This is a genomic window from Bradyrhizobium sp. WBOS08 (genome assembly GCF_024585125.1).
GTDB lineage: Bacteria > Pseudomonadota > Alphaproteobacteria > Rhizobiales > Xanthobacteraceae > Bradyrhizobium > Bradyrhizobium japonicum_B.
The window spans coordinates 2946462-3060555 of sequence record NZ_CP028988.1; the positions used below are offsets into that span (position 1 = coordinate 2946462).

Genomic DNA, 114094 nt, shown 5'->3' on the forward strand with positions numbered 1-114094 from the left:
TCGTCCCGTTCCACCCCGACACGTTCCAGTTCGAGGGCATCGTGCGGCGGCACCTGGAGATCATGACCGGCGCAGGCATCGTCGCCGGCATGGTCTACTGGCTGATCGCCGGCCGCAACGCCGGCGCCTGGCGCATCGCGCCGCCCCCGCGTAAACCACCTCCGCCGCTGCCATCGAATTCACGGCCGGATGCGCGGTGACTCTCCATCGCAGATGGATATTGCAGGGGTCGTCATGCCCGGGCTTGTCCCTGCTGCGTGGAAAGGCGTGGATGGCCGGGACAGGCCTGGCCATGACGTTGCGGCGGCAGCTGGTGCCACAGCAACCTCTCATATGCGATGCGATAGCCCTGACCCTCCAGGGGGAGGATGGCCACCTCCCTGGGGTTTTCATCTCCTCCCCACTCCGCTAAACCGCGCGCCATGAACCGTACCGGACTCTTCATCGGCCTCGCGCTGTGGCTCGTGATCGGCGTCGTTTTCGGGCTCTATCCTGAGCTCGATCTCAAGCTCGCGTCGCTGTTCTTCGATCCCGCGACCAAGACGTTTCCGCTCAAGCTGAACGGCTGGGCCAGCTTCGCGCGTGACGCTGCGATGTGGGTCGCGTGGGCCTTCGTGCTGCCGTCCATCGTGGCGCTCGTGGTCAAGATGATCCGGCCGGACCGGCCGCTGATGGTGCGGGGGCGCACGATCATCTTCCTGCTGGTGACGATGGCGATGTCGGCCGGCATTCTCACCAACCTCACCTTCAAGACCTATTGGGGCCGGCCGCGCCCGGTGGTGGTGACGGAGTTCGCCGGCGACCAGCAATTCGTGCCGTGGTGGGATCCGCGCGGCGGCTGCGCCCGCAATTGCTCGTTCTTCTCGGGCGAAGGCGCGACCGCGTTCTGGACGCTGGCGCCGGCCGCGCTGGCGCCGCCGGCGTGGCGGCCGCTCGCCTACGCCGCCGCCGTAACGTTCGGCGCCTTGACGAGCGGGCTGCGCATGGCCTTCGGTGGCCACTTCTTCACCGACGTGGCCATCGCCGGCCTCGTCACCTTCGTCGTGATCTGGTTCGCCTACGCGCTGATTTACCGCTGGCCGCGGACGCGGTTTTCCGACGAGGCAGTCGATGCCGCCCTGACCCGGCTCAACATGCCGGCCTACCGGCTCCGCCAGCGCCTGTTCGGCCGCAAGACCGGCCCCGAGCCGTCGCTTTGAGCCATTAAATGCGTGCCGATCCCTGCGAAATTTGATATTCGCGCGGTCAAGTTCGAACCCTCCATCAGCCCCTTGAGACCCGATTGGAAGCCCCATGACCACGATCCTGAAAAGCCTGCCCAAGGGTGAGAAAGTCGGCATCGCTTTTTCGGGTGGCCTCGACACCTCCGCAGCGCTGCTCTGGATGAAGCAGAAGGGCGCGCGCTGCTACGCCTACACCGCCAATCTCGGCCAGCCGGATGAAGCCGATTACAACGAGATCCCGCGCAAGGCGATGGAGTTCGGCGCCGAGAAGGCGCGCCTGGTCGATTGCCGCACGCAGCTGGTCCACGAGGGTATCGCCGCGATCCAGTCCGGCGCCTTCCACATCTCGACCGGCGGCATCACCTATTTCAACACCACGCCGCTGGGGCGCGCGGTGACCGGCACCATGCTGGTCGCGGCGATGAAGGAAGACGGCGTCAACATCTGGGGCGACGGCTCGACCTTCAAGGGCAACGACATCGAGCGCTTCTACCGCTACGGCCTGCTCACCAATCCCGGCCTGAAGATCTACAAGCCCTGGCTCGACCAGCAATTCATCGACGAGCTCGGCGGCCGCGCCGAGATGTCGGCATTCATGACCGCGCAGGGTTTTGCCTACAAGATGAGTGCCGAGAAGGCGTATTCGACCGACAGCAATCTGCTCGGCGCCACGCACGAGGCCAAGGATCTCGAGAGCCTCGACAGCGGCATCAAGATCGTCAACCCGATCATGGGCGTGCCGTTCTGGCGCGACGACTGCGCCGTGAAGGCGGAGATGGTCGTGGTGCGTTTCGAGGAAGGCCAGCCCACGGCGCTGAACGGCCAGACCTTCGCCGATCCCGTCGCGCTGTTCCTCGAAGCCAACGCCATCGGCGGCCGTCACGGCCTCGGCATGAGCGACCAGATCGAGAACCGCATCATCGAGGCCAAGAGCCGCGGCATCTACGAGGCGCCCGGCATGGCGCTCCTCCACATCGCCTATGAGCGTCTCGTCACCGGCATCCACAACGAGGATACCATCGAGCAGTACCGCATCAGCGGCATGCGCCTGGGCCGCCTGCTCTATCAGGGCCGCTGGTTCGACTCGCAGGCCCTGATGCTGCGCGAGACCGCGCAGCGCTGGGTCGCGCGCGCCGTCACCGGCGAGGTCACGCTCGAACTGCGCCGCGGCAACGACTATTCGATCCTCAACACCGAGAGCCCGAACCTCACCTATGCGCCTGAAAGGCTCAGCATGGAGAAGGTCGAGGACGCCGCGTTCACGCCCGCCGACCGCATCGGCCAGCTCACCATGCGCAACCTCGACATCGCCGACACCCGCACCAAGCTCGGCCTCTATTCGAAGACCGGCCTGCTCTCCGGCAGCGAAGGCTCGCAGATCTTCCGGCTCGAGAGCGACAAGGGTTGAGACTCTCACTGTCGTAGGCGGGCAAAGTCGCAGGGTAGGCAAAGTCGTAGGACCTCCTACCCGTGGTCAAGGGGAGATCGCCCTTGAGCGATATGGTAGCGCCGTGCTCGATGCAGTCCAGGACGCGTTGCGCCGGCGTTGCCGGTGCCTTCGGCATCCTGGACAGCATCTGGGGGCGCGGTTCCTACGTCGGTGCTCAAGGCACAGGTGGGCAAGGCTGCTCCCGGCGGATCGGCCCGCACGGCCAGTCTACTCCAAAAGGCCGTCTCGAACCTCTCAAGGGTACAGGGTGGGCAAAGGCGCGCCAGCGCCGTGCCCACCATCTCTCTCGGTCGCAAAAATACGTGGGCACGCTCCGCTTTGCCCACCCTACGATTGCTCATAGCCCGAACGGGGCCACGAGCTTAATGAGGGTGTCATTCTCGATCGTTACGCTTCCTATCGAAACGGGATTGCGGAGCATTGCGCATGGTCAGGACATCGGTACTCGCTTGTCTCATTGTGCTCTGCTGGACATCGTCACTGTCGGCACAGACGATCTATCCGATCGATCGCGCCGAGGTTCTGGCCGGAGCGCGATTCGACTTCAAGGTCGAGTTCCCCGGACTGGTTGATCCGGCCAAGTTGAAGATCACTGTGAACGGCGCGGATCATGCGACCGCGTTCGGCCGCGCCGGGACCTTCATCGACCGCGAGGACGGTAAGGATCAGTCGGCCCTGATCCTGCGCGACGTCACGCTGCCCAAGCCGGGCAGCGTGACCGTGGACGTGAGCGACGGCACGCGCCAGCGCAGCGTCACATGGACGGTCTACGACACCGGTCCGCGCAAGGCGAAGAACGTCATCCTGTTCATCGGCGACGGCATGTCGCCGGCGCATCGTGTTGCCGCGCGAATCCTGTCCAAGGGCATTTCGGAGGGCAAGAGCCGCGGCAAGCTCGCCATCGACGACATGCCCCATATGGCGCTGGTGGCGACCGCAGGCTCGGATTCGATCATCACCGATTCCGCGAACTCGGCCAGCGCCTATGCGACCGGACACAAGAGCGCCGTCAACGCCATAGGCGTCTATGCGGATCGCAGCGCAAGCCCGTTCGACGATCCCCGGGTCGAGACCATCACCAGCCTCGCCAAACGGCGGCTCGGCATGGCGATCGGTGTCGTCACCAACACCGAGGTCGAAGACGCGACGCCGGCGGCAATGGTCGCGCATACGCGCCGGCGCGCCGCCTATGACGAGATCGTCGAGCAGTTCTTCGCGGCGAAACCGGATGTGCTGATGGGCGGGGGTGGCGCGAACTTCATGCCGAAGTCGGCCGCAGGCTCGAAACGCAAGGACGAGACCGATTACATCGCCAAGTTCCGCGATGCAGGATATCAGGTGGCGACCACCGCGGGCGAGCTCGGTGCTCTCTCGGCAAAGCCGGAGACCGGCAAGCTGCTCGGCCTGTTCGCCACGGGAAACATGGACGGTGCGCTCGACCGCAAATTCCTGAAGGGCGGCGGCGTCAAGAAATTCCCCGAGCAGCCCGATCTGACCGAGCAGGTGCAGGCCGCGCTCAAGCTATTATCGCGGAACGAGGCCGGTTTCTTCCTGATGGTCGAATCCGGCATGATCGACAAATACGCGCATCTGCTCGACATGGAGCGGGCCGTCTACGACACGATCATGCTCGACAACGCGGTACGCCAGACGCGCGAATGGGCGCAGGCGCGCGGCGACGACACTCTGATCCTGGTGCTCGCTGACCACAATCATCCCAACAGTCTCGTCGGCACGGTGAACGACGACATGGGCACGACGCCCAACGTGGCGCTGCGCGAGCGCGTCGGCGTCTACGATCAAGCCGGATTTCCCAATTATCCGGCTCCTGATGCGGAAGGTTATCCGGCGCGCGTCGACGTGAGCCGGCGGCTCGCCATCTTCTCGGCCAGCCTGCCGGATCACTACGAGACGTTCCGTCCGAAGCTCGACAATCCCAATGAGCCGACCGTCAAGGCCGGCGGTGACGGGACCTTCAAGGCCAACGACAAATATAGGGACGTCCCGGGCGCCGTGCTCCGGCCCGGCAATCTGTCGGCGATGATCGGCGCCAGTGTGCACTCGGGCGAGGACGTTATCCTGACAGCGACCGGTCCAGGCAGTGAGCGCGTGCACGGCTCGATGGACAACACCGAGGTGTTTCGTGTCATGGTCGACGCGCTGGGATTGGCTGCGGGGCAATGATGCAGAGGGTTCGATTGCGAACCGCGACCGGAGGGAGGCGGCGCGAAGGCTCGTAGGTCTTCCGACTGCAGAGCGGCAAGGGTTGATGCTCTCGCTGTCGTAGGGTGGGCAAAGCGAAGCGTGCCCACCATTCCTCCGTGACGGATAAAGATCGTGGGCACGCTCCGCTTTGCCCACCCTACGAGGTCGCTGAGGTTCCGTGTCCCGGACCCGATGCAGCGCGAAGCGGTGCGTCGCAGAGCTGGGACCCAGTTCTGAAATCGATTGCACCGACAGTTTATGGGCCACGGTTCAGCAGCGCATCACTGCGTGCTGCGCTGCGTCCGGGGCACCAGAGCCCTCAAACAAGAATGGCCGGGATCGCTCCCGACCATTTTGCATTTGTGTCTGCCGTTACCGCGGCGGCGCGGTGCCGGGCGGGGGCGGCGGCAGCGAGGCCTGGCCGCCGTTGAGCAGCGGCGTGATGTTGCGGATCGTGACGCGACGGTTGATCGCGCTCGGCCCCTGCGTCTGCTCCTTCAGGTACTGCTCGCCGTAGCCCTGCGACGTCAGGTTCTCGGCGGGCACACCGAACTGCTGCGTCAGCAGTTCGGCCGCGGCTTGCGCACGACGGTCCGACAGCGACAGATTGTCGACCTCGTTGCCGACCGCGTCGGTGTGTCCCTCGATCAGGAATACCTCGCGCGGATTGCGCTGGATCGCCTGGTTGAGGCCGTCGGCGATCACCTGCAGCCGGGCCGCCTGGTCCGGCGGGATGGTCCACGATCCCGTCTCGAAGATGATCGTGTTGACGTCGATGCTCGGCATCTGCATGCGAACATTCGGGCTGTAGCGGATCTCGTCGAGCGAATAACGCCGATCGATCCGCTGCACCGGCGGCGCCACCATGGTCTGGTAGATGACATCGGGTGACGCTTCCTGGGCATCGACGATGTAGCGATCGTAGGGAATGTTCACGACCGGCGGAGGCACGTCGACATAGAAACCGCCGACCGCCCGCGGATCGCGGTAGGTGTTGTCGATGATGATGAGCTCGTGTCCGCGGGGATCCCTGCGGATGCGCCGCATGAGCCGGCCGTCGGCGCCGACAATGGTGATGATCTGGCTGCCGTCAGGACGAATCACGACCGTGCGGGTTTCGCCGCCGACCGTGTCGGTGCGGATGTCGCGAGCGCCATAGCGGAAGCGATAGAGATCGTTGCCGCGGACATAGGCCTGGCCGCCCGGATCGCGGATGATGATGCGGTCCGGCTCGGTGTAGACGGTGCGGCCGCCTTCGATGGTCTCGCGTCGCTGGTTGTGGAGGTCGGCGATGGTGGCGCCGATCACGGCGCCGGCCACCACGCCTGCACCGATCGCGAGCGGTGTCAGGTCACGCTGCGGCGGACGCGGCGGCGGCGGCAAGGGCGCGGCGACCGTCGGCGCGGCCCGGAAAGCCGGCGCAACCGTCGGCGGTCTGTACTGCGCCCTGTCGGGCGGCGGGGCAGCGGCCGGCGTGCCGGGGACGACCGTCGGTGCTGCGGCGCCGGCGGGAGGTGCCGGCGGCCGCGGCAGGGTGCCCGCCTGCGGTGCTGTGGGCGGAGTTCCGGCAGCCGGCGCACCAGCAGGAGGCGTTGCGCCTTGTTGGCCGGGGGTCGGCGTCGCAGTCGGTGCCGGGGTTGCGCCGGGCGCGGGTGTCGGTGCTGCACCCGGGCGCCCGGGCGGGGGCGTCGGCGTAGCTCCAGGAGAAGGCGTGGCTGTCGGCGCGGGCGTGGCACCGGGAGCCGGTGATCCTGCCGGAGGAGGCGCGCCGGGACGACCGGGCGGCGGCGTGCCGGGGCGGCCGGCCGGTGCTGCACCAGGCGTGCTGCCCGGAGCCGGCGTCGCGGTCGGCGCAGGGCTTGTCGTCGGTGCGGGGGTCACAGTCGGTGCGGGCGTGGCAGCCGGCGCTGGTGCTCCCGGTCGTGCGGCCGGCGCGGGGGAAGGTGTCGCCGTCGGTGCCGGCGCAGGACGGCCCTGAGGAGCTGCTGCGGGAGGCGGAGCCGGGGGAGTCGGAGCGGGGCGCGCGCCGGACGGTGCCGGAGGGCGGGGGTGCAGCCGCGGGCGGCGGTGCGGCGGGCCGCGAGGGCGCGGCAGGCGGTGCCGCTGCTGGCGGTCCCTTCGGCGGCTGCTTCGGTTTTCCGTCAGGGCCCGTGTCTTGCGGCTGGGCCTGAGCGAGCACGAGCGGCGGCGCACTTTGCGCTTGCGATGCAGAGCTTGCGAATTGCATCGCGGTCAGAGCCGTCGTCGCAAGCAGCACGAAACGAAGATTGGTCATGGTGGCGAACTTCCCCGGAAGGTTCTTTGACGAAGTGTGCTTGATGAACGGCTACGCGTTAGGCCGGATTGTGGCGGGCGAAGCGGTCGCGGCCCGATTTATTTCTGCACGGAAATCGACTCATTATGATGACGTTCATTGCGCATTCAGACGCAGGTTGCAATCGCCACACATGCGATGCCGCCTCATGCGCGATCCTGCGGCGAACTTGCATCCGTCGCAGGATTGGGCGTGAGCGGGCCGTTCGGCCCGCGCGATGGAATCTCTTCAGGCATGCGGCCGGGCAATTCGTCGGGCCGCGGGGATTCGCCGGGCTCGCGCACCGGCGGCGCGATTTCGGGCTCCGGATTGCCGGGCGGAATTCCCGGCGGCGGCTCGGTCGGCGTGCCCGGTGTCGAGGGTGGAATCTCGGGCGGCTCGATCGGCATCACATCGTGACCTTGCGGTTCTCTCCGATGTCGGGCCGCGTGTTCGTCACCGCCGCCGCAGACATCTTCACGTAAGAGATCACAGTGCCCGGCGAATCCCAGAACTCGGCGTCGTCGGGCGTCACCTTGAGCACGCGGATGTTGGGGTCCTCGGCGCTGTCCCACCATGCTTTCGCCGGCGTCGAGAACAGCTCCTTAATCTTCGCACGATCGTTGGAGACGACGGCCGTACCGGTCAGCGAGACATATTTCTGACTGCCGGCATCCGCGAACGACAGGTTGATCGAGGGATTGCGTGCGATCTCCTCGTCCTTGTGGCGACGTGCGTCGGTGAGGAAGAAAATCGTGTTCGCCTCGCGGTCGAGATGAGCGCTCATCGGTCGCGCGCGCAGCTTGTCGCCGTCGCGCGTCACCAGCATCGCAAACCCGATCTTCTTCATCAGATCCCAGGCGCGATCGACGTCGCGGTCATTGTCGTTGGCCATGCCGTGCTCCTTGTTGCAAGCAACGATAACGGCCTGCGAGATACGAGGTTCCGGCAGGAACCTGGCTATTCCGGCGCGTGGCAGACCGCCTCGATGTTGTGGCCGTCAGGGTCGAGCACGAAGGCGCCATAATAGCTCGGATGGTAATGCGGGCGGATGCCGGGCGGGCCATTGTCGCGTCCGCCGGCGGCGATCGCCGCCTTGTAGAACGCGTCGACCGTGGCGCGGTCGTCAGCACGAATGGCGATATGCACGGGCTTGTTCATGGCGCCTTCCGCGCCGAACCAGAAGTCGGGCTTGCCGTCGGCGCCGAAGCCCGCGGCCGGAGCGTGCCCGGTCTGCTCGGCCGTCACTTCCATGATCAGGCCGTAGCCGAGCGGCGCCAGCGCCTTGGTGTAGAACGCCTTCGCGCGCTCGTAATCGGAGACGGAAAAGCCCAAATGATCGATCATCGCTAGCTCCGTTGTTCGTTTCTCGTCAGCGTGACAGGAACGTGTTGCTTCGCGTCTTGCGCACGATCGCAAAGCCGCGCGCGACCATGTCGGCGATACAATCCTGCTGCCATTCGTCTTGCGACAGGTGTTCGATCACCACCGCGCGCGGCCACAGCGGCGACGGCGCGTCGCGGAAGAAGCCGATCAGCACGCGGTCTTCAAAACCCTCGACGTCGATCTTGAGCGAATCGATCTGGGTGACGCCGGCCTCATCGAGGATGCGCGTCAGCCGCAGCGACGGCACCTTGATCGCGTCGGCGCCGGCGGTGCCGGTGACGACATGGGTGGCGCCGAGATTGCCGCCGCCGCTCTCGATCATCAGCTCGCCGTCGCTGTCGCCGGCCGCGGCCTGCACCAGCCGCACCTGCGCAGCCTTCGACGCGGCTTGGTTGAAGGAGAGCCGTCCAAACGTCAGCGGATGCGGCTCGATCGCGATCACCTTGCCCGTGCTGCCGACCTGGCGCGCCATCACCAATGCAAACGTGCCGACATTGGCGCCGACGTCGACGAAGGTGCCGCCCGAAGGGGTGTGCTGGCGCAGGAAATCGAGCTCGTCGAGATTGTAGTCGGGATTGAACAAGGCGCCGCGCTCGGTCGCGCTGCCCTGGTGATAGAGCCGGAACGAGGCGCCCTGATATTGCACGTCGACAGGGCCGCTGCGCAGCAGATTGACCAGCCGCGACATCCACGGGCGGAATGCGCCGCGCTTCAGCCCCGATTGCGTCGCGAGGCGAATGATCGCGGTCTGCGCCGCGTTCGGCGCAAACGCGCCGAACGGCGCGGACGAAGGAATGTTGTCGGTCGTCAAGCAGCAGATCCTCGTTGCAGGCGGCGCATGCATAGCCGGTTTTGAGGAGGACTCCAACGCTGCACCACAGGTGTCGTCCCGGACAAGCGTCAGCGCAGATCCGGGACCCATAATCACAGGCCGTGATTGTGGCGCGAGATGCCCACTCCGAGTCGTCGCCAAACTGCTCCCTGTGAGTATGGGTCCCGGATCGGCGCGCGCTTTTGGCGCGCTTGTCCGGGACGCCAGAGCGAGAGCGCTACGCCAACCTTACGCCGCCTTCTTCGGGGCCTTGCGCTGCCGCAGGAATCGGCCGAGCAGCCGGCGCTTGCCCTTGCGCGGGATCAGGGCGATGTCGCTGACGAGCTTGGCGCCGCCCTTACGCCGCTCCAGCACGATCTTGCGGCTGTGGAAGGCTTCCAGCTCGGCGCGATGCGCGACGCTGACGATGGTCGCCTTCGGCAGTTCGTCGGTGACCATCTTCATCATCCTGTCCTGGCTCTTTTCGTCGAGCGCCGAGGTCGCCTCGTCGAGCACGACGATGTCGGGGTTGTGCAGCAGGAGCCGCGCGAAGGCGAGGCGCTGCTTCTCGCCGCCCGACAGCGTCTGGTCCCAGGGACCTTCCTCCTCGATCTTCTCCTTGAGATGATCGAGCCCGACCTTGTGCAGGGCGTCGCCGATCTCGTCCACGGTCCAGTGGTCGGCGGCGCCGGGATAGGCGACCGCGCGGCGCAGCGATCCCGAGGGCACGTAAGGCCGTTGCGGCAGCATGAACAGCCGCCGGTCGGGATGGAAATTCACGCTGCCGCCGCCCCAGGGCCAGAGGCCGGCGATGGCACGCACAAGCGTGCTCTTGCCGGTGCCGGATTCGCCGGCCACCAGCAGCCGCTCGCCGGGCTCGATCACCACTTCGGTCTCGCCGACCACCGCGGTGCCGTCATCGAGCGTGACCGAGAGATCCTTCATCTCCAGCATGGCCTCGTTGCGCGTCTCGCCGCGCTTGATGCGGCCGAGACCGTCGCCCTGCTCGGCGCGCTCGAGGCCGTCGAGCGACATCATCAGCGAGGCGATGCGGCGCGCGCAGGCGTTCCAGTCGGCGAGGCGCGGATAATTGTCCACCAGCCAGCCGAACGCGCTCTGCACGATGGTGAAGGCGGAGGCCGCCTGCATCACCTGCCCCAGCGTCATGCTGCCGTCGAGGAATTTCGGCGCGCAGAGCAGGAGAGGGACCACGGGCGCAACGAGGCTCGAGCCCTGCGACACCAGCGTGGTGCGCATATGCTGGCCCGCGAGCCGCGCCCATTGCCGGATCACGCTGGTGAAGTTGCGGTCGATGCCGTCGCGCTCCTCCTCCTCGCCGCCGAGCAGCGCGATGCTCTCGCCGTTCTCGCGCACGCGCGTCAGCGTGTAGCGGAAATCGGCCTCGGCCTGGTTCTTGTCCTCGGACACCTGCACGAAGCGGCGGCCGATCACCAGGATCGAGCTCGAGGCGATTGCGGCATAGAGCATCGCGGCGATCACGAGGAAGCCCGGAATGGTGATGCTCGTGCCGCCAAGCGTGACGGTGAGCGCGCCGCCGATGGTCCAGAGCACGACGATGAAGGTCGCCGCCGACAGCAGCGCCGAGGTGACACCGGCGAGGAAATCGACCGGGGAGTCGGTCGCGATGCGCAGATCTTCCGCGATCCGGTATTCGGGGTTTTGGTGATCGCCGCTGACCAGGTTGAGCTGGTAGTAGCGTCCGTTGGCGAGCCACCGCGTCAGCACGCTCGCCGTCAGCCAGGCCCGCCAGCGCCGCTGGATGCCCATCCGCGCGAACACCTGCGCGACGCCGAGCACGATGCTGCCGATCGCGAGCGGAAAGAACACCGCGGTGAGATGGAAGACCGATCCCGCATCGCGCTTCTCGATCGCATCGAAGATCGCGCGGTTCCAGACATTGATGCCGTACTGGAAGCCGACGGTGAGAACGATCAGGAGGCCGAGGCCGATCGAGAACGGCCAGGCGAGGCGATCGCCGCTGCGTCCCCAGAAGCCGCGCGCACTGATCCAGAACCGCGTCAGCAGATAATCCTTGCGAGCCTGCTCGGCCTCCTCAGGCGAGAGCTCGGGATCGGGCTCGAGCAGCTCCGGCGGCGGCGGCTCGACCTCGTCGCCACTTTCGCCCTTGATGCCAACGATCGGCGGCTTGTCCTGTTCGCGTTTCGCGGCGGGCTTGTGCATAGGCCGACAACGCCAAGGGAACTCGCGGGTTCCCTCCGGTTCCGCAGGGCCCCTATTCGGCGGCACCGTCCCTGACGCGCCGGATCCGGGCCGCGCGATGCAGAACGCGCGACAATTCCTCGATTGAATAGGGCTTCTGCACCAGATCGAAGCCGGCGGCGCCCTCTTGCGACAGAGCCTGGCTGTAGCCCGTGGTCAGCACGACCGGCACGTCGATGCCGCGGTCGCAGATGGCCTGCGCCAGATCGAGCCCGGTCATTCCGGGCATCACCACGTCCGAGAACACGACGTCGAAGCGATCCGCATCCAGGACGAGTTCCGCGAGCGCATCGGTTGCATTGTCGACCAGCGTGATGCTGTAGCCGAGTTCGGTGAGGCCATCGGCGGCGAAATTGGCAAGCTCGATATTGTCCTCGACCACCAGCACCGACATGCCGCTGCCTGCCACCGCCGGCGCCGTGTTGGGCGCCTGCCGCTGCGGCAGCAGCTCGGTCGGCACGCGCGGCAGATAGAGCGAGAAGGTGCTGCCGTGCCCCACCTCGCTCGTGACCGTCACCTCGCCGCCGGACTGCCGGGCGAAGCCGAACACCTGGGACAGGCCAAGGCCGGTGCCGTGACCGACCTGCTTGGTGGTGAAGAAAGGCTCGAAGATGCGTCCCAATCGGGCGGCGGGAATGCCGATGCCGGTGTCGCTGACGGTGACGCTGACGAAGCCGTGGTTGGCCGAGCTCTGGCTGCCCAAATTCCGGCTGCCCAAGTTCTGGCCGGTCAGCGTGTCCGGAATGGTGGTCGTCGGCTCGACCTTGAAGGTGATCCTGCCCTTGCCCTGCATGGCGTCGCGCGCGTTGGTTGCCATGTTGATCAGCGCCGTCTCGAACTGGCCGGCATCGGCACGGACGAGGCAGGGCTCGGCGGGCAGGCGCATGGCGATCTCGATGGCCGGTCCCAGCAGCGGCGCCAGCATGTCGCGCAGCGACTGCATCCGCTCGCCGACGTCGAACACCTCCGGCTTCAGGGTCTGACGCCGCGCAAAGGCGAGCAGCTGCGAGGTCAGCTTGGCCGCGCGGGCCACCGCATCCGCAATGGCCGTGATGTAGCGCTGGCGCCGCTCCTCCGTCAGCTGCGGCCGGTTGAGCAGGTCGACGGAGGCGCGGATCACCGTCAGCAGATTGTTGAAATCGTGCGCGACGCCGCCGGTGAGCTGTCCGAGCGCCTCCAGGCGCTGGCTATGCTTGAGCGCCTCCTCGGCCTCGCGCCGCTTGGCGGCTTCGGCCTGAATCTGCTGGGTGCGCCGCAACGCCAGCGCCAGCAGCAGAAACAGCAGCGCGGTGGCGGGAAGGCCGAACACCAGATGCTGGCCGATCGTGGAAAGCCAGCGCGCGCGGATCGCCGAGGTCTCGAGCCCGGCGCTGACATAGATCGGGTATTCCGCGACCCGCCGGTAGCCGATCCGACGCTCGATCCCGTCGGACGGCCAGGCGATGGTGATGAGGCCGTGCTCGGGGCGCGCCGCGATCTCCCGGCCGACCGGTCCGCTCGGATCGAGCCTGACGTCGCGGTCGAGCCGCGGGACATGCGTGAGCATCGCGCCGTCGGTGCGGCCCATCGCGAAGAAGCTACCGGGATCCGATCCGATGCGGGCATAGAAGCTCTCGAAATATTCGGGGAGGACCGAGGCCTGGATCACCCCGATGAAACGGCCGTCGTCTGAATCGCGCCGGCGGCTCACCCCGAAGAAGCGCGCGCCCTGATAGGGCGGACGCGGCGTCAGCGCCGCGCCGATGAACGTGCCGATGGCCTGGTCGACATGGGCGTAGAAATAGTCGCGGTCGGCGAAGCTCAGCTCCGGCGGCGGCGAGACGAGGCTGTTGACCAGCGCCTTTCCGTCCGCGTCGAAGATCCAGGCCGATTTCAGCTGCGGCAGCGCGTCGGTCAGCCGCTTCAGGCGGCGGTGCAGCGCCGGCTCGCGCGCGCGGATGGTGTCGTCGGACAGGCCGCGAACCACCTCGTTGAGCTCGGCCAGGCTGCGGTCCACGGTCTCGAACACCTTGAGCGCGTGCTCATGCGCGACGTCGAGCGTGCGCTCGATCTCCCGGTCGGCGATGTCCCTGGTCGAGCCGTAGGAGATGCTGGCCGCGATCACGAACAGCGCAATCGGCAGCGCCAGGGATGCCGCCATCATCCACTGCAACAGCCTCAGCGAGTTGCGTTGCGCCCTCTGCACAGTCGCTCCGTCCCTGACGGCAGCTTAACTGAATCTCGCGCGAGGAAGGAAGCAGCTAATGCGGGAACCGGTGGTTGTGATACGAAAAAGTTGCACGCGCGGCGGATTGGAGAAGATTCTCCTCGAATTGACCGCGATCCCGGAACCTCCCGGCCGGTCCGGCCGGGAGGCGAAGCATGAACGTCGTCTTCAGACCTATATCGTCTTTAGACCTGGCGCTCGACCATCTTGAGCTTGAGCTCGGCGATGGCTTCGGCGGGGTTGAGGCCCTTCGGACAGGCCTTGGCGCAGTTCATGATGGTGTGGCAGCGATAGAGCCGGAACGGATCCTCGAGATTGTCGAGCCGCTCGCCGGTCGCCTCGTCCCGCGAATCGGACACCCAGCGGTTGGCCTGCAGCAGCGCGGCGGGGCCGAGATAGCGTTCGCTGTTCCACCAATAGCTCGGGCATGAGGTCGAGCAGCAGGCGCAGAGGATGCATTCGTAGAGGCCGTCGAGCTTCTCCCGGTCCTCGTGGCTCTGGCGCCATTCCTTCTGCGGCGTCGGCGAGGTCGTCTTCAGCCACGGCTCGACCGAGGCGTATTGCGCGTAGAAATTGGTGAGGTCGGGCACGAGGTCCTTCACCACCGGCTGGTGCGGCAGCGGATTGACCTTCACCGCGCCGTCCTTGACGTCGTGCATCGAGCGGGTACAGGCCAGCGTGTTCTGGCCGTCGATGTTCATTGCGCAGGAGCCGCAGACGCCTTCGCGGCAGGAGCGGCGGAAGGTCAGCGAGGGGTCGATGTGGTTCTTGATCCAGATCAGGCCGTCCAGCACCATCGGACCGCAATCGTTGGTGTCGACGTAATAGGTGTCGACGCTCGGATTCTTGCCGTCGTCCGGATTCCAGCGATAGACCTTGAACTCGCGCAGCTCGGTCGCGCCCGCGGGCTTCGGCCAGGTCTTGCCGCCGGTGATCTTGGAGTTCTTCGGAAGTGCGAATTCAACCATTTCGATAAGGCCTTCGCTGTTCGCTCAGTACACGCGCGCCTTCGGCGGGATGTACTGCACGTCGTTGGTCATGGTGTAGTCGTGGACCGGGCGGTAGTCGATCTGGACCTTGCCGGCATCGTCGAGCCAGGCCAGCGTGTGCTTCATCCAGTTCTTGTCGTCGCGCTCGGAGAAGTCCTCTCGGGCATGGGCGCCGCGGCTCTCGGTGCGGTTGGCGGCCGAGTTCATCGTCACCACCGCCTGCGCGATCAGGTTGTCGAACTCCAGCGTCTCGACGAGGTCGGAATTCCACACCAGCGAGCGATCGGACACCGCGATGTCGGTGATGCCGCTGTGGACCTTCGCGATCAGGTTCTGGCCTTCGCTCAGCACTTCGCCGGTGCGGAACACCGCGCAATTGTTCTGCATCACGTGCTGCATGCCTTCGCGCAGCTTCGCGGTCGGGGTGCCGCCGGAGGCGTAGCGGTAATGATCGAGGCGGCTGAGCGCCTTCTCCGCCGAGTTCGCCGGCAGTTCCGGCTGCTCGGCATTGGGCGTCAGCTTCGCAGCGCAGCGCAGCGCCGCGGCGCGGCCGAACACGACGAGGTCGATCAGCGAGTTGGAGCCGAGCCGGTTGGCGCCGTGCACGGAGACGCAGGCGGCTTCGCCCAGCGCCATCAGGCCGGGAACCACGGCATTGTCGTCGCCGTCCCGCTTGGTCAGCACTTCGCCATGGTAGTTGGTGGGAATGCCGCCCATGTTGTAGTGCGTGGTCGGCACGATCGGGATCGGCTCGCGCGTCACGTCGACATTGGCGAAGATCTTTGCGGACTCGGAGATGCCGGGCAGCCGCTCGGCCAGCACCGCGGGATCGAGATGGTCGAGATGCAGGAAGATGTGGTCCTTCTTCTTGCCGACGCCGCGTCCCTCGCGGATCTCGATGGTCATCGCGCGCGAGACGACGTCGCGCGAGGCGAGATCCTTAGCCGACGGCGCGTAGCGCTCCATGAAGCGCTCGCCCTCGGAATTGACGAGGTAGCCGCCTTCGCCGCGCGCGCCTTCGGTGACGAGGCAGCCGGCGCCGTAGATGCCGGTCGGGTGGAATTGGACGAACTCCATGTCCTGCAGCGGCAGGCCGGCACGCAGCACCATGCCGCCACCATCGCCGGTGCAGGTATGGGCCGAGGTGCAGGAGGCGTAGACGCGGCCATAGCCGCCGGTGGCCAGGATCGTGGTCTGGGCGCGGAAGCGATGCAGCGTGCCGTCGTCGAGCTTGAGCGCGATCACGCCGCGGCAGGCGCCCTGGTCGTCCATGATCAGGTCGATGGCGAAGAACTCGATGAAGAACTCGGCCGCGTGGCGCAGCGACTGGCCGTACATCGTGTGCAGCATGGCGTGGCCGGTACGGTCGGCGGCGGCGCAGGTGCGCTGCGCCTGGCCCTTGCCGAAATCCATGGTCATGCCGCCGAACGGACGCTGATAGATCTTGCCGTCCTCGGTGCGCGAGAACGGCACGCCCCAATGCTCGAGTTCGTAGACCGCCGCGGGGGCGTTGCGCACCATGTATTCGATCGCGTCCTGGTCCCCCAGCCAGTCCGACCCCTTCACGGTGTCGTACATGTGCCAGCGCCAGTCGTCCTTGTGCATGTTGCCGAGCGAGGCGGAAATGCCGCCCTGCGCCGCGACGGTGTGCGAGCGGGTCGGGAACACCTTGGTGATGCAGGCCGTGCGCAGGCCGGCCTCGCTGCAGCCGACGACGGCGCGCAGGCCCGCGCCGCCGGCGCCGACCACGACGACGTCGTAGGTGTGGTCTTCGATCGGATAGGCTTTGCCGTTGGTGGCGGGAGCGCCGTTGCCCGAGCCATTCGTTGCATTGGCCATGGGTTTACACTCCGGAGGAAAGTTTCAGGATCGCGTAGGTCGAGGCGAGCGCCACGGCGACCGAGAAGAAGTTGTTGAGCATGATCGAGATGAGCTTCAGCTTCTCGTTATGGACGTAGTCCTCGATCACCACCTGCATGCCGATCTTCATGTGCCAGGTGCTGGCGAAGATGAACAGCAGCAGGATCACCGCGACGGGAATCGAGCTGAGGATCTGCGCCGCGCCGACCTGGTTGCGGCCGAGCAGCATCATGATGATCACCAGCACCGGGATCATCAGCAGCGTCATGGCAACGCCAGTGATGCGCTGGCGCCAGAAATCGGAGGTGCCGGAATGCGCTGCGCCGAGATTGCGGACGCGGCCGAGCGGGGTCCGCATCGAGGGCCGCTTCGGAGAGCCGTGGGATTCGTCGAAGCTCATCGTCCGCCTCCGATCGCATAGGCGATGATCCAGACCAGCACGGTCAGCGCGATGCCGCCGATCAGCGCGCCCCAGGTCAGCGCCTCCCGCTCATTGGCCTTGAAGCCGTAGCCGAGGTCCCAGACGAAATGCCTGATACCGCTGAGCATGTGGTGCATCAGCGCCCAAGTGTAGCCGAACACGATCAGCCGGCCGATGATGCTGCCGGCGAAGGCCTGGACATGGGCATAGGCGGCCGGGCCGGAGGCCGCCGCGACCAGCCACCAGACCAGCAGCAGCGTTCCGACGTAAAGGGCGATGCCGGTGGCGCGATGGACGATGGACAGCGCCATCGTCAGCGTCCAGCGGTAGACTTGCATGTGTGGCGAGAGCGGTCGTTCGATCCGTGCGGTCATGGGCTTTGATGTTGTGTTGCGGCCCAACAGGGGGCGCGCGGGGATCGGAAAGGTCGGCTCTATTTACGGAGTCGATCTGGCCCGCGCAATCACCAAATCGCCATAAATCGAACCTTCGTTCAGCTCTAGAGCCTTGATGATGCAAGGCCAATCAGGGCCTTGGTATACCAGCACATGCGTCCGCCAACGAAATAATGAATGAAAATCCACTTTTGTGAGCGAAGCGAGGTTCGTTGAAATTGCTGTTGGAACGCATCTAATCGGCCCTCCCGTTCAAACCCGGACGGCCCGGGCGCTGCCCGCAGGCGCATGCCATTCTGCGTCCTCCGCGCGATCGGTTCTTGGATATGCGCCCCCTGCATTCCACCCCAGCCGGCAAGCCCGGCGTGTCGACCGCGGGAACGAGATGGCCTAATGCTCCCGGATGCAGCCTCTGAGCCGAGCCGCTGCGACCAGGTCGCCGGGGCAGGTCAGGAGTGATTGCGGGTCTCGATATCAAGGAGCTTGTCGAACTCGCGGTGCTGCTGATCGCAACCGGCGCGCTTTCGGGATTCCTGGCCGGCGTGTTCGGCATCGGCGGCGGCGCGATCCTGGTGCCGGTGTTCTACGAATGCTTCCGCATCGCCGGCGTGCCGATCGAGGTGCGCATGCCGCTCTGCGTCGGCACCTCGCTCGCGGTGATCATCCCGACCTCGATCCGTTCGTTCCAGGCGCATTACAGGCGCGGCGCCGTCGACATGACGATCCTGCGCAGGTGGTGGCTGCCGATCGTGATCGGCGTCGTCGCCGGCGCCGTGATCGCGCGCTACGCGCCGGAGCGCTTGTTCAAGATCGTTTTCGTTGCCGTCGCCTGGTCCGCGGCGGCGCGCCTCGTCTTCGCGCGCGAAGGTTGGAAGTTCGGCGAGGATCTGCCTGATGGCCCCCTGATGCGCGTGTACGGCTTCTGCGTCGGCATTCTCTCGACCCTGATGGGGATCGGCGGCGGGCTGTTTGCGAACCTGCTGATGACCTTCTACGGCCGCCCGATCCATCAGGCGGTTGCGACCTCATCGGCGCTCGCGGTGCTGATCTCGATTCCCGGCGCGATCGGCTACGTCTATGCCGGCTGGCCGGCGGCCGCGACCTATCCGGCCGTCGCAGCCCTGCAAGTTCCGTTCGCGCTCGGTTACGTCTCGCTGATCGGCGCCGTCCTGGTGATGCCGATGAGCCTTGTCACCGCGCCGCTGGGCGTGAGGGCGGCGCATGCGATGTCGAAGCGCAGGCTGGAAGTGGCGTTCGGATGCTATCTGCTCATCGTCGGCAGCCGGTTCGTGCTGAGCCTGTTGGGCGGGTTGTGATAGTTCGGGGCGCTACGCCCTACGCACTCAGTGTCATTCCCCGCGAAGGCGGGGAATCCAGTATTCCAGAGATCACAGTGATTGAAACGAGAAGCCGCGGCGTACTGGATGCCCCGCCTTCGCGGGGCATGACGGAGACGGTGTGGCGCAGTTTTGCCTGACGTCCGCGCCGCCTCACTTCTTCGCGTAGATATCCTTGTAGGTCTCGCGCAAGATGTTCTTCTGCACCTTGCCCATGGTGTTGCGCGGCAGCTCGTCGACGACGAAGACCCGCTTGGGCATCTTGAACTTGGCGAGGCGCCCGTCCAGTCCCTTCAGGACCGCGGCTTCGTCGATGCTGGCGCCGGGCTGGCGCACCAGGACCGCGGTGACGCCCTCGCCGAAATCGGCATGCGGCACCCCGATCACGGCGGACTCGATCACGCCGGGCATGGCGTCGATCTCGCTCTCGATCTCCTTGGGGTAGACGTTGAAGCCGCCGGAGATGACGAGATCCTTGCCGCGGCCGAGAATGTGGACGTAGCCCTTGGCGTCGATCTTGCCGAGATCGCCGGTGATGAAGAAGCCGTCGGGGCGGAATTCGGCCTTGGTCTTCTCCGGCATGCGCCAATAACCCTTAAAGACGTTCGGCCCCTTCACCTCGATCATGCCGATCTCGTCACGCGGCAATTCCTTCCCCGTTTCGGGGTCGGTGACGCGCACCGAGACGCCCGGCAACGGAAAGCCGACCGCGCCGGGCACCCGCTCGCCGTCATAGGGGTTCGACGTGTTCATGTTGGTCTCGGTCATGCCGTAACGCTCGAGCACCGCGTGCCCGGTGCGGGCCGACCATTCGCGATGGGTCTCGGCCAGCAGCGGCGCCGAGCCCGAGATGAACAGCCGCATGTGCTTGGTGGTCTCGTGCGACAGCGCCGGATTCTGCAGCAGCCGCGTATAGAAAGTTGGCACGCCCATCAGCGCCGTGGCGCGCGCCATCAGCTTGATGATCAGGTCCGGATCGAGCTTCGGCAGGAAGATCATCGACGCCCGCGCGAACAGCGTCACGTTGGTCGCCACGAACAGCCCATGGGTGTGATAGATCGGCAGCGCGTGGATCAAGACGTCCTTGTCGGTGAAGCGCCAGTAGTCGACGAGCGAGAGTGAGTTCGAGGCGAGATTGTCGTGGCTCAGCATCGCGCCCTTGGAGCGGCCGGTCGTGCCCGAGGTGTAGAGGATCGCGGCGAGATCGTCGTTCGCCCGCGGCACCGTGGTGAAGTCGCTGCCGGCCTTGTCGGCAGCCTCGGTCAGCGAGCCCTTGCCGTCGGGCCCGAGCGTCTCGACCCCAGCGCTCACCTTGGCGGCGATCGGGGCGAGGCCTTCGGCCTTGGCGGGATCGCACACCACCAGCGACGGTTCGGCGTCGCCGATGAAATAGTCGAGCTCGTTCAGCGTATAGGCGGTGTTGAGCGGCAGATAGACCGCGCCGGCCCGCACCGTGCCGAGATACAGCACGATGTTGGCGACGGATTTTTCGACCTGCACCGCGACGCGGTCCCCCGGCTTCACCCCGCGCGCGACCAGCACGTTCGCCATCTGCCCCGCCCGCGCAATCAGTTCGCCATAGCTGATGTGGCCCCCGTCATGCGTCTCGATCGCGAGGCGCTTGGGATCGTCGAGGCCGTCGAACAGGCGGGAAAACAGGTTGGCGTTAGCTGCTGGGTTCATGCAAGATTTCCTCGACCGCAGGGACCTGTACGACAAGGCTTGTTGGACAAGGCCGGTCAAAACCGAGGGCTGGATTAGCAAAAACCGCCCCGCAGAAGCAACGGAGACAGTTTGCATGACCAGAGTTGGGAAACGCGTGGCCTGGGTCACGGGCGGTGGCAGCGGGATCGGAGAGGCCGGCGCGGCGGCGCTGGCTGCCGACGGCTGGATAGTGGTGGTCTCGGGCCGCCGGCAGTCGGCCCTGGATGCCGTGGTGGCGAAGATCATCGAGGCGGGCGGAGCCGCCGAGGCCATTGCACTCGACGTCTCCGATGCGGCCGAAGCCCAGAAGGCGGCCGACCGGATCGTCGCCAGGCACGGCCGCATCGACCTGCTCGTCAACAACGCCGGCATCAATGTTCCCAAGCGCAGCTGGAAGGACATGGAGCTGGAGGGCTGGGACAAGCTGGTCCAGGTCAACCTCAACGGCGTGCTCTATTGCATGCGCGCGGTGCTGCCGACGATGCGCAAGCAGCAGGACGGCGCCATCATCAACGTCTCGTCCTGGGCCGGCCGTCACGTCTCGAAAATGCCGGGCCCGGCCTACACCACCACCAAGCACGCGGTGCTGGCGCTGACCCATTCCTTCAACATGGACGAATGCGTCAACGGCCTGCGCGCCTGCTGCCTGATGCCGGGCGAGGTCGCGACGCCGATCCTGGAGCTGCGCCCGGTGGTGCCGAGCAAGGAGGAGCAGGCGAAGATGCTGCAACCGGAAGACCTCGGCCGCACCATCGCGTTCATCGCGAGCATGCCGGCGCGCGTTTGCATCAACGAAGTGCTGATCAGCCCGACGCACAATCGCGGCTTCATCCAGACGCCGAACAACCGGGATTGAGGCGGGTACTGTCTCAACGGGCACGCTGCTGTAGGATGGGCAAAGCGAAGCGTGCCCACCACTCGTAATTGCGGAGAGAGATGGTGGGCACGGCGCTGTGCGCCTTTGCCCACCCTGTACCCTTGAGAGGTTCGAGACGGCCTTTTGGAGTAGACTGGCCGTGCGGGCCGATCCGCCGGGAGCAGCCTTGCCCACCTGTGCCTTGAGCACCGACGTAGGAACCGCGCCCCCAGATGCTGTCCAGGATGCCGAAGGCACCGGCAACGCCGGCGCAACGCGTCCTGGACTGCATCGAGCACGGCGCTACCATATCGCTCAAGGGCGATCTCCCCTTGACCACGGGTAGGAGGTCCTACGGCATCGTCTGCTTGGGGAATCGCGCCCCGCACGAACATTCGCGCCGATAGTTTCACGCATCACAAAGAATTTTTCCCCGAAACCGCAACCCAAAGCCTCCCGTAGTTCGGTGCAACGACGGCACTGCTGCATCACCATCGATTGTCGCAGGCGCCGTTGTTGCTCCAACTCAACGCCGGCCATCGCCGGCACCAATTCAATCGGGAGACTCTCCATGTCGAAGCGCATTGCCTATCTCGCTGCCGCCGCCTTCAGCGCCCTGGCCGTCACCGCGACAATCGTCGCGCCCGTGAGCGCCGAGGAGAAGACCGTCATGGTCGGCGGCGCCGCGATGTTCCCGTCGAAGAACATCGTCCAGAACGCGGTCAACTCGAAGGATCACACCACGCTGGTGGCGGCGGTGAAGGCCGCGGGCCTGGTGCCGACGCTGGAAGGCAAGGGCCCGTTCACGGTGTTCGCGCCGACCAACGCCGCCTTCAGCAAGCTGCCGGCCGGCACCGTCGACAACCTCGTCAAGCCCGAGAACAAGGCGACGCTGACCAAGATCCTCACCTATCACGTCGTGCCGGGCAAGCTCGCGGCCGCCGACCTCTCCGACGGCAAGAAGCTGAAGACCGCAGAGGGCGAGGAGCTGACGGTCAAGAAGATGGACGGCAAGGTCTGGATCGTCGATGCCAAGGGCGGCACCTCGATGGTGACGATCTCCAACGTCAACCAGTCGAACGGCGTGATCCATGTGGTCGACACCGTGCTGATGCCGGCGACGTAACACCAAACGATCCTGTTTCATCCCTGAACAGGATGGTTTCAGACCGCGAGCCGGGGATACCCGGCTCGCTTTTTTGTGACCACAATAGCCCGGCGGCATCGATTCGATGGCCGGCAGGGCGTAACGAAAAGCGAAATACCGGCGTATAATTGCTGTCGCACGGACGTTCAGGACGGAACCATCATGGCGAGCCTCACAGTCACCGACGAGCAGGTCGGAGCCACCCCGGCCAAAGTGATCCAGCCGGCCTGGGTCCGGGTCATGCATTGGATCAACGCCCTTGCCATGATCCTGATGATCCTGTCGGGCTGGCAGATCTACAACGCCTCGCCGCTGTTCGACTTCCGCTTCCCGCGCGAATACACGCTCGGCGGCTGGCTCGGCGGCGGCCTGCTCTGGCATTTCGCGGCGATGTGGCTGCTGATGATCAACGGCCTCGCTTACCTCGTCACCGGCTTCGTGACCGGTCGCTTCCGCAAGAAACTGTTCCCGATCACGGCGTCAGGCGTGCTCCGCGACGTCAGGGCCGCCCTGACCTTCAAGCTCGGCCACGACGATCTCACCGTCTACAATTATGTGCAGCGGCTGCTCTATGCCGGCATCATCGTGGTCGGCGTGCTGATCGTGCTGTCGGGCCTTGCGATATGGAAGCCGGTGCAGCTCTATTACCTCGTGATGCTGTTCGGCGACTATCCTGCCGCGCGCTATGTCCACTTCTTCTGCATGGCCGCGATCTGCGCGTTCCTGGTCGTTCACGTCTTGCTCGCGCTGCTCGTGCCGAAGAGCATGCGCGCGATGATCATCGGCCGCTGAGGAGGAGACTATGGCGAAGCGCCCGTTCCTGATTCCAGGCGTCGACAGGCGGCTCCTCATCAAGGATTCCCTCAAGACCATGCCTGACGTCACCCGCCGCCGCTTCATCGCGGGCGGCGCCAGCCTGGGCGCGCTGACGCTGCTCACCGGCTGCGACGTGATCGACTCGTCCTCGGCCGAGACCATGCTGGCGAAGGTCTCGAAATTCAACGACGCCGTGCAGGCCTGGATGTTCAATCCCGACGCGCTGGCGCCGACCTTCCCCGAGAGCGCGATCACCAAGCCGTTCCCGTTCAACGCCTATTACGATCTCGACGACGCGCCCGATATCGATGCCGCCGACTGGAAGCTCGAGGTGCGCGGCCTCGTCGACAACAAGAAGTCATGGACGCTGGACGAGCTCCACAAGCTGCCGCAAGTCACGCAAATCACCCGGCACATCTGCGTCGAAGGCTGGAGCGCGATCGGCAGCTGGACCGGCACGCCCATGCGCGACTTCCTGAAATTGATCGGCGCCGACACGCGCGCCAAATACGTCTGGTTCCAGTGTGCCGACAAGGACGGCTACAATTCGCCGCTCGACATGCGCAGCGCCCTGCATCCGCAGACCCAGATGACGTTCAAATACGCGAACGAGATCTTGCCGCGCGCCTACGGCTTTCCCATGAAGATCCGCGTGCCGACCAAGCTCGGCTTCAAGAACCCGAAATACGTGGTCTCGATGGAAGTCACCAACGATTACAAAGGCGGCTATTGGGAAGACCAGGGCTATAATTCGTTCAGCGGGAGCTAACCTCGCTGCTGTAGGGTGGGCAAAGGCGCGAGAGCGCCGTGCCCACGATCTTTCCCGATCGCGAAAAATGCGTGGGCACGCTTCGCTTTGCCCACCCTACGGCACCGGCTGTTTGGCCAACTTCCTTTGGCACAGCGACAGCACCGCCCCGAGCGCCAGCAACGCCGCCGACACGTTGAGCGCGTAGCTCAGGCTCCCCAGCGCATCCGTGATCGCGCCGACAACGATCGGGCCCAGCGTCTGGCCGACGCCGAATGAGATCGTCATTGCCGCGATCGCGGTCGGCCACACCTCTGGCGGATAGTTGAAGCGCACGAAGGCGGTGGTCGAGCCGACCACGGCGAAGAAGGCGACGCCGAACACGATCGCCGAGACCGCGAGCCATGCCGGCGAATGCCCGAGCATCGGCAGGGCGGCGCCCAACGCGTTGGTGCCGAGGATGATGGCGGTGGCAAGCCCGCCGCGATCGAGCGCCAGCACGCCGCGCCAGGCCCAGGGCGTGACGAAGGCGCTGAGGCCGATGAGGCCCCAGAATCCCGCCTGCGCCGCGGCCCCGCCGCCGCCGTCGCGCACATAGGCGATCATGAAGGTCATGTAGGCGATGTAGCCGGCGCCGAACAGGAAATAGCTGGCGAGGTAGATCAGCACGGGCATGATCGCGAACGAGGCCTGACCGCCGTCCGAGAAGCGGACATCGCTCTCGATCCGGATCAGGAGCAGCGGGATCGTCATCGCGACCGAGAGCAGCGTCAGCGCCCACCACACGATCCACCACGAGCCCGGCCCGAAATATTGCAGCGTGAACGGGGCGATCAGCCCTGAGGACAGAATGCCGATGCCGGGTCCGGCATAGAACAGGCTGAGCAGGAAATTGGCCCGCGCGGGCTGCGTCTGGGCAATGGTGGCGGCGAGCGCGCCGCCGGCGACGAAGCCGGCCGCGGCGCCGAGCCCCAGCACGAGCCGCGCCAGGCTCAGCGCGACGAAATTCTCCGTCAGCGCGCAGGTCGCGAGCGCGACGACGCAGGCGAGGGTTCCGCCGCGGATGGCCGCCGCCCAACCGACGCGCTGGATCAGGCGGGACGCTGCAAGCGCGCCCACGAGATAGCCGACGGCGTTGATGGTGTTCATGAATCCGGCCGCCGAGTAGGACCAGCCGAGGTCCTCCCGCATGTCGGGCAGCACCAGCGCATAGGCGAAGCGGCCGATGCCGAGCCCGACGGTGGCGGCCAGCGACAGCGTCAGGATCAGCCGCGCGGGATGCGCGTAGGGCGGGGCGCGGTCGGGTGCGTGCAAGGGGGGTACTCCGGCGTATCGCAGTGTGGCAGGCCCCGCCCGCCTTGCACAGCCGCACCCCGGCAATGGTGTCTTGCCAAGCGCGCAACGCCGCTCTAGCACTCCGGCCATCCGTCATTCCGGGGCGCGCGCAGCGCGAGCCCGGAATCCATTTCCCCGCCTGCGCTGTGGCCTGATGGATTCCGGGCTCGCTCACTTTGCTCGCGCCCCGGAATGACGAGAGAGGATCGAAAAGGACACGACCATGGCGACCCACAAATTGCTGCTGCTCCCCGGCGACGGTATCGGCCCCGAGGTGATGGGCGAGGTGAAGCGGCTGATCGACTGGCTCAATTCGGCCGGGATCGCCAGCTTCGAGACCGACACCGGCCTCGTCGGCGGCTCCGCCTATGACGCGCACAAGGTGTCGATCTCCGAGGGCGACATGGCCAAGGCCAAGCACGCCGACGCCGTGATCTTCGGCGCGGTCGGCGGCCCCAAGTGGGATGCCGTGCCGTACGAGGTGCGCCCCGAAGCCGGCCTGCTTCGCCTGCGCAAGGATCTGGCTCTGTTCGCTAACCTCCGCCCCGCGGTGTGCTATCCGGCGCTGGCCGATGCCTCCAGCCTGAAGCGCGAGGCGGTCGAGGGCCTCGACATCATGATCGTGCGCGAGCTCACCGGCGGCGTCTATTTCGGCGAGCCCAAGACCATCACCGATCTCGGCAACGGCCAGAAGCGCGCCATCGATACCCAGGTCTACGACACCTATGAGATCGAGCGCATCGGCCGCGTCGCCTTCGAGCTTGCCAGGAAGCGCAAGAACAAGGTGACGTCGATGGAGAAGCGCAACGTCATGAAGTCGGGCGTGCTCTGGAACGAGGTCATGACGGCCGTCCACAAGCGCGAATACCCTGATGTCACGCTCGAGCACCAGCTCGCCGATTCCGGCGGCATGATGCTGGTGAAATGGCCGAAGCAGTTCGACGTCATCGTCACCGACAATCTGTTCGGCGACATGCTGTCCGACATCGCGGCGATGCTGACGGGCTCGCTCGGCATGCTGCCCTCGGCTTCGCTCGGCGAGGTGGATGTGAAGACCAAGAAGCGCAAGGCGCTGTACGAGCCCGTGCACGGCTCGGCGCCTGACATCGCAGGCCAAGGCCTCGCCAATCCCATTGCGATGATCTCGTCCTTCGGCATGGCGCTGCGCTATTCCTTCGACATGGGCGCGCTCGCCGACAAGGTCGATCAGGCAATTGCCGCCGTGCTGGCCAGCGGCCTGCGCACCGCCGACATCAAGTCGGAGGGCACCACGGCCGCGTCCACCACGCAGATGGGCGAAGCGATCCTGAAGGAATTGCAGAAGCTGCACGCGTAAGCGGGCGCAGCTCTCGTAGGGTGGGCAAAGCGCAAGCGTGCCCACCACTTCTTTCCCATAGCAAAGAGATCGTGGGCACGGCGCGCAAAGAGCGCGCCTTTGCCCACCCTACGAGGCTGTGAATCTTTTGTACCGCGCGTCGGGCGAATGTGATTCTCTGGGCAGACTGATCTGCTGGAGAGAATGATGGCTGACGACGGACGTTTTGGCGAATTGCCAGATGCTGTCCAGGATGCCGAAGGCACCGGCAACGCCGGCGCAACGCGTCCTGGACTGCATCGAGCACGGCGCTACCATATCGCTCAAGGGCGATCTCCCCTTGACCACGGGTAGGAGGTCCTACGGCACCTGTACGAAGGCGCGACGCCGCCTCAACAAACTCAGTCATTGCGAGGAGCTCTTGCGACGAAGCAATCCAGACTGCCTCCGCAGAAAGATTCTGGATTGCTTCGCTACGCTCGCAATGACGGGGAGAGATCGAAGTCCGCGCGTCCCGCGGCTTCAGCAACGCCGCGACGTCACTCGCTCTAGCTCAGCTCCTTCACCTCGCCCTCGGGCAGCTCGAACTCGAACGTGTTCAGCGTCATCGACACCATCGTGTAATAGCCGCACAGGCCGATCACCTCGACCACGCCGCGCTCGCCGAGCAGCTTGATTGCCTCGTCGTAGAGGCCCTTCTCGACGCTGTGGCCCTCGTGCAGCGATTTCGCGAGATCGTAGATCATCTTGGCCTTGGGATCGTCGAAGTCGGGCGTGCGGCGGTCGCGGATGGCATCGATGACGCCAGGATCCATGCCGCCGGCGAGCGCGAGCCGCTTATGTGCGTACCATTCGTAATGCGCGGTCCAGTGCCGCGCCGTCACCAGGATCGCGATCTCCGAGAGTTTTGCCGGGAAGATCGTGTCGAAGCGCAAGACCTCGCCGAGCCGCGTGGCGTGGCGCGCCATCTCCGGGCTGTTGAGCCAGGCCATCATCGGCGCCGGCGGCTTGCCGCGCTTGCCGGCAATCGACTCGTCGTAGGTCTGCCGCTGGCTCTCGTTCATTTCGCCAGGCGAAAGAAGTTTCAGGCGCATCCTCGTTTCCTCTTTGTTTTCAAGCACCGTCCTCGCCGCGGACTATAGCGGAATGCTGCGCGCGGAAGTGGTTGAATTCCGCGGGAGCTTGGCCCAGAATCCTCGCCAACAAGTCGATTACGATTGATGGAAACGACCATGAGCGACACTGAATCCGCCGAGCTCGAAACATTCCGCGCCGAGACGCGCGCCTGGCTGGAAGCCAATTGTCCGCCGGAGATGCGCAAGCCCGCGACCTCGGACGCCGACGTGTTCTGGGGCGGCCGCAACGCGAAGTTCTCCTCCGAGCCGCAGCGCATCTGGTTCGAGCGCATGCGCGACAAGGGTTGGACCGTGCCGGACTGGCCGAAGGAATATGGCGGCGGCGGCCTCAGCGCGGCCGAGCACAAGGTGCTGCGTGCCGAGATGGCAAGAATCGGCGCGCGGCCGCCGCTGTCGAGCTTCGGCATCTGGATGCTCGGGCCGGCACTGCTGAAATACGGCAACGCGGCCCAGAAGAAGGAGCATCTGCCGAAGATCGCGGCCGGCGAGATCCGCTGGTGCCAGGGCTATTCCGAGCCGAACGCCGGCTCCGATCTCGCCTCGCTCCAGACCCGCGCCGAGAGCGACGGCGACGATTTCATCATCACCGGCCAGAAGATCTGGACCTCCTACGCCAATTACGCCGACTGGATCTTCTGCCTGGTCCGCACCGATCCCGCGGCCAAGAAGCACGACGGCATCAGCTTCATCCTGTTCGACATGACGTCCAAGGGCGTCTCGACCAAGCCGATCCTCCTGATCTCCGGCTATTCCCCGTTCTGCGAGACCTTCTTCGACGGCGTCCGCGTGCCGAAATCGCACGTGGTGGGGCAGATCAACCGCGGCTGGGACGTCGCGAAATATCTGCTGCAGCACGAGCGTGCGATGATCTCAGGCATGGGCGAGCGCGGCGTCGGCCGTCCGCTCGGCCAGATCGCGGCCGATACCGTCGGCACCGATGCGCTGGGGCGGCTCGACGATTCCATGCTGCGCGGCAAGATCGCCAGCTTCGACGTCGATGAGGCCGCCCTCGCGGCCTGCGCCGAGCGCGCCGTCGATCTCGCCAAGGCGGGGCAGGCGCATCCGGCGTTCTCGTCGGCGATGAAATATTACGGCACCGAGCTCAACAAGCGCCGCCACGAGATCCTGATGTCGGCGGGCGGCGTCGACGCGCTGGAATGGGAGAGCGAGCGCTCCCGGCAGGGCGCCCGTCCGCGCGCCTGGCTGCGCACCAAGGCGAATTCGATCGAAGGCGGCACCTCCGAGGTCATGCTCGGCATCGTCGCCAAGCGCATCCTGGACTTGCCGGGGGCTTAAGCTGCACTCTCACCACCCGTCATTCCGGGGCGCGACGAAGTCGCGAGCCCGGAATCCATAGCCACGATCGGGAATATGGATTCCGGGCTCGCGCCAAGGGGCGCGCCCCGGAATGACAAGAAGAAACTGACTTGAACGGAAGACATCCATGGCCCTCGTCCTCACCGAAGAACAATCGATGCTCCGCGACTCCGCGCGCGGGCTGATCAGCGACAAGGCGCCGGTGTCGCACCTGCGGCATCTGCGCGACAGCAAGGACCCGACCGGCTTCTCCAAGGAGCTTTGGCATTCCTTCGCCGAGATGGGTTTCGCCGGCCTGCTGGTGCCGGAGGAATTCGGCGGCAGCGGGCTTGGCTTCATGGAAGCTGGAATCGTGATGGAGGAGATCGGCCGAACCCTGATGCCGTCGCCCTTCCTCGCCACCTCAGTGGTCGCGGCCTCGGCCCTGAACCGCGGCGGCAATGCCGCGCAGAAATCGGACTACCTGCCGAAGATCGCGAACGGCTCGCTGCTTGCGACGCTGGCGATCGACGAGGGCGCCAAGCATCGTCCGCTGCAGACCAGCCTGCAGGCCGTGCGCGCCGGCAACGGCTTCAAGCTTTCCGGTGCCAAGGCGCTGGTGGTCGACGGTCACGTCGCCGACCTCTTCATCGTCGCCGCGCGCACCGCGGGCTCGGCCGGCGAGCGTGATGGCCTGACGCTGTTCCTGGTCAACCCCAAGGCCAAGGGCGTTGCGATCGAGCGCACCATCATGGTCGACGCCCACAATGCTGCGCGGATCGAACTTGCCAATGTCGAAATCAATGCCGACGGCGTGCTCGGCGAGGTCGACCAGGGCGCCGCGCTGCTCGACGGTGTGCTCGACATCGGCCGCGGCGCGGTCGCCGCCGAGATGGTCGGCCTCAGTGACGAAGTGTTCAACCGCACCGTCGAGTATCTCAAGAACAGGAAGCAGTTCGGCAAGCTGATCGGCGAATTCCAGGCGCTGCAGCACCGCGCCGCTGAGCTCTATGTCGACATCGAGATCACCCGCGCCGCCACCATGAAGGCGCTGCAGGCGCTGGACGCCGACGTCGCCAAGGCCGCATCGAGCGTCGCCGTGGCGAAAGCGCGCGCCGGCACCACCGCCACGCGCGCGGTGCAGGAAGGCGTGCAGATGCATGGCGGCATGGGCATGACCGACCAGTTCGACATCGGTTTCTTCATGAAGCGCGCAAGGGTGTGCGAGGAATTGTTCGGCGACGCCAATTACCATACCGAGCAGCTGGCGCTGGCGCGGGGGTATTGAGGCGCTGGGTGTGAGGCGCGAGCCGCGTGCCTCACCCTCGGTGTCATCGCCCGCGAAGGCGGGCGATCCAGTACGCCGCGGCCCCTCGGCACACGATTGACGTCTCGGAATACTGGATCGCCCGGTCAAGCCGGGCGATGACAGTTGAGCGGGGAGATGATGCCTGCCCCAAATTCGTCATTGCGAGGAGCTCTTGCGACGAAGCAATCCGGAATCTTTCTGCGGGGGCAGTCTGGATTGCTTCGCTTCGCTCGCAATGACGGTCGATAGATCTCCGCTTACCTCATCGGCGGCGCGTATTGCACTCCGCCCGCATTCCACAGCTGGTTCATGCCGCGCGGAATCTTCAGCTTCGATTTCTCGCCGATGTTGCGGTCGTACATCTCGCCGTAATTGCCGACGTGGCGGATGATGCGGGCGGCCCAGTCCTTGGTGAGGCCGAGCTGCTCACCGTAACGGCCTTCGGTCCCGACGAGGCGCATCACTTCCGGCTTCTTCGACTTCAAGGCCTCGTCGATGTTCTCCGAGGTCACGCCCAGTTCCTCGGCGTTGATCATGGCATACAATGTCCACTTCACGATCATCATCCAATCGTCGTCGCGCTGGCGCACGACGGGGGCGAGCGGCTCCTTGGAGATCATGTCCGGCAGGATCATGTGGTCGCCGGGTTTCGAGAGGTTCAGCCGCAGCGCATAAAGCTGGGAGACGTCGGCGGAGAAGGTGTCGCATTTGCCGGTGTCGTAGGCTTTCACGACGTCGTCGAGCTTGTCGAACTTCACCTCTTCATACTTCATGTTGTTGACGCGGAAGTAATCGGCGACGTTGAGCGTCGTCGTGGTTCCTTTCTGCACGCAGATCTTGCTGTCGGCCAGCTCCAGCGAAGTCTCCTTGTTGCGCGTGCGCGGCACCATGAAGCCGACGCCGTCGTAATAGGCCACCGCCGGAAAATACAGGTCGTAGTCGAGCTCGCGCGCCATGCTCCAGGTCGTGTTGCGCGAGAGGATGTCCACCTTGCGGCTCTGCAGCTCCTTGAAGCGCTCGTTGGCGTCGAGCGGAACGAACTTCGCCTTGCCCGGATCGTTGAAGATCGCGGCGGCGACCGCGCGGCAGAAATCGACGTCGAAGCCGGTCCAGTTGCCCTTGTCGTCGGGGATCGAGAAGCCCGGCAGGCCCTTGTTGACGCCGCACAGCACCTCGCCGCGGCGCACGGTGCGCTTCAGCGTGCGGGTGTCGTAGAATTCATAGATGATGGCCAGGACGGCGACCAGCACGGCGACCGCGAGCCCGATCAGCAGGCCGCCACGAAAAGTGCGCATCATGTTGTTCTCTCGAAAAATCGGAAAGGAATCAGGCGAGGGCGGCAGAGCGTGATCCTGATCCGGACAGGCCGCGCCTGCAAGGCGCGACGCGGTCGTCCGAAGAGATCATGCTCGAATCGTGTCTCTCAGAGCTCGGGCTTCTGCCGGATGACCACTTTGGTGCCGACAGGGACGCGGTCGTAGAGATCGGCGACGTCGTTGTTGACGAGGCGGAAGCAGCCCGAGGACACCTTGGTGCCGATCGTGTCGGGGCGGTTGGTGCCGTGGATGCGGTAGACGGTGGTGCCGAGATACATGGCGCGGGCCCCCAAGGGATTGCCGGGGCCGCCGGCCATGAAGCGCGGCAGATAGGGCTGGCGCTGGATCATCTCCGGGGGCGGCGTCCAGTCCGGCCACTCCTTCTTGTTGGTGATGGTCACCAGCCCCTGCCACTGAAAGCCGTCGCGGCCGACGCCGATGCCGTAGCGGATCGCGCGCCCGCCGGGCTGCACCAGGTAGAGGTGCCGTTCGGCGGTCGAGACGATGATCGTGCCCGGCGGCTCGGTGGTGCGGAAATAGACCACCTGCTTCTGCCATTCCGGCTCGAGCTTGTAGCCGTCATCGGCGATCAGGCCCGGCTCATCGCCGCGGTCCGGCTGCTGGGCGTAGCTCTGCGGTGCGGACAGGATCAGTCCCATCGCAGCCACGAAAATCCCGGTCAGGCGACGAAAATCCGCCATTTCAATCTCTCCCCGCTGCCACAGCGCAAATCATTCAAAGCCATCAAACCTGAGGGGCAAGTTCATGGCAAGTTGATGGCGTGCCGCCCCGATATGTCACGAGAATACCTACGGTTTCTCGACCGTGCCCGGCAATGCCACAATCAGGGGATGGCGCGAAAAGCATAGATCGTCGCCGCAGCGGTAGTGCGCTCCTCCCCGGCAAGGTCAGGGCTATCGCATATGGCGCTTTGCGAGACCTGGGCGCGCCTCGTCCTTCGAGACGACCGCTTTCGCGGTCTTCTCAGGATGAGGCTCAGCAGCATTGGTGCTCGTTGAAACTGGTGCCGCGCACCTGGTCCTCATCCTGAGGGCCCGCCAACGGCGGGCGTCTCGAAGGATGGCCATAGGCGAGATCGCTCCCAGGCCGTAGCGTCAGATCTTGTTGCTCTCCGGCGCGATTCCCAGCCGCCGCACGATCTCGGTCGCCACCGCGCGGGCCTCGATCCGCGAGCCGATTCGGGGGCTGCGAAACCTCCGCCCCGAGCGCAAGCGGATGGTGACGATGCAATGTTCGTCCTCGGAGCGGCCGCGGCGCTCGACGGTGATCGTCTTCACGTCGGGTCCCTCGATATGATCGGCGCGCGGGGTGCCGTCGCCCCACAGCCGCTCGACGCGTATATCGCCCTGCCGGATGATCCAAAACGCACCGGTCAGGAGGTTGGCATATCTGTAGACCGCGAACGCGGCGAGCGCGCCGAGCGGCAGTAGCAGGATGTCGACATGGCTGGGCGGCCATCCGCGCCACAGCTTGTAGGCGTAGGGCAGGGCGAACAAGGCGACGGCGATCAGCGACACGATCCTGATGTCCCGCGCGGAAAACGCCTCGAGCGGCTCGCCGAGATGCATCTCGGGATTGCTGGCGTCGAGCGGATTGACAGGCTCCTCGACATTGGGGACCTCGAACTGCGCCGCGATCCGCGCCACGGTGTCGCGAACATGGGTGACGTCCGAGATCGGTGGAGATGTCAGGCGCTCGCCCGAAGCCAGCGTGAACACGAGTTGGAAGCGCGCCTTGATCCGCTTGCTGCCGGGAACCTGCAACGCCGTGATGTCGTCCTTTTCGACGACCCGCGTGCGGAGCTTGCCGAACGGACTTTGCCGCCCGATCAGGATCTCGTTCGCCGTGATGATCCACACCACCGCCGGCGCCATCATGATGCCGACGACGAATCCCGCGCCGACGAGCAGCGCAACCACGGAGATGATGATCTCCAGCGTGTCGTGCGTGAACAGGCCGGGCGTGAAGCACAGCGCAACCGCCGCCGCAAAGGCGGACATCACCAGCCGCTGCGCGATCGAAGAGCCTTCACGAAGGCGAATATCTGTGCTGGTGTTCGCGTCCATTGCGGGCGGCTGATTCCGTCGTCGCGAAACTCCACGGACGGGTCCGCGGAGTCAAGCAACAAGGCCGGCAACTGAAACCCGCCGCGCGAGGCCCGTGCGGCGTCAGCTGCCGGCGTTGAGCAGCTTTGCCACTGTCCGGTCGATCTGGTCGTAAGCCCCTTCGCCGGCGTGCTGGAACACGATCTTGCCGCTCTGGTCGATGATGTACTGTGCCGGCCAATATTGGTTGCGGTAGGCGTTCCAGGTCCTGGAATCATTGTCCTGCGCCACCGGATAGGTGATGCCGTGGCGCTTCAGCGCGGCTAGTACGTTGGAAGCCGAGCGCTCGAACGGGAATTCCGGCGTGTGCACGCCGACCACGACGAGCCCCTTGTCCCGGTATTTGGCGTAGAGCTCGGTGACGTGCGGCAGCGTGTTGACGCAGTTGACGCAGCCATAGGTCCAGAAGTCGACCAGCACGACCTTGCCGCGGAGCTCGGCGAGGCTGAGCGGCTTGGAGTTGAACCAAGTGTTGATGCCGGTGAAGTCCGGCGCGGCCTGCTGGCTTGCTGCGGCGACGGTGATCGGCGTTGCGCGCGCAGCCTCGCCGCAGAGGCCGGGGATGACGGCGCCTGTTACGGCCATGCCGATCATGGCGGCGGTCACAGCGAGCAGTTTGAAAGTCATGGAAGCGTCCTCCAGGTGAAATCTTGGATGGTCACAGGCCGAACTGGCCGGTCGGGTAGAAGCCGGTGAGCCACGCCACGATCAGCGTGTCGTACTGGAAATAGGCGGCGACCGCGAAGCCGATCACGACGATGCCAAAGCCCTGCTGAAGGCGCGGGCTGATCCGCGCGAGGCTGCGCACGCGCGTGGTCGCAGTCTGTCCGCCATATGCGATCGCCAGCATCGGGATCGCCGCGCCAATGGCGTAGACGATCAGCAGCGTGCCGGCCCAGCCGAGATTCGTCGACGTCGCAACCAATGTCAGGATCGAGCCGAGCACCGGCCCTGCGCAGGGGGTCCAGACCAGACCGAGCGTGGTGCCGAGGATCAGCCCGCCAAGCGCGCCCTCGCGCTGCGCGCCGCCTGCGCTGCCGAGATCGAGCCAGCCATTGAGCCGGCTCGACAGCCATTCGAACGGCGCCGGCCACAGCATCAGCAGACCGAAGCCGAGCAGCAGGATCGAGGCGGCCTCGCGCAGCACGCTCGGATCGAAATCGAACAGCCGGGTCAGCGCGCCCAGCAGAAGCGCGACGACCGAGAAAGCGACGACGAAGCCGAGCGCGATCATCGCGGGACGCCAATGCCCCGCGCGCCCGATCGAGGCGCCGAACAGGATCGGCAGCATCGGCAGCGTGCACGGCGCGGCGATGGTGAGAATGCCGGCAAGGAAGGCAAAGACTAGCTCGAGCATGGCGCACTCGCGGTGGAGGTCACGAGGGCAGTTCGGCATGGAGAAGACGGTCGTTACGGAGCGTCACAGCTTCGTGACGAGGCAGATTCCTTCAGTCGTCATGCCCGGGCTTGTCCCGGCATCCACGTTCTTGGCGCCGCGACGCTCCCCAAACACAAAACGACCCGGAGGGGGGCATCCCGTCCGGGTCGTTGGAGGTCCTTGGGAGGTTTAAGCAAAACCGTATGTGAGCTTTATAGGGGGGAAGTTTTTCCGCCTGATGTTGTGCTTTGTTTCAATTGTTTCGCGGGCGGTAACACTTCCGTGTCCCGACAGGGCCAAATTTAAGGCCCTATCCCATTGAAATACCTGAGGTTCAGGCGGCGAAGCGCTCGACGCCGCAGCCCTTAAGCAATTCGGCCAATTGCTTGCGGGCGTAGAACATCCGCGTCTTCACCGTGCTCTGGGGAATGCCGATGATCTGCCCGACCTCCTCCACCGACTTCTCGTGGTAGTAGATGAGGTTGATGATCTCGCGATGGGCGGGCGACAGCTTCTGCACGCAGGCGCGCAGGATGGCGCTGGTGTCGCTGCGATCGAGCGAGGTCTCGGGCGTATCGTTGCCGTCGGGAATCTGGCGCACGTCCTCCTGGTCGATGTCCTCGAAGCGGCGCTGGCGCATCGCGGTCAGGGCCTTGAAGCGGGCAATCGAGAGCAGCCAGGTCGAGACCTGCGAGCGGCCCTGGAACTGGCCGGCGGTCCGCCACACGTCGAGGAACACCTGGCTGACGAGGTCTTCCGCCGCGGTGGCGTCGCGCACGATGCGCAGGATGAAGCGGTACACCCGCACATTGTGCCGGCAATAAAGGATGTGCATGGCCGTCCGGTTGCCGTCGGCAATGCTCTCCAGGAGCATGTCGTCCGAGGTCGCCTGAGCGGCGATGATGCTCTGGCTGGCTTGGGCGTTGATGGCGATGACGTTCGGCATGGACTTGGCTCCCCGTAGCGCCGCGACCGAGCGGCGTTTCCTTGGACCAAAGTGTTAATCAGCCAACGTTTCGGGACGTCTGCACGAAAAGCGGAAAATGGTTTCGTGCGCCGCCAAATTGTTTCGTCGGAAGGGGCGCGACGAAACATTCAGGGCAAAAAATCGTGGAATTTCAATGTACGGAAAATACGGGGGCGGGATTCGCGGGCGGACAGCGGCGTCACGGAACGAATCCCGGCGATTTGCGTTCGGCCGCGCCGCATCCATCGCTGTCGTCCCGGGGCGCGAAGCGAACCCGGGACCCATAACCACAGGACGTGGTTTGGCGAAGATTCGGGGTGACCAGCTCGGCGTCATAACCCCTCCCTGGGATTATGGGTCCCGGGCTCGCGCTGCGCGCGCCCCGGGACGACAGCGGAGTATGCCGCCGCCCGCCCCTACGCCTTCTCGCCCTGCGGCGAGAACAGGTAGCCGCCACCGCGGATGGTGCGGATCACGGCCGGCTTGGCCGGATCGGGCTCGATCTTGCGGCGGATGCGCATGATGCGCAGGTCGACGGCGCGGTCAAAGGCTTCGGCGTCGCGCGCATTGGCCAATTCCAGCAGGCGTTCGCGCGACAGCACGCGCTTCGGATTGGCCGCGAACACCTTCAAGAGGCCGAACTCGGACGCCGTCAGCGGATGCTCGTTGCCCTCGTCGTCGCGCAAGGCCTGGGCTTCGAGATCGAGCCATTTGGTGCCGAACCGCACCAGCTGCTCCTTGTCCGATTTCGCCGCCGACGCGTCGGGTGCTGCGGCCTTGGCCGGTACGCTCCGGCGCAGCACCGAGCGGATGCGCGCCATCAGCTCGCGCAGCTCGCAGGGTTTGGCGACGTAATCGTCGGCGCCGAGCTCGAGCCCGACGACGCGGTCGATCGGGCTCGCCGTCGCCGTCAGCATGATGACCGGCACGTTGATGCGGCTCTTGAGGTCGCGGATGATCGAGAGGCCGTCTTCCTCGGGCATGTTGAGGTCGAGCACGACGAGATCGGGCATGCTGCCCTGGATCGCGGTGCGCAGCGACTTGCCGCCGTCGCACAGCGTCACGGTGAAGCCGTGCATCTTGAGATAATCGCCGACCATCTCCCGGGCCGGGGCTTCGTCGTCGACGATCATGATGTGCTGGCTTTGGGTCATGGCGGCTTGATCACGGCATTTCGGTCGCGGGGAGGGTGATGGTGAAGGTCGAGCCCTGGCCGGGCCCGCCGCTGTCGGCGGTCACCTCGCCGCCATGCATGTCGATGATGCGCTTGACGATCGAGAGGCCGAGCCCGGTCGAGCTCTCGCCGGCGGTCGGCTTGGCCGACAGCCGCTGGAAGCGGCCGAACAGGCGGCCGAGATCCTCCGGCGACAGGCCGGCGCCCTCGTCGCTGACGCGCACGATGGTGTCGCCGCCCTCATGGCTGACGGCGACGTCGATCCTGCCGCCGATCGGCGAGTATTTGATGGCGTTGCTGATGAGATTGTCGATCGCCTCGCGGATGCGGTCGGTGTCGCACATGGTGACGATGTTGGCCGGCGCGGTGACGCTGATCGCCTGCTGCTTGTTGACGGCGAGCGGCTGGTTGGCTTCGGCGACCTCCTTGACCAGGGCGGCGACGTCGACCGGCTCGCGCCGGATGGTGATGTCGAAGGCGTCGGCCATCGCGTCCGAAATGAGGTGGTCGACCATCGTGGTCAGGCGCTTGGTGGCGTCGCGGATGTGGTCGACCTGGGCGACCACGCCGCTTTGCGAGGCGCCGGTCGAGATCAGCTCCTTCAGCATCTCGGTGCGGCCGAGGATGACGCCGAGCGGGTTCTTCAGGTCGTGGGCGACGGTGCCCAGAATCTCGTTCTTGAAGCCGTTGGCGCGCTGCAGCCGCAGCCATTGCGCCGAGAGGCGGCGGTTGGCCTGCATCAAGGCGCGGGTGCGCTGGGCGACGCGGTCCTCCAACTGCGTGTTGGCGTCCTGCAGCTGCTGATACAGGATCACGTTGTCGAAGGCGATCGAGAGCCGGCTCGAGAAGATCTCGACCAGCGAGCGGTCGGTCTCGGACAGCTCGCGCTCGGCCTGCAGCAGCACCACCACCTCGCGGCCCGAGCCCGTGCGCAGATAGATCACGCTGCGATGGTCGGCAAATTCGTTCTTGCGGCGCTGGAACGCGGCCTCGACCATCTGGCGCAGCTCGGGGTCGAGCGCCTTCGACGTCGTGGTGCCGATGAAGCGGCTGTAGCAGCCGCTGCCGGCGAGCACCGAGAGCTCGGGGTCGATGCCGCCATTGTCGCGCAGCACCAAAATGCCGGCGCAGTCGACGTTGAGGAGCGAAGCGAGCTGGGTCAGCACGCCCTCGGCGAGCCGCTGCATCGACTTGAAGTCGTACAGCGTCGAGGCGGCGTCGATGATGATCTCGAGCCCGCGCCGGGTCTGCACCATGCGCTCGAGCTGCTGATAGGAGCGCAGCGCCGCGGTCAGCGAGGTGAACAGCTTGTCGGCGGTGAGCTCGGTCTTGGCCTTGTAGTCGTTGATGTCGTACTGCACGATCACGCGCCGCTCCGGCGCCTGGCCGGGCTGGCCGGTGCGCAGGATGATGCGGACGGTCTCGTTCCTGATCTCGTTGCGGATGAACTCGACCAGCTCGAGGCCGGCGACGTCGGTCTCCATGATGACGTCGAGCAGCACGGCGGCGATGTCGCTGTGCTCGGCCATCAGCTTGCGGCCTTCGGCCGCGGAATAGGCCGACAGGATCTCCAGGCTCTGGCCGTTCAGGCTGTAATCCGACAGCGCGAAACGGGTGCCGTCATGCACCGCCGGATCGTCGTCGATGACGGCGATCTTCCATTTCCGGGCATTGGCATCCTCCGATGCGGTACCGGTGTCGTCGATCAGGTGGAGGACATCGTCCTGTTCGGCCATTGAGAAGTCCCGTCAATTTCTGTGCTTTGCGCGCCGCCCTTGGCGATGCGGGGCATGATAATGCGAAAAGTAGTGCCTTGTCCCAGCTTGGATTCCAGCATCATGCGGCCGCCGAGCTGCTGGGTGACGAGGTTATAGACGATATGCAGGCCGAGACCCGTGCCGCCTTCATTGCGCCGGGTGGTAAAGAAAGGGTCAAAGGCCTGGCGCTGCACGTCCGGGGTCATGCCGGCCCCGTCATCGGTGAAGATGAGCTCGACATCGTCGGTGCCGCGCGGCCGCGCCGAGATCGTGATGGTGCCGGCGCGCCCGTCGGCGAAGGCGTGGTTGGCGGCGTTGAGGAACAAATTGGTCAGGATCTGGCCATAGGAGCCCGGGTAGCCGTCGAGCAGCAACCCCTCGGGCACGTCGACCTCCAGCGTGATCGGCGAGCGCTTCAGGACCGGGCGCAGGCTGGCGATGATCTGGTCGGTGGCCTCGCCGAGCGAGAATTGCCGCCGCTCGGCATGGGAGCGGTCGACCGCGACCTGCTTGAACGACTGGATCAGCTCGCCGGCGCGCTGGAGATTGGCGACCAGCTGCTGCGAGGCGTCGCGCGAGGACTGCACGAACTCTTCCAGCTGCGAACGGCGCAGGCCGCCCTCGCCCCTGAGCTGGGCCTCGAAGATCTCGGTACGCCGGGCGAAGCTCGAGGCAACCGTGAGGCTGATGCCGATCGGGTTGTTGACCTCGTGCGCGACGCCGGCGACGAGGCCGCCGAGCGCCGCCAGCCGTTCGGCGTCGATCAGGTTCTGCTGCGCGGTGTTGAGCTCGAGCAGCGCGCTTTCGGCCTTTTCCTTGGAGGCGCGCAGCTCGTCCTCGGTCCGGCGCTTGGCGATGGCGTTCTCGCGGAACACCTCCACCGCGCGGGCCATCGCTCCGACCTCGTCGCGCGCCTTGGTGCCCTGCACCTCGCGGTCGAGGTCGCCCAGCGTGATCGCGCGCATCGCGGTCATGATCTGCTGCAGCGGCAGCCGGATCGACAGCGCGATCATTACGCCGGCGGTGAGGATGATGCCGAGGAAGATCACCGCGATCGACAGCACCCGCCGCGAAATATCAGCCAGCGTGCGGTCAAAGGTCGCCTGCGCCTTCTGCTCGCGCTGGCGCATCTTGGTGGAGAGGTCGTCGATGGCGCCGATCGCCTCGGCCTGGCTGGCGTCGATGCTGTTGCGCAGCAGCTCGGTGCGGTTCGCGAGCTGCTCGGACAGTTTGGCAAAGCCCTCGCGCAGCGCGGCGGTGCGGGCCCCGAGCCGCTGCAGCGCCATGCGCTGGAGGTCGTTGTCGGCGAGATCGATCATCACGGGGATGGTCTTCTCGATCGTTTCGGTGTTGCGGCGCGCGTCGTCGGCCGCGCCCGTCGACAGCGACAGGTAATAGGAATTGGCGGCGACCAGCATCGCGGTGAAGGCCTCGCGGGATTTTCCCAGCGAGGGCCAGATCAGCGCGTCGCGGTGCCCGGTGGCGCCTTCGATGATGGAGTAGAGGCCGGCCATGTCGCGGGCCGGGCCCTGCACCTGCTCCTCATAGGTCTTCGCGATGGTGGCCTGCAGGCCGCGCAGCTCGCCGAAGCCGTTGAGGAAGCGGTCGGTGGTGCGCTCGAGCTCCTCGACCGAGCCCGACAGCATCGGGTCCTTGGCGGCGCGGTTGGACAACGTGCCCAGCACCGCCTCGCGCAGCAACAGGATCTCGGCGAACAGGTCGGGGCTCGGCTGGTTGATGTAGCGGTGGATCAGATTGTGCAGCCGTCCGGTCTCGCTTTCGAGCAGCGCCAGGATGCGGTCGGATTCGCGCACCTGGCGGACATCGTCCCAGGCCGAGCCGAGCACCTGCGCGCCGTTCCAGATCATCGCCACCAGCACCACCACCACGGCGGAGTTCAGCGCGGCGATCGACAGGATGCGCCAGCGGATCGGCACCGCCCGCAGCACCCCGACCAGGCGCGCGCGCATCCGCCCGATCGGGCCGGGCGACCGTTCCGCGTGATCGTGATGTCCAAGCGCAGCCAACCCGGCTCACTCCACCTTGCGAATGCGTTCGATCAGCGCGGCCGCGGCGGCATCGCGGCCGGCCTTGGCGTAAATTGGCGCCATCGCGTCCTCGAACGGCTTGCGGTCGATATCCCTGATGATGGTGACGCCGGCTTGCTGCGCCTTGCGCTGCGACTGCTCCTCGAGGTCGCGCCACTTTTCGCGCATGAACCGGCTGGAGCGCTGGGCGGCCTCCCGGAAGATCTTCCGGTCGTCCGGCGACAGGCTCTGCCAGGCCTTCAGCGAGATCACGAGGACCTCGGGGCTCATCGTGTGCTCGGTAAGGGTGTAATGGCCGGCATGCTTGTAATGGTCCGTCGTCACGAAGGATGGCCAGTTGTTTTCCGCACCGTCGATCAGATGGTTGGCGAGGCCGGTCAGCACCTGCCCATAGGGCAGCTCGACCGGCTCGGCGCCGAGCGCGCGGACCATCTGGCTCATCAACTCCGACTGCTGCACCCGGATCCGCAATCCCCTGAGGTCCGCAAGAGTCTTAACCGGGCGGACGCCGTTATAGATCGACCGCGCGCCGGAATCGTAGAAGGCGAGGCCGACGAAGCCATAGGGCTCGAAACTGTCGAGAATCTCGCTGCCGACGGGCCCGTCCAGCACCTTCTGCATGTGCTCGATGGACCGGAACAGGAACGGCATGGCGAGCACGTTCATCGCCGGAACGAAGTTGCCGATCAGCGCCACGTTGGTCCGGTTGAGGTCGATCGCACCGACCCGGGTCTGCTCGATGGTCTCCTTTTCCTCGCCGAGCTGGCGGGAGTGGAACACCTTGATCTCGTGGCGGCCCTGGGTGCGCTCGGCGATCAGGGCGCCCATGTAGCGCAGCGCCTGGACGGTCGGGTAATCCTCGGTCTGGGTGTCGGCGGCGCGAAATTCGCGTGCAACGGCGCCCGTCGTCCAGACGGCAAGCAGCAGCGCGACGAAGATCACCCCGGTCCGCGAGAGTTCGGCACGGCTCAACACTGGCACACTCAACCCCTCAGTGGTGGTGTCTATGGCGGATGGAAAAGGTTCAATGCAATCTAGCAGATGGTCAAGGGAAGGCCATCCCGCGTAGTCCGCAGACCGATTGTGCGGCGCGGCCGCCGTTCATTCCCGGTTGAAACCGGAGATGCCGCGCCTTAAGCAGGACCGCCGCGTTTCTTGACCGCGGGCCGGGAAGAGCCATCCTGATGTCAGCCTTACGCCTCTTGCAGCTCGCTGCCGTCGTTGCGGCGCTTTCATTGGCCGCCCCCGTGCGCGCCGCCACCGACATCGCCTGGTGGCACGCCATGTCCGGCGAGCTTGGCCGGCAGCTCGAAAAGCTCGCCACGGACTTTAACGCCTCGCAGTCCGATTACCGCATCGTGCCCGTCTACAAGGGCAATTACACCGAGACGGTGACGGCCGCGATCTTCGCCTTCCGCTCGCGCAGCCAGCCCGCGATCGTCCAGGTCAACGAGGTCGCCACCGCCACCATGACCGCGGCCAAGGGCGCGATCTACCCAGTGTTCAGCCTGATGCGGGACCAGGGCGAGCCGTTCTCGCTCGCCGATTACCTGCCTGCGGTCTCCGGCTATTACACCGATGCGGCCGGCAATCTGTTGTCGTTCCCGTTCAATTCCTCGACGCCGATCCTCTACTACAACAAGACAATGTTCCGCGACGCCGGCCTCGATCCCGAGGCGCCGCCGAAGACCTGGCCGGCATTGGGGCTGGCTGCAAAGCGCCTGCGCGACAAAGGCGCTGCATGCGGCTTCACCACGTCCTGGCCGTCCTGGATCCATGTCGAGAATTTCTCCGCCTTCCACAATCTGCCGGTGGCGAGCCGGGCCAACGGCTTTGCCGGGCTGGATGCGGAATTGACCATCAACAATCCCACCCTCGTGCGTCACATCGCCCAGCTCGCCGAATGGCAGAAGAGCAAGGTGTTCGACTATGGCGGCCGCGGACAAGCGGCCGAGCCGCGCTTCCAGAGCGGCGAATGCGGCATCTTCATCGGCTCTTCGGCGACGCGCGCCGACATCAAGGCGAATTCCAAGTTCGAGATCGGCTACGGCATGATGCCGTATTGGCCCGACGTGAAGGACGCGCCGCGGAACTCGATCATCGGCGGTGCCACGCTGTGGGTGCTGCGCGACCGGCCGCGCGAGGAATACAAGGGCGTGGCGCGCTTCTTCGCCTATCTGGCGCAGCCCGGCGTGCAGGCCGCCTGGCACCAGAACACCGGCTACCTGCCGATCACCCGCGCCGCGTTCGAGCTGACGCGGTCGCAAGGCTTCTACGAGCGCAATCCGGGCTCGGCGATTTCCTTCGAGGAGATCACGCTGCATCCGCCGACGGAGAATTCGAAGGGCATCCGGCTCGGCTCCTTCGTGCTGATCCGCGGCGCGATCGAGGACGAGCTGGAGCAGGCCTTTGCCGGCCACAAGAGCGCGCAAGGGGCGCTGGATTCCGCCGTCGAACGCGGCAACAAGCTGCTCCGCCAGTTCGAGCGCGCCAGCCCGGACCGGTAGGGTGTTGCGAATGTGCCCGACCCTCGCCGCGAGCACGGTGCGCTCCCTCCCCCGCCTGCGGGGGAGGGCTGGGGAGAGGGTGTCTCCGCGACGGGACAATCCCCCAGAGGAGAAAACCCTCACCCGCGCCTTCGGCGCGACCTCTCCCGCAAGCGGGAGAGGTGCACCATTTCCTGGGCTGGCACTGCATCAAACAAAGCCGCCTCGCGCGAGCGATTGCGAATGAGCTTTGCGCCATCGCAACAACTTCCTCGCCTCACCGACGCCGCAAGCTTCCGCGCCTTCCGCTCCGCTCCCGCGCAATGGCTGCCGATCGCGCTCGACATCGCCCGCAGCCACGGCCTCGATACCAGCGCGCCGCACGTGTTCGCGACCGGCACCAACCTCGTCGTTGGTCTCGGCGAGGCGCTGATCCTGAAAATCTTCCCGCCGCTGCTTCGTGCCCAGTTCGTCTCGGAGCGCGGCTCGCTGTTGCAGCTCGCCGGCCGCCTCCCGCTGCCGATTCCCGAGATCGTCGCGGAGGGGATGCGCGACGGCTGGCCCTACCTGATCATCACGCGGCTGTCAGGCACGCTCGGTTCGGAGGTCTGGCCGCAGCTGGCGGAAGACCAGAAGGAGCGCCTGCTGCGCCAGATCGGCGAGACCATCGTGGCCGTCCAGCGCGTCCCGCTCGGGCCGCTCGCACAGATCGAGCCGCGCTGGGACGACTTCATGCGCAGGCAGATGCAGGGCTGCCGTGCCAGGCACACCCGTCTCGGCCTTGCGCCGAAATTTCTCGCCGGCCTCGACGATCTCCTGCGCGATGCAGCAGAGCTGATCCCGATGGATGCGCCGCCGGTGATCCTGATCGGCGAATACATCCCGGAAAATTTCCTGCTCGCCTGCCATGACGATCAATGGTCGCTCAAAGGCCTGTTCGATTTCGGCGACGTGCTGGCGGGGTGGCGCGATTACGACCTGCTCGGCCCCAGCGCGTTCATGGCGGCGGGCCGGCCGGGGCGGGTGAGGAGCCTGCTGGAAGGCTTCGGCTATGCGAAGCCGGACTTCGCGCTCAAGCGTCGCCTGATGGCTTTGATGCTGCTGCACCGCGCCAGCGACCTCAACAGCCACATCTGCATTGAGGCCTGGCAGGAGCAGGCGGATGATCTGGTCGAATTGCAGGAGCTGATCTGGGCGAGCTGAGCGTCGGCCTCAGCCCTCTCTGTCATTTGCGGGGCGCCGTGAAGCGGCGAGCTATGGTGCGCAATTGCGCACCTGAGAATCCATTGTGCCGCGCGTGCCATCGCCCGATGGATTCCGGGCTCGATGCTGCGCATCGCCCCGGAATGACGGCGATGGTGCCGCTGCAGCGGGACGTTCTCTGAAGGGGTCATCCTCTGCCGCCTCGCGAACGAGCGGCGATGTCATATTGCATAATTTATATGCAAGCGACGTTCTTTGTATGCAATTCACCACGCCGCCGCGCATCGCGGCTTTGGGCATTATCAGATAAATGTAGCGATATCAGTATCTTATAGGTTTGTAACGTCTCGTTAAGCCTTGGCACGAACCTTGCGAATCCGGTTCCAACCAAAACCTTTGTGTTGGAGCATTTGATGAAGCGCCGCGATTTCCTCAAGTCCGTTTCCGGATTGGCCGCCGGGGCGGCGCTTCCGGCCATGCCGTCCGTGATCTCCACCGCCTATGCCGATGCCCGCTCGGAGACGCTGCTGATCGTCTCGGAAGGCGGCCCCAACAATCTCGACATCCACGGCGTCGGCACCAACGTGCCCGGCTATGAGGTGTCCTGGAATTGCTACGACCGCCTGATCAGCCACGAGATGAAGAGCGGCCCCGGCGGGGTGCCCTATTACGACCGCGACAAGTTCAAGGGCGAGCTCGCCGAGGACTTCAAGATCGACGACATGTCGGTCACCTTCAAGCTGCGCAAGAACGCCAAATTCCACGACGGCGCGCCCGTCACCGCCAAGGACGTGAAGTGGTCGCTCGACCGCGCCGTCAGCGTCGGCGGCTTCCCCACCTTCCAGATGAGCGCGGGCTCGCTGACCAAGCCGGAGCAGTTCGTCGTCATCGACGACCACACCGTGCGGGTCGACTTCCTGAAGAAGGACAAGCTGACGATCCCCGACCTCGCCGTGATCGTGCCCTGCATCGTCAATTCCGAGCTGGTGAAGAAGCATGCCAGCGAGAAGGACCCGTGGGGCCTCGAATTCACCAAGCAGCAGACTGCGGGCTCTGGCGTCTACAAGGTGACGAAATGGACCGCCGGCACCGAGGTCATCATGGAGCGCAACGACGATTGGGTCTGCGGTCCGCTGCCGAAGATCAAGCGCGTGATCTGGCGTATGGTGCCGCAGGCCGGCAACCGCCGCGCGCTGCTCGAGCGCGGCGATGCCGACATCTCCTACGAGCTGCCGAACAAGGACTTTCAGGAGATGAAGGCCAACGGCAAGCTCAACGTGGTGTCGCTGCCGTTCTCCAACGGCATCCAATATATCGGCATGAACGTCACCAAGCCGCCCTTCGACAATCCGAAGGTGCGCCAGGCCGTGGCCTACGCGCTGCCCTATCAGAAGATCATGGACGCGGTGATGTTCGGCCTCGCCAACCCGATGTTCGGGGCGCCCAAGGACAAGCCGACCGAGGTGGCCTGGCCGCAGCCGCACAAGTTCAACACCGACATGGAGAGGGCGAAGGCGCTGCTGACGGAAGCCGGCTACGCCAACGGCTTCGAGACCACGATCTCGTTCGATCTCAACTTCGCCGGCGTCAACGAGCCGCTCTGCGTGCTGGTGCAGGAATCTCTGGCGCAGATCGGCATCAAGACCACCATCAACAAGGTGCCCGGCGCCAACTGGCGCACCGAATTGAACAAGAAGGAGATGCCGCTCTTCACCAACGTGTTCTCGGGCTGGCTCGATTACCCCGAATATTTCTTCTACTGGTGCTATCACGGCAACAATTCCGTCTTCAACACCATGAGCTACAAGTCGGCGGAGATGGACAAGCTGATCGACGGCGCGCGCACGGCGGCCGCGGCCGGAGACAAGGCGGCCTACGACAAGGACGTGAAGGGCTTCGTCGATCTCGCCTTCACCGACATCCCGCGCATCCCGCTCTATCAGCCCTTCGTCAACGTCGCGATGCAGAAGAACATCAGCGGCTACCAATACTGGTTCCACCGCAGGCTCGATTACCGCGCGATGGCAAAGGGGTGAGGCGTCATGGGTGAGGTGAGCCCAACTCTCTCTCACCCTCTCCCCTTGTGGGAGAGGGTGGCTCGCCGCGTAGCGGCGAGACGGGTGAGGGGTAGCCACAAACTCCGACCTCGCTTGCGGCCACCCCTCACCCCAGCCCTCTCCCACAAGGGGAGAGCGGGCGCAGCGGTACGCATGGCAAGAGTATCACTCTCGCCGCCGACAAGGAGCGCCCCATGCTGACCATGATCGGCAAGCGCCTGATGTTCGCGATTCCCTCGCTGATCGGGGTCGTCATCGTCACCTTCCTGCTGACGCGCGCGCTGCCCGGCGATCCCGCCGCCTATTTTGCCGGCCCCGCCGCGACCAAGGAAGCCGTCGAGCAGATCCGGAAAAAACTCGGCCTCGACAGGCCGCTGATCGAGCAATTCTTCCGCTACACCAACGATCTCGCCCATGGCGATTTCGGCAGCTCACTCACCACGGGGCAGCCGGTCGCGGCCGAGATCCGCAACCGTCTGCCGGCCTCCGCCGAGCTGACGCTGCTCGGCCTGATCGTCTCGGTCGTGATCGCGATTCCGCTCGGCGTGCTGGCAGCAACGCGGCCGGGGTCGTGGATCGACCATCTCTGCCGGGTCACGACGACGGCAGGCGTCTCGCTGCCGGTGTTCTTCACCGGCCTCGTGCTGGTCTATGTGTTCTATTTCCGCCTCGGCTGGTCGCCCGCGCCGCTCGGGCGGCTCGACGTGTTCTACAGCGCGCCGCCGACGGTGACCGGCTTCTACCTGATCGACACGCTGATCGCGCGCGACCTCGAAGCGTTCCGTTCGGCCCTGAGCCAGCTCATCCTGCCGGCGACGACGCTCGCGATCTTCTCGCTGGCGCCGATCGCGCGCATGACGCGTGCCTCGATGCTGGCGGTGCTCGCATCCGAATTCGTCCGCACCGCCCGCGCCAGCGGCCTGTCGCCCGCGACCGTGATCGTCACCTACGCCTTCCGCAACGCGATGCTGCCCGTCATCACCACGCTCAGCATGGTGTTCTCGTTCCTGCTCGGCGCCAACGTGCTGGTGGAAAAAGTGTTCGCCTGGCCCGGCATCGGCTCTTACGCCGTCGAAGCCCTGATCGCATCGGACTTCGCGCCGGTGCAAGGCTTCGTGCTGACCATGGCGGTGATGTACGTGTTGCTCAATCTGATCATCGACATCCTGTACGGCGTGATCGATCCGCGCGTGCGGCTGGAGGGCTGAACCATGACCATCGCGCCCGGTGCGAGTCGTGTGGGCGGTGCGCTCCCTCCCCCGCTTGCGGGGGAGGGCTGGGGAGAGGGTGTCTCCGCGGGCGAGAACCCCCAAGAGAAGAGAGCCCTCACCCGCGCCTTCGGCGCGACCTCTCCCGCAAGCGGGAGAGGTGAAGCCAACTCCAAGCTCGCCACCCAAAGTCATGAAGCTCCAGGAGTGAATCCATGAGCTCCGTTGCGCCTGCTGTCGAACCCGTCGGCCCCGCCCGCACGTCGGGACTGTCGGCGATCCTCGACCAGACCCGCTACGTGCTCGGCGAGAACAAGGTCACGGGCTTTGCTTTCGCGCTGCTGATCCTGATCCTCCTGGCTGCGATCTTCGGCCCCTACGTGGTGCCATACGATCCGCTCGCCTCGGACACCGCCGCGGCGCTGAAGCCGCCGTCGGCGGCGCATTGGTTCGGCACCGACCAGCTCGGGCGCGACATCTTCAGCCGCGTCATCGTGGCGACGCGGCTCGACACCTTCATCGCGGTCGCCTCGGTCGCGCTGGTGTTCCTGATGGGCGGCCTCGCCGGCATCGCGGCCGGTTATTTCGGCGGCTGGACCGACCGCATCGTCGGGCGCATCGCCGACACCATCATGGCCTTTCCGCTGTTCGTGCTCGCCATGGGCATCGTCGCCGCGCTCGGCAACACCGTGCAGAACATCATCCTCGCGACCGCGATCGTCAACTTCCCGCTCTATGCCCGCGTCGCCCGCGCCGAGGCAAATGTCCGCCGCAACGCCGGCTTCGTGCAGGCCGCGCGCCTCTCCGGCAACGGCGAATTCCGCATCCTGCTGGTGCATATCCTGCCCAACATCATGCCGATCATGATCGTGCAGATGTCGCTGACCATGGGCTACGCCATTCTCAACGCCGCCGGCCTGTCCTTCATCGGCCTCGGCGTGCGCCCGCCGACGGCCGAATGGGGCATCATGGTCGCCGAAGGCGCCGGCTTCATGGTGTCAGGGGAGTGGTGGATCGCGCTCTTCCCCGGCCTTGCCCTGATGATCGCCGTGTTCTGCTTCAACCTCCTCGGCGACGGCCTGCGCGACATCGTCGATCCTCAGCGGAGGACGTGATGGCCAATTTTCGTCCAGAATTCCCCAACGATTCCAATGCCGTTCTACTGTGCATGGGGTTGTTTTCGCACTTTTTGAGTCAGGGCAGGCCCGCATGACCGCCCAGCCGCTGCTCGACGTGAAGGACCTCACCGTCGAATTCACCACCCGCCGCGGCATCGTCAAAGCCGTGCAGCACGTCAACATCTCCGTCGCCAAGGGCGAGACGCTCGCCATCGTCGGCGAGTCCGGCTCCGGCAAGTCGGTGACGTCCTATGCGGTGATGCGCATCCTCGACCGCGCCGGGCGGATCGCCGAGGGCTCGGTGATGTTCTCCGGCATCGACGTCAAGGCCGCGAGCGAAGACCAGATGCGCGATCTGCGCGGCCGCGAAGTCTCGATGATCTTCCAGAACCCGCGCGCCGCGCTCAATCCGATCCGGAAAGTGGGCGACCAGATCGAGGACGTGCTGCGCACCCATGTGCAGCAGGCCCAGGTTAGCGATCGCGGCGAGAAGGCGATCGAGGCGCTGGAGCAGGTCAAGATCGCCCGCCCGCGCGAGCGCTATCACGCCTATCCGTTCGAGCTGTCCGGCGGCATGTGCCAGCGCGTCGTCATCGCGCTCGCGCTCGCCTGCAATCCGCAGCTCCTGATCGCGGACGAGCCGACCACCGGCCTCGACGTCACCACCCAGAAGGCGGTGATGGATCTGATCGTCGAGCTGACCAGGCGCCGCGCGATGTCGACCATCCTGATCACGCACGATCTCGGCCTCGCCGCCGCCTATTGCGACCGCGTCGTCGTCATGGAGAAGGGCCGCGTGGTCGAGACCGCCAAGGCCGCCGACATCTTCGCCAACCCGCAGCACCCCTACACCAAGAAGCTGATGCGCGCGACGCCGCGGCTCGGCGTGAGCCTGCGGGATCTGTTGCCGGAGGAGGATACGAGCGCAGCGGCGTCCTTCGCCTCTCCCCGCACGCGGGGAGAGGCCGACACGCTCGGGAGCGCACTTGCGCCCCGGAGCGTGGCGGGTGAGGGGGATTCTCCCAGCACCGTGCTCGCGGAGAGTCCCCCTCACCCCGACCCTCACCCCGCAAGCGGGGAGAGGGAGAAGGCGCCTCTCCTTCTCGTCGACAAGCTCGTCAAGGAATATCCCCGCCAGGGCGCCACCGCCGTGCTCGGAAAACTATTCAGCCGCAAGCCTCCGATCGAGCCCGACGTGTTCCGTGCCGTCGACGGCATCAGCTTTGCGATCGGCCATGGCGAGAGCGTCGGGCTGGTCGGCGAATCCGGCTGCGGCAAATCGACGACGTCGATGATGGTGATGCGGCTCCTGGACCAGACCTCCGGCCTGATCCAGTTCGACGGCGAGGACATCTCCGGCATCGCGCCTGCGGCCTTTGCCCGGCTGCCGCAGCGCAGCCGCATCCAGATGGTGTTCCAGGACCCCACCGACAGCCTCAACCCGCGCTTCACCGCCGCCCGCGCCATCGCCGACCCGATCATGCAGCTCGGTGACGTCAGGGGACGCGACGCGCTACGCGCCCGCTGCGAGGAACTGGCGACCATGGTCGGCCTGCCGCACAATCTGCTCGACCGCTTCCCGCACCAATTGTCCGGCGGCCAGAAGGCCCGCGTCGGCATCGCCCGCGCCATCGCGCTGCATCCAAAGCTCGTCATCCTGGACGAGCCGACCGCGGCGCTCGACGTCTCGGTTCAGGCGGTCGTGCTGAACCTGCTTCAGGACCTGAAGCAGCGGCTAGGTATGAGCTACCTGTTCGTCTCGCATGATTTGAATGTGGTGCGCCTGTTGTGCGATCGTGTCATTGTGATGCGGACGGGGCGGATCGTCGAAGAGGGCTCTTCCGAGCAGGTCTTGAGCGATCCGCAGGACGACTACACCAAGGAGCTGCTGACGGCGATCCCGCATCCGCCGTTGCATTGAGAGATTGTTTGGGAGCGTGATGGCCGAGCCGCTGGACGATTATATCGACGCATTATCGAAAGCGCTGGCGCTGCCGGTCGAGGAAGCCTGGAGGCCCGCTGTGCGCGCCAACCTCGAAGTCTCGCTGCGGCTTGGCCGCATGGTCGACGAATTCGCGCTGCCGGACGAGACCGAGCCGGCGCCGGTCTTCACTGCGTGATGCTGTCATGACCGGCAAGCCAGAGATGACGGCCGCGGAGATCGCGGGCGCGGTTGCGGCCCGCAAAATGTCCGCACTCGATGCCGTCGAAGCCGCGCTCGCGCGGATCAGGCAGCACGACGGCATCCTCAATTCCTTCACCGACGTCACCGCCGATCGCGCCCGAGCCAAGGCACGCGCGATCGATGCCGACATCGCCGCGGGCAAGGAGGTCGGCCCGCTCGCCGGCGTTCCCTTCGCCGTGAAGAACCTGTTCGACGTCGCAGGGCTTCCGACGCGCGCCGGCTCGAAGATCAACCGCGATCTCGCACCCGCCAGCCGCGACGCCACGCTGATCGAGCGTATGGAGGCCGCCGGCGCCGTTCTCGTCGGCGCGCTCAACATGGGCGAATACGCCTACGACTTCACCGGCGAGAACGTCCATGACGGCCCCTCGCGCAATCCGCACGACACGACGCGGATGACCGGTGGCTCCTCCGGCGGCTCGGGCAGCGCCGTCGGCGGCGCGCTGGTGCCGATCGCGCTCGGCTCCGACACCAACGGCTCGATCCGGGTGCCGTCGTCGTTCTGCGGCATCTTCGGCCTGAAGCCGACCTATGGAAGGCTATCGCGGGCGCGCTCGTTCCCGTTCGTCGCGAGCCTCGATCATCTCGGCCCGTTCGCACGCTCCGTCACCGATCTCGCGCTCGCCTATGACGTGATGCAGGGGCCGGACCCGGCGGACAGCGCCTGCACCACGCGCGGCCTCGAGCCGACGCTGCCGCTGATCGCCAATCCGGTGTCGGATCTGCGCATTGCGATTGCCGGCGGCTACTTCCAGAAGAACGTGTTTCCGGAAGCCGTCGAAGCGGTCAGCCGCGTCGCCAAGGCGCTCGGCGCAACTGAGGTCGTGGACGTGCCCGAGGCCGCCCGCGCACGCGCGGCGGCCTATGTCATCACCACGACCGAGGGTGCATCGCTGCATCTCGATCGCCTGCGCAGGCGCCCGAACGATTTCGATCCGGCGGTGCGCGACCGGCTGATCGCAGGCGCCATGGTGCCGGCGCCGCTGGTCGACCGCGCCCAGAAATTCCGCCGCTGGTATCGCGCGCAGCTCGCGGACATCTTCAAGTCGGTCGACGTGCTGCTGGCGCCGGCGACGCCCTGTACGGCCCCGAAGCTCGGCCAGGTGAACTTCAATCTCGACGGCGTCGAGCTGCCGGTGCGCGCCAATATCGGCATCCACACCCAGCCGATCTCGTTCATCGGCCTCCCGGTGGTGGCGGTCCCGGTGCCGCTCGAGCCGTTGCCGATCGGTGTGCAGATCATCGCCGCGCCCTGGCGTGAGGACATTGCGCTCCGCGTCGCCTACGCCCTGGAAAAGATGGGCGTGGTCGCCGCGCCGTCGCCGAGAGGAATCTGAGATGGAGATCGATCTCCCCGAGGTCATCGCGGAAGTCAAAGCCGCGTTCGATCGCTATGAGCAGGCCCTCGTCAGCAACGACGTCGCCGTGCTCGGCGAGCTCTTCCGCAACGATCCCCGCACCTTGCGCTACGGCATCGGCGAGAACCTCTATGGCCATGCGGCGATCAGCGGCTTCCGTGCCGCACGCTCGCCCGTCGGCTTGAATCGCCGCACGGCCAGGACGGTCATTACCAGCTATGGCCGCGACACCGCGGTCGCCTCCACCCTGTTCTATCGCGACACCGCGCCCGGCAAGGTCGGCCGGCAGATGCAGACCTGGATTCGCTTCCCCGAGGGCTGGCGCGTGGTCGCCGCCCATGTCAGCGTCATCGACGAGCCGAAAGAGACCGCATGACGCTCGACGATCTTCCGCAGGGGACAGCGCCGGCCGAGCCGGTGGTGCCTCGCGTCGACCGGGCGCGGCCCAGCGTGCACAAGGTCACGCGCGCCGAGGAGTTGCGGCTGCAGCTGGCCGACGAGATCGTGCGCGGCGCCCTTGCGCCCGGCGCGCCGCTGGACGAGACCGACGTCGCGCGCCGCTTCAACGTCTCGCGGACGCCGGTGCGCGAGGCGCTGCGTCAGCTCGTGGCAAGCGGCCTCGTCGAGGCGCGCGCCCATCGCGGCGCGGTGGTGGCGCAGCCCTCGATCGAGCGGCTGACGAGCATGTTCGAGGCGATGGCCGAGCTCGAGGCGCTGTGCGCCGGCCTTGCGGCCGAGCGCATGTCCGCCGCCGAGCGCCATGGCCTGGAGGCCATCCACGAAGAGCTGCGCGTGCTGAGCTACACCGGCAACCCGGATCGCTTTCACGAGGTGAACGAACGCTTCCACAACGCGATCTATGCCGGTTCGCAGAACGGCTACATCGCCGAGATTACGCTCGCCACCCGCGTCCGCGTGCAACCGTTCCGCCGCGCCCAGTTCCGCAACCTTGGCCGGTTGGCGAAATCGCATGCCGAGCACGACCGTGTCGTCGTCGCCATCATGCGCGGCGACAAGCAGGGCGCGGCCGCCGCGATGCGCGCGCATATCGAGCTGGTGCGCGGCGAGTACGAGATCTACGCGGTGTCGGTGTAGGCCCGCGCGGTGCCGTAGGACCTCCTAGCCTTGGTCAAGAGCTTTCGTGCCTTGGTGGACCAGGGTAGCGCGGTGCTCACCGCAGTCCAGGACGCTTCGCGCCGGCTACGCCGGTGCCGATGGCATCCTGGACAGCGGCTGCGCGCCGCGCTGTTGGGCTCGGCAGGTCGGGACGAAGGAATGGTCACAAGCGGCCGAACAAAGGAATGAGATCCCTTTCTACCTCGGAGCAGTGATGGCCCCGGAGTAGCGGCCTGGCGTGCCCGCATGGCCAGCGAAGCCGGCAAGGCCCAGTACCAGGCCCGCACGATCTGCGAATGCATCCATGCCCGATGGCGGAACTGGGACCTCAGGCAATTGACCGTCCGCGGCATCGAGAAGGTCCGAGCCGTCGTGCTCTGGTACGCCCTCACCAACAACATCCTGCAAGGACACCGGCTCGCAAAAGCATAGGCAGCACAGCTATACCCGACATCCGATACCGATGTCCTGACATCAACGGGACCGGCGCTCACCCCACTTTGATGTCAAATGCCCAAATGGCTCACAGGCTCTACGTTCCGGTCTCGCGGAGAGACATCACAAGGGGAAAGACCGTCACGCCCGCGGCATGCTCGCAGGGCGCACCTCGCGCGCCTGCGCCGCCAGCCTGATGCCGGCGTTCGCTGCGCCAAAGCCCTGATAATTCCGTCGCTCGACGATCTCGAAGAAGAAGCGCTCGTCGAAGATGTGGGTGTAGACCTGGAAGAACTCGCCGTCGCCCTCACGGTCGTAGAGGATGTGGTTGGCGCGCAGCTGCGCCATCAGCTCGGGCGCGAGGTCGTATTTGGCTTCGATGTCGTCGTAGTAATTGGCGGGGATGTCGAGAAAATCGGCTCCGCGCCTGCGCATCTCCGCGACCGTCGCAAAGATGTCCCGGCACGAGAATGCGACGTGCTGCACGCCTGAGCCGAAAAATTCCGAGATGAAGCGTGCCGGCAGTGTGCGGTTGGCGGAGGAGCCGTTGAGCACGACGCGCAGGCTCTGGTCGGCGTTGACGATGGCCTGGCTTTGCACGAGGCCCCTGGGATCGGCGATCTCCATCTGCGGCAGCCGCTCGAGGTCGAGGATGCCGGTGTAGAACAACAGCCAGGACAGCATCTCATCATAGGGCATCGACTGCGCGATGTGGTCGACGGCGAGCAGCGCATCCGTGTTCGCATCGCTCGCAACAGGCTCGAAATCGGTGTCCCAGTTCTTGCCGGCCTGGTCCAGGAAATAGAGCAGGCTGCCGCCGACGCCGTGGATCGCGGGAATCTCCAGCTCGCCCGGTCCGACCGGCTGATAGAAGGTGCGCGCCTTCAGCATCTCGGCACGCTGCATCGCGAGGCCGGCATTGTCGACGTCGAGCGCGATGGCGCAGACGCCGGGGCCGTGCGTGACATAGTGCGAATGCGCAAAGCCGTCGGTCTCGCTGTTGATGACGAGCTCGACCTTGCCCTGCGACCAGCGCTCCACCGCCTTGCTGCGATGCTGGCCTGTCTTGCGGAAGCCGAGCTGCGAAAGCAGGCGGGCGAGATCGCCGGCCTTGGTCTCGTTGACGGCAAACTCGATGAACCCGGTGCCTCGGCTCTTCGCCTTCGGCGCCAGCGGCTCGGCGGCGAATTTCGGCCAATCCGGCGCCAGCTGGTCTTCCAGCAGGATCAGCGAGCGCAGGCCGTCGAGCGCGGTCTGCGCGGCCGAGCCGGCGCGGAACTGGTCGTTGAAGATCTCCAGCGACAGCGGTCCGGCATAGCCGGTCGCGGCGACCGCGGTCATGAATTCAACGACCGGCAGATCGCCCTGGCCGGGGAAGGAGCGGAAGTGCCGGCTCCAGGACAGGATGTCGAGCTCGAGCTTCGGCGCGTCCGCGAGCTGCACCATGAAGATCTTGTCGCCGGGGATCGAGGCGATCGCGCGGGTGGGAAATCCTGGTGCCAGCGCGTGAAAACTGTCGAGGACGAGGCCGATCGCGGCATGGTCGGCGCGCCGCACGATCTCCCAGGCATCGCGATAGTCGCCGACATGGCGGCCCCAGGCCAGCGCCTCGTAGCCGACCCGCAAGGAACGCCTGGCTGCGCGCTCGCCGAGCTCGCGAAAATCGTCGGCGGCACGGTCGATGCCGCCGACCGAGGCGGGCGAGACGTTGGAGCAGATCAGCAGGAGATCGGTGCCGAGCTCCTGCATCAAATCGAACTTCCGCTCGGCGCGAGCGAAGTTGCGCGAGCGCTGCGGCTCGGGCATGCCCTCGAAATCGCGGAACGGCTGGAACGCGCAGATGTTCAGGTTGAGATCGCGGCAGAGCTTTGCGATGTCGCGCGGGCTTGCGCCGAACGACAACAGATCGTTCTCGAAGATCTCGACCGCCTCGAAGCCGGCGGCCGCGATGGCGCGGAGCTTCTCGTCGAGCGTGCCGGAGAGCGAGACAGTAGCGATCGAGCGCTTGTTCATGCCGCACTCTCCTCCATCGCGCCGCCGAGGAAGAGCTGGCCGATGCGCGGATCGTTCAGGATGCGCTTGGCGTCGTCGACCATGCGGGTCTGGCCCAGCTCGAGCACGATGCCGATGTCCGAAATTTCCAGCGCCGACCGCGCGTTCTGCTCGATCATCAGGATGGTGACGCCGCGGGAGCGCAAGGACTTGAGGATGTCGAAGGTCTGCTGCACCATCAGCGGCGAAAGGCCGATCGAGGGCTCGTCGATCAGCATCAGCCTGGGTTCGAGCAGCAGCGAGCGGGCGATCTCGAGCTGCTTCTGCTCGCCCCCGGAGAGGGTCGAGGCCTGCTGCGCCGACTTCCGCCGCAGCGCCGGAAACAGGTCGAGCGCCGCCTCGATCCGCTTCGGCAGGTCGAGACCCTTCCCGGCCGCGACGCCGCTGAGCTCGATATTGTGGCGCACCGACAGCTCGGGGAAGATGTTGCGGCCCTGCGGCACGTAGCAGATGCCGGAATTGAGCAGCGCGCGCTGGCTCAAATTGGTGACGTCGCGGCCGGCAAAGCTGATCTTGCCCTCGCGCAGCTTGAGCAGGCCGAAGATCGCCTTGAACACGGTGGATTTGCCGGCGCCGTTGGGGCCGATGATGGTGGTGATGGTCGCCGGCGGCACCGAGAACGTGGTGCCGTTCAAGATCGTCATCTTGCCGTAGCCGCCGACGAGATTGTGAACCGAGAGGATCGGCTCGCTCATGGCTCGCGCTCCCTAATGTCCGAGATAGGCTTCGATCACGGCGGGGTTCTTGCGGACCTCGTCGGGGCGACCCATCGCCAGCACCTTGCCTTCCGCCATCACCATCACGCGCGAGCACAGCGACATCACGAACTCCATGTTGTGCTCGATCACGACGAAGGTGGCGTTCTTCTCGCGGTTGATCGCGATCAGGCGATCCTTGAGATCCGCCAGCATCGACGGGTTGACGCCGCCGGCGGGCTCGTCGAGCAGCACGAGGCGCGGGCCACCCATGAAGGCCATGGCGGCGTCGAGCACCTTCTGCTGGCCGTAGGAGAGGCCGCCGGCCGGCTCGTCCGCGAGATGATCGAGCTTGAAGAAGCCGATCATCTGGTTGGCGGCCTCGGTCAGCCCGGCATCGGAGCGGCCGACCAGGCGCGAGGCCATGCTGCCCTGGTGCTCCTGCCCGGCGAGGATCAGGTTCTCGCGCACCGAGAGCTTCGGGAAGACCTGCAGCAGCTGAAAGGTGCGGCTGACCCCTAACTTGTTGAGCTCGGCGGGGCGCAGACCGGTGACGACCTTGCCGTCGAGCTTGACCTCGCCGCCGCTCGGGGTGAGCTGGCCGAGAATGCAGTTGAACAGGGTCGACTTGCCGCAGCCGTTCGGGCCGATCAGGCCGAGGATCTCGCCCTCGCGCACGTCGAAGCTGACGCCGTCGACCGCGCTGATGCCGCCGAAGTTCTTCTTGATCTCCGAGACCTCCAATACCGCGCTCATTGCACCGTTTCCAGGCGCGACTTTGCGATGGCGCGCAGTGCGGACGCCGCCTTGGTGCGGCGTTGGGCGAGATAGCGATCGAGGATGCCAAGGATGCCGGTCGGCGACCAGATCAGCAGCAGCATCACCGCGACGGCGTACAGCATCAGGTAATAGCCCTCGGTGAAGCGCAGCCATTCCGGCAGCAGCACCGCGATCATCGCGCCGAGGAACGGGCCGAAATAGAACCCGGCGCCGCCGACGATCACCATCATCAGGAGGTCGAGCGAGAGCGACAGGTTGAAGGGGACAGGGTCGATATATTGCGTCAGCGGCGCATAGAGCGCGCCGGCGACGCCGCCGAGCGCCGAGCCGATCGCGAACGCCATCAGTGTGTAGCGCCGCGTGTCGATGCCGAGCGATTGCGCGCGCATGGGATTTTCGCGCAGCGCCATGAAGGCGCGGCCCCAGGGCGAGCGGATCAGCCACCACACCGCCAGCGAGACGATCGCGAGCGAGCCGAGGCAGACGTAATAGAAGGGGAGGGGCTTGTTGGTCGCGATGCCGAAAATATGCGGCCGCGGGATGTTGGAGATGCCGTAGATGCCGCCGGTGAGCCAGCTCTCGTTGCGGAACACCAGGAAGGCGAGGGTGGAGAAGGCCAGGGTGACGAAGGCGAGATAATGGTGCTGGACGCGCAGCGCGGGATAGCCGAGCACCCAGCCGACCGCGAAGCTGAGCACGATCGCGACCAGGATCGCCGCCGGCAGCGGCCAGCCATGCGTCGTCATGATCGCCGACGCATAGGCCCCGATGCCGACGAACGCGCCCTGCGCCAGCGAGACCTGGCCGGCATATCCGAGCGTGAGGTTGAGGCCCATCGCGGCGATGCTCATCACCGCCCATTGGCTGAGGATGAACAGGCCGTAGCGGTTGAAGTTCATGGGGATGACGATCAGGCCGGCGATGACAGCGAGGCCGAGCGCGATCTTCAGGGGTTTGCCGAAGCTGCTCATACCGTGCGCTCCTCGGCGCGGCCGAGCAATCCTTGCGGCCGGAACAGGATGACCGCGATCAGGAAGAGCATCGGCACGGCGGCGCGATATTGCGTCGAGACATAAGCGGCGGCGAGATTGTCGAGCACGCCGATCAGGAGGCCGCCGGCGATGGCGCCGCGCACCTGGTTGAAGCCGCCGACGATCGCAGCGATGAAGGCGGCCTGGCCCAGCACCTCGCCGGAGGAGAATTTTGCGAGGTAGATCGGCGTGATCAGGAGCGAAGCCAACGCGACCAGGAAGGCGTTGATCAGGAAGGTCAGCAGGATCATCCGCTCGACGGGCACGCCGATGATGCGCGCCACCGTCGGATTCTGCGCCGCCGCCTGCATCTGGTGGCCGAGCGAGGTGCGGTTGAGCAGCGTGGTCAGGCCGACCACCGCGAAGATGGCGACGACGAGCACGCCGATGCTTTGCAGCGAGACCGCGTGTCCGAGGATGGAGATGTCGCCGGTCGGTACCACAGAGGGGAACGGCGAAGCCTCGGCGCTGTAGAATTGCTTCACGGCTTCCTTGATGCCGATCGCGAGCGCCATGGTCGCGATCGCCAGCGGCAAGACGCCGTGGCGCATCATCGGGTCGACCAGCAGCAGCTTGAAACCGAGCCCGAGCAGGATCATCGACAGCAGGATGCCGAGCATGATCGCGAGCCAGAATGGCGCGCCGGCATGCATCGCCGCCAGCATCAGGAACGCCGGCAGCATCACGAACTCGCCTTGCGCGAAATTGATGGTCTGCGAGGTCTGCCACAGCAGCGTGAAGCCGACCGCGACCAGCGCGTAGATCGCGCCGGTGGCGAGCCCCGCGACCAGAAGATCGAATAGGTTGGACATTTTCCTCTCTATCTTCCCTGGCCTCGCACGCGGCAGGGCCATCGCATATGACATTTCGCGCGACCTGACGCGCGCCTCGTCCTTCGAGACGACCGCTTCGCGGTCTCCTCAGGATGAGGCTAAGCACCATCGTCGCTCGTTGAAGCTCGTGCCGAGCATCCGGTCCTCATCCTGAGGGCCCGCCAACGGCGGGCGTCTCGAAGGATGGCCGCAGGGAAGTCACTACGGTATGCGACTGCCCTGCGGCACTCTACGAGAGGCGAGAGATCTCACTTCACTTTCGGCAGCACCTGCTTCACGACCTGCTTGCCTTCGACCACCTCGACCAGAAAGCTCTGGCGGTCGATGTCGCCGGTGTCGCTGAAGGTGACGTCCATCAGGATGCCCGGCTCGTCCGCGGCCTTGATGGTGAGGCCGTGCAGCGTGTCGGCGAACTTCTTGGGGTCGACCTTGCCCATCTTCTCGGTGGTGGCTTTCACCATGTAGACGGCGAGATAGCCCTTCAGGCCGTTGTGGTCGGGGACATAATTGTACTTCTTGGAGAACTTCTCGCGGAATTGCTTGACCAGGTCGACCGGCGCATCCGTGGTGAGGCCGACATGGCCGCGGGCGCCGTTGGCGGCATCGCCGGCGAGCTCGATCACCTTCTGGCCGATCAGCGTGGTCTCGCCCATCAGCGGCGCGGTGACCCCCTGGCGCTTCAGCTCCTTCAGGATGCGCGCGCTCTCTTCCTCGTTGAGGTAGACGAACACGGCATCGGGATTGGCGGCCTTGATCTTGCCGACGTCGGCGGCGAAATCGGCCTGGCCCGCTTCGGTCGAGAGGTCGGCGACGACCTTGGAGCCGAGCCGGTCGAGCTCCTTGATCACGACGTCGCGTCCGCCGCGGCCGAAATCGTTGTTGACCCAGACCACCGCGACCGTCTTCGCCTTCATCTCGTCGTGGATGTATTTGGCGACCTTCGGCATCGAGGATTGCTGGCCGAACGAGGTGCGGAACAGGAATTTGTTGCCCCCCTGCGTCAGCTCGGCGGCCTCGCCGCCCATGATCTGCGCGATGCCGGCTTCGGCCGCGAGCGGCGCCGTGACCTTCACCGAGCCGGAATAGCCGGGCCCGAGCAGCACATAGGGCTCGGCATCGAGCGCCTTCTGGACCTGGGCGCGTGCCACGCCCGGGTTGGATTGCGAGTCGGCGTGGGTCACCTCCAGCTTGCGGCCGAGCACGCCGCCCTTGGCGTTGATCTCCTCGATCGCGAGGTCGATGCCGTTTTTCCAGTTGGTGCCGACGGTGGCACCGCCGCCGGAAAGCTCGGCGACGTCGGCGAGCTTGATCGCCTGGGCGTGGGCAGCGGTTGCGGTCGCGAAGGCAAGCAGGGCGCCTGCCAGCAGGGTCGATTTCATGAGTCTCCTCCGGTTTTTGTCAGATAGGTCCGTGGCCTTGTGTCCGGCCGCTTCGGTTACGCTGCGTGATAGGCTGCGCTTCGTGCCGCCATCACCTCGTCGAATGCCTCTCCCATGACCTCGGTCGAGGGGGCAAGTCCCGTGAACAGTTCGAACGCGTCGGCCGCCTGATAGATCGCGAGCTCCCGCCCGGTCATGATCTTCGCGCCCTTGGCTTCGGCGGCCGCCAGCAGCGGCGTGATCAGCGGCGAGTAGACCGCATCCGCCACCCACAGTCTTTCGTGCAGCAGCGCGGCCGGAACCGGCATGGCCCGGTTCGGCAACATGCCGACGGGGGTGCCGTTGACGAGACCGGTTGCGCCATCAAGCGCGTCCTCGACGCTTGCAGCGATCCTTGCAGAAATCCCTGTGCCGCCTCGCTGCGCGAGCAGCGAAACGAGCGTCGCGGCGCGCGCCGGCTCGCTGTCGAAGATGCGGATGTCGGCAACGTTCAGGCCCGCCAGCGCAAATGCGATCGCCTTGCCGACGCCGCCGGCGCCGATCACCGCGACGGCGTTCCCCGCCGGCGCCAGCAGCGGCGCCACCGCGCGCGCAAAGCCCGTGGTGTCGGTGTTGTGGCCGGTCAGGCGGCCGTTTCCGACCACCACCGTGTTGACCGCGCCCATCGCGGCCGCGCCGGGCGCCAGCGCGTCGAGCAGCGGGACGACCGCTTCCTTGTAGGGATAGGTGACGTTGACGCCGGCAAAGCCGAGCCGCCGCACGCCTTCCAGCAAGGTCACGAGGCCAGCCGCATCGGCGCCGGCAATCTCGATGAGCTGATAATGACCGCGCAGGCCGAGTGCCTCGGCGGCACGTTCATGCATGGCAGGGGACGCGGAATGCGCGATCGGCGCGCCGATCAGGCCGGTGAGGAGCTTCTTGCTGGCGTATCCGCGCGTGGACATGTGTTCGCTATCGTCTCAAAGGAAGGTTCGGTCCCGGTCATTAGCGGGGAAACCCGCGCAATTCCAAGGGGCTTCCCGGTCGCCGACGATAGCCTGTCCTTAGGCTAACACAATTACCCTTTTATCCGGCAAACCTAACATCATGTTATTTCTTCCGCGCCCGCGCCGAAGCGGCCTTGTTGCTGCCGCGGGACGGCTCGACCGCCCGCATCTCGGCGCGCAGCGCCGCGATGAAGGCCTCGGCATGGAGTGACAGCGGCGCGCCGCGCTTGACCGCGATGTAGGTGTCGAACCGCGTCGGCTCGGCGATCTTCAAGAGCTCGATTCCGGGATAGCCGCCATGAGCCACGGTGAATTGGTCGATGATGGCGATACCGAGCCCCGCCTTCACCAGCGCGCAGACCGTGGTGCCGAAGCGCGCGCGGATGGTGATGTTGTAGTCGAGCCGGTTGCGCGCGAAGATCTCGGCCATGATCCGGCCGTAGGGATCGTTGGGGTCGATGCCGATCAGCGGATAGCGGGTGATCTCGGCGGCCGAGACCTGCCTGCGGCCGGCGAGCTCGTGACCGGGCGGCACGATGCAATACAATTCGCCCGAGGCGAGCGGCATGAAGTCGAGCGCGGAATGCTCCAGCCGGTAGCTCATCGCGACGCACTCGCCGCGGCCCAGCATCAGATAGTCGATGGCCTCCTCGAGCTTGAGGATGTTGATGTCGATGCCGAGATCGGGATAGCGGCGCCGGACACGCTCGATCGCGCGGGGCACCATCACCTGGGAGATGCTGGGCACCGAGCCGATCCGCAGCTCGGACAACCCGCCGCGACCGATCTTGGAGATGATCTCGGAGAGATCGTCGACCTTCTTGTAGACGCCGTTGATCTGCTCGAAGATGTTCTCGGCTTCCGGCGTCGGGAAGTAGCGCCCGTTCTGGCGCTGGAAGAAGCGGATGCCGAGCGAGCGCTCGGTGTATTTGACGAGGCGGCTGATCCCCGGCGCCGAGACGTTGAGCAGCTTCGCCGCACCGCCGATGGTGCCCGTCACCATCACGGCGCGGATCACTTCGACCTGGCGCAGTGTCATCATCTTCCGGCTGTCCCGAAACGTTCTGCGGGATCATGTCACGGAACCGGCGCCGTCATCCAGCGGCTTTACTCAAGCATGGAAATGGCCGTATTTCGGAATCAGGATCTGGCAAACCACGCCGCTCGGACGGTATTCGAGCTTGGTGCCGCCGTTCGGACCGCTGCCCAGGCTGCGCGAGATCAAGGTCTGCCCGAAGCCTGACGTCGTCGGTGGTGTCACCAGCGGGCCATCGCGCTCCTCCCACTCGATCTGCAGCGCGCCGTCGTCGAGCAGCCCGATCCGCCGGACCGAAAGCTTTCCAGATCTGGTCGACAGCGCGCCGTATTTCACCGCGTTGGTCGTCAGTTCGTGGAAGACGAGCCCGAGCGAGACGGCCGTCTTGGAGTCGACGGAGACGTCCAATCCCTCCATCGTGATGCGTCCGCTGGAGAGCGTCGCATAGGGCGCAAGCTCGACACGAAGCACATCCTTGATCTGCAGGTTTTCCCAGGAGGCATTCGACAGCAACGTGTGGGTGGCCGCCAGCGCCTGGATGCGGCCGGAGAACGATTTCTGGAAGTCCTCGATCGTGCGTTCGTGGGATGCGGTGCGCGCGGAGATCGCCAGTACCATCGCCAGCGTGTTCTTGACGCGGTGGTCGAGCTCGCCCATCAGGAGGGCCTGCCGGCGCTCGGCGGCCTTGCGTTGCGACAGGTTGATCAGCGTCACCACGCATCCCTGGGTCCGGTCGCCTGATACGACGAGCGGTGCTGCGCTGATCATGACGTCGGTGACGTCGGCCGCCGATGTCTTCACCGCGGCTTCGAGCCCCTGCACGGGCGTGCCGCTCGCGGCCATTGCGACGATGTCAGCCCCCGACATCAACTCGGAGGCATCGGCGAACGTCAGCTCGATCGCGTCCTCGAACGGCTTTCCAATGGGATCCTGGGCGCAGATCCGTTCGGCCGCCGCATTGATGTGCGTCACCGTCCCGGAGCGGTCGCAGACGATGACGGCCTCGTTGGCGGATGCGAGCACCGACCGCGCCAGCCGCTCCGATTCCTTGGCGGCCGCGATCTGCTCGCGCTCGCTGATGTCCGTGAAGGTGATCGCAACGCCTTTTCCGAAGCCGAAATCGATCGGGGCTCCCGTGAGAAGGAAGCTGCGCTCGCTGTCCTCCAAGCGAACGTGGATCTCGGAGGATTGGCGCTCCTTCAGCGCCAAGGTCAGCAGGCGGCGGAACGTGGTTTGATTGACGGCGTCGAGAATGCCGAGCAGGGCCTGGCCCGACAAAGCGCCCGCCGGCCGATCGAGCAGCTTGTGCAAGGCCTGATTGGCGTAGAGCAACTGGCCCTCGGCATCGAAGGCCGCCGCACCAATATCCATGGCTTCCATGAAGGTGCGGTAGGATTGGCCGTCGCCTTCGAGCGTGAAGACCTGCTCGGTGGCGCCGCCCTTGATGACGACGGCGTCGATCTCGCCCTCACGTATGGCCCGGAGCGTCTCCTCGGCCTCATAAAGCCGAGCTTCGAGCTCTTCCCGGGTCAACGCGGATGCGAGCGACACCACCGCCATCATTCCTCAACCGACAGATGAACGAGAACCTTCTGGGTGTCGGAAAGGTCCCCGATGATCTTGCGAATGGGGACCGGAAGCTCTTTCACCAGAGTCGGAATGGCGACGATGCCATGCTCCCGGGCGAGTTGCGGTTGCTTCTTGAGATCGACGACCTCGACCCTGTACTTGCCGGCCAGGTGCTCGGAGCAGATCTTTTCGAGATTGCGGATCGCGGCGAGCGATTTCGGCGTCTCGCCGGCGACGTAGAGGACGAGCTTGACGGGCTCCTTGTTGACTTCGGCCATGGCTTAGTCCTGCTTCTTCTTGCCGGTCGAGAGGTCCAATCCCCGTCCGCGCGCCAGCGCTGCGGTGTCTTCCCGGCTCTGTTGTTGATAGATTTCCTCGGTGCGGATCAGCCGCTTCAGCTCGGCCTCGTCGGCCTCGATGTCCGCGTTGAGAGCTTCGATCTGGGCAAGCGCGCGGCGCCGCCGTTGTGTAACCTGATCCTGCACGCGGCTGACCTCGGCCTGCCGCTCGGTCTCGGCTCGGCGCGCCCGCGCTTCTTCGTTGCGTCGGGCAGAACCGGTCAGTGCGCCACCCTCGCCGAGATAGGGCTCGAGCAGGTGGATGCCGCTGTCCGACATGACGAATTCGCGCACCTGGTTGGAATGCGAGATGCCGCGCGCCTTCAAGAGATAGAGCTCGCGGTTGAATTCGCCGTTGGCCTCACGGTTGAGAAGGAGGATCCAGCCATCCATCAAGGATGACAAGCCAGCGTCGGTTTCCGCCTGTTGGACACTCGCCAGATGGGTAAAGACGGCGGTAATGCCGTTGGATTTGAGATAGTCGACGATGCGCAGCAACATCGCCTGTACCTCAGCGATGTCGGCCGAGCCGGTGAAGGCGGAGATCGGATCGAGCACGACCAGCTGCGGCTTGAACCTGCCGATCTCCCGCAACATGATCGCGAGGTGCATCTCGAGCGAATAGAAGGTCGGGCGCGCGGCGATGTAGCGCAGCTGCCCACGCTTCAGCCACTTGTCCAGATCCGTGCCGATCGACTTCATGTTGCGGACAGTCTGCGCCTCGGACTCCTCGAAGGAGAGGTAGAGGGCGCGCTCGCCGCGCTTGCAGGCGGCGTCCGCCATCATGCAGGCGAGGGAGCTCTTCCCGGAGCCGGCGACGCCGGTGAGCAGGATGCTGCTGCCACGGTAGAAGCCGCCGCCGGTCAGCATGGCGTCGAGATCGGGCACGCCGGTGGAGATGCGCTCGTCGAACACTTTGTGACCGAGGCCGAGCGAGGAGACCGGCAGCACCGAGAAGCCGTCCTCGTCGATCAGGAACGGATATTCGTTGGTGCCGTGCGCGGTGCCGCGATACTTGACGATGCGCAGGCGCCGCGTCGAGATCTGGTTGTCGACGCGGTGATCGAGCAGGATGACGCAATCGGAGACGTATTCTTCGAGGCCCTGACGGGTGAGACTGCCATCGCCGCGCTCGCCGGTGATGACGGCCGTCAGGCCCTTCTGCTTGAGCCAGTCGAACAGGCGGCGAATCTCGGCGCGCAGGATCGCGGGGTTGGAGAACGCCGAGAACAGGCTTTCGATCGTGTCGAGCACGATGCGCTTGGCGCCGATCTGGTCGACCGCGAATTCGAGCCGCAGGAACAGCGCCTCCAGGTCGTAGTCGCCGATTTCTGCGACTTCGGAAGGATCTATGGCGATGTGCTCGATGTGGATCTTCGACTGATCGATCAACCCCTGGAGATTGAAGCCGAGCGATTCCACGTTGGCGACGATGTCGACGGGGCGCTCCTCGAAGGTCACGAATACCCCGGGCTCGTCATGGAGCCGCGCACCGTTGAAGAGGAAGGTCGACGCGAACAATGTCTTGCCGCATCCGGCCGAGCCGCAGACCAGCGTCGGCCGTCCGGTCGGAAGGCCTCCAAGCGTCAGGTCGTCGAAGCCTTCGATGCCGGTTGCAGATTTCGTGATGCCTTCAGTCATGCCCCTGTCCCGGTTCCAGGGATTTTTCTAAGCAAAGAATGGCGGGCCGCCTAGAGGGGAAAAACCGCAATTTTTTGTCGCTCGCCTCAGGAACAAACCGTGCGGATATAAGTTGGCTCGCCCTATTTCCATCGTCAGATTGCGCGGTGCTTGGCGGTATGCGGCCAGCGCCGGCATCGTCCGAACGCCCTCATAGGGCTCGCCCTCAATCGCGCCTGCGTTCACTTGTGCACATACGGCTTGGCCGCGCCGGCGCATAAGGCCGAGGGCAGGAGCTGCGGCAAGGTCGTTGACAGAATGAATGAATTCGAAGGCCGCATGCAAACCATCCTGGATGCGGCGCTTGACGCGGCGTTCAGTCACGTCAGGCATGGCGGCGATCATGAGAGCAGGAAGCTCATTGCCGCAACGCTGCTTGAGGCGGCCCGCTCCGGTACGACAGCTCTTGATGAATTGACGTCCGTCGCCCGTCGCGCGCTCACCGACCTCAGAAATAGATCGGCTGGTTGAGGGCAGGCAGGCCGCGCTTCCTTTCGTCCAGCGGCGGCATGCCAGAGAGTCGAACGCTGACGGTCTTCGTTGAAATCGATTAACTATATGCGTGCGGATCGGCGCGGCATCGGACATGGCTCGCGCTGACTTCATCGCGCGGCGCAGCTCAGCTCGCCGGGCCCTCGGGCGAGACGCTGTCGGCCAGCTCCGCGCGCTCGCTCTCCAGCACTGCGCGCGCGAACTCGATGATCTTCTGCTTGTTTGCCGCTTCGCGGACGGCGAAGAACACCCGATTCAACTCCAGGCCGAGCACGCTGTTGAGGGCGATGTCCTCGTCTTCCATCGTGGTTTTCCCGCTTCGGATACGTTGAGGTGTATGGTGCCGTCTATTCTGCCACAAGTAGTTTAAATCTTCAGGTTGGATGAGGACCGGGAAACTACGGTCGCAGCGAATTTGAGGCGCCCCCGGAATACGTGCTATAGGCGAGGGCGAAGGTCAGGAAACGCACCGATGTCCGCCGTTGATGGCGTTGATTATGGCCGCGAGGCGCTCGACTTCATCGAAGGGCTTGGAGCCTATACCAGGGTTCCGGACGCCATGGACGCGCTTGCAGCCGCGTTTGGCCGGTACGGTTTCGAACATATCATCGTGACGGGCCTGCCGAATCCCGAGCAGCGCTTTTCCCAGATGGTGCTCGCCAAGAAATGGCCGGCCGAGTGGTTCAGCCTCTATACCCAAAAGAGCTACGACCGCGTCGATCCCGTGATCCGCAAATGCCGGCAGACGGTGAACCCGTTCGAGTGGTCCGAAGCGCCGTACGATCCGGAGCTGGAGCCCGGCGCGGTGGAGGTGATGCGGCGCGCTGCCGACTTCCGCATGTCGCGCGGCTTCGTCGTGCCGATCCACGGCTTGACCGGCTACGAGGCCGGCGTCTCGCTCGCCGGCGTCCACCTCGATCTCAATGCGCGCAGCAAGCCGGCGTTGCACCTGATCGGGATGTACGGCTTCGATCACATCCGCCGTCTGCTCGATCCGACGCCGCATCCGTCGATGCGCCTGACGCCGCGCGAGCGCGAGGTGCTCGCCTGGGCTTCGCAAGGCAAGTCCGCCTGGGAGATCGGCGAGATCCTGCACATCACGCAGCGCACCGCGGAAGAGCATCTTGCAACTGCCGCGCGCAAGCTCGGTGCCGTCAACCGGACGCATGCGGTCGCGATCGCGATCCGCCACAGAATCATCAATCTCTGAAACGTTCGCCTACTGGGAAATTTCCCAATAGTCGGCTCAGCCGTTTTCGCTGAGGCTCCCCGTATTGCGAGCCATGGGGGAGTTCATGATTCATGTGATTTCGGCCGTCAATCGGCACCTCTACGAAGACGTCCTCGAACAGCATTTCCGGGTCCGCCACGAGATATTCGTCGAGGAGCGGAAATGGGAGGCGCTGCGCAAGCCTGACGGCCGCGAGATCGACAGCTACGACAATGACGACGCGATCTACCTGCTGGCACTGGAACATCGCCGGGTGCTCGGCGGCTCCCGGCTGTATCCGACCACCAGGCCGACGATGATGAGCGAGGTGTTCCCGCATCTCGCCTCGGTCCGCGGTTGTCCGTCGGACCCCTTGGTCTGGGAATGGTCGCGCTTCTTCGTTTCGCGCGAGCGCCGCGACGGCCTGTTCAATCTGCAATTGATGGCAGCGGCGCAGGAGTTTTGCCTGGCGCAGGGCATCGAGCGGCTTTGTCTGGTCATGGAAACCTGGTGGCTGCCGCGGTTTCACGACATCGGTTTCGTGGTCACGCCGCTGGGATTGCCGGCCCTGGTGGAGAATTCCTGGACCATGGCGGCAACGATCGAGATTCGTCAGGAGTCGCTCGACGTCGTGCGTGACCGCATCGGGATGACGAGCGTGGTCCAGCAGGAAGGTCCGCGGATCGATTGTATCGCCAGAGCCAACTTCCGCGGCGCCCCCGCGCAACGAAAGAGCGCCTGAGATGTCGAACATGATGCGGGACAGCCAGATCATGGCGCAGAGCAGGGACGAGGCTCTCGGCTACATGTCCGACATGGCGCTCGAGTTGGCGCAAATGGCGGAAGACACCGGATTGACGACGCTCGCCTATCTGTTCCGGATGGCGGCGCTGGAGGCCTCCACGGCCAACAGCGTGCTCGCCGAACCGGACGATCTGCCCCAGCAGATGACGTCGCACTAGACGCATCCCGGGATCCGAAACATTGCAACACCTTCCTCCGGCGACGGGGGAGGGTGATCGCATTTGGTCTCTTGCGCGACCTGAGCGCGCGCCTCGTCCTTCGAGACGACCGCTTCGCGGTCTCCTCGGGATGAGGCTAGGCAGCAACGGTGCTCGTTGAAATCAGCGCCGCGCATCCGGTCCTCATCCTGAGGGCCCGCCAACGGCGGGCGTCTCGAAGGATGGCCAGGGCGAGATCCTTGCCGCAGGCAATTGCCCAGCGACAACGCGCTATGGCGGGGGTTGATCGTCTTGGGTGCGGCAGGTTGCCCCAGCCTGGCGCGGCAGCCTTCTTGCAAGGTCATTTTGCCCGCATGCAGGCGCATGCAACAAAGTGCATGTCAGATGTCGAATCGCTCTTGCCTCGGAACGATACTGCCATTACCCATTTTTCGGCCTTGAAGAGGCAGGGGGAGCTCTTTCACTGATGGCGACATTGTTCGAACATCGGCGCGAAGCTGCGTGCGCCTGAAAGAGACTTGATGCTGCTCGTCGTCGAACAGTTCTTGAACGGATTGCAGTTCGGCCTGCTGCTGTTCCTGCTCGCCGCCGGCCTGACGCTGGTGTTCGGGATCATGGATCTCGTCAACCTCGCGCACGGCTCGCTCTACATGATGGGCGCCTATTTCGCCGCGACCTTTGCGGCCTGGACCGGCAGCTTCTTAGCTGGCGCGCTGATGGCGCTGGGCGCCACGCTGGTGCTCGGCATCGTGCTGGAGGTGAGCGCGCTGCGGCATCTCTATGGCCGCGACCATCTCGACCACGTGCTCGCGACCTTCGGCCTGATCCTGTTCTTCAACGAGGCGGTGCGGCTGATCTGGGGCCCGGCGGGCCTCGCGCTGCCGCTGCCGGCCTGGCTCACGGTGCCGGTGCCGATCCTGCCCGGCATTCACTATCCGGCCTATCGCCTCGCCATCATCATCGTGGCGCTGCTGGTGGCGCTGCTGCTCTATCTCGGCGTGATGCGCACCCGCATCGGCATGCTGATCCGCGCCGGCGCCTCCAACCGCGAGATGATCGGCGCGCTCGGCATCAACATCAAGCTGCTCTACACGCTGGTGTTCGGGCTCGGGGCCGCGCTCGCGGGCCTCGCCGGGCTGATGCAGGCGCCGATCCTCACCGTGCAGATCGGCATGGGCGAGAACATCCTGATCCTGGCCTTCGTCATCATCGTGATCGGCGGCATCGGCTCGATCCGCGGCGCGTTCCTCGCCGCGATCTTCGTCGGCATGATCGACACGCTCGGCCGCGCCTTCCTGCCAAACCTGCTCCGGCAGGTGCTGAGCGGCGCCGCCGCCTCCACCGCCGCGCCCGCATTGTCCTCCATGCTGATCTACCTGTTGATGGCGATCGTGCTGGTGGTGCGGCCGGAGGGGCTGTTCCCGGCCAATCGCCGATGAAGAGCTTGCGTCGATGAAGGGTTTGACTGTGAGCAAGGCCGTCACGGCCCTGATGCTGGCGGGCCTCGTGCTGCTGCCGCTCTACTCGCATCTGTCCGGCAACATCTTCATCCTGACGCTGTTCACCCGCATCATCATCCTGGCGCTGGCGGCTGCGAGCCTCAACCTCATCATGGGCTTCGGCGGCATGATGAGCTTTGGTCATGCCGCCTATCTCGGCATCGGCGGCTATGCGGTGGGCATGCTGGCGCAGGAAGGCGTCGGGTCCGGCTTCATCCAGTTCCCGGTCGCGCTGGCGGCTTCCGCAATCTATGCGCTGGTGATCGGCGCGCTCAGCTTGCGCACCCGCGGCGTCTATTTCATCATGATCACGCTCGCCTTCGCCCAGATGGCCTATTACGTCGCCTCGGGCCTTGCGCGCTACGGCGGCGATGACGGCCTCACCGTCTACAACCGCAGCGACTTCTCCGGGCTGATCAGCCTGAGCAACCGCACGCAGTTCTATTATCTCTGCCTCGCCTGCCTGCTCGGCGTCGTCTTCCTGATCTGGCGCATCGTCAATTCGCGCTTCGGCCTCGTCGTGCAGGGCCTGCGCTCCAACGAGCAGCGCATGCAGGCGATCGGCTTTCCCGCCAAGCGCTACCAGCTCGTCTGCTTCGTCATCTCGGGCACCATGTGCGGCCTTGCCGGCGCGCTGCTCGCCAACAACACCGACTTCGTCAGCCCGGCCGTGATGTACTGGACCCGCTCCGGCGACCTCATGGTGATGGTGATTCTCGGCGGCATGGGCACGCTGTTCGGCCCGGTCATGGGTGCGGTGGTGTTTCTGCTGCTCGAGGAGCTGCTGTCGCAGATCACCGAATATTGGGCGCTGATCATGGGCCCGCTGCTGCTGCTGATCGTGCTGTTCGGCCGCGGCGGCATCATGGGCGCGCTCGGGAGGGCTGGCCGTGGCTGAGCCCCTGCTTCGCGTCGAAAAGCTCGTGCGCCGCTTCGGCGGCATCATCGCGACGGACAACGTCTCGCTCGACGTCGCCAGCGGCGAGCTGCACGCCATCATCGGTCCGAACGGCGCTGGCAAGACCACGCTGATCAGCCAGCTCACCGGACATCTCGCGCCGCATTCCGGCAGCGTCTCGCTGGCGGGGCGCGACATCACATACTTGCCGGCCTATCGGCGCTGTGCGCTGGGCCTGGCGCGTTCGTTCCAGATCACCTCGCTGCTGCTCGATTTCACCGCCGCGGACAACGTCGCGCTGGCGGCGCAGGCGCATGCCGGCACCTCGTTCCGCTTCTTCGCCGATGCGCGCAAGGAGAAAGGCCTGCGCGATGCCGCCCATGTCGCGCTCGATCGCGTTGGCCTCGTCCATCGCGCCGATGTTCTGGTGTCGAAGCTCAGCCATGGCGAGCGACGCCAGATCGAGCTTGCGGTCGCGCTCGCCAGCAAGCCGAAATTGCTGCTGCTCGACGAGCCGATGGCCGGCCTCGGCGCCACCGAATCCCAGAACATGGTGAAGCTGCTCCAGGAGCTGCGGAAAGAGGTCTCGATCGTGCTGGTCGAGCACGACATGCCGGCGGTGTTCGCGCTGGCCGACCGCATCTCGGTGCTGGTCTATGGCCGCGTCATCGCCTCCGGCGATCCGGCCGCGATCCGGGCCAACGAAGACGTCAAGCGCGCCTATCTCGGTGATCAGCACGTGGTGACGCATCATGGCTGACACGCTGCTCGACGTCGACGGCATCGAGACCTGCTACGGCCTGTCCCAGGTGCTGTTCGGCCTGTCGTTGTCGATCAGGCCGGGCGAGATGGTCTCGCTGATGGGCCGCAACGGCATGGGCAAGACCACGACCATCCGCTCCATCATGGGCCTGACGCCGGCGCGTGCCGGCAGCATTCGTTTTGCGGGCGCCGAGGTCAGGCTGCTGCCGTCGTACCGGATCGCGAAACTCGGCGTCGGGCTCGTGCCCGAGGGCCGCCAGATCTTTCCGAACCTCACGGTGCGCGAGAACCTGGTCGCGGCTGCGGCCGATCGCTTCAACAGCCCCAATCCCTGGACGCTGGCGGCGATCTACGTGCTGTTTCCGCGCCTTGCCGAACGTGCGGGCAACATGGGCAATCAGCTCTCCGGCGGCGAGCAGCAGATGCTCGCGATCGGTCGCGCGCTGATGACCAATCCGAAGCTGCTCATCCTGGACGAAGCGACCGAGGGCCTAGCACCGCTGATCCGCGAAGAGATCTGGCACTGCCTGTCGCTGCTCAAGAGCCGGGGGCAGTCGATCCTGGTCGTCGACAAGAACGTCGACCATCTCGCCCGCATCTGCGACCGCCATTACATCATCGAGCGCGGCAAGACGGTATGGAGCGGCACCTCCGACGAGCTGCTGGCGGCGCCGGACCTGCAGCACAAGTATTTGGGGATTTGAGGCGCCGAGTCGACAGCTCGCTGGCAATGGAGCGGAAGCAAGGGCCAATCACCAGTAGCTCTGCTGGCGATGAAGTTCACGGATGATGCAGGTCTCGATCGACGACTGCGATGCTTCGGCTTGCTCGTCGCCGTAGTCTCGGGCGGCTCGGCCCACGCTATCGCAGCAGTGACACCGTAGCGATCAGCCTCAGCTTGCGCATGGCAAACCGCCATTTGGTCAATCCGTCTTACCTAAATCGCTAGCGCGTCAGGCGATGGACCGATTTCTGCCAGGGTGGTCCGGCAGGACAGGCGGTAAATCACTCTGAACAGATAACCCCAAATGACCGAACTGCACTGCTGATCACATAGCGGTACCGTAGACCAGTTTTTTGGGGTGCTTTCGCCGGGAAGAGAATGGCTTCATGGCGGAAGGCATCAATTTCGTCAGAACCACCGAAGCAAAATCGCCTCACGAAGTTGAGGAAACTTCTTGCGAAGCACGGCAGCGAAGGCCTGCGGTTCGCCGAACGATGGACTTCGTTCCTGAGGCCACAGCTTTTGGTCGATCGAGCCAAGAAATACGTTTTCTACAACCGAGAAAGAGCGTAGGCACTTGTTGTGATTTCACTCGGCATTATGGGCATGAACGCGCAATCCAAGGAAGGCCCAAGGCGACGGATCTGGCGGAGCGCCTTGCTCTTATTTGTCCTGGTCCCGTTTCTCCCCGAAATCATGATCGCCGTAGTGAGCGCCTACGCGCAGGCAACCGGCTGTAGCGCCGGGTCGGAAGCCGTTTGCCTGATTGGGACGCGTCCGGTCAGCGATTTTATTCGGGCGGGTCTGTTTGCCGCGATCTACATTGGAAAATGGTTTGCGGCCGGAGTTGTCGCGGTTTGGCTCGTGGCATGCTATGGAGCGATCCTCTTGGGTTGGGCGCGGCTCTCAAGCCGCCTCTTGATGGCGCTCAGCTTGACCTTAATATTTTCGTTCTTGCCCTACATTGCACCGATGCTCTCGATCGGGCCTCTTGCAAATCTCAAATGCAGTCCGAACGAAGGCGGGGTGCCACCGGGGTGTCCCATCTACGGTGGGGCGGTTGGCGATGCCGCTCACGAGGCCGTCCGGCTGGTGAGTGCAGTGCGTGACGGCTTGCCATTTGCAGTCGCCGCACTGTTTTTTTTCGTGGTCGTCGCCGCAATGCTGCAACGCTTCACGCAGAGCGACGGTGATCGGCGAAGCGTTCCCTTGCAATAGCTCTGAGACAGTCGTTCGCATTTGCTGGTGTGGAGGGCGGATTGCCGTCGGCCGGCAGATATGATCTAATACAGCTTTAGATTGCGGATAGAGGGGGTATTAATGCGCCCGAAATTTAGGGCTCGTCTCCTGAGTCTCTGCGCGATTGCTGCATTGGTATTAACGGCTCCCGTTCGGTCGGCTGTGGCGCAGTCGGATTCCGGGCCCGAGCTGCTGGTCAAGGCTTCATTGGTTTACAATTACGCAAAGTATTATACGCCCTACGCCATTCAGGCCGCGGCGGCCTATTTGCCTGTCACCGAGCTTGATATTAGGCGGGCTAGCCCGGACCAGGACGGATACGGCGCAGACGTAACCTACGCCATCCAGAATGTCTTTGCGGACGACAAGTCCAAAGCGCGGGGCCGGCAGGCGTTCCGATCCTGGCAGTATCAATTTGGAAGCGACTCTTATCTAACTTGCCATGATCCATCCGACGGCGAATGCCAAGCCGCATACCGGGCGAGGAACTGGTTACGGGTCAGCGGAGGCCCGGCGTTTCATGTCTGGACCCGTAGCCGGTCTCCGCGCGGAGATGGCAGTCCTTGCACTGAAGTGAGCATCGCGTTCCGTGGCTCGACCACGGCTTGGTCGGATTGGGCCTCAAATGCCCATCCGCTTGGTGGAGGTCTCTTTGACGACTATTATCACCAGCTTAGTCGCAATATCGACGGCATCATCGGCTCGATCAAGCAACTCGACTGTTACAAGCGAGCGCGCTTCAAGCCACAAATCGTGTCGACGGGCCATTCGCTGGGGGCGGGTCTGGCCCAGCTTGCCGCACTCGCAAACAAGCCTATGGGACCGCGCATCACGAAAGTGTTCGCGTTCGATCCGTCTCCGGTCACAGGCGCTGACCTCGTTGCTCGCGAGATCAGGATTGCGAATGCACAAGGGCTCACGATCGACCGGATTTACCAGCAAGGCGAGGTGCTTGAACGGCCGCGCCGGGTCGTTCAGGAATATCCACGCTCCGGCTCCTGCAATCCGCTCGTCCGCACGGTACGGATCGACGCGATTCCGGCGGACGGCGCGGTCCAATTGCATGGAATGCCGGCCCTTGCCACTCAACTAGTCCGGTTATCCTACAATGGAGATACGCAGCTTGCCTACGCAGTGCCGTCGTCCGGGGGCTGCCTGACCCGATACCGGGCTCCCAGCGAGGAAGAGATCATCGCAAGCGCGGGGCGAGACCGTTTTGCGATAGGTACGGTTGATCAGACCAGCAAAGTCGTGTCTCACCGCAAGGGCGGCGCAAATCAGCTTGTCAAGGATGTTGCCGTGCGCAAGAAACTCGCCGTCTCTACTCCGGGTAGACTAATGGCGCAGGTCGACAGAGTTAGTATTTTCATGCCTCTCACTCCCCTGCAATAGTGGAGTTCTCGGTCGCGCCCTCAAAACACCTCGAAATATTCGCGGTGCTCCCAATCGGTCACCTCGGACAGGAAGCGGTCGATCTCGGCGTTCTTGATGTGGGTGTAATAGTCGACGAACTCCGCCCCGAGCTTCTCGCGGAAGAACGGATCGTCCTTCAGCGCCGAGACCGCATCGCGCAAGCTCTTCGGCAGTAGCGGCGCCTTGGTCTCGTAGGGCGTGTCGGCGGACGGGCCGGGATCGAGCTTGCGGTCGACGCCGTCGAGGCCTGAGAGGATCTGCGAGGCCATGTAGAGATAGGGGTTCGCTGCCGGCTCGCCGATGCGGTTTTCCAGGCGCGTTGCGGCATCGCCAGGGCCGCCGAGCACGCGGATCATCACGCCCCTGTTGTCGCGGCCCCAGATCGCGCGGTCGGGTGCCAGCGAATAGGAGCGGTAGCGCTTGTAGCCGTTGATGGTCGGCGTGGTGAACAATGTCGAGGCGCGGGCGTGGTCGAGCAGGCCGGCGAGGTAGGCCTTGCCGAACGCGCTGAGCGGCTCGCTGCCGTCTTTCGTCATGAACAGGTTGTCGCCGCTCGCGCGCGAGACGATCGACTGGTGCAGGTGCCAGCCGCTGGCGAACACGTTCGGCAGCTTAGGCCGGCACATGAAGGTGGCGTGGTAGCCGTGGCGGCGCGCGATCTGCTTCACGGCGCTGCGAAACAGCACCATGTTGTCGGCAGGCTCCAGCCCCTTCTTCGGCGCGAAGGTGAATTCGCACTGGCTCGGTCCGAACTCGACCTCGACCGAGCGCAAGGGCAGCCCGAGCGCGACGATGTCGCGGCGCAGGATCTCCAGCACCGGCTCCATCTGATCGAAGCGTTGCTCGGTGAGATATTGATAGCCCTGGCTGAGCAGGCTCACCGATGGCGGCGTGCCGGGCTGGCCGGCATCCTCGGCGCGCATATGCGCATCGTCGAGCCTGAAGATGTGGAATTCGACCTCGAGGCCGGCGACGAAATCGTGGTCGCGCGTGCCGAGTTCATCGAGCACGCGCTTGTAGAGCCCGCGCGTCGCGAAGGGCACGGGGCGGCCGTCGCCAAAATAGAGGTCGCACAGCACCCAGCCGGTGGCCGGCGCCCACGGCAAGACGCGGAACGTGGTGGGATCGGCGACCATCAGCACGTCGGCCGCGCCCTCCATCTCCTTCATGCCGAAGCCGCCGCCCGCGGTGAACACCGGAAACACCGTGCGGTGCGAGGTGTCCTTGGCGAGCATGGTGGTGGTGATGGAGCAGCCGCTCTCCAGCGAGGCGATCGCCTCCGAGGCAATGATGGTCTTGCCGCGCAGGATGCCGTGCTGGTCGGGGAAGGCGAGGCGAATGACCTCGAGATTCCTCTCCTCGACGATGCGGCGCATGCGCGTCGCGGCGTCCCTCTGCTCATCCGACCACAGCGCATGACGCGCGACGAAAGTCACTTCACCACCCCCTCAACTGCGTAGGGTGGGCAAAGCGAAGCGTGCCCACGGAGTCTCTCGATTGAACGGAAGGATCGTGGGCACGGCGCGTTGCGCCTTTGCCCACCCTACGGCAGCGGCGCACGATCGTCACTCCGCCGCCGTCAGCCGGTGCACGTTGTCGGCGATCTCTTTCGGCACCGGTGCGGCCCAAGGGGCGCCACGGCGGCGCTTGACGTCGACCTCCATCCAGTAGAGCTCCCAACCCTGGGTCGGCCCGATGCCGTCCATGGTCGCCGGCCCCTGGATGCTGCGTGCCCTGCTCTCGTCCAGAAACAGCATCGGCTTCTCGCCGCCCCTGACCTTCTCGATCTCCTGCCGCAGCAGGCGGCGGTACTGCACGATCGCCTTGTCGCTCGAACCGAGATGCTCCTTGGTGCGGTCCTGGATCGCGCCCATCGATTCCACCGCCCATTGGTCGTGGACGTTGATGTCGGTGCCCATGCCGGTGTAGGTCGCGGTCTGCTGCTCGTGCGGATCGAAGCCGTAATCGTTGGCACTGTTCTTGCGCGACTTGTAATCCGGCAATTCATAGAGCTCGAGCCGCTGGTCGCGCATCTTCCGCTTGTCGACCGGGCTCGAATAGCTGGTGAAGATCGCGTACCAGTAGCAGTTCTCGTCATCGACCGGCACGTGCCATTGCGTGATCGTCATCTCCGTGCTCATGGGGATGACGAAGCCGTGCGGGAACAGCTGGTTGGTGACGCGCACATGGGTGCGCTCCGCGTCGATCTCGCGCAGCGCGATCAGGCGCAGGCCATATTCGGTATGCTCGACATTGATGATCGGGCGGTCGTACTCGCGCAGGATCTTGGTCATCGGCAGGTCGGAGCCGGCGGAGGCGCCGCGGAATTGCTTGCCGTAGGCGGTGGAGGTGTCCTCGTCCTCGAAGAAGCGATGCAGATAGGAGGCGTGCGCGGGATCGATGCCGACCTCCAGCGCCTGCAGCCAGTTGCAGGCCATGTGGCCCTTGAACGCAAAGGTGTGCGTGCCGGGTGCGACGAAGCAGTCGAGCTCCGGGAAAGCGGGCGGCTCACCTTCGCCGAGATAGGCCCAGAGGATGCCGCTCTTCTCCACCACGGGATAGGAGCGCTGCCGGATGTTCTGGCAGAGCTTCGAATCCTTCGGCTCTGCCGGGGTCTCGATGCACTGGCCGGTGGCGTCGAACAGCCAGCCATGGAAGGCGCAGCGCAGGCCGCCATCCTCTAACCGACCGAAGGCGAGATCGGCGCCGCGATGGGCGCAGTGCCGATCCATCAGGCCGTAGCGTCCGGTCTCGTCACGGAACAGCACCAGGTTCTCGCCGAGCAGCTTGACCGGGCGGATCGGGCGCGGTCCCTCGAGCTCGTCCACCAGCGCCGCCGGCTGCCAATAGCTCCGCATCAGTCTGCCGCAGGGATCCTTCGGCCCGGTGCGGGTGATCAGGTCGTTCTGCTCCTGGCTCATCATGGCAGTCGCGTCCTCAGTGGAGTGGCGATTGTTCGCCTATTGAACGAATGGGCGAATTATGACATGCCTTGCAAAGGCAGCAAGCACTATTTTGCAGGATTGTCCCATCACTATGCCCAAGCTGAAGCGGAGCGAGAGCGAGGAGCGCGCGACGGATTTCGTCGAGGCGCTCGATCGCGGCCTGCGCCTGCTGCAATGTTTCGGCACGAACACAGGTCCTATGACGCTGAGCGATCTTGCCCGCGCCGCCGATCTGCCGCGCGCCACCGCACGGCGCATCCTGTTCACGCTCCAGCGCGGCGGCTATGTCTCGGGCGATGGCAGGCTGTTCTCGCTGACCCCGCATGTGCTGACGCTGGCCGCGTCCTACCTGCGCTCCAACCAGCTCGTCGCCGTGCTGCAGCCCGTGCTCGATCGTGTCGCGGCCGCGGCGAACGAGATCTCCTCGCTCGCGGTGCTCGACGGCGACGACGTCGTGTTCATTGCGAGGGGCAGCCCGGCGCGGGTGTTCTCGGGCGGATTGGAGATCGGCTACGGTCTGCCTTCCTTTTGCACCTCGGTCGGCCGCGCCATGCTGGGCCAGCTTGACGATGCCGATCTTGCCGCGCGCCTGAAGGCGATGGCGCGCGAGGCGCTGACGCCGCAGACCCAGACCGACCCGAAGGCGCTGCTCGCGCGCATCGCCGCCGACCGCGCCCAAGGCTACTCACTCGTCGATCGCGAGGCCGAGCCGCATTTCCGCTCGATCTCGGTCCCCATCCGCCGTTACGACGGCGTCATCGTCGCCGCCATCAACATGGGCGCCCATGTCGACCGCGTGCCGGCGCAGGAATTGATCGAAAGATTCTTGCCGCTGTTGCGGGAGGGGGCGGACTCCGTCCGCTCGCAGCTCTTGTAGCTGCGTCCCGGCGCGAACGCGGCTGCGGTCGAACGTCAGGCTATCCCGGTAGCGGCTGTTCACCGACCTTGGGCCAATAGGTGCCAAAGCTCCAGAGCCCGCCCTCCGGATCGCGCGCGGCGAAATCGCGGCTGCCATAATCGGTCGTGCAGGGCTCCATCTCGATTGGCGCGCCTGCGGCTTTCACCTTCTCATAGAGCGCGTCGGGATCATCAACGGCCAGGTAGACGGCGTCCGTCCGCCGGCCGCCGATGTCACCGACCTGCTTGGCGTAGGCGTCGTCGCGATGCGAGCCCAGCATGAGGATCGACGATCCGAACGCCAGCTCGGCGTGAACGACCGTGCCCTCCTTGCGGTACACCACGCGTTCAGTGAAGCCGAGAACGTTCTTCAGCCAGGCGATCATCGCCTCCGCATCCTTGCAGCGCATGGTGTGGTAGAGGCGCGGTGCTTCGTGGCCGTTCGGCTGGTTCATGACATTCTCCAAGTTCGTGCAGGTCCCGGCAAGCGTGTTGCGACGCCGACGCTAGTCCGGATCAGAGCGGCCGGCTTGAACAAATGGGACCTGCCCGTGTCCGGCGCTGTCGAGGTGCTATCCCCCGCCGTCCCGCATCAGGCGCGGATCGACGACATCGAGCCGCGTGGCCCATGTGGTCGGCGTCTCGCCGCTGAAGATCCGGAAATCCCGGGCAAGATGCGCCTGATCCGCATAGCCTGCGTCCGCGGCGATTGCGGCCCAGCCGCCTGTGCCGTCCATCCGGGCCAGCGCGCAGGCCCGATGAAAGCGCAGCATCTGGGCCAGTGTCTTTGGCGGAACGCCGATCTCGTTGTGGAAGCGGCGCGTCAGATGCTTGCGGCTCCAGCCGATGTCGGAGGCGATGTCGGCGATCCTGACCGCGCCTGCGCGTTGCCAGAGCGTCTCCAGCGCGAAGGCCACCGCCGGCGAGGGCTCGTGCACGGCGCGGCGAAGCACGAACTGCTCCACGATCTCGAATCGCCGCTGCCAGCCGACCGCCTCGGCCACTCTTTCGCGGAGGTTCTCGGCATCCCGTCCCAGTATGTCGTCCAGGCCGACCATGCGCGCGGTCAGATCGGGCACGGCTCCCCCGAAGAAGCGATACGCCCCGAGCGGCGTGAAATCGACCTGGACGCATTCGGCATGGCCGTCGGATTCGATCAGGACCGGCCCGGGAAAGAGCCCTGCTGCGAAGCTCGGTCGCGCGTCGGCAGTCTCCGGCTGGTGGCCGAGCGCGATGCGAAACGGCGATCCCAGATTCACCAGCAGCGGCAGCGCAAGGGGCGCGGCATGCCGGAAGGCGGCCAGACCGAGGCCGTGTTCGCGGTAGAACGAGATGCTGGAGACCAGTCGCGCGAGGCGTGGCGAGGCAGATCGACGGATGACATCGGGACCTGCATCCATCGCGCTAGCGCCCCTCCGCTTCGCGCTCCATGTCGCGGCCCGACAGATCCTCGCCCTGCATGTTGGCGTAATCGCGCGCCATCTCGCGCATCAGGAATTTTGCCGGGACGTCGTGATAGCTGCCGCGGTCGTTGACGTATTGCATGTAGGCGCGGCCCGCGCCGTCGAAGGGATGCAGCAGCGCGTCGGTGTGGCCGTCGAAATCGAGCGGCGCCACCCCGACCTTGGCGCACAGCGTGTCGTTGAAGGTCGGCGTCGCCTTGCGCCAGGCGCCGTCGACATGCACCTCGGTGAAGCCGTGCCAGGTGAAGATGTCGGTGCCCATGCTCGCGCGCAGCTTCTCCGTGGTGAGATGGTTCTTCACGTCGGCAAAGCCGACCCGTGCGGGGATGCCGTGGACGCGGCAGGCGGCGGCATAGAGCGCGGCCTTGCCGACGCAATAGCCTTGCCCCGCGGCGAGCACGCTCGAGGCGCGAAAGGTCTCGGCGACGCGCATGCTGACATAGGGATTGTAGCGGATGCCGTCGCGCACCGCCTTGTAGAGCACGCTCGCCTTCTCGCGGGTATCGGCATCCGCGCGCACGGCGTCGGTCGCGAATTGCTGCACGCTGGGATGATCGCTGTCGATGTACTCGCCGGGATCGGTGTAGAGGCGGCGGATCGTTTCAGGGAGGATGTCGGTCATATTGCGAGCTTAGCAGGCGATCGCCGCGGAACTCAATTCACACGATACGGGTGCATGGTGCGCGTTCGACTTGCGCCGAGGCGCTGCCGCCATCTCACGGCCGGTTGCGCATCCAGTCGGCGAGACCGGACAGCGCCTTGTCGAGATCCTGCCGCGCGGCGGCGTCGGTGATCGTCTCCTCCATCGCGCCGCGCATGCAGAGCATCCAGGCATCGCGCTCGGCGTCGCCAACGGCGAAGCCGAAATGGCGCTGGCGCAGCCGCGGATGACCCTTCTCGGGGGTATAGAGGCGCGGTCCGCCGGTCCATTCGGTGAGATAGCGCTTCAACACGTCCCTGATCAGGCCGAGGTCGTCGGCATGCATGGCGCGGATCACCTTCGCCTCCGGCAGCGTCTCCATGCGATCGTAGAAGCGATCGACCAGGGCCTCGATCGCAGCGCTGCCGCCGATCCGCTCGAACATGGAGGTGGTGACGTCGGTGGAGGTCATCTCTACAGCGCCACGCTGCGCAGCCCGAAGCTGCGGGCCTCGTTCTGCAGCACCGGGCGCACCGCATCGATCAGCCGTGCCGCGGCCGCATCGACCGACAGCCCCGCTGTATCCACCACCGCGGTCGCGCGCGAATACAGCGGCTCGCGGCTGAGCAGGATGTTGCGCAGCTCCGCCATGGCGGAGCGGTCGTCGGCCATCGGGCGCAGATCGCCCTGACGGCGCACGCGGGCCATGTGCTCCTCGGGCTCGGCCTTGAGCCAGATCGTGTAGAACGAGGTCAGGATCTGGTCGAAGGTCAGTGGCTCCGAGACGATGCCGCCGCCGGTCGCCAGCACCATCAGCTCGTTGCGCGCCAAGAGCTGCTGCAGCGCCGCCTGCTCCATGCGGCGAAAGCCCTCCTGGCCGTAGAGCGCGATGATCTCGGCGACCGAGAGCCCGTTCTGCTGCTCGACCTCCTTGTTGAGCTCGACGAAGCTCCAGCCGATCTTCTTGGCCAGCATGCGTCCGAGCGTCGACTTGCCGGCGCCGCGCAGGCCGATCAGCGCGATGCCGCAGAACGGCGCGCGCCGCGGCGCGGTAGCGCTGCCCCCGGCGAGCAGATCCTTGGCTTGCGCGATCTGCGCCGGCGTCGCCTTGCGCAGGAGATCGCGAAACATCTGCCAGTCCGGTGTCGGCTCGGCCGAGGGGAGCAAATCTTCGAGATGCGCGCCCATCGCGTCGGAGACGCGGCGCAGCAGCACGATCGACACGTTGCCCTTGCCGCTTTCGAGCTGCGCGATGTAGCGCTCCGAGATCCCCGAGACCTTGGCGAGCACCTTGCGCGACATGCCGCGCAGCGCGCGCATGGTGCGCACGCGCTGGCCGAGCTGTTCGAGGAAGCGGGATTCGGCGTCGGGACTGTCGCTCATGAGCCTTCTTTACAGGGGTCCTGCGGCGCGTTTTAATGAAACATAGTGCCTGCTGGCATTGACAGCAAGCCGACGCGGTGTCTTTCTATGAATTATAATTCTAAATTCGGGGGAGATGTCCGTGAGCGAGGGATCCTACAACGCGGTGACCTGGCTGCTCGACCGTAATGTCGCCGAAGGCCGCGGCAACAAGCTGGCCTTCGACGACACCGTCTCGCGGCTCACCTACGGCGAGCTCCAGCAACAGACCCGGCGTGCCGCCAACATGCTGCGCCGGCTCGGCGTCCGCCGCGAGGAGCGTGTGGCGATGATCATGCTGGATATGGTCGATTTTCCGGTCGTGTTCCTGGGCGCGATCCGCGCCGGCATCGTGCCGGTGCCGCTCAACACGCTGCTGACGGCGGACCAATACGCCTACATCCTCGCCGACTGCCGGGCGCGCGTGCTGTTCGTGTCCGAGGCGCTCTATCCCGTCATCAGGGACGTCGTCGGCCGCATGCCGGATCTCGAGCATGTCGTGGTCTCCGGCGCCAAGCAGAACGGCCACAAGCAACTCGCGGAAGAAATCGCCGGCGAGAGCGACCAGTTCACCACCGCCGCGACGCATCCGGACGAGCCGGCGTTCTGGCTCTACTCGTCGGGCTCGACCGGCATGCCCAAGGGCGTGCGCCATATTCATTCCAATTTGCAGGCGACCGCCGACACCTACGCCCGGCAGGTGCTCGGCATCCGCGAGAGCGATGTGTGCTTGTCGGCCGCAAAGCTGTTCTTCGCCTATGGCCTCGGCAATGCGCTGACCTTCCCGATGTCGGTCGGCGCCAGCGTGATCCTCAACAGCGAGCGGCCGACGCCGGCGCGCATGTTCGACCTGATGAACCGCTACAATCCCTCGATCTTCTACGGCGTGCCGACCTTGTTCGCGGCGATGCTCAACGACGAGACCATGAAGGCCGAGCGCGGCGGCAAGGCCCTGCGCATCTGCACCTCGGCCGGCGAGGCGCTGCCGGAATCGGTCGGCAACAACTGGAAGGCGCGGTTCGGCGTCGACATCCTCGATGGCGTCGGCTCGACCGAGCTGTTGCACATCTTCCTGTCGAACGCGCCCGGCGACATCAAATACGGCTCCTCGGGCAAGCCGGTGCCGGGCTATGCGGTGCGGCTCGTCAACGAAGCCGGGCAGGACGTCGCCGACGGCGAGGTCGGCGAACTCCTGGTCGACGCGCCCTCGGCCGGCGAGGGCTACTGGAATCAGCGCCACAAGAGCCGCCGCACCTTCGAGGGGCCCTGGACCCGCACCGGCGACAAATATGTCCGCGACTCGGATGGCCGCTACACCTTCTGCGGCCGCGCCGACGACATGTTCAAGGTCTCCGGCATCTGGGTCTCACCGTTCGAGGTCGAGAGCGCGCTGATCACGCATCCCGCCGTGCTGGAAGCCGCCGTGATACCGGAAGCCGATCCGGAAGGCCTCCTGAAACCGAAGGCCTTCGTGGTGCTGCGCCCGGGCGCCAAGACCACGGATTTGCAGGAGACGCTCAAGGAGCACGTCAAGCACAAGATCGGCCCGTGGAAATATCCGCGCTGGATCGACGTGGTGGACTCGCTGCCGAAGACCGCGACCGGAAAGATCCAGCGCTTCAAGCTGCGGGAAGGCGCGAATTGATGGTGCAGGCAGCGGGCTCGCTTGCTGATCCTCCCCTGGAGGGGGTGGGCATCTCGGTCTTGGCAGAAATGGGACTTCAATCATGACCAATCTCACCCCCACCGGCTTCCTCGACATCGATGGCGCCAGCCTCGAATACAAATGGCTCGCGCCGCAATCTGCCGATGCGCCGACCATCGTCATGCTGCATGAGGGCCTCGGCTCGGTTGGGCTCTGGGGCGATTTCCCGGAGAAGCTGCAGCAGGCGACCGGCGCCGGCGTCTTCCTCTACTCGCGCGCAGGCTATGGCCAGTCGAGCCCGGTGGCGCTGCCGCGACCGCTCGACTACATGCAGCGCGAGGCGCTGGACGTGCTGCCGAAACTGCTCGACTTGATCGGCTTCAAGCGCGGTCTCCTGCTCGGCCATTCCGACGGCGCCTCGATCGCGACGATCTATGCCGGGGCGCATCAGGATCATCGCCTGAACGGTCTCGTGCTGATCGCGCCGCATTTCATCGTCGAGGACATCTCGATCGAATCCATCGCCGCGATCAAGACGACTTTTGAGACCACGGACCTGAAGGCGAAGCTGGCGCGCTGGCACAAGGACGTCGACAACGCCTTCTACGGCTGGAACGGCGCCTGGCTCGATCCGAAGTTCCGCGACTGGGACATCTCGGACTACCTGGCCTATATCCGCGTCCCCATCATGGTCGTGCAGGGCGCGGAGGACCAATACGGCACCCTGCGTCAGGCCGAGATCGCGGAGGACGAGTGCTACTGCCCGGTCGATTTGAACGTCATCCCAAACGCAGGACATTCCCCGCATCGCGAGGCCCCGGCGGCGACGCTCGAAGCGGTCGAGCAATTCGCGCAAGCGGCGCTCCGCGATGACCAGGGCCTGCAAGGGCGCGCCGCGTGACGGCAGCAAAGAACGGCTGCGCATGAAACAAAATGCATGTAAGCCCCGTTAAGGGCTAGACGCGTTCAAAAATATGCACTATTGTGCATCTAACGCTGCGGCGAAAATGCATAATCAAGCTCAGGGATGACCCATGGCCGGGGAAGATCGGCGCCTCGCAGGCGGCGCGACATTCATCGATTTCCAGACCGAACCGTCCCGCTACAAGCACTGGAAGCTCGCGGTCGAGGGCGGCATCGCGACGCTGACCATGGACGTCGACGAGAATGGCGGCCTGTTCGAGGGCTACCTGCTCAAGCTCAATTCCTACGATCTCGGCGTCGATATCGAGCTCGCTGACGCGCTGCAGCGGCTTCGCTTCGAGCACCCGGAAGTGAAAGTCGTGGTGATGCGCTCGGCCAAGAACCGCGTGTTCTGCGCCGGCGCCAATATCCGCATGCTGGCGGGCTCGACCCACGCTCACAAAGTCAATTTCTGCAAGTTCACCAACGAGACCCGCAACGGCATGGAAGATTCCTCGGAGAATTCCGGCCAGCGCTTCATCACCGTGGTGAACGGCTCGGCCGCCGGCGGCGGCTATGAGCTCGCGCTTGCGACCGACCACATCATCCTGGCCGACGACGGCTCCTCCGCCGTGGCGCTGCCCGAAGTGCCGCTGCTCGCGGTGCTGCCGGGCACTGGCGGCCTCACCCGCGTCGTCGACAAGCGCAAGGTGCGCCGCGACCACGCCGATTTCTTCTGCACCATCGAGGAAGGCGTCAAGGGCAAGCGCGCCGTGCAATGGCGCCTCGTCGACGAGATCGCGCCGAACTCCAAGCTCGAGGCCAAGATTGCGGAGCGCGCCAAGGAGTTCGCGGCCGCTTCGACGCGCACGGGCAGCGGCAAGGGCATCGCGCTGACGCCGCTCCAGCGCGTGATCGACCAAAACAGCATCCGCTACGGCTTCGTCACCGTCGACATCGATCGCGCGGCGCGCATCGCCACCATCTCGATCAGGGCGCCGGAGGCCGCGCCGCCCGCCGACATCGACGGCATGATGGCGCAGGGCGCCGCGTTCTGGCCGTTGCAAGTCGCGCGCGAGCTCGACGACGCCATCCTGCATCTGCGCATCAACGAGCTCGAGATCGCCATGCTGGTGTTCAAGAGCCATGGCGATCGCGCCCATGTGCTCGCGCACGACGCCTTCCTCGAAGCCAACAAGGCGCACTGGCTGGTCAACGAGATCAGGCATTACTGGAAGCGCGTGCTCAAGCGCATCGACGTCACCTCGCGCACGCTGGTGACGCTGGTCGAGCCCGGCTCCTGCTTTGCCGGCACACTGGCCGAGCTCGTGTTCGCCGCCGACCGCTCCTACATGCTGATCGGCACGCGCCAGGGCGACAATCGCCCGCCGCCGTCGATCGAGCTGTCCGCCATGAATTTCGGCCCCTATCCGATGAGCCACGGCCTGACGCGGCTGCAATCGCGCTTCCAGGCCGATCCCTCCGATGTCGAGCGCGCGGAAGCGACGCTCGGCACCAGCCTCGACGCCCAGCAGGCCGAGGAGCTCGGCCTCGTCACCTTCGCGCTCGACGACATCGATTGGGACGACGAGGTTCGCGTGTTCCTCGAGGAGCGCGCCAGCTTCTCGCCCGACAGCCTCACCGGCATGGAGGCGAGCCTGCGCTTCGTCGGCCCCGAGACCATGGAATCGAAGATCTTCTCGCGCCTCACCGCATGGCAGAACTGGATCTTCCAGCGCCCCAACGCCGTCGGCGAGGAAGGCGCGCTGCGCCGCTACGGCAGCGGCCAGAAGCCGAAATTCGATATGACGCGAGTCTAGCGACGATCGTGTCCCGGGCGCGCTGCGGCATGCAATGCCGCTGCGCAGAACCGGGACCCAGACGGACCGAACAATAGGTCCCGGCTCAGCAGTGCAGCACTTCGCGCCGCACTGCGTCCGGGACACGAGACCGGAGCAAGGAGCACGGCCATGAACATGAACATCATGAACGTCGACTACTCGACCAAGATTCCGAACAACGTCAACCTCGCCGAAGACCGCCAGGTGCTCAAGGCGCTGGAAGGCTGGCATCCCGGTTACATGGATTGGTGGAGCGACATGGGGCCGGAAGGCTTCCAGGAATCGCTGGTGTACTTGCGCACCGCGTACTCCGTCGATCCGCGCGGCTGGGCCAAGTTCGATTACGTCCGCATGCCCGAATATCGCTGGGGCATCCTGCTCGCGCCGCAGGAAGAGAACCGCGTCGTGCCGTTCGGTGAGCACTACGGCGAGCCGGCCTGGCAGGAAGTCCCCGGCGAGCATCGGGCCATGCTGCGCCGCCTGATCGTGATCCAGGGCGACACCGAGCCGGCTTCGGTCGAGCAGCAGCGCCATCTCGGCAAGACCGCGCCCTCGCTCTACGACATGCGCAACCTGTTCCAGGTCAACGTCGAGGAAGGCCGCCATCTCTGGGCGATGGTCTATCTGCTGCAGAAATATTTCGGCCGCGACGGCCGCGAGGAGGCGGACGATTTGCTGCGCCGCCGCTCCGGCGATGCCGATGCGCCGCGCATGCTGGGTGCCTTCAACGAAGCGACGCCGGACTGGCTGTCCTTCTTCATGTTCACCTATTTCACCGATCGCGACGGCAAGATGCAGCTGCACAGCCTCGCGCAATCCGGCTTCGATCCGCTGTCGCGCACCTGCCGCTTCATGCTGACCGAGGAAGCGCACCACATGTTCGTCGGCGAGACCGGCATCACCCGCGTCGTGCAGCGCACCTGCGATGCGATGCGCGCGGCCGGCATCACCGATCCCACCGACATCGCCAAGGTTCGTGCGCTCGGGGTGATCGACCTGCCGACCATCCAGAAGAAGCTGAACCTGCACTACACGCTGTCGCTCGACCTGTTCGGCTCGGAGGTCTCGACCAACGCGGCCAACGCCTTCAACGCCGGCATCAAGGGCCGCTATCACGAGACCCAGATCGAGGACGACCACCAGCTCAAGAACGCCACCTATCCGGTGCTGAAGTTCATCAACGGGGAGATCAAGCTGGTCGACGAGCCGGCGCTGACCGCGCTCAACATGCGCCTGCGCGACGATTACAGCCAGGACTGCGTCAAGGGCATGCTGCGCTGGAACAAGGTGATCTCGACCGCCGGCTACGACTTCAAGCTGACGCTGCCCAACGTCGCCTTCCACCGCCACATCGGCGAGTTCAAGGACGTGCACGCCACGCCCGACGGCATCCTGATCGATGATGCCACCTGGGCCCGGCGCAAGGACGAGTGGCTGCCCTCGGCCAGCGACGGCGACTTCATCACTTCCTTGATGCAGCCCGTCACCGAGACCGGCAAGTACGCCTCCTGGATCTCGCCGCCCAAGGTCGGCATCGACAACAAGCCCGGCGATTTCGAATACGTGAAGATCGAGTCGTAGGACGTCAGGGGTTGGTCCTCGCGCCACACCAAAGGTGTCATCACCCGCGAAAGCGGGTGATCCAGTACTCCGCGGCAGCAGCGATTAAAGCCGATAGGCCGCGGCGTAGTGGACGCCCCGCCTTCGCGGGGCATCGCGCCTGGAGACGATCGGCGGCAACCGTCCCCGATCGACGGATCATCAAACCGTCAAAAGAAAAGCCCCGTGCGGTGCCCGGGCTTTGTTGTCCGCGAGCGTCTTCAGATCAGTAGCGGGCGACGACCGGGCCGCCGAAGTTATAGTTGATGCGGGCGGTGACCACATCGACATCTTGACGGATGGTGTCGCTACGCGAAGGCCCTGCAAACGGCGGCACAAAGTTGAAGCTGATGTCGCGCTTGCCCATGAACAGGTGATTGTATTCGACCGCGAGCGACCAGTTCGGGGCGAAGCCATATTCGATGCCGGTCCCAACGGCGGCGCCCCAGCGGGTCTCGCTCGCACGATCGAACACGGCGCCGGTCGGGATGTCGATACCCTCATACTTGTCGTGGGCGACAGCGGCGCCGCCCTTCACGTACCAAAGTACATTGTTCCAGGCGTAGCCGACCTGACCGGTGAACAGGCCGAAGGCGTCAACCTTGCTGCGGTTGATCTGGCCCGAGGGGGCGGGAAATACCAAGCTGGTATTGGACCCTTTGAAATCGGCCCAGTTGCCTTGCGCCTCAAGACCGAAAACCCAGTTGGTCGCCTGCCAACGATAGCCGATCTGGCCACCAACCGTGCCGCCGGTCGCATCGTGGCATCCTTCGGTCGCGACCGGGCGGGGAGCGCCGAGCACGGAGAACATGTCCCAGCACTTGCGAGCCCAGCCGCCGCCGCCATTGGCGCCGACATAGAAGCCGGTCCAGTTGTAGGCGGCAGTGACCGGGACTGGCGCCTTGGTGTAGGGCCGGGCTGCCAGATCCGCCGCAACAGCCGATCCAGTGAGTGCCGCCGAAGCGGCGAGCGTGGCAATAACCTTCATCGTATTGGCAATCCCAGTCGTGCAGATTGGTTCGCAGAATACTTGCTCCCGGTTGAATTGCTGTCACTGGAACAACACAGCGAGTGCAAAAGGGGATGCTGCATCCGATGAGAGCAGCCCTCCGTCGTGGCGGCTCTTTCGTCCTCGGCTTTTGGCGACGGAGACTTTTGTCAAGCGCGCCATAGATGCGCCTGCGCGACGATTAAAGCCAGGACTGCGTCAAGGGCATGCTGCGCTGGAACAAGGTGATCTCGACCGCCGGCTACGACTTCAAGCTGACGCTGCCCCACGTCGCCTTCCACCGACAGATCGGCCAGTTAAAGGACATGCCTCGCGCCACACAAATGGTGTCATCACCCGCGGTAGCGGGTGATCCAGTACTCCGCGCCGCGGCGTACTGGATGCCCCGCCTTCGCGGGGCATGACAGCGAGTGCGTGGCGACAGCGGAGCGTAAGCAGCTTGCGCCTACCCCGCGATCTCCAGCCCCGCATTCGCGTACACCACGCCGCCGTCGACCGCGATGGTGTTGCCGACGACGTAATCGCCCGCGCGCGAGGCGAGATAGATCGCCACCCCCGCCATGTCCTCGTCGCTTCCGATCCGCCGCGCCGGAATGCGCTGGGCGACCTCGTCGCCGTGGTCGCGCGCGGCCCGGTTCATGTCGGACTTGAAGGCGCCCGGCGCGATCGCGGTGACGTTGATGTTGTCCTTGATCAGCTTGGTCGCCAGGCGCCGCGTCAGGTGGATCACCGCGGCCTTGCTGGCGGCATAGGAATAGGTCTCGCCCGGGTTGACGAAGATGCCGTCGACCGAGGCGATGTTGATCACCTTGGCCGGACGTTCCGCGCTTGCGGCCGCGCGCAGCGGCTTCGCCAGCGCCTTGGTCAGGAAGAACAGCGACTTGACGTTGAGGTCCATCACCTTGTCCCAGCCGCTTTCGGGAAATTCGTCGAACTCCGCGCCCCAGGCCGCGCCGGCATTGTTGACGAGGATGTCGAGCTTCGGCTCCAGCTTGATGATCTCGGAAGCCAGCCGGTCGCAGCCTTCGACGGTGGAGATGTCGATCGGCAGCGCGATGCACTCGCCGTCATATTGCGCGGTGAGCTCCTTGGCGGTCGCCTCGCACGGCCCGGCCTTGCGCGCAGTGATGTAGACCTTGGCGGCGCCGGCGTCGAGAAATCCCGCCGCGATCATCTTGCCGATGCCGCGCGAGCCGCCGGTCACCAGCGCGACGCGGCCTTTGAGCGAGAACAGGTCGTTGAACATGAGGCCTCCCTTGGTTGGCGCTGTTTTGGGCGGGGCGGCAAGGGGAGTCAAGCAAGGCTGGATGCGAGTGTGACGCGACGCCAGTGCCGGTTACTCGGTGTCGTCCCGGATCTGCGCGTGCTTGTCCGGGACGACAGCGGAGATTGGAATGGCGCTTACGCCGCGGCGATCCGGCGGAAACCGTTCCACATCGCGGTCGCGGCGCCCGAGGTCAGCACCGGCAGGATCCGCGCGTCCTGGTAATTGCCGTTGAGCGAGACGCGCGGCAGCGCCGTCATCTGGCCGGCATTTTCGGCAAACAGCATGCCGGGCCGCGTCGTCACCGCGGTCTTGAAGCCGGCCGTCGCAGCCATGCCGAATTCGCGCGTCCCGGCGGCCTCGCGGTCGCCATAGGGATAGGCGAGATGCAGCACGGGACGTTCCAGCGCCTGCTCGATCCGCGCGCGGCTCACGGCCAGCTCCTGTGCGGCGATGTCTTCCGCCAGCTTGGCGAGGTTGCAATGGCTGACGCTATGGGCGCCGATCGTGACCAGCGGATCGGCGGCAAATGTCTTCAGCTCGGGCCAGGACAGGCAGAGGCTGCGGCACAGCGCGGCCATGTCGACGTCATGCGCCGCGCAGAGCGCCTCGATCTCCCGCGCCAGATCATGCTCGCCCGGCAGCGCGCGCAGCCAGTCGTGCAGGCGGTCGAACGCGGCCTGCTTGGCCGCGGGCGTCGTCGCATCGAGCCGCAGCGCGGAATGGCCGATCCTGATGTCGATCTGCTCGGCCTTGGCGATCACGGCCTCCAGCGCCGTCCACCACAGCCGTCCGGTGCCTTCGGCAAAATCGCTCGCGACATAGACCGTCATCGGCGCGTCAAATTCGCGCAGCACCGGCAGCGCGTGGTCCAGATTGTCGCGGTAGCCGTCGTCGAAGGTGAAGGCGGCGAAGCGGCGGTCGAAGCGGCCCTGCACCAGCCGCTCATACAGCTCGTCCATGGTGACGATGTCGACGTCGATCGAGCGCAAATGGCACAGCGTGGCGCGCAGGAATTCGGGGGTGACCTCGAGATGCCGGTTCGGCTGGAACGCGGCCTCGCGGGCCGGCCGCACGTGGTGCAGCATGAAAATGGCGCCGACGCCCGACAAAAGCGGGCGCAGCAGATGGTGCGCCCCGCTGAAATAAAGTGCTCCCAGCCCGGCGCGGATGACGTTGTTACGTAGTTGTTTCATGACCCGTCGGCGGACTCTGGCATTCCGTCCTCAACTTACGGAAGAACCCTTGAAGAAAAAGTTATTCCGATTGTCTGATCCGTGCTTCCGGAAGGGCGCCATTTCCGGTTTGACAGCCTGCCAAGGGTTTGTTTTGTCTCCGGTTCCAGAGTTCGGGTCGTCGAATGCAGAAGCTTTTCAGGTGGGCCAGCAAATGGTGGCTGGGGCTGATTCCCCTGGCCGTCATGTGGGGATTTGCGGCCTGGAATAACACCTTACCGGTGGAGGCCGACCTGTCGGCCCGCAGCTCGGCCGCGCTGAAGGGGACCGTTCTGGACAAGACCCGGATCGCGGTCGATGGCCGCGACGTCAGCCTGGTCGCGGACGCCTTCTCCGAGGAGGGGCGCCGCGACGCCGTGACGGCGGTCGAGACCGTCCCGGGCGTGCGCCTGGTCGACGACCGGACCCGGCTCGTTCCGGAGGCCCAGCCGTTCGTCTGGAACGCCGAGCGCGACGTGGTGCGGGTGACGCTGTCGGGCTCCGCGCCGCTGCCGTCGATCAAGGGCCGGCTGACCGAGGCGGCCCGCAAGGAGGTCGGCGGCGCCGAGGTTGCCGACCAGATGGGGCTGGCGCGCGGTGCGCCGCCCCGGTTCGAAGCCGCCGCGATGCTGCTGCTCGACCAGATCGGCAAGCTGAAGGACGGCAAGATCACGATCACGGATACCAAGGTCAATCTGTCGGGCATGGCGCGCGAGCTCGGCGGCCGCGAGGCGATCGCGGCTGCGCTGAAGAACCTGCCCGAGGGCTTTTCCGTCGCCGCCAACGACGTCAAGGCGCCGCCCTACATCTTCCAGGCCTACAAGGATCCGGTCGCGGCGACCGTGACGCTGACCGGCTACGTCCCCGACAACAACGTGCATGCGGCAATCGCCACCAGCGCCGCGCGAAAGTTCTTCACCGAGAAGGTGGTCGACAATCTCAAGGCCAGCATCGGCGCCCCCGGCTCCTTCAACACGGCCGTGGTCGCCGCGCTCGGCGCCCTGTCGCGGCTGTCGACCGGCACGCTCGTCGTGTCCGATCGCGAGGTGAAGCTGTCGGGCGATGCGCTCTACGAGGGTGCCGCCAACGACATCCGCGCAGGCCTCGGCAAGGACTTCCCCAAGCACTGGCAGTACAAGCCGGAGATCACCGTGAAGCCTGCGGCAGGGCCGGTCGACGGCACCGTGTGCCAGCAATTGTTCACGGACATCCTGGCCAAGGGCAAGATCCGCTTCGCAGCCAAGCGCGCCGACATCGATCCGGATTCCGCTGGCATCCTCGATCATCTGATCGAGACGGCGCTGCGCTGTCCCAATACCAATATCGAGGTGGCCGGGCACACCGACGCCGACGGCGAGGACGGCTTCAACCGGGCGCTCTCGGAGAAGCGCGCCCAGGCGGTGATCGACTATCTGGTCAAGGCCGGCCTCAACGCCAGCCGCTTCACCGCGGTCGGCCATGGCAGCACGCAGCCGGTCGCCGGCAACGATACCGACGACGGCAAGGCGCAGAACCGCCGCATCGAATTTCTGGTGAGGTGACGATGCCCTATCTCGTCTCGTTCCATCTGGGTTGGCTGATCGGCTCGGTGCTGCTGGGCTTCTGCATGGGCTGGATCTCGGTGGTCCAGCGCGGCAACGGCACCTCGAAGGTGACCGCGCGCTGGCTCGCCGCGCTCGTCGCCGCCTTGGTCGCGGCCTCGTTCGCCCATGTGGTCCCGGGCCGCTTCGGCTACTGGCTCGACCTCGGCCTGATCATGTTCGCCTGTTACCTGGTCGGCTGCACCATCGGGGCCTGGCTGCGCGACCGCGTGGTCGCGCGCAGCATGCGGGCCGGCTGAGGCTCCGCCACCAAGCCCACCTTTGTCCCGGCACGGGTCCCAAGCGCTCGGAAATGTCAGTGCTTGATATCAATACGTACGTACGTATTATATCGCCATGCCCAAACCTTCCCTCAAAGACGCCATCCTCGACGCCGGCCTCAAGGTCATGTTCCGGAGCGGCTATCACGGCACCAGCGTGCGCGATGTCACCGCCGCCGCGGGCGCGCCACAGGGGTCCTTCACCAATCATTTCCGCTCCAAGGAAGTGTTCGCCGCGGAGGTGCTCGATCGCTATTTCGAGATCACGAAAGGATTGGTCGCGGAGGCCCTTGAAGACGGCTCGCTGACCCCGCGGGCCCGGCTCAAGCGCTATCTCGATATCATTACCGGACGGCTCGAAGCCGACGGCTACGGGCGCGGCTGCCTGATCGGCGATCTCAGTCTGGAAGCCGCTGGGAGCAGCGAGATGCTGCGCGCCCGCCTTGCCGAAATCTTCGCCGAGTGGCGCATGCCCTTCGCCGCCTGCATCCACGAGGCGCAGACAAGCGGCGAGATCGATTCCGAATTCGCGCCCGAGGAGCTTGCCGACTTCCTGCTCGCGTCCTGGCAGGGCGCGATCCTGCGCATGAAGGTCGACCGCACGCCCCAGGCGCTCGAGCGCTTCAAGACCATCGCATTCAAGACCGTCTTCAAGGAGCCGACATGAGCCAGCAAGCCGAGATTCAGATCCGCAACGCGTCCGTGCTGGGAAGCACGATGGCCTATCGCGAGACGGGTGCGCAGGGCGCGCCGGTCGCGCTTTTCCTGCACGGCAATCCGACCTCGTCGCACATCTGGCGAAACATCCTGCCGTTGGTGGCGCCGGTGGCGCATTGCATTGCGCCCGATCTCATCGGCTTCGGCCGGTCCGGCAAACCCGACATCGCCTACCGCTTCGTCGACCATGTGCGTTATCTCGACGCGCTGATCGAGCAGCTCGGCATCTCCTCCGCCTATCTCGTCGCGCAGGATTGGGGGACCGCGCTCGCATTTCATCTCGCTGCGCGCCGGCCGGACTTCGTGCGCGGTCTTGCCTTCATGGAGTTCATCCGGCCGATGCCGACCTGGCAGGATTTCCACCAGGTCGAGGCAGCGCGCGAGACCTTCCGCAAATTCAGGACGCCGGGCGAGGGCGAGGCCATGATCCTGGAGGCGAACGCCTTCGTCGAACGCGTGCTGCCTGGCGGCATCATGCGCACTCTGAGCGAAGACGAGATGGCGCCTTACCGCGCGCCCTTTCCGACGCCGGAGAGCCGCCGTCCGGTCCTGGAATTCCCGCGGGAGCTGCCGATCGCGGGCGAGCCCGCCGACGTCTATCAGGCGCTGCAAGCAGCTCATGCTTCGCTGAAGGCGTCCTCCTATCCGAAGTTGCTGTTCGCGGGCGAGCCGGGCGCGGTGGTCGCTCCCGCCTTTGCCGAGGCGTTCGCGGCCTCGCTCCAGCACTGCGCGCTCGTCCGCCTCGGGCCCGGCCGGCACTACCTGCAGGAGGATCATCCCGACGCGATCGGTCGTTCGGTGGCCGGTTGGATTGCCGGCATCGAGGCAATGCTTCCACAGCTTGCGGCCTGACGGAGGACGGGGATGTCGGACCTGACCATCATCTATTGCCGCCCGTGCGGCTATGAGAAGCGCGCCAAGGAGGCGGCCGCTGCGTTGCACCGGCAGCTGGGGCTGGACGCCGACCTCGTCCCCGGCAAGGGCGGCGTCTTCCAGGTCAAGCTCGGCGACCGCATCGTCGCCAGCCGCAGCAAAGGCTATTTTCCTGACGGCGACGACATCGTCGCTGCCGTCAGCGCCGCGCGGGGCTGAGCCTCAGGAGGGTTTTCGCGATGTCCATGGTCTGGGCCGACGATCTCGCCGGCATCGACTGGGGCGAGCTATCCGAGCTCTATCGGATCGCCCCGCTCGGCAACAAGGCGCCGGCCGATCTTGCGCTGGTATTCGGCAACAGCATGTTTCGCGCCTTCGCCATCGAGGACGGCCGCATCGTCGGAGCGGGGCGCGTGCTGGCCGACGGCCGCGACTGCGCCTATCTCTGCGATATCGCCGTCCACCCGGACCGCCAGGGGCAGGGTCTTGGCCGCGGAATTATCGAACGTCTGCTTGTGCGTTGCCGCGGCCATCGCAAGATCATCCTCTATGCGGTGCCCGGCAAGGAAGGCTTTTACGAACGCCTCGGCTTCCGGCGGATGACGACCGCCATGGCGATCTTCGACGATCAGGCCGGCGCCTATCGCCGCGGCTATCTGACCGCCCCTTGAGGGGGCACGGCCCCGCGACCTTCCGGCGCATCGGCAGACCGTGAAGGCGGTCCGGAGCCGCCCTTTCAACAGGCGGCGCCGTCCATAGATTGACGTCAGCCTAAGGCGTGACGGAACATTGTGCGGCCGAAATCATCAAAACTTCATGGCCTCTGCGCAGGATCGCCAGGAAGATTCGCGTCAAGCCTTGCCGCTAGAGGCGCCAAAACCCCGCATCAGGAGCCAGGACCCTGCCTAAAATATTGAAGGCACGTGTTTTTGTTCGAATTGGCGAATTCCACTCCGCCCCAAAACGCGCTAGTGGAGGGGCAGGGGGCATGCGCGATGCCGGAGCCGGCGGCGAGGGGTCGTCGCGTGCCTGTATGCCGTCCGCCTGTCCGCCGGCCGTTCTGGCCGCTGAAGCGTTGTTCGAGGTCTAGATGCTGGAAGCCATACGCAGGGCGACGTCGTTTCTGCGCGAGAAGCAAGTCCTGCATAAGCTTGGCGTTGTGATCAGCGTCGCGGTCATCGGCATCGCCTGCTATGTGCTCTACCACATGCTGCGCGGCATCGACTTCAACGAGGTCCTCGAGGCGATCAAGAGCACCGAGCCGACCCAGATTGCGATGGCGGCGCTGTTCGTCGCCGCGGGCTATTTCACCCTGACCTTCTACGACCTGTTCGCCGTGCGCGCGATCGGCCGCGACCATGTGCCCTACCGCATCAACGCGCTCGCCGCCTTCACCTCCTATTCGATCGGCCACAATGTCGGCGCCTCCGTCTTCACCGGCGGCGCGGTGCGCTATCGCATCTATTCGGCCTATGGGCTGAATGCGATCGACGTCGCCAAGATCTGCTTTCTCGCCGGCCTGACCTTTTGGCTCGGCAATGCCGCCGTGCTTGGCCTGGGCATCGCCTATCACCCCGAGGCCGCCGCCTCGATCGACCAGCTGCCGCCGTGGCTGAACCGGACGCTGGCGTTGATGCTCATCGCAGGCCTGGTCGGTTACGTGGTCTGGGTCTGGACCCAGCCGCGCGTGGTCGGCCGCGGGCCCTGGACCGTGGTGCTGCCGGGCGGCCCGCTGACGCTGCTCCAGATCGCGATCGGCATCATCGATCTCGGCTTCTGTGCGCTGGCGATGTACGTGCTGGTCCCTGACGAGCCCAATGTCGGCTTCGTGGTGGTCGCGGTGATCTTCGTGTCGGCGACGCTGCTCGGCTTCGCCAGCCATTCGCCCGGCGGGCTCGGTGTGTTCGACGCCGCCATGCTGGTCGGCCTTTGGCAGATGGACCGCGAGGAGCTGCTCGGCGGCATGCTGCTGTTCCGGGTGCTCTATTATCTGTCCCCGTTCGTCATCTCTGTAATCTTGCTGACGTTTCGTGAAGTTATCATCGGCGCACGATCGAAGCGCCTGCAGCAGGCAGCGCTCAAGCTCGATCCCGGTCCGGCGCGCGAAGCCGCTTATGTGAGAGAGCGTAGCGACAGCGGCGCCTGACGGCGCCAAGCTTTGAGACAAGCTCCCAGGAGAAGTCCGCCCCGATGGCGATCGACGCCCCATCTTCTCCCTCCGCCCAGCCCTGGTCCGACCGGCTGCGGCACTCGACGATCATCCTGATCGCTGCGGCGCTGGCGCTGTCCGTCGTGGTCTCGCTCGGCGAATTGTCGGCGCTGCACGCCATTGCGGTGTTCCTCTGCATCGCCGCCGCGGCGCTGATCCCGTGGCGCCTGCATGATCCCGCCGCTTCGCGCGACGACGTCGGGCGCATCAACCCGGTCGAGAGCGCGGCGGTGGCCGCGGTGGTCTCCGGCATGCCGGATCCGGCGGTGCTGCTCGACCGCGCCGGCCGCGTCATCCACCTCAATGCGGCCGCCGCCCAGCTCGCGCCGGCGCTGCGCCGGAACGAGCTCGCCCAGTTCGCGCTACGCTCGCCCGAGATCATCACGGCGCTGCGCGAGGCGATCGCGACCACCGAGCCGCGGCGCGCGACCTATCTCGATCATGTCCCGGTCGATCGCTGGATGGAGCTCATGATCACGCCGGTGCCGGTGCCGACCAGCTTCGGCGGCGCCGACAAATGCATGCTGATGACCTTTCACGACCAGACGCCGCTGCGCCGGGTCGAGGAGATGCGGGCCGATTTCGTCGCCAATGCCAGCCACGAGCTGCGCACGCCGCTGGCCGCGCTGTCGGGCTTCATCGACACGCTGCAGGGGCAGGCCAAGGACGATCCCAAGGCGCGCGAGCGCTTCCTCGGCATCATGCATAACCAGGCCACCCGCATGGCGCGCCTGATCGACGATCTGCTGTCGCTGTCGCGGGTCGAGCTGTCGGCCCATGTCCGGCCCGACACCCTGGTCGATCTCCTGCCGATCATCCGCCAGGTCGCCGACGGGCTCGAGCCGCTGGCGCGCGAGCGCCAGGTCGCGGTCGAGATCCATTTGCCGGACAGCCCGGTGATGATCGCCGGCGACCGCGAGGAGCTGCTCCGCCTGTTCGAGAATCTGATCGAGAACGCCCTCAAATACGGCGCCTCGGGCGGACGTGTCATCGTGTCGCTGACCTCGGGCGCGGCCGCTGACGGAACTCAGGAAATCCGGATCATGGTCCGCGATTTCGGCCCCGGCATCGCGCCCGAGCATCTGCCGCGGCTGACCGAGCGGTTCTACCGCGTGGACGTCGGCGACAGCCGTTCGCAGGGCGGCACCGGGCTCGGATTATCGCTGGTGAAACATATTCTTAACCGCCATCGCGGCCGGCTCCTGATCGAAAGCGTGCCCCGGCAGGGCGCCACTTTCACCGCCTGTTTTCCCCAGATCAAGGCTGCCGTGGCAGCTTGAAATCCAAGCAATATCAATTGCTTGCCTGTGTCATCCAGCTGTCACGAAACCTTCGTAAAAGCACAGCCGACCGCTCCTACACGGGGCGGCGCGGGGAGCGCGATCGGGCGCGGATGGCGCTTCGCTCCCCCCAATGGAGACCAGCATGAATTTCCTCAAGACGATCGTCGCTGCCGGCTTGGTCGCCGCATCGACGACGGCGGCCTTTGCTGCCGACATCACCGGCGCCGGCGCGACGTTCCCGTTCCCGATCTATTCGAAGTGGGCTGACGCCTACAAGAAGGAGACCGGCAACGGCCTGAACTACCAGTCGATCGGCTCCGGCGGCGGCATCAAGCAGATCCAGGCCAAGACCGTGACCTTCGGCGCCACCGACGCGCCGCTCAAGGCCGAGCAGCTCGAGAAGGACGGCCTCGTGCAGTGGCCGATGGTGATGGGCGCCATCGTTCCCGTCGTCAACCTCGAGGGGGTGAAGCCGGGCGAGCTGGTGTTCGACGGCGAGACCCTGGCCAACATCTATCTCGGCAAGATCACCAAGTGGGACGATGCCGCGATCAAGAAGCTCAATCCGAGCGTGAAGCTGCCCTCCGAGGCGATCACCGTGGTCCGCCGCTCGGACGGTTCGGGCACCACCTTCAACTTCACCAATTATCTCTCCAAGGCCAGCGCGGATTGGAAGAGCAAGGTCGGCGAAGGCACCGCGGTCGAGTGGCCGGTCGGCGTCGGTGCCAAGGGCAACGAAGGCGTCTCGGGCAACATCGGCCAGACCAAGAACTCGATCGGTTACGTCGAGTACGCCTATGCCAAGCAGAACAAGCTGACCTACACCGGTCTCGTCAACAAGGCCGGCAAGACTGTGCAGCCGACCGTCGAGGCCTTCCAGGCGGCCGCCTCCAACGCCGACTGGTCCAAGGCTCCCGGCTATTACGTCATCCTGACCGAGCAGCCCGGCGACAAGTCCTGGCCGATCACGGCGGCGACCTTCATCCTCATGCACAAGTCCGCCACCGACAAGGCGGCCGCGCAGGAAGCCATCAAGTTCTTCCGCTGGGCCTTCAAGAGCGGCGGCAAGATGGCCGAGGAGCTCGACTACATCCCGATGCCGGACAGCGTCGTCCAGCAGATCGAGAAGACCTGGGCTGCCGAGATCAAGAGCTGAGTAGTGGCTTTGGTGTCCCGGACGCGCTGCAGCGTGCAACGCTGCTGCGCTGAGCCGGGACCCACAAGAGCTGGGCCCCGGATCTGCGTCGCAGCACTTCGCGCCGCGCCGCGTCCGGGGCACGGGACCCAACAGGCAAGAACAGGTATAGTCAGTACAGGGGATCGGCGTGGCTGAGATGGCTGTCGAGAGCGATGTGATTGATGCTGCCGGACCGTATGACCGCGCCAAGGCCTTGAGCGCGTTCAAGCTCGGCGACGTCACCTTCTACTGGATCACGCGGTTGTCCGCGATCTCCGTGCTGCTGATCCTCGGCGGCATTATCATCTCGCTGATCGTCGGCGCCTTCCCGGCGATCAAGGAATACGGCCTCTCCTTCCTCTGGACGCAGCGCTGGGCGCCGTCGGCCGATCCGCCCGTGCTCGGCGCGCTCGGGCCGATGTACGGCACGCTCGTCACCTCCTTCATCGCGATGCTGATCGCCATTCCGGTCGGTCTCGGCATCGCGATCTTCCTCACCGAGCTCTGTCCGCAATGGTTGCGCCGCCCGATCGGCATGGCGGTCGAGCTGCTCGCCGGAATCCCGTCGATCATCTACGGCATGTGGGGCTTCTTCGTGCTGGGCCCGTTCCTGGCCAATACCTTCCAGCCGTTCATGATCAGGGTGTTCGACGGCGTCCCGGTGCTGGGCGCGATCTTCGCAGGCCCTCCGTCCTATCTCAGCCTGTTCAACGCCGCGCTGATCCTCGCCATCATGGTGCTGCCCTTCATCACCTCGATCTCGGTCGACGTGTTCAAGACGGTGCCGCCGGTGCTGAAGGAAGCCGCCTACGGCGTCGGCTGCACCACCTGGGAGGTCGTCCGCAGCGTGGTGATCCCCTACACCCGCGTCGGCATCATCGGCGGCGTCATGCTGGCGCTGGGCCGCGCGCTCGGCGAGACCATGGCGGTGACCTTCATCATCGGCAATTCGTTCCGGATCTCCTCCTCGATCTTCGCCCCGGGCACCACGATCTCGGCGGCGATCGCATCCGAGTTCGCCGAGAGCGACGGCCTGCACCAGTCCGGCCTGATCCTGCTCGGCCTGCTGCTGTTCGTGCTGACGTTCTTCGTGCTCGCGGCCGCGCGGCTGATGTTGATGCGCCTGGAAACCAAGGCCGGAAAGTGAAGCCATGAACCCGATCTATGCACGCCGCCGCCGCTGGGACGTCGTCATCCGCGGCCTCTGCATCGCCGCCGCCGCCTTCGGCGTCACCTGGCTCGCGCTGATCCTGGTCACGCTGCTCTACAACGGCCTCAGCGGCCTCAACGTGCAGATCTTCACCGCGGACACGCCGCCGCCGGGCTCGACCGAGGGCGGGCTGCGCAACGCCATCGTCGGCTCGGTCATCATGACCGTGATCGGCGTCGGCATCGGCGCGCCGCTCGGCCTGTTCGCCGGCACCTATCTCGCCGAGTACGGCCGCAACGACAGGCTGACCTCGGTGATCCGCTTCATCAACGACATCCTGCTCTCGGCGCCCTCGATCATCATCGGCCTGTTCATCTACGGCGCGGTGGTGGTGCCGATGCGGGGCTTCTCGGCGATCGCCGGCGCGCTGGCGCTCGCCGTGATCGTGATCCCGGTCGTGGTGCGCACGACGGAGGACATGCTGCTGCTGGTGCCGAACCCGCTGCGCGAAGCCGCCAGCGCGCTGGGTCTGCCGCGCTCGCTGGTGATCAAGCGGATCGCCTATCGCGCCGCGCGCTCGGGCCTCATCACCGGCGTGCTGCTCGCCACGGCGCGCGTCGCCGGCGAGACCGCGCCGCTGCTGTTCACCGCGCTGTCCAACCAGTTCTTCAGCCTCGGCCTCGACAAGACGATGGCGAACCTGCCGGTCACCATCAACAACTTCGTGCAGAGCCCCTACGCCTATTGGAAGCAGCTCGCCTGGAGCGGCGCGCTGCTGATCACCCTGACCGTGCTTGCCCTGAACATTGGCGCCCGCATCCTTGGTGCCGAGAGGACTGCAAAATGAGTGAAATGTCTGTTTCCGTCAGCGCGCCGACCGTTCACCCCGGCTCGCAGCCGCTGCCCGAGGCGCCTGCCAAGGTCACCGCGCGCAACCTCAACTTCTACTACGGTGAGCACCACGCGCTGAAGAACATCAATCTGGCGCTCGGCACCAACCGCGTCACGGCCTTCATCGGCCCGTCCGGCTGCGGCAAGTCGACCCTGCTGCGCATCTTCAACCGGATGTACGACCTCTATCCGGGCCAGCGCGCCACCGGCCAGCTGCTGCTCGACCACACCAACATCCTCGACCCCAAGCTCGACCTCAACCTGCTGCGCGCCCGGGTCGGCATGGTGTTCCAGAAGCCGACCCCGTTCCCGATGACGATCTACGAGAACATCGCCTTCGGCATCCGCCTCTACGAGAAGATCTCCAAGTCCGAGATGGACGATCGGGTCGAGAAGGCGCTGCGCGGCGGCGCGCTGTGGAACGAGGTCAAGGACAAGCTCAACGCCTCCGGCCTGTCGCTCTCCGGCGGCCAGCAGCAGCGCCTCTGCATCGCCCGCACCGTCGCGGTGCGGCCCGAGGTGATCCTGTTCGACGAGCCCTGCTCGGCGCTCGACCCGATCTCGACCGCCAAGGTCGAGGAGCTGATCCAGGAATTGTCCGAGAACTACACGATCGCGATCGTCACCCACAACATGCAGCAGGCGGCGCGCGTCTCCGACAAGACCGCCTTCATGTATCTCGGCGAGCTGATCGAGTTCGACGACACCAGCAAGATCTTCACGTCGCCGACCGACCGGCGGACGCAGGACTACATCACCGGCCGGTTCGGCTGAGGAGACGCGACATGGGTACCGAACATACCGCAAAGGCCTTCGACACCGACCTCCAGGAGCTCACGCGCCTGGTCGCAGAGATGGGCGGCATTGCCGAGCGCATGATCGTCGATTCCGTCGACGCGCTGATTCGCCGCGACGTCGCGCTCGGCCAGCGCGTCGTCGCCATCGACGCCGATCTCGACGCGCTGCAAAAGCGCATCGAGGAGCGCGCCGTGCTCACCATCGCCCGCCGCCAGCCGATGGCGGTGGACCTGCGCGAGATCGTCGGCGCCATGCGCGTCGCGACCGACCTCGAGCGCATCGGCGACCTCGCCAAGAACATGGGCAAGCGCGTCGCCGCGCTGGAGACCGACTTCCATCCGCTCAAGCTGTTCCGCGGCCTGGAGCACATGACCGACCTGGTGCAGCAGCAGGTCAAGAGCGTGCTCGATGCCTATGCCGCGCACGATCTGCCGGCGGCGATGGCGGTGTGGAAGGGCGACGAGGAGGTCGACGCGATCTGCACCTCGCTGTTCCGCGAGCTCCTGACCTACATGATGGAGGATCCGCGCAACATCTCGTTCTGCATCCATCTGATGTTCTGCGCCAAGAACATCGAGCGCATCGGCGACCACGCCACCAACATCGCCGAGACCGTGTTCTACATGATCGAGGGCCAGGCGATCACCGACAAGCGGCCGAAGGGCGACATGACCAATTTCGCCACGACGATCCCGAATACCTGAAGACCTCAAGGAGCGACGACACCATGGGCGCACGCATTATGGTGGTTGAGGACGAGGAAGCTCTCACCGAGCTTCTGCGTTACAACCTCGAAGGCGACGGCTATGACGTCGAGACGGTGATGCGCGGCGACGACGCCGACACCCGCCTCAAGGAACACATTCCCGATCTGATCGTGCTCGACTGGATGCTGCCGGGCCTCTCCGGCATCGAGCTGTGCCGGCGCCTGCGCACCCGGCCCGAGACCAAGCAGCTGCCGATCATCATGCTCACCGCGCGCGGCGAGGAGAGCGAGAGGGTGCGCGGCCTTGCGACCGGCGCCGACGACTACATCGTCAAGCCGTTCTCGGTGCCGGAGCTCTTGGCGCGCGTGAAGGGCCTGCTCAGGCGCGCCAGCCCCGAGCGGCTCGCGACCGTGCTGGCCTATGGCGACATCGAGCTCGATCGCGACAAGCGCCGCGTCGCGCGCTCCGGTCGCCCGATCGATCTCGGCCCGACCGAATATCGCCTGCTGGAGTTCTTCCTGGAGCATCCCGGCCGGGTGTTCTCGCGCGAGCAGCTGCTCGACAGCGTCTGGGGCCGCGACATCTACATCGACGAGCGCACCGTCGACGTTCATATCGGCCGCCTGCGCAAACTGCTCAATCTCGGCCGCGAGCAGGACCCGATCCGCACCGTCCGCGGCGCCGGCTACGCCCTGGATGATCGCTTCGCGAAGGCGGAGCAGACGTAAGGCTCCAGCGAGAGCTGGTTTGGCGAGCTCAGCCGTAATCCCGGGGCGCGCGCAGCGCGAGCCCGGGATCCATAACCACAGGACGTGATTTCGCGAAGACTCGGGGTGACCATCTCGCGCAACGATTGCGTCCTGTGGTTATGGATCCCCGCGTTCGCGGGGATGACACCGAGTTGGTTGAGGCGCCGTCGTGTGACGGCTGCGGTCTTGATCAGCTAATTCCGCGCAGCTCAGCGCGTGGGCTTCGGTGCCGCGCGGCGCCGATCCGCCGCCGGCTGATACGCCACGCGCGAGTGCTGGGCGCAATAGGGCAGGCCGGACAGGGCCTTGCCGCCGCAGAAGAAGAAATCCGGGCTGGAGGGATCGCCGACCGGCCAGTGGCAGGTCGCCTCGTTCAATTCGAGCAGCGACAGCCGCTGGCTCATCGGCACCACGTTGTCGTAGGTGACGGGTTCGGCCTCGACCTCGACCTCGAAGGCCTGCGCCAGCGCGGTGTTGCCGCGCGCGATGGGGCGGGTCACCCGCATCATGTGCTGGGCGGGACGCGCCTTGCGCGGCCGGGGCGCGGCCGACGAAGGGCTCTTGGCGCGGCCGGACAGACCGAGCCTGTGCACTTTGCCGATCACGGCATTGCGGGTCACATTGCCGAGCTCTGCTGCGATCTGGCTGGCCGACAATCCGGCCTCCCAGAGCTTCTTCAGCTGCTCGACGCGATCGTCGGACCAGGTCAAAACCGTCATTGCACCCTTTCCCTCGCCGCGCGGCTGCCATCCTGGCGGTCCGTGCGGCGAATGCCTAAGCCTCGAAAAACCCGTGCCGCTCGAATCCCTTAGGGCTCGCCGGGCGCGCAACTGACGCCCGAACGTTTACGCCGGTACATGAGGACTCTTGGGATCAGAACTGCCGCACGAGATGTCGTATCTGACAAGCCAAACGCTACAATATGGCGTGACTCACGCGCAAGAGTCCGCCGACTCGCTTCCACATGTTCCGTGGTGAAAAACCCGCAAAATCGCCACCGCAAGACTACGGAATCCGCGTTTCATCACCGTTTCCCGGGGCTTCCGGGCGGCATTGACACCCGTTTCACCAGGCCTAAGATAGTCGCGCGTGCCGCCCTTAAAAGGCGGCACGTTTCGTTTCCGGGCCGGTCCATGGTGCGTTGCCCAATGCACGCCCCACACCGTCCGCAACATCAAGTGGCCGTCATGACTAACAGCGCAGCCCCGCATTTGCTCCCCGTTTTCGCCAGGGCCAACCTCGGTTTCGAACGCGGCGAAGGCTGCTGGCTGATCGCGACCAATGGCGATCGCTATCTCGATTTCACCTCGGGCGTCGCCGTCAATGCGCTCGGCCATTGCCACCCGCATCTGATTAAGGCGTTGCAGGAGCAGGCCACGAAGCTGTGGCACATGTCGAACCTGTTCCAGAGCCCGGACGGCGAGAAGCTCGCCGCGCGCCTGTGCCACGAGAGTTTTGCCGACCTGGTGTTCTTCTGCAATTCCGGCGCCGAGGCGCTGGAGGGCGTGATCAAGCTGGTGCGCCATCATCACTTCTCCAAGGGGCACCCGGAGCGTTACCGCATCATCACCTTCGAAGGCGCCTTCCACGGCCGCACGCTGGCGACGCTCGCTGCGACCGGATCGGCAAAATATCTCGAAGGGTTCGGCCCGCCGATGGACGGCTTCGACCAGGTGCCGCATGGCGACCTCGAAGCCGTCAAGAAGGCGATCGGGCCCGACACCGCCGGTATCCTGATCGAGCCGATCCAGGGCGAGGGCGGCGTGCGTTCGGCACCGCCCGCTTTCCTCAAGGCGTTGCGCCAGCTTTGCGACGAGAAGGGCCTGCTGCTCGCCTTCGACGAGGTGCAGACCGGCATGGGCCGTGCCGGCGATCTGTTCGCGTATCGGCGCACCGGCGTCACGCCTGACGTGATGTCGCTGGCGAAGGCGCTCGGCGGCGGCTTCCCGATCGGCGCCGTGCTGGCGACCGCGGATGCGGCGGCCGGCATGGGCCCCGGCTCGCACGGCTCGACCTTCGGCGGCAATCCGCTGGCGATCTCCGCGGCCAACGCCGTGCTCGACGTCATGCTCAAGCCCGGCTTCTTCGACCACGTGCAGAAGATGTCGCTGCTGCTCAAGCAGAAGCTCGCCTCGGTGATCGACCGTCACCCCGACATCGTCAGCGAGGTGCGCGGCGAGGGCCTCCTGATCGGCATCAAGGCCGTCGTGCCCTCGGGCGACCTGGTCGCCGCCTTGCGCGACGAAAAGCTCCTGACCGTCGGGGCCGGCGACAATGTCGTGCGCTTCCTGCCGCCCTTGATCGTCACCGAAGCCGAGATCGAGGACAGCGTCGGGCGGCTGGAGCGTGCCTGCACCGCTTTGTCGGCCGGCCAGAGCAAGCGGGCGGCAAGCTGATGAGCAAGTCCCCGACCAAGACGCCGAAGCACTTCCTCGACATCAACGAGCTGCCCTTGTCGGAGCTCAAGCGCATGCTCGCCGCGTCGAGCGCGATGAAGGCGAAGCAGAAGGCGCAGCAGCCGGTGCGGCCGCTCGAAGGCAAGACGCTGGCGATGATCTTCGAGCGTCCCTCGACACGGACCCGGGTGTCGTTCGACGTCGGCATGCGCCAGCTCGGCGGCGAGGCGATCATGCTCACCGGCGCCGAGATGCAGCTCGGCCGCGGCGAGACCATCGCCGACACCGCCCGCGTGCTGTCGCGCTATGTCGACGCCATCATGATCCGCATCCTCAATCACGATGCGCTGCTCGAGCTTGCGGCCAACGCCACCGTGCCCGTCATCAACGGCCTGACGCGGCGCTCGCATCCCTGCCAGGTGATGGCCGACCTCATGACCTACGAGGAGCATCGCGGCCCGATCGAGGGCAAGACGGTGGCCTGGACCGGCGACGACAACAACGTGCTGGCGTCCTGGGCCCACGCCGCTGAGCGCTTCAAATTCCAGCTCAACGTCGCCACCCCGCCGGAGCTCGCGCCGAAAAAGGCGATGCGCGACTGGATCAAGGCAACCGGCGCGCCGATCGTGCTCGGCACCGATCCGGAAGCCGCGGTGCGCGGCGCCGATTGCGTCGTCACCGACACCTGGGTGTCGATGGGCGACAAGGAAGGCGAGCATCGCCACAACGTGCTCAAGCCCTACCAGGTCAACGGCAAGCTGATGTCGCTCGCCAAGCGAGATGCGCTGTTCATGCATTGCCTGCCCGCCCATCGCGGCGAGGAGGTCACTGATGAAGTGATCGACGGCCCGCAATCGGTCGTGTTCGACGAGGCCGAAAACCGCCTGCACGCGCAGAAGGGCATCTTGGCCTGGTGCTTCGACGCGGTGAAGTAGCCCGGGCGAAAAGCAGTGGCTGCGTTGGCCGCCGCATCCACCACTGTCGTCCCGGACAAGCGCCGCACAGCGGCGCGCCGATCCGGGACCGTGGTTTGGCGAGGACTGGGAGTTGCCACCTCGCAGGATGACGTGGTCCTGTGGTTATGGGTCCCGGGTTCTCGCGTTGCGCGCCCCGGGACGACACCGAGTTTGCTGTAGCGTTGTGCACCCTCATCGCATCGGGAACGCGCCCCTTCCATTTTCCACCCTCCGACCCCAGATACAGCGCCATGATCTCCCAATCTCCTGACATGAAGACCGGGTCCGAAGGCCCGGTTCGCGCGCCATCCGCAGTTCCGATCGATGACGCCGTGCTGCCCTACGAGGTCGATGCGCTCGACGTGCGCGGGCGCCTGGTGCGGCTTGGCCCGGCGCTCGACGACATCCTGACCAAGCACGATTATCCCGCGCCCGTCGGCAAGCTGCTCGGCGAGGCCATCGTGCTGACGACGCTGCTCGGCTCTGCGCTGAAATTCGAGGGACGCTTCATCCTCCAGGCCCAGACCGACGGTCCGGTGTCGTTCCTGGTGGTGGACTACCAGGCGCCGGAGCGCCTGCGCGCCTATGCCCGCTTCGATGCCGCGCGTCTCGGCGAGGCCCAAGGATCCGGCATGCGTTCCGGCGCGCTGCTCGGCCGCGGTCATCTCGCCATGACCATCGACCAGGGCCCCGACATGAGCCGCTACCAGGGCCTGGTCGCGCTCGATGGTGGCAGCCTGGAAGACGCCGCCCACGAATACTTCCTGCGCTCCGAGCAGATCCCGACCAAGGTGCGTCTGGCGGTCGGCGAGGAATGGCGCTCCAGCGACGGCGGCAAGCATCGCTGGCGCGCCGGCGGCATGCTGATGCAGTTTCTGCCGAAGGCGCCGGAGCGCGCGCGGCAGGCGGACTTGCATCCTGGCGATGCCCCTGACGGCGTCGAGGTGCATGCCGTCACCGAGGACGATGCCTGGGTCGAGGCACGTTCGCTGATCGAGACCGTCGAGGACGTCGAGCTGATCGATCCCGAGCTCTCCGGCGAGCGGCTGCTGTTCCGCCTGTTCCACGAGCGCGGCGTGCGGGTGTTCAATCCCCTGGTTCTCAAGGCGCAGTGCTCCTGCTCGCGCGATGCGGTTGCCGCGATGCTCAAGAGCTTCTCGCCCGACGACCGCGCCGCGATGGTCAAGGACGACAAGGTGGTCGTGACCTGCGAGTTCTGCTCGTCGGTCTATCAATTCACCCCGCACGAGGCCGGCGTGGAAGCCGCGTGAGCGAGCTCTCGTTGCTCTCGTAGGGTGGGCAAAGGCGCCCTTGCGCCGAGCCCACGATCTGCGTGTGACTGGTGAGAATTCGTGGGCACGTCGCGCAAGTGCGCGCCTTTGCCCACCCTACGGCACCGTGCCTGTGTCGCCCGCTGTCAATCCACCCACGCGAAAATATTCCACTTTACCGAAATTCGGTTTTAGCGTATGTGTCGCCCATCCCGGCTCACCAGGAGGGGCGATCTCGAGGTCGTCTTGATCGCGAGCCGGGCTTGCGGTGGACGCGGCAGCGTCGGCACGAGATGGGACGGGCAGGGCGGGTAGTCCCTGTGAGTCAATTCGCGGGGCGAGGGAGGCCAGAAGGAAAGTTCGGCTCCCGGGAGAGCACGGCATAAGCCGTCCGACCATCGCGCAGGGAAGGCCGAGTGATCGGCACCACCTGTATGCTGCTGTGCGGTTCTTCTGCGTGTGCATTTTGCGCAGCAGACCGCGGGTGCGTTGTCAGCACCCGGCCTTCCCTGCGCCCTCTTGGATTTAGAGGGTGGAGACGCAAGCAAAGCTCGGGCGAATTGCGCCGCGAGGCCGAAAAGACATGCCCGTCGCCAAACACGCGGTGTCATCGCCCGCGAAAGCGGGCGATCCAGTATTCCAGAGCCGCCAGAGATCAATCCGACAAGCCGCGGCGTACTGGATTCCCCGCCTTCGCGGGGAATGACAGCGTCATTGGAGAACCAGCTCTCGCCTCATACTCCGTCATTGCGAGCGCAGCGTCCCCGGCGATGCGAAGCATCGTCCGGCACGGTGCGCTGCAGAGCCGGGACCCGGCGGCCCCTAGTTCAACACGCGCTTGCTGTCCGGGCTGTCCAGCGAGAACGCCGGCACGTCGATCTCGAAGCGCTCGCCGCTTTCGCTGACCATCTGGTAGCGGCCGGTCATGAAGCCGGAGGCGGTCGAGAGCGGGACGCCGGAGGTGTATTCGAAGCGCTCGCCGGGGGCCAGGATCGGCTGCTCGCCGACCACGCCCTCGCCCTTCACCTCCTGCTGGCGGCCGGAGGCGTCGGTGATGATCCAGTGCCGCGTCTTGAGCTGCACGGTCTCCTCACCCGAATTGGTGATGACGATGGTGTAGGACCAGAAGTAGCGGGAGCGATCGGCCGACGACTGCTCCGGAACAAAGTTCGGCTCGACGGTCACTTCGATGTGGCGGGTCACGGCGCGGTACATGGCTGCTACCATAGCGAAATCCGGCTCCGGAACCAAACGCCGCGGACGGCTTTGGCGACATCGTCCCGCCAGAATTCGAAGGGAATGACACCCCAGGAAAGGCACCGGCAAACCCCCATGGCACCCGGCCGCTTTGCGGGGTAACGACCGGACCGGTACACTCCTTGACACGCCGCGATTTGCGGAAGGTTTTTGCGCCCCGATGACCATTGCCGACCAAGTGACGGGATCGACGATCACGGGAACTGCCGCATCCGAGGGGGCGAAGCCGCGCGCGAGGGCGCCGGCCATCACGCTGCCCGCCATCGGCGAGCGCGAGCTCCGGCTCGACCTGTTCCGCGGGCTCGCGCTGTGGCTGATCTTCATCGACCATCTGCCGCCCAGTGTGTTGACCTGGTTCACGATCCGCAATTACGGCTTCAGCGACGCCACCGAGATCTTCATCTTCATCTCCGGCTATACCGCCGCCTTCGTCTACGGCCGGGCGATGCTGGAGAGCGGCGTCGTCATCGCCACCGCGCGCATCCTGCGCCGGGTCTGGCAGATCTACGTCGCCCACGTCTTCCTGTTCACGATCTTCCTCGCCGAGATCTCCTACGTCGCGACCAGCTTCGAGAACCCGCTCTACACCGAAGAGATGGGCATCATGGATTTCCTCAAGCAGCCCGACGTCACGATCGTGCAGGCGCTGCTGCTCCGCTTCCGTCCCGTCAACATGGACGTGCTGCCGCTCTATATCGTGCTGATGCTGGCGCTGCCCTTGATCCTGTGGTCGATGAAATGGCGGCCCGACGTCACGCTCGCCCTCTCGGTCGTGCTCTACGCGGTGACCTGGGAGTATGATCTGTATCTGTCGGCCTATCCGAACGGCTTCTGGGCCTTCAACCCCTTCGCCTGGCAATTGCTGTTCGTGTTCGGTGCATGGTGCGCGCTCGGAGGTGCGCGCCGTATGTCGCGCATTCTGTCGTCACGGATCACGATGTGGCTGGCGATCGCCTATCTCGTCGCGTCGTTCTACGTGACGCTGACCTGGTACGTGCCGCAGCTCTCCCAGTTCATGCCGAAGCTGGTCGAGCAATGGATGTATCCGATCAACAAGACCGATCTGGACGTGCTGCGCTTCACGCATTTCCTGGCGCTGGCGGCGCTCACCGTGCGCTTCCTGCCCCGGGACTGGCCGGGCTTGAAATCGCGCTGGCTGCGACCATTGATTCTATGCGGGCAGCATTCCCTCGAGATCTTCTGCCTCGGCGTCTTCCTGGCCTTTGCCGGCCATTTCATCCTCGCCGAAGTCTCCGGCGGCGCGGCCATGCATGCGCTAATTAGTCTCTCCGGAGTGCTGATCATGTGGGGCGTAGCCTGGGTGATTTCGTGGTACAAGCGCGTGGCTGACAAGAGCGGTACGAAGACCAAGAACGCCGTCGGCAACGCCGATCTGGCGGGAGGGGGCTGATGAAGGCGAAGGTTCTCCTGAGCCTGATCCTGCTATGCGGTAGCCTCGCCGCGCCCATGGCGCGCGCGGGCGATGCTGCGCCTGCCGCCACCAACAATGCGCCCGCAGCCTGTGAGCTGCCGTCCTATCTGCTCACCAGCGAAAGCCGGCTGACAAAGGTCGCCGATGCGCTCAAGGCCGGCAAGCCGCTCGACATCCTGGTCATCGGCAGCCGCTCGACCACGATTCCATCCTCGGAGAGCAGCTCCTATCCGGCGCGAATGGAGGCGATCCTCAAGGAGAAGCTGCCGGCGTCCGAGGTGGTGCACGTCTCCGTAGAAATACAGAGCAAGAAGACCGCAGAGGAGACCGCGTCCACCTTCGTTAAGCTGATGGAAGCAAAAGCGCCTACTTTGGTGATCTGGCAGACCGGGACCGTGGATGCTATCCGATCCATCGATCCCGACGAATTTCGTAGCGCGGTGACCGAGGGGGTTGTTGCGCTGCAAAATGCGGGGGCTGACGTCGTCTTGATGAACTTGCAATACAGCCCGCGTACGGAGACCATGATCTCGGCGCCGCCTTACCTCGACAACATGCGGGTGGTGGCACAGGAGCACGACATTCCGCTGTTCGATCGCTTCGCGATCATGCGGCAGTGGAATGACCAGGGCCAGTTCGACCTGTTCAGCCCGTCTCGCGGGCCCGAGCTGGCGAAACAGGTCCATGATTGCCTTGGCCGGGCGTTGGCACAGTTCGTGATCGACGCAGCCCGTGGGGAGCCGGCCCAGCAGCAAAATTGAGGTCTAGCGTTAATGAGTTCTCTCCGCCCTTTTTGCCTGACGGCGTGGCTGGCCGCGCCTGCAGCCGCAGTGCTGCTGTCGCTGCTGCCGGCCGCGCCATCGCATGCCCAGACGCCGGCCGTCCAGGCGACACCCGCCCCCGCGCAGTCGGCTGATCCCGCGCCCGCCACGCCCTCCCAGACCGCCGTCGCCGCGACCTCGCCCGAGCAGCGCGGCATCACGGCGCGTGCCATCGACAAGGTGAAGCAGGCCGCCAAGTCCGCCAGCGACATCTTCAACCGCGTGCCCTGCCAGCCGCCGAAGGGCGGTTCGAAGGCGATGGGCTCGCTGCCGCACGTCGCGGGCAAGCTCGTCGCCGGGCTGCCCGTCGTCATCGTCGCGTTCGGCTCGTCCTCGACTCAAGGATTCGGCGCGAGCTCGCCGGAGTTCAATTACCCCAATCGTCTCGCCGCGCAGCTGCGCCGGCACTATCCGACCGCCGACATCAGCGTCATCAATGCCGGTGTCGGCGGCGAGGACGCGCCCGAGATGATGAAGCGCCTTCAGACGCAGGTGATCGACATGCATCCGGATCTCGTGATCTGGCAGGTCGGCACCAACGCCGTGCTGCGCAATCTCGATCCCGGCGAAACCGCCAAGATGGTGGAGGACGGCATCAGCCGCATCCAGGCCGCGGGCGGCGCCGACATCGTGCTGGTCGATCCGCAATATTCGCCGGCCGTCAACCAGCGCGCCGAGAGCGCCGGCAAGATGGTGAAGCTGCTCGGCAAGGTCGCCGAGCTCCGTCACGTCGGAA

General features: G+C 65.5%; 105 protein-coding genes and 2 pseudogenes (2 of these 107 only partly in view). 58 read left to right on the forward strand and 49 right to left on the reverse strand.

The features are described 5' to 3' along the window. The 4 genes from DCM80_RS14025 to DCM80_RS14040 form a co-directional block, all read left to right on the forward strand. Positions 1–200: the 3' end of a hypothetical protein gene (locus tag DCM80_RS14025; RefSeq protein WP_257197486.1), read on the forward strand. 295 nt of this gene lie to the left of the window's left edge; the window shows 200 of its 495 coding nt (coding positions 296–495); the start codon falls outside the window, past its left edge; it ends in the stop codon at positions 198–200. A gap of 222 nt (positions 201–422) precedes the next feature. Continuing rightward, complete coding sequence (locus DCM80_RS14030; protein ID WP_257197487.1) at positions 423–1199, forward strand: phosphatase PAP2 family protein; 777 nt, start codon at positions 423–425, stop codon at positions 1197–1199. A gap of 94 nt (positions 1200–1293) precedes the next feature. Continuing rightward, positions 1294–2631, forward strand: a complete 1338-nt coding sequence (gene argG, locus DCM80_RS14035; protein WP_257197488.1) for an argininosuccinate synthase — start codon at positions 1294–1296, stop codon at positions 2629–2631. Positions 2632–3099: 468 nt separating this feature from the next. Further along, complete coding sequence (locus DCM80_RS14040; RefSeq protein WP_257197489.1) at positions 3100–4857, forward strand: alkaline phosphatase; 1758 nt, start codon at positions 3100–3102, stop codon at positions 4855–4857. A gap of 393 nt (positions 4858–5250) precedes the next feature. On the opposite strand, the gene DCM80_RS31250 is transcribed toward DCM80_RS14040, so the two are convergent. The 11 genes from DCM80_RS31250 to sdhC all read right to left on the reverse strand — a co-directional run bounded on the left by DCM80_RS31250 (position 5251) and on the right by sdhC (position 17459). Further along, positions 5251–6261, reverse strand: coding sequence for an OmpA family protein (locus DCM80_RS31250; protein WP_306594649.1), 1011 nt, complete (start codon positions 6259–6261; stop codon positions 5251–5253). 1077 nt (positions 6262–7338) lie between these two features. Further along, positions 7339–7581 carry a hypothetical protein gene (locus DCM80_RS14050; RefSeq protein WP_028133340.1) on the reverse strand — a complete coding sequence of 81 codons (243 nt, stop codon included), beginning with the start codon at positions 7579–7581 and terminating at the stop codon, positions 7339–7341. After that, positions 7581–8066, reverse strand: a complete 486-nt coding sequence (locus DCM80_RS14055; RefSeq protein ID WP_257197490.1) for a pyridoxamine 5'-phosphate oxidase family protein — start codon at positions 8064–8066, stop codon at positions 7581–7583. The genes DCM80_RS14050 and DCM80_RS14055 overlap by 1 nt, the downstream gene beginning before the upstream one ends. Before the next feature lie 65 nt (positions 8067–8131). Continuing rightward, positions 8132–8518: a VOC family protein gene (locus DCM80_RS14060; protein ID WP_257197491.1), complete on the reverse strand. Its 387-nt coding sequence runs from the start codon at positions 8516–8518 to the stop codon at positions 8132–8134. 25 nt (positions 8519–8543) lie between these two features. After that, positions 8544–9368 (reverse strand): FkbM family methyltransferase, encoded by an 825-nt coding sequence (locus DCM80_RS14065; RefSeq protein ID WP_257197492.1) that lies wholly within the window; start codon positions 9366–9368, stop codon positions 8544–8546. A 249-nt stretch (positions 9369–9617) separates the two neighbouring features. Then, positions 9618–11570: an ABC transporter ATP-binding protein/permease gene (locus tag DCM80_RS14070; RefSeq protein ID WP_257197493.1), complete on the reverse strand. Its 1953-nt coding sequence runs from the start codon at positions 11568–11570 to the stop codon at positions 9618–9620. 52 nt (positions 11571–11622) lie between these two features. Beyond that, a complete protein-coding gene (locus DCM80_RS14075) occupies positions 11623–13794 on the reverse strand; it encodes a hybrid sensor histidine kinase/response regulator (RefSeq protein ID WP_257197494.1) in 2172 nt (723 codons plus the stop codon). A gap of 206 nt (positions 13795–14000) precedes the next feature. After that, the gene (locus tag DCM80_RS14080; protein ID WP_257197495.1) at positions 14001–14783 is read right to left on the reverse strand and encodes a succinate dehydrogenase iron-sulfur subunit; all 783 of its coding nucleotides are present in this window, start codon (positions 14781–14783) and stop codon (positions 14001–14003) included. Positions 14784–14807: 24 nt separating this feature from the next. Further along, complete coding sequence (sdhA, locus tag DCM80_RS14085; protein ID WP_257197496.1) at positions 14808–16643, reverse strand: succinate dehydrogenase flavoprotein subunit; 1836 nt, start codon at positions 16641–16643, stop codon at positions 14808–14810. A 4-nt stretch (positions 16644–16647) separates the two neighbouring features. Beyond that, entirely contained in the window at positions 16648–17064 is a 417-nt protein-coding gene (gene sdhD, locus DCM80_RS14090) for a succinate dehydrogenase, hydrophobic membrane anchor protein (RefSeq protein ID WP_257179235.1), read from the reverse strand. Further along, positions 17061–17459, reverse strand: a complete 399-nt coding sequence (gene sdhC / locus DCM80_RS14095) for a succinate dehydrogenase, cytochrome b556 subunit (RefSeq protein ID WP_028133330.1) — start codon at positions 17457–17459, stop codon at positions 17061–17063. Before sdhC ends, sdhD begins: the two co-directional genes overlap by 4 nt. Positions 17460–17935: 476 nt before the next feature. Here sdhC and DCM80_RS14100 point away from each other — a divergent pair, with 476 nt between their 5' ends. Beyond that, a complete protein-coding gene (locus DCM80_RS14100; RefSeq protein ID WP_257197497.1) occupies positions 17936–18796 on the forward strand; it encodes a sulfite exporter TauE/SafE family protein in 861 nt (286 codons plus the stop codon). 174 nt (positions 18797–18970) lie between these two features. Here DCM80_RS14100 and DCM80_RS14105 read toward each other — a convergent pair whose 3' ends face one another. Further along, a complete protein-coding gene (locus DCM80_RS14105) occupies positions 18971–20500 on the reverse strand; it encodes a malonyl-CoA synthase (protein ID WP_257197498.1) in 1530 nt (509 codons plus the stop codon). 115 nt (positions 20501–20615) lie between these two features. Here DCM80_RS14105 and DCM80_RS14110 point away from each other — a divergent pair, with 115 nt between their 5' ends. From DCM80_RS14110 to DCM80_RS14125, 4 genes are all read left to right on the forward strand, one after another. Then, entirely contained in the window at positions 20616–21377 is a 762-nt protein-coding gene (locus DCM80_RS14110) for an SDR family oxidoreductase (protein WP_257197499.1), read from the forward strand. Between the two features lie 571 nt (positions 21378–21948). Then, entirely contained in the window at positions 21949–22503 is a 555-nt protein-coding gene (locus DCM80_RS14115) for a fasciclin domain-containing protein (protein WP_028133326.1), read from the forward strand. Between the two features lie 183 nt (positions 22504–22686). Beyond that, positions 22687–23316 (forward strand): cytochrome b/b6 domain-containing protein, encoded by a 630-nt coding sequence (locus DCM80_RS14120; RefSeq protein WP_257197500.1) that lies wholly within the window; start codon positions 22687–22689, stop codon positions 23314–23316. 10 nt (positions 23317–23326) lie between these two features. Then, a complete protein-coding gene (locus DCM80_RS14125) occupies positions 23327–24109 on the forward strand; it encodes a molybdopterin-dependent oxidoreductase (protein ID WP_257179241.1) in 783 nt (260 codons plus the stop codon). Between the two features lie 96 nt (positions 24110–24205). Here DCM80_RS14125 and DCM80_RS14130 read toward each other — a convergent pair whose 3' ends face one another. Further along, the gene (locus DCM80_RS14130; RefSeq protein WP_257197501.1) at positions 24206–25402 is read right to left on the reverse strand and encodes an MFS transporter; all 1197 of its coding nucleotides are present in this window, start codon (positions 25400–25402) and stop codon (positions 24206–24208) included. A 244-nt stretch (positions 25403–25646) separates the two neighbouring features. Between DCM80_RS14130 and leuB the strand changes: the two genes are divergently transcribed. Then, a complete protein-coding gene (gene leuB / locus DCM80_RS14135; RefSeq protein WP_257197502.1) occupies positions 25647–26759 on the forward strand; it encodes a 3-isopropylmalate dehydrogenase in 1113 nt (370 codons plus the stop codon). 527 nt (positions 26760–27286) lie between these two features. Here leuB and DCM80_RS14140 read toward each other — a convergent pair. After that, positions 27287–27832: a carboxymuconolactone decarboxylase family protein gene (locus DCM80_RS14140; RefSeq protein ID WP_257197503.1), complete on the reverse strand. Its 546-nt coding sequence runs from the start codon at positions 27830–27832 to the stop codon at positions 27287–27289. 138 nt (positions 27833–27970) lie between these two features. Between DCM80_RS14140 and DCM80_RS14145 the strand changes: the two genes are divergently transcribed. Further along, complete coding sequence (locus DCM80_RS14145; protein WP_257197504.1) at positions 27971–29170, forward strand: acyl-CoA dehydrogenase family protein; 1200 nt, start codon at positions 27971–27973, stop codon at positions 29168–29170. Positions 29171–29318: 148 nt separating this feature from the next. Beyond that, positions 29319–30458, forward strand: coding sequence for an acyl-CoA dehydrogenase family protein (locus DCM80_RS14150; RefSeq protein ID WP_257197505.1), 1140 nt, complete (start codon positions 29319–29321; stop codon positions 30456–30458). Between the two features lie 278 nt (positions 30459–30736). Here DCM80_RS14150 and DCM80_RS14155 read toward each other — a convergent pair whose 3' ends face one another. From DCM80_RS14155 to DCM80_RS14200, 10 genes are all read right to left on the reverse strand, one after another. Then, positions 30737–31774, reverse strand: coding sequence for an amino acid ABC transporter substrate-binding protein (locus DCM80_RS14155; protein ID WP_257197944.1), 1038 nt, complete (start codon positions 31772–31774; stop codon positions 30737–30739). A gap of 128 nt (positions 31775–31902) precedes the next feature. Then, on the reverse strand, positions 31903–32496 hold the full coding sequence (locus DCM80_RS14160) for a L,D-transpeptidase (protein WP_257197506.1): 594 nt from the start codon (positions 32494–32496) through the stop codon (positions 31903–31905). 414 nt (positions 32497–32910) lie between these two features. After that, positions 32911–33882, reverse strand: coding sequence for a hypothetical protein (locus DCM80_RS14165; RefSeq protein ID WP_257197507.1), 972 nt, complete (start codon positions 33880–33882; stop codon positions 32911–32913). Positions 33883–33984: 102 nt separating this feature from the next. Continuing rightward, on the reverse strand, positions 33985–34548 hold the full coding sequence (locus tag DCM80_RS14170) for a thioredoxin family protein (RefSeq protein ID WP_257197508.1): 564 nt from the start codon (positions 34546–34548) through the stop codon (positions 33985–33987). A gap of 31 nt (positions 34549–34579) precedes the next feature. Then, complete coding sequence (locus DCM80_RS14175; protein ID WP_257197509.1) at positions 34580–35278, reverse strand: cytochrome c biogenesis CcdA family protein; 699 nt, start codon at positions 35276–35278, stop codon at positions 34580–34582. A 355-nt stretch (positions 35279–35633) separates the two neighbouring features. After that, entirely contained in the window at positions 35634–36245 is a 612-nt protein-coding gene (locus tag DCM80_RS14180) for a sigma-70 family RNA polymerase sigma factor (protein ID WP_126257197.1), read from the reverse strand. Between the two features lie 437 nt (positions 36246–36682). After that, a complete protein-coding gene (locus tag DCM80_RS14185; RefSeq protein ID WP_028133891.1) occupies positions 36683–37420 on the reverse strand; it encodes a response regulator in 738 nt (245 codons plus the stop codon). 10 nt (positions 37421–37430) lie between these two features. Next, complete coding sequence (locus DCM80_RS14190) at positions 37431–39176, reverse strand: DUF3369 domain-containing protein (RefSeq protein WP_257197511.1); 1746 nt, start codon at positions 39174–39176, stop codon at positions 37431–37433. Then, complete coding sequence (locus tag DCM80_RS14195; RefSeq protein WP_257180715.1) at positions 39146–41167, reverse strand: ATP-binding protein; 2022 nt, start codon at positions 41165–41167, stop codon at positions 39146–39148. Before DCM80_RS14195 ends, DCM80_RS14190 begins: the two co-directional genes overlap by 31 nt. A 63-nt stretch (positions 41168–41230) precedes the next feature. Continuing rightward, the gene (locus DCM80_RS14200; protein ID WP_257197512.1) at positions 41231–42226 is read right to left on the reverse strand and encodes a TRAP transporter substrate-binding protein; all 996 of its coding nucleotides are present in this window, start codon (positions 42224–42226) and stop codon (positions 41231–41233) included. Between the two features lie 203 nt (positions 42227–42429). Between DCM80_RS14200 and ugpB the strand changes: the two genes are divergently transcribed. The 11 genes and pseudogenes from ugpB to DCM80_RS14255 all read left to right on the forward strand — a co-directional run. Further along, on the forward strand, positions 42430–43752 hold the full coding sequence (gene ugpB / locus DCM80_RS14205; RefSeq protein WP_257197513.1) for a sn-glycerol-3-phosphate ABC transporter substrate-binding protein UgpB: 1323 nt from the start codon (positions 42430–42432) through the stop codon (positions 43750–43752). 222 nt (positions 43753–43974) lie between these two features. After that, entirely contained in the window at positions 43975–44934 is a 960-nt protein-coding gene (locus DCM80_RS14210; protein WP_257197514.1) for a phosphotransferase, read from the forward strand. A 413-nt stretch (positions 44935–45347) separates the two neighbouring features. Further along, positions 45348–46970: an ABC transporter substrate-binding protein gene (locus tag DCM80_RS14215; protein WP_257197516.1), complete on the forward strand. Its 1623-nt coding sequence runs from the start codon at positions 45348–45350 to the stop codon at positions 46968–46970. 215 nt (positions 46971–47185) lie between these two features. Further along, positions 47186–48199, forward strand: a complete 1014-nt coding sequence (locus DCM80_RS14220; RefSeq protein WP_257197517.1) for an ABC transporter permease — start codon at positions 47186–47188, stop codon at positions 48197–48199. A gap of 215 nt (positions 48200–48414) precedes the next feature. Further along, entirely contained in the window at positions 48415–49314 is a 900-nt protein-coding gene (locus tag DCM80_RS14225; protein ID WP_257197518.1) for an ABC transporter permease, read from the forward strand. Between the two features lie 94 nt (positions 49315–49408). After that, on the forward strand, positions 49409–51238 hold the full coding sequence (locus tag DCM80_RS14230; protein ID WP_257197519.1) for an ABC transporter ATP-binding protein: 1830 nt from the start codon (positions 49409–49411) through the stop codon (positions 51236–51238). Positions 51239–51257: 19 nt separating this feature from the next. Then, complete coding sequence (locus DCM80_RS14235) at positions 51258–51437, forward strand: DUF4089 domain-containing protein (protein ID WP_257197521.1); 180 nt, start codon at positions 51258–51260, stop codon at positions 51435–51437. A 7-nt stretch (positions 51438–51444) separates the two neighbouring features. Continuing rightward, complete coding sequence (locus tag DCM80_RS14240; protein WP_257197522.1) at positions 51445–52839, forward strand: AtzE family amidohydrolase; 1395 nt, start codon at positions 51445–51447, stop codon at positions 52837–52839. Position 52840: 1 nt separating this feature from the next. Next, positions 52841–53236 carry an oxalurate catabolism protein HpxZ gene (gene hpxZ, locus DCM80_RS14245; RefSeq protein ID WP_257179351.1) on the forward strand — a complete coding sequence of 132 codons (396 nt, stop codon included), beginning with the start codon at positions 52841–52843 and terminating at the stop codon, positions 53234–53236. After that, a complete protein-coding gene (locus tag DCM80_RS14250; RefSeq protein ID WP_257197523.1) occupies positions 53233–53955 on the forward strand; it encodes a GntR family transcriptional regulator in 723 nt (240 codons plus the stop codon). The genes hpxZ and DCM80_RS14250 overlap by 4 nt, the downstream gene beginning before the upstream one ends. Positions 53956–54165: 210 nt before the next feature. Continuing rightward, positions 54166–54408 (forward strand): annotated as a pseudogene (locus DCM80_RS14255) (transposase); the annotation flags it as partial. A gap of 144 nt (positions 54409–54552) precedes the next feature. On the opposite strand, the gene DCM80_RS14260 reads toward DCM80_RS14255, so the two are convergent. From DCM80_RS14260 to DCM80_RS14320, 13 genes are all read right to left on the reverse strand, one after another. Further along, a complete protein-coding gene (locus DCM80_RS14260) occupies positions 54553–56424 on the reverse strand; it encodes a bifunctional sugar phosphate isomerase/epimerase/4-hydroxyphenylpyruvate dioxygenase family protein (protein WP_257197524.1) in 1872 nt (623 codons plus the stop codon). Continuing rightward, positions 56421–57158: an ABC transporter ATP-binding protein gene (locus tag DCM80_RS14265; protein ID WP_257197525.1), complete on the reverse strand. Its 738-nt coding sequence runs from the start codon at positions 57156–57158 to the stop codon at positions 56421–56423. The genes DCM80_RS14260 and DCM80_RS14265 overlap by 4 nt, the downstream gene beginning before the upstream one ends. Positions 57159–57170: 12 nt before the next feature. Next, positions 57171–57914, reverse strand: a complete 744-nt coding sequence (locus DCM80_RS14270) for an ABC transporter ATP-binding protein (protein WP_257197526.1) — start codon at positions 57912–57914, stop codon at positions 57171–57173. Then, positions 57911–58909 carry a branched-chain amino acid ABC transporter permease gene (locus tag DCM80_RS14275; protein ID WP_257197527.1) on the reverse strand — a complete coding sequence of 333 codons (999 nt, stop codon included), beginning with the start codon at positions 58907–58909 and terminating at the stop codon, positions 57911–57913. The genes DCM80_RS14270 and DCM80_RS14275 overlap by 4 nt, the downstream gene beginning before the upstream one ends. Further along, the gene (locus DCM80_RS14280; protein WP_257197528.1) at positions 58906–59781 is read right to left on the reverse strand and encodes a branched-chain amino acid ABC transporter permease; all 876 of its coding nucleotides are present in this window, start codon (positions 59779–59781) and stop codon (positions 58906–58908) included. The genes DCM80_RS14275 and DCM80_RS14280 overlap by 4 nt, the downstream gene beginning before the upstream one ends. Before the next feature lie 269 nt (positions 59782–60050). Further along, on the reverse strand, positions 60051–61181 hold the full coding sequence (locus DCM80_RS14285; protein WP_257197529.1) for an ABC transporter substrate-binding protein: 1131 nt from the start codon (positions 61179–61181) through the stop codon (positions 60051–60053). A gap of 56 nt (positions 61182–61237) precedes the next feature. Next, entirely contained in the window at positions 61238–62125 is an 888-nt protein-coding gene (locus tag DCM80_RS14290; RefSeq protein ID WP_257197530.1) for a shikimate dehydrogenase, read from the reverse strand. Positions 62126–62270: 145 nt separating this feature from the next. Next, entirely contained in the window at positions 62271–63209 is a 939-nt protein-coding gene (locus tag DCM80_RS14295; RefSeq protein WP_257197532.1) for a LysR family transcriptional regulator, read from the reverse strand. Positions 63210–63278: 69 nt separating this feature from the next. Further along, on the reverse strand, positions 63279–64763 hold the full coding sequence (locus tag DCM80_RS14300; RefSeq protein ID WP_257197945.1) for a sensor histidine kinase: 1485 nt from the start codon (positions 64761–64763) through the stop codon (positions 63279–63281). Continuing rightward, the gene (locus DCM80_RS14305) at positions 64763–65050 is read right to left on the reverse strand and encodes a circadian clock KaiB family protein (protein WP_257179372.1); all 288 of its coding nucleotides are present in this window, start codon (positions 65048–65050) and stop codon (positions 64763–64765) included. Before DCM80_RS14305 ends, DCM80_RS14300 begins: the two co-directional genes overlap by 1 nt. 3 nt (positions 65051–65053) lie before the next feature. Then, on the reverse strand, positions 65054–66751 hold the full coding sequence (gene kaiC, locus DCM80_RS14310; RefSeq protein WP_257197533.1) for a circadian clock protein KaiC: 1698 nt from the start codon (positions 66749–66751) through the stop codon (positions 65054–65056). A 27-nt stretch (positions 66752–66778) separates the two neighbouring features. Next, positions 66779–67378, reverse strand: coding sequence for a hypothetical protein (locus DCM80_RS14315; protein WP_257197534.1), 600 nt, complete (start codon positions 67376–67378; stop codon positions 66779–66781). A 31-nt stretch (positions 67379–67409) separates the two neighbouring features. After that, positions 67410–67586, reverse strand: coding sequence for a hypothetical protein (locus DCM80_RS14320; RefSeq protein ID WP_063831409.1), 177 nt, complete (start codon positions 67584–67586; stop codon positions 67410–67412). A 168-nt stretch (positions 67587–67754) separates the two neighbouring features. Here DCM80_RS14320 and DCM80_RS14325 point away from each other — a divergent pair, with 168 nt between their 5' ends. From DCM80_RS14325 to DCM80_RS14365, 9 genes are all read left to right on the forward strand, one after another. Beyond that, positions 67755–68492: a LuxR family transcriptional regulator gene (locus DCM80_RS14325; RefSeq protein WP_257197535.1), complete on the forward strand. Its 738-nt coding sequence runs from the start codon at positions 67755–67757 to the stop codon at positions 68490–68492. A gap of 85 nt (positions 68493–68577) precedes the next feature. Continuing rightward, positions 68578–69234, forward strand: coding sequence for an acyl-homoserine-lactone synthase (locus DCM80_RS14330; protein ID WP_257197536.1), 657 nt, complete (start codon positions 68578–68580; stop codon positions 69232–69234). Between the two features lies 1 nt (position 69235). Continuing rightward, complete coding sequence (locus DCM80_RS14335; protein ID WP_257179377.1) at positions 69236–69454, forward strand: hypothetical protein; 219 nt, start codon at positions 69236–69238, stop codon at positions 69452–69454. A gap of 521 nt (positions 69455–69975) precedes the next feature. Then, positions 69976–70893, forward strand: a complete 918-nt coding sequence (locus tag DCM80_RS14340; RefSeq protein ID WP_028133931.1) for a branched-chain amino acid ABC transporter permease — start codon at positions 69976–69978, stop codon at positions 70891–70893. A gap of 13 nt (positions 70894–70906) precedes the next feature. Beyond that, positions 70907–71851 carry a branched-chain amino acid ABC transporter permease gene (locus tag DCM80_RS14345; RefSeq protein ID WP_257197537.1) on the forward strand — a complete coding sequence of 315 codons (945 nt, stop codon included), beginning with the start codon at positions 70907–70909 and terminating at the stop codon, positions 71849–71851. Further along, positions 71844–72611: an ABC transporter ATP-binding protein gene (locus tag DCM80_RS14350; protein ID WP_257197539.1), complete on the forward strand. Its 768-nt coding sequence runs from the start codon at positions 71844–71846 to the stop codon at positions 72609–72611. The genes DCM80_RS14345 and DCM80_RS14350 overlap by 8 nt, the downstream gene beginning before the upstream one ends. Beyond that, complete coding sequence (locus DCM80_RS14355; RefSeq protein ID WP_028133934.1) at positions 72604–73317, forward strand: ABC transporter ATP-binding protein; 714 nt, start codon at positions 72604–72606, stop codon at positions 73315–73317. Before DCM80_RS14350 ends, DCM80_RS14355 begins: the two co-directional genes overlap by 8 nt. A gap of 626 nt (positions 73318–73943) precedes the next feature. Then, positions 73944–74555 carry a hypothetical protein gene (locus DCM80_RS14360; protein WP_257197541.1) on the forward strand — a complete coding sequence of 204 codons (612 nt, stop codon included), beginning with the start codon at positions 73944–73946 and terminating at the stop codon, positions 74553–74555. A gap of 102 nt (positions 74556–74657) precedes the next feature. Next, positions 74658–75968 (forward strand): hypothetical protein, encoded by a 1311-nt coding sequence (locus DCM80_RS14365; RefSeq protein WP_257197542.1) that lies wholly within the window; start codon positions 74658–74660, stop codon positions 75966–75968. Between the two features lie 20 nt (positions 75969–75988). Here DCM80_RS14365 and DCM80_RS14370 read toward each other — a convergent pair whose 3' ends face one another. Together DCM80_RS14370 and DCM80_RS14375 are read right to left on the reverse strand one after the other, a co-directional pair. Further along, entirely contained in the window at positions 75989–77425 is a 1437-nt protein-coding gene (locus DCM80_RS14370) for a glutamine synthetase family protein (protein ID WP_257197543.1), read from the reverse strand. A 129-nt stretch (positions 77426–77554) separates the two neighbouring features. Beyond that, the gene (locus tag DCM80_RS14375; protein ID WP_257197544.1) at positions 77555–78913 is read right to left on the reverse strand and encodes an aromatic ring-hydroxylating dioxygenase subunit alpha; all 1359 of its coding nucleotides are present in this window, start codon (positions 78911–78913) and stop codon (positions 77555–77557) included. Between the two features lie 112 nt (positions 78914–79025). On the opposite strand from DCM80_RS14375, the gene DCM80_RS14380 reads away from it, so the two are divergent. Further along, a complete protein-coding gene (locus tag DCM80_RS14380; RefSeq protein ID WP_257197545.1) occupies positions 79026–79811 on the forward strand; it encodes an IclR family transcriptional regulator C-terminal domain-containing protein in 786 nt (261 codons plus the stop codon). A 40-nt stretch (positions 79812–79851) separates the two neighbouring features. Here DCM80_RS14380 and DCM80_RS14385 read toward each other — a convergent pair whose 3' ends face one another. The 5 genes from DCM80_RS14385 to DCM80_RS14405 form a co-directional block, all read right to left on the reverse strand. Further along, positions 79852–80286, reverse strand: coding sequence for a VOC family protein (locus tag DCM80_RS14385; RefSeq protein WP_257197546.1), 435 nt, complete (start codon positions 80284–80286; stop codon positions 79852–79854). A gap of 117 nt (positions 80287–80403) precedes the next feature. Next, positions 80404–81231 carry an AraC family transcriptional regulator gene (locus DCM80_RS14390; protein ID WP_257197547.1) on the reverse strand — a complete coding sequence of 276 codons (828 nt, stop codon included), beginning with the start codon at positions 81229–81231 and terminating at the stop codon, positions 80404–80406. A gap of 4 nt (positions 81232–81235) precedes the next feature. Beyond that, complete coding sequence (locus DCM80_RS14395) at positions 81236–81916, reverse strand: transglutaminase family protein (RefSeq protein ID WP_257197548.1); 681 nt, start codon at positions 81914–81916, stop codon at positions 81236–81238. A gap of 94 nt (positions 81917–82010) precedes the next feature. After that, positions 82011–82406 carry a group II truncated hemoglobin gene (locus tag DCM80_RS14400; protein WP_257197550.1) on the reverse strand — a complete coding sequence of 132 codons (396 nt, stop codon included), beginning with the start codon at positions 82404–82406 and terminating at the stop codon, positions 82011–82013. 2 nt (positions 82407–82408) lie between these two features. Beyond that, on the reverse strand, positions 82409–83317 hold the full coding sequence (locus DCM80_RS14405; RefSeq protein WP_257197552.1) for a helix-turn-helix transcriptional regulator: 909 nt from the start codon (positions 83315–83317) through the stop codon (positions 82409–82411). A gap of 121 nt (positions 83318–83438) precedes the next feature. Here DCM80_RS14405 and DCM80_RS14410 point away from each other — a divergent pair, with 121 nt between their 5' ends. The 4 genes from DCM80_RS14410 to boxB all read left to right on the forward strand — a co-directional run bounded on the left by DCM80_RS14410 (position 83439) and on the right by boxB (position 89305). Beyond that, the gene (locus DCM80_RS14410; protein WP_257197554.1) at positions 83439–84980 is read left to right on the forward strand and encodes a benzoate-CoA ligase family protein; all 1542 of its coding nucleotides are present in this window, start codon (positions 83439–83441) and stop codon (positions 84978–84980) included. Positions 84981–85062: 82 nt separating this feature from the next. Continuing rightward, positions 85063–85881, forward strand: coding sequence for an alpha/beta fold hydrolase (locus DCM80_RS14415; protein ID WP_257197555.1), 819 nt, complete (start codon positions 85063–85065; stop codon positions 85879–85881). Positions 85882–86014: 133 nt separating this feature from the next. Further along, positions 86015–87703: a 2,3-epoxybenzoyl-CoA dihydrolase gene (gene boxC, locus DCM80_RS14420; protein ID WP_257197557.1), complete on the forward strand. Its 1689-nt coding sequence runs from the start codon at positions 86015–86017 to the stop codon at positions 87701–87703. A 150-nt stretch (positions 87704–87853) separates the two neighbouring features. Then, positions 87854–89305, forward strand: coding sequence for a benzoyl-CoA 2,3-epoxidase subunit BoxB (boxB, locus tag DCM80_RS14425; protein ID WP_257197559.1), 1452 nt, complete (start codon positions 87854–87856; stop codon positions 89303–89305). A 244-nt stretch (positions 89306–89549) separates the two neighbouring features. On the opposite strand, the gene DCM80_RS14430 is transcribed toward boxB, so the two are convergent. Continuing rightward, complete coding sequence (locus DCM80_RS14430) at positions 89550–90311, reverse strand: outer membrane protein (RefSeq protein ID WP_257197560.1); 762 nt, start codon at positions 90309–90311, stop codon at positions 89550–89552. A gap of 185 nt (positions 90312–90496) precedes the next feature. Here DCM80_RS14430 and DCM80_RS31295 point away from each other — a divergent pair. Further along, positions 90497–90640, forward strand: a pseudogene (locus DCM80_RS31295) (benzoyl-CoA 2,3-epoxidase subunit BoxB); the annotation flags it as partial. A 137-nt stretch (positions 90641–90777) separates the two neighbouring features. Here the strand turns inward: DCM80_RS31295 and DCM80_RS14440 are convergent. Together DCM80_RS14440 and DCM80_RS14445 are read right to left on the reverse strand one after the other, a co-directional pair. After that, complete coding sequence (locus tag DCM80_RS14440) at positions 90778–91578, reverse strand: SDR family oxidoreductase (protein ID WP_257197564.1); 801 nt, start codon at positions 91576–91578, stop codon at positions 90778–90780. 155 nt (positions 91579–91733) lie between these two features. After that, the gene (locus tag DCM80_RS14445) at positions 91734–92792 is read right to left on the reverse strand and encodes a polysaccharide deacetylase family protein (RefSeq protein WP_257197566.1); all 1059 of its coding nucleotides are present in this window, start codon (positions 92790–92792) and stop codon (positions 91734–91736) included. Between the two features lie 164 nt (positions 92793–92956). Here DCM80_RS14445 and DCM80_RS14450 point away from each other — a divergent pair, with 164 nt between their 5' ends. From DCM80_RS14450 to phoB, 14 genes are all read left to right on the forward strand, one after another. Then, entirely contained in the window at positions 92957–94351 is a 1395-nt protein-coding gene (locus DCM80_RS14450) for an OmpA family protein (RefSeq protein ID WP_257197568.1), read from the forward strand. 2 nt (positions 94352–94353) lie between these two features. Further along, positions 94354–94650 carry a hypothetical protein gene (locus tag DCM80_RS14455; RefSeq protein ID WP_257197570.1) on the forward strand — a complete coding sequence of 99 codons (297 nt, stop codon included), beginning with the start codon at positions 94354–94356 and terminating at the stop codon, positions 94648–94650. A 97-nt stretch (positions 94651–94747) separates the two neighbouring features. Beyond that, positions 94748–95338 carry a TetR/AcrR family transcriptional regulator gene (locus DCM80_RS14460; RefSeq protein ID WP_257197571.1) on the forward strand — a complete coding sequence of 197 codons (591 nt, stop codon included), beginning with the start codon at positions 94748–94750 and terminating at the stop codon, positions 95336–95338. Next, positions 95335–96240 (forward strand): haloalkane dehalogenase, encoded by a 906-nt coding sequence (locus DCM80_RS14465; RefSeq protein WP_257197573.1) that lies wholly within the window; start codon positions 95335–95337, stop codon positions 96238–96240. Before DCM80_RS14460 ends, DCM80_RS14465 begins: the two co-directional genes overlap by 4 nt. Before the next feature lie 12 nt (positions 96241–96252). Next, entirely contained in the window at positions 96253–96480 is a 228-nt protein-coding gene (locus tag DCM80_RS14470) for an Rdx family protein (RefSeq protein ID WP_257197574.1), read from the forward strand. A 20-nt stretch (positions 96481–96500) separates the two neighbouring features. Further along, positions 96501–96932, forward strand: a complete 432-nt coding sequence (locus DCM80_RS14475; protein WP_257197575.1) for a GNAT family N-acetyltransferase — start codon at positions 96501–96503, stop codon at positions 96930–96932. A gap of 419 nt (positions 96933–97351) precedes the next feature. Continuing rightward, positions 97352–98407 carry a lysylphosphatidylglycerol synthase domain-containing protein gene (locus DCM80_RS14480; protein WP_257179403.1) on the forward strand — a complete coding sequence of 352 codons (1056 nt, stop codon included), beginning with the start codon at positions 97352–97354 and terminating at the stop codon, positions 98405–98407. Positions 98408–98451: 44 nt separating this feature from the next. After that, on the forward strand, positions 98452–99750 hold the full coding sequence (locus DCM80_RS14485; RefSeq protein WP_257197576.1) for an ATP-binding protein: 1299 nt from the start codon (positions 98452–98454) through the stop codon (positions 99748–99750). A 145-nt stretch (positions 99751–99895) separates the two neighbouring features. Next, positions 99896–100909, forward strand: coding sequence for a phosphate ABC transporter substrate-binding protein PstS (pstS, locus tag DCM80_RS14490; RefSeq protein ID WP_257197577.1), 1014 nt, complete (start codon positions 99896–99898; stop codon positions 100907–100909). Positions 100910–101087: 178 nt separating this feature from the next. Then, positions 101088–102077, forward strand: coding sequence for a phosphate ABC transporter permease subunit PstC (pstC, locus tag DCM80_RS14495; RefSeq protein ID WP_257197946.1), 990 nt, complete (start codon positions 101088–101090; stop codon positions 102075–102077). A gap of 4 nt (positions 102078–102081) precedes the next feature. Continuing rightward, entirely contained in the window at positions 102082–102927 is an 846-nt protein-coding gene (pstA, locus tag DCM80_RS14500) for a phosphate ABC transporter permease PstA (protein ID WP_257197579.1), read from the forward strand. Beyond that, positions 102924–103745 (forward strand): phosphate ABC transporter ATP-binding protein PstB, encoded by an 822-nt coding sequence (gene pstB, locus DCM80_RS14505; RefSeq protein WP_028138972.1) that lies wholly within the window; start codon positions 102924–102926, stop codon positions 103743–103745. The genes pstA and pstB overlap by 4 nt, the downstream gene beginning before the upstream one ends. An 11-nt stretch (positions 103746–103756) precedes the next feature. Then, positions 103757–104473 carry a phosphate signaling complex protein PhoU gene (gene phoU / locus DCM80_RS14510; RefSeq protein WP_028138971.1) on the forward strand — a complete coding sequence of 239 codons (717 nt, stop codon included), beginning with the start codon at positions 103757–103759 and terminating at the stop codon, positions 104471–104473. Positions 104474–104496: 23 nt separating this feature from the next. Next, positions 104497–105204, forward strand: a complete 708-nt coding sequence (gene phoB / locus DCM80_RS14515; RefSeq protein ID WP_008143479.1) for a phosphate regulon transcriptional regulator PhoB — start codon at positions 104497–104499, stop codon at positions 105202–105204. Positions 105205–105434: 230 nt separating this feature from the next. Here the strand turns inward: phoB and DCM80_RS14520 are convergent, their stop codons facing one another. Beyond that, positions 105435–105944 (reverse strand): GcrA family cell cycle regulator, encoded by a 510-nt coding sequence (locus tag DCM80_RS14520; protein WP_257179407.1) that lies wholly within the window; start codon positions 105942–105944, stop codon positions 105435–105437. A 468-nt stretch (positions 105945–106412) separates the two neighbouring features. Here DCM80_RS14520 and DCM80_RS14525 point away from each other — a divergent pair, with 468 nt between their 5' ends. The 3 genes from DCM80_RS14525 to DCM80_RS14535 all read left to right on the forward strand — a co-directional run bounded on the left by DCM80_RS14525 (position 106413) and on the right by DCM80_RS14535 (position 109848). After that, the gene (locus DCM80_RS14525) at positions 106413–107621 is read left to right on the forward strand and encodes an aspartate aminotransferase family protein (RefSeq protein ID WP_257197580.1); all 1209 of its coding nucleotides are present in this window, start codon (positions 106413–106415) and stop codon (positions 107619–107621) included. Then, entirely contained in the window at positions 107621–108556 is a 936-nt protein-coding gene (argF, locus tag DCM80_RS14530; protein WP_257197581.1) for an ornithine carbamoyltransferase, read from the forward strand. The genes DCM80_RS14525 and argF overlap by 1 nt, the downstream gene beginning before the upstream one ends. Before the next feature lie 272 nt (positions 108557–108828). After that, complete coding sequence (locus DCM80_RS14535) at positions 108829–109848, forward strand: Hsp33 family molecular chaperone (protein WP_257197583.1); 1020 nt, start codon at positions 108829–108831, stop codon at positions 109846–109848. Between the two features lie 822 nt (positions 109849–110670). Here the strand turns inward: DCM80_RS14535 and apaG are convergent. Then, on the reverse strand, positions 110671–111063 hold the full coding sequence (gene apaG, locus DCM80_RS14540) for a Co2+/Mg2+ efflux protein ApaG (protein WP_028138966.1): 393 nt from the start codon (positions 111061–111063) through the stop codon (positions 110671–110673). A gap of 202 nt (positions 111064–111265) precedes the next feature. On the opposite strand from apaG, the gene DCM80_RS14545 reads away from it, so the two are divergent. The 3 genes in view from DCM80_RS14545 to DCM80_RS14555 are tightly spaced (at most 12 nt apart) and all read left to right on the forward strand, a layout consistent with a single transcriptional unit that may run on beyond the window. Then, positions 111266–112516, forward strand: coding sequence for an OpgC domain-containing protein (locus DCM80_RS14545; RefSeq protein WP_257197585.1), 1251 nt, complete (start codon positions 111266–111268; stop codon positions 112514–112516). Beyond that, positions 112516–113298 carry an SGNH/GDSL hydrolase family protein gene (locus DCM80_RS14550; RefSeq protein ID WP_257197587.1) on the forward strand — a complete coding sequence of 261 codons (783 nt, stop codon included), beginning with the start codon at positions 112516–112518 and terminating at the stop codon, positions 113296–113298. Before DCM80_RS14545 ends, DCM80_RS14550 begins: the two co-directional genes overlap by 1 nt. Before the next feature lie 12 nt (positions 113299–113310). After that, a protein-coding gene (locus tag DCM80_RS14555) for an SGNH/GDSL hydrolase family protein (RefSeq protein ID WP_257197588.1) crosses the window boundary here: on the forward strand, positions 113311–114094 show its 5' portion. Its footprint extends 209 nt past the window's final position; the window shows 784 of its 993 coding nt (coding positions 1–784); it begins with the start codon at positions 113311–113313; its stop codon lies off the right edge, out of view.

Bases quoted from the DNA above. Each gene is read 5' to 3' on its own strand.
- DCM80_RS14030 (WP_257197487.1), top strand. From the start codon at position 423: ATGAACCGTACCGGACTCTTCATCGGCCTCGCGCTGTGGCTCGTGATC.
- argG (WP_257197488.1), top strand. From the start codon at position 1,294: ATGACCACGATCCTGAAAAGCCTGCCCAAGGGTGAGAAAGTCGGCATC.
- DCM80_RS14040 (WP_257197489.1), top strand. From the start codon at position 3,100: ATGGTCAGGACATCGGTACTCGCTTGTCTCATTGTGCTCTGCTGGACA.
- DCM80_RS14050 (WP_028133340.1), bottom strand. From the start codon at position 7,581: ATGCCGATCGAGCCGCCCGAGATTCCACCCTCGACACCGGGCACGCCG.
- DCM80_RS14055 (WP_257197490.1), bottom strand. From the start codon at position 8,066: ATGGCCAACGACAATGACCGCGACGTCGATCGCGCCTGGGATCTGATG.
- DCM80_RS14060 (WP_257197491.1), bottom strand. From the start codon at position 8,518: ATGATCGATCATTTGGGCTTTTCCGTCTCCGATTACGAGCGCGCGAAG.
- DCM80_RS14070 (WP_257197493.1), bottom strand. From the start codon at position 11,570: ATGCACAAGCCCGCCGCGAAACGCGAACAGGACAAGCCGCCGATCGTT.
- DCM80_RS14080 (WP_257197495.1), bottom strand. From the start codon at position 14,783: ATGGTTGAATTCGCACTTCCGAAGAACTCCAAGATCACCGGCGGCAAG.
- sdhA (WP_257197496.1), bottom strand. From the start codon at position 16,643: ATGGCCAATGCAACGAATGGCTCGGGCAACGGCGCTCCCGCCACCAAC.
- sdhD (WP_257179235.1), bottom strand. From the start codon at position 17,064: ATGAGCTTCGACGAATCCCACGGCTCTCCGAAGCGGCCCTCGATGCGG.
- sdhC (WP_028133330.1), bottom strand. From the start codon at position 17,459: ATGACCGCACGGATCGAACGACCGCTCTCGCCACACATGCAAGTCTAC.
- DCM80_RS14105 (WP_257197498.1), bottom strand. From the start codon at position 20,500: ATGAACCCAGCAGCTAACGCCAACCTGTTTTCCCGCCTGTTCGACGGC.
- DCM80_RS14110 (WP_257197499.1), top strand. From the start codon at position 20,616: ATGACCAGAGTTGGGAAACGCGTGGCCTGGGTCACGGGCGGTGGCAGC.
- DCM80_RS14115 (WP_028133326.1), top strand. From the start codon at position 21,949: ATGTCGAAGCGCATTGCCTATCTCGCTGCCGCCGCCTTCAGCGCCCTG.
- DCM80_RS14120 (WP_257197500.1), top strand. From the start codon at position 22,687: ATGGCGAGCCTCACAGTCACCGACGAGCAGGTCGGAGCCACCCCGGCC.
- DCM80_RS14125 (WP_257179241.1), top strand. From the start codon at position 23,327: ATGGCGAAGCGCCCGTTCCTGATTCCAGGCGTCGACAGGCGGCTCCTC.
- leuB (WP_257197502.1), top strand. From the start codon at position 25,647: ATGGCGACCCACAAATTGCTGCTGCTCCCCGGCGACGGTATCGGCCCC.
- DCM80_RS14140 (WP_257197503.1), bottom strand. From the start codon at position 27,832: ATGCGCCTGAAACTTCTTTCGCCTGGCGAAATGAACGAGAGCCAGCGG.
- DCM80_RS14145 (WP_257197504.1), top strand. From the start codon at position 27,971: ATGAGCGACACTGAATCCGCCGAGCTCGAAACATTCCGCGCCGAGACG.
- DCM80_RS14150 (WP_257197505.1), top strand. From the start codon at position 29,319: ATGGCCCTCGTCCTCACCGAAGAACAATCGATGCTCCGCGACTCCGCG.
- DCM80_RS14155 (WP_257197944.1), bottom strand. From the start codon at position 31,774: ATGCGCACTTTTCGTGGCGGCCTGCTGATCGGGCTCGCGGTCGCCGTG.
- DCM80_RS14160 (WP_257197506.1), bottom strand. From the start codon at position 32,496: ATGGCGGATTTTCGTCGCCTGACCGGGATTTTCGTGGCTGCGATGGGA.
- DCM80_RS14165 (WP_257197507.1), bottom strand. From the start codon at position 33,882: ATGGACGCGAACACCAGCACAGATATTCGCCTTCGTGAAGGCTCTTCG.
- DCM80_RS14170 (WP_257197508.1), bottom strand. From the start codon at position 34,548: ATGACTTTCAAACTGCTCGCTGTGACCGCCGCCATGATCGGCATGGCC.
- DCM80_RS14175 (WP_257197509.1), bottom strand. From the start codon at position 35,278: ATGCTCGAGCTAGTCTTTGCCTTCCTTGCCGGCATTCTCACCATCGCC.
- DCM80_RS14180 (WP_126257197.1), bottom strand. From the start codon at position 36,245: ATGCCGAACGTCATCGCCATCAACGCCCAAGCCAGCCAGAGCATCATC.
- DCM80_RS14185 (WP_028133891.1), bottom strand. From the start codon at position 37,420: ATGACCCAAAGCCAGCACATCATGATCGTCGACGACGAAGCCCCGGCC.
- DCM80_RS14190 (WP_257197511.1), bottom strand. From the start codon at position 39,176: ATGGCCGAACAGGACGATGTCCTCCACCTGATCGACGACACCGGTACC.
- DCM80_RS14195 (WP_257180715.1), bottom strand. From the start codon at position 41,167: ATGCGCGCGCGCCTGGTCGGGGTGCTGCGGGCGGTGCCGATCCGCTGG.
- ugpB (WP_257197513.1), top strand. From the start codon at position 42,430: ATGTCAGCCTTACGCCTCTTGCAGCTCGCTGCCGTCGTTGCGGCGCTT.
- DCM80_RS14210 (WP_257197514.1), top strand. From the start codon at position 43,975: ATGAGCTTTGCGCCATCGCAACAACTTCCTCGCCTCACCGACGCCGCA.
- DCM80_RS14215 (WP_257197516.1), top strand. From the start codon at position 45,348: ATGAAGCGCCGCGATTTCCTCAAGTCCGTTTCCGGATTGGCCGCCGGG.
- DCM80_RS14220 (WP_257197517.1), top strand. From the start codon at position 47,186: ATGCTGACCATGATCGGCAAGCGCCTGATGTTCGCGATTCCCTCGCTG.
- DCM80_RS14225 (WP_257197518.1), top strand. From the start codon at position 48,415: ATGAGCTCCGTTGCGCCTGCTGTCGAACCCGTCGGCCCCGCCCGCACG.
- DCM80_RS14230 (WP_257197519.1), top strand. From the start codon at position 49,409: ATGACCGCCCAGCCGCTGCTCGACGTGAAGGACCTCACCGTCGAATTC.
- DCM80_RS14235 (WP_257197521.1), top strand. From the start codon at position 51,258: ATGGCCGAGCCGCTGGACGATTATATCGACGCATTATCGAAAGCGCTG.
- DCM80_RS14240 (WP_257197522.1), top strand. From the start codon at position 51,445: ATGACCGGCAAGCCAGAGATGACGGCCGCGGAGATCGCGGGCGCGGTT.
- hpxZ (WP_257179351.1), top strand. From the start codon at position 52,841: ATGGAGATCGATCTCCCCGAGGTCATCGCGGAAGTCAAAGCCGCGTTC.
- DCM80_RS14250 (WP_257197523.1), top strand. From the start codon at position 53,233: ATGACGCTCGACGATCTTCCGCAGGGGACAGCGCCGGCCGAGCCGGTG.
- DCM80_RS14260 (WP_257197524.1), bottom strand. From the start codon at position 56,424: ATGAACAAGCGCTCGATCGCTACTGTCTCGCTCTCCGGCACGCTCGAC.
- DCM80_RS14265 (WP_257197525.1), bottom strand. From the start codon at position 57,158: ATGAGCGAGCCGATCCTCTCGGTTCACAATCTCGTCGGCGGCTACGGC.
- DCM80_RS14270 (WP_257197526.1), bottom strand. From the start codon at position 57,914: ATGAGCGCGGTATTGGAGGTCTCGGAGATCAAGAAGAACTTCGGCGGC.
- DCM80_RS14275 (WP_257197527.1), bottom strand. From the start codon at position 58,909: ATGAGCAGCTTCGGCAAACCCCTGAAGATCGCGCTCGGCCTCGCTGTC.
- DCM80_RS14280 (WP_257197528.1), bottom strand. From the start codon at position 59,781: ATGTCCAACCTATTCGATCTTCTGGTCGCGGGGCTCGCCACCGGCGCG.
- DCM80_RS14285 (WP_257197529.1), bottom strand. From the start codon at position 61,181: ATGAAATCGACCCTGCTGGCAGGCGCCCTGCTTGCCTTCGCGACCGCA.
- DCM80_RS14290 (WP_257197530.1), bottom strand. From the start codon at position 62,125: ATGTCCACGCGCGGATACGCCAGCAAGAAGCTCCTCACCGGCCTGATC.
- DCM80_RS14295 (WP_257197532.1), bottom strand. From the start codon at position 63,209: ATGATGACACTGCGCCAGGTCGAAGTGATCCGCGCCGTGATGGTGACG.
- DCM80_RS14300 (WP_257197945.1), bottom strand. From the start codon at position 64,763: ATGGCGGTGGTGTCGCTCGCATCCGCGTTGACCCGGGAAGAGCTCGAA.
- DCM80_RS14305 (WP_257179372.1), bottom strand. From the start codon at position 65,050: ATGGCCGAAGTCAACAAGGAGCCCGTCAAGCTCGTCCTCTACGTCGCC.
- kaiC (WP_257197533.1), bottom strand. From the start codon at position 66,751: ATGACTGAAGGCATCACGAAATCTGCAACCGGCATCGAAGGCTTCGAC.
- DCM80_RS14315 (WP_257197534.1), bottom strand. From the start codon at position 67,378: ATGTCCGATGCCGCGCCGATCCGCACGCATATAGTTAATCGATTTCAA.
- DCM80_RS14320 (WP_063831409.1), bottom strand. From the start codon at position 67,586: ATGGAAGACGAGGACATCGCCCTCAACAGCGTGCTCGGCCTGGAGTTG.
- DCM80_RS14325 (WP_257197535.1), top strand. From the start codon at position 67,755: ATGTCCGCCGTTGATGGCGTTGATTATGGCCGCGAGGCGCTCGACTTC.
- DCM80_RS14330 (WP_257197536.1), top strand. From the start codon at position 68,578: ATGATTCATGTGATTTCGGCCGTCAATCGGCACCTCTACGAAGACGTC.
- DCM80_RS14335 (WP_257179377.1), top strand. From the start codon at position 69,236: ATGTCGAACATGATGCGGGACAGCCAGATCATGGCGCAGAGCAGGGAC.
- DCM80_RS14340 (WP_028133931.1), top strand. From the start codon at position 69,976: ATGCTGCTCGTCGTCGAACAGTTCTTGAACGGATTGCAGTTCGGCCTG.
- DCM80_RS14345 (WP_257197537.1), top strand. From the start codon at position 70,907: ATGAAGGGTTTGACTGTGAGCAAGGCCGTCACGGCCCTGATGCTGGCG.
- DCM80_RS14355 (WP_028133934.1), top strand. From the start codon at position 72,604: ATGGCTGACACGCTGCTCGACGTCGACGGCATCGAGACCTGCTACGGC.
- DCM80_RS14360 (WP_257197541.1), top strand. From the start codon at position 73,944: ATGAACGCGCAATCCAAGGAAGGCCCAAGGCGACGGATCTGGCGGAGC.
- DCM80_RS14365 (WP_257197542.1), top strand. From the start codon at position 74,658: ATGCGCCCGAAATTTAGGGCTCGTCTCCTGAGTCTCTGCGCGATTGCT.
- DCM80_RS14375 (WP_257197544.1), bottom strand. From the start codon at position 78,913: ATGATGAGCCAGGAGCAGAACGACCTGATCACCCGCACCGGGCCGAAG.
- DCM80_RS14380 (WP_257197545.1), top strand. From the start codon at position 79,026: ATGCCCAAGCTGAAGCGGAGCGAGAGCGAGGAGCGCGCGACGGATTTC.
- DCM80_RS14385 (WP_257197546.1), bottom strand. From the start codon at position 80,286: ATGAACCAGCCGAACGGCCACGAAGCACCGCGCCTCTACCACACCATG.
- DCM80_RS14390 (WP_257197547.1), bottom strand. From the start codon at position 81,231: ATGGATGCAGGTCCCGATGTCATCCGTCGATCTGCCTCGCCACGCCTC.
- DCM80_RS14395 (WP_257197548.1), bottom strand. From the start codon at position 81,916: ATGACCGACATCCTCCCTGAAACGATCCGCCGCCTCTACACCGATCCC.
- DCM80_RS14400 (WP_257197550.1), bottom strand. From the start codon at position 82,406: ATGACCTCCACCGACGTCACCACCTCCATGTTCGAGCGGATCGGCGGC.
- DCM80_RS14405 (WP_257197552.1), bottom strand. From the start codon at position 83,317: ATGAGCGACAGTCCCGACGCCGAATCCCGCTTCCTCGAACAGCTCGGC.
- DCM80_RS14415 (WP_257197555.1), top strand. From the start codon at position 85,063: ATGACCAATCTCACCCCCACCGGCTTCCTCGACATCGATGGCGCCAGC.
- boxC (WP_257197557.1), top strand. From the start codon at position 86,015: ATGGCCGGGGAAGATCGGCGCCTCGCAGGCGGCGCGACATTCATCGAT.
- boxB (WP_257197559.1), top strand. From the start codon at position 87,854: ATGAACATGAACATCATGAACGTCGACTACTCGACCAAGATTCCGAAC.
- DCM80_RS14430 (WP_257197560.1), bottom strand. From the start codon at position 90,311: ATGAAGGTTATTGCCACGCTCGCCGCTTCGGCGGCACTCACTGGATCG.
- DCM80_RS14440 (WP_257197564.1), bottom strand. From the start codon at position 91,578: ATGTTCAACGACCTGTTCTCGCTCAAAGGCCGCGTCGCGCTGGTGACC.
- DCM80_RS14445 (WP_257197566.1), bottom strand. From the start codon at position 92,792: ATGAAACAACTACGTAACAACGTCATCCGCGCCGGGCTGGGAGCACTT.
- DCM80_RS14450 (WP_257197568.1), top strand. From the start codon at position 92,957: ATGCAGAAGCTTTTCAGGTGGGCCAGCAAATGGTGGCTGGGGCTGATT.
- DCM80_RS14455 (WP_257197570.1), top strand. From the start codon at position 94,354: ATGCCCTATCTCGTCTCGTTCCATCTGGGTTGGCTGATCGGCTCGGTG.
- DCM80_RS14460 (WP_257197571.1), top strand. From the start codon at position 94,748: ATGCCCAAACCTTCCCTCAAAGACGCCATCCTCGACGCCGGCCTCAAG.
- DCM80_RS14465 (WP_257197573.1), top strand. From the start codon at position 95,335: ATGAGCCAGCAAGCCGAGATTCAGATCCGCAACGCGTCCGTGCTGGGA.
- DCM80_RS14470 (WP_257197574.1), top strand. From the start codon at position 96,253: ATGTCGGACCTGACCATCATCTATTGCCGCCCGTGCGGCTATGAGAAG.
- DCM80_RS14475 (WP_257197575.1), top strand. From the start codon at position 96,501: ATGTCCATGGTCTGGGCCGACGATCTCGCCGGCATCGACTGGGGCGAG.
- DCM80_RS14480 (WP_257179403.1), top strand. From the start codon at position 97,352: ATGCTGGAAGCCATACGCAGGGCGACGTCGTTTCTGCGCGAGAAGCAA.
- DCM80_RS14485 (WP_257197576.1), top strand. From the start codon at position 98,452: ATGGCGATCGACGCCCCATCTTCTCCCTCCGCCCAGCCCTGGTCCGAC.
- pstS (WP_257197577.1), top strand. From the start codon at position 99,896: ATGAATTTCCTCAAGACGATCGTCGCTGCCGGCTTGGTCGCCGCATCG.
- pstC (WP_257197946.1), top strand. From the start codon at position 101,088: ATGGCTGTCGAGAGCGATGTGATTGATGCTGCCGGACCGTATGACCGC.
- pstA (WP_257197579.1), top strand. From the start codon at position 102,082: ATGAACCCGATCTATGCACGCCGCCGCCGCTGGGACGTCGTCATCCGC.
- pstB (WP_028138972.1), top strand. From the start codon at position 102,924: ATGAGTGAAATGTCTGTTTCCGTCAGCGCGCCGACCGTTCACCCCGGC.
- phoU (WP_028138971.1), top strand. From the start codon at position 103,757: ATGGGTACCGAACATACCGCAAAGGCCTTCGACACCGACCTCCAGGAG.
- phoB (WP_008143479.1), top strand. From the start codon at position 104,497: ATGGGCGCACGCATTATGGTGGTTGAGGACGAGGAAGCTCTCACCGAG.
- DCM80_RS14520 (WP_257179407.1), bottom strand. From the start codon at position 105,944: ATGACGGTTTTGACCTGGTCCGACGATCGCGTCGAGCAGCTGAAGAAG.
- DCM80_RS14525 (WP_257197580.1), top strand. From the start codon at position 106,413: ATGACTAACAGCGCAGCCCCGCATTTGCTCCCCGTTTTCGCCAGGGCC.
- argF (WP_257197581.1), top strand. From the start codon at position 107,621: ATGAGCAAGTCCCCGACCAAGACGCCGAAGCACTTCCTCGACATCAAC.
- DCM80_RS14535 (WP_257197583.1), top strand. From the start codon at position 108,829: ATGATCTCCCAATCTCCTGACATGAAGACCGGGTCCGAAGGCCCGGTT.
- apaG (WP_028138966.1), bottom strand. From the start codon at position 111,063: ATGTACCGCGCCGTGACCCGCCACATCGAAGTGACCGTCGAGCCGAAC.
- DCM80_RS14545 (WP_257197585.1), top strand. From the start codon at position 111,266: ATGACCATTGCCGACCAAGTGACGGGATCGACGATCACGGGAACTGCC.
- DCM80_RS14550 (WP_257197587.1), top strand. From the start codon at position 112,516: ATGAAGGCGAAGGTTCTCCTGAGCCTGATCCTGCTATGCGGTAGCCTC.